General features: G+C 29.9%; 110 protein-coding genes, 3 tRNA genes and 3 pseudogenes. 45 read left to right on the top strand and 71 right to left on the bottom strand.

Features of this window, described 5'->3' with window-relative positions:
• Together AJN70_RS09300 and AJN70_RS01415 are read left to right on the top strand one after the other, a co-directional pair.
• A partial coding sequence (locus AJN70_RS09300) for a Cj0814 family flagellar-dependent secreted protein (RefSeq protein WP_083262305.1) occupies nt 1–1,186 on the top strand: 1,186 nt, incomplete at its 5' end.
• 95 nt (nt 1,187–1,281) lie between these two features.
• Complete coding sequence (locus tag AJN70_RS01415) at nt 1,282–2,052, top strand: transporter substrate-binding domain-containing protein (RefSeq protein ID WP_070295394.1); 771 nt, start codon at nt 1,282–1,284, stop codon at nt 2,050–2,052.
• A 15-nt stretch (nt 2,053–2,067) separates the two neighbouring features.
• Here AJN70_RS01415 and fliP read toward each other — a convergent pair whose 3' ends face one another.
• A complete protein-coding gene (gene fliP / locus AJN70_RS01410; protein ID WP_002852529.1) occupies nt 2,068–2,802 on the bottom strand; it encodes a flagellar type III secretion system pore protein FliP in 735 nt (244 codons plus the stop codon).
• A gap of 143 nt (nt 2,803–2,945) precedes the next feature.
• Between fliP and glmU the strand changes: the two genes are divergently transcribed.
• From glmU to truA, 7 genes are read left to right on the top strand one after another with little or no spacing between them, the layout of a single operon-like run.
• Nucleotides 2,946–4,235: a bifunctional UDP-N-acetylglucosamine diphosphorylase/glucosamine-1-phosphate N-acetyltransferase GlmU gene (gene glmU, locus AJN70_RS01405; RefSeq protein ID WP_070248190.1), complete on the top strand. Its 1,290-nt coding sequence runs from the start codon at nt 2,946–2,948 to the stop codon at nt 4,233–4,235.
• Nucleotides 4,232–5,386 (top strand): bifunctional phosphopantothenoylcysteine decarboxylase/phosphopantothenate--cysteine ligase CoaBC, encoded by a 1,155-nt coding sequence (coaBC, locus tag AJN70_RS01400; RefSeq protein ID WP_070248188.1) that lies wholly within the window; start codon nt 4,232–4,234, stop codon nt 5,384–5,386. The genes glmU and coaBC overlap by 4 nt, the downstream gene beginning before the upstream one ends.
• Nucleotides 5,383–6,000 (top strand): hypothetical protein, encoded by a 618-nt coding sequence (locus AJN70_RS01395; RefSeq protein ID WP_070248186.1) that lies wholly within the window; start codon nt 5,383–5,385, stop codon nt 5,998–6,000. The genes coaBC and AJN70_RS01395 overlap by 4 nt, the downstream gene beginning before the upstream one ends.
• Nucleotides 6,001–6,003: 3 nt before the next feature.
• A complete protein-coding gene (uppS, locus tag AJN70_RS01390) occupies nt 6,004–6,672 on the top strand; it encodes a polyprenyl diphosphate synthase (protein WP_070280677.1) in 669 nt (222 codons plus the stop codon).
• Nucleotides 6,669–7,445 (top strand): A24 family peptidase, encoded by a 777-nt coding sequence (locus AJN70_RS01385; RefSeq protein WP_070248182.1) that lies wholly within the window; start codon nt 6,669–6,671, stop codon nt 7,443–7,445. The genes uppS and AJN70_RS01385 overlap by 4 nt, the downstream gene beginning before the upstream one ends.
• Entirely contained in the window at nt 7,445–8,470 is a 1,026-nt protein-coding gene (locus tag AJN70_RS01380; RefSeq protein WP_002881529.1) for an LptF/LptG family permease, read from the top strand. Before AJN70_RS01385 ends, AJN70_RS01380 begins: the two co-directional genes overlap by 1 nt.
• A complete protein-coding gene (gene truA, locus AJN70_RS01375) occupies nt 8,467–9,192 on the top strand; it encodes a tRNA pseudouridine(38-40) synthase TruA (protein ID WP_074497808.1) in 726 nt (241 codons plus the stop codon). Before AJN70_RS01380 ends, truA begins: the two co-directional genes overlap by 4 nt.
• Here the strand turns inward: truA and ilvA are convergent.
• Together ilvA and AJN70_RS01365 are read right to left on the bottom strand one after the other, a co-directional pair.
• Complete coding sequence (gene ilvA / locus AJN70_RS01370; protein ID WP_070248179.1) at nt 9,189–10,400, bottom strand: threonine ammonia-lyase; 1,212 nt, start codon at nt 10,398–10,400, stop codon at nt 9,189–9,191. The genes truA and ilvA overlap by 4 nt on opposite strands.
• Nucleotides 10,400–10,813, bottom strand: coding sequence for a CoA-binding protein (locus AJN70_RS01365; protein WP_002856772.1), 414 nt, complete (start codon nt 10,811–10,813; stop codon nt 10,400–10,402). The genes ilvA and AJN70_RS01365 overlap by 1 nt, the downstream gene beginning before the upstream one ends.
• A gap of 118 nt (nt 10,814–10,931) precedes the next feature.
• Here AJN70_RS01365 and AJN70_RS01360 point away from each other — a divergent pair, with 118 nt between their 5' ends.
• Nucleotides 10,932–11,348, top strand: a complete 417-nt coding sequence (locus AJN70_RS01360; RefSeq protein WP_002861471.1) for a membrane protein — start codon at nt 10,932–10,934, stop codon at nt 11,346–11,348.
• Here the strand turns inward: AJN70_RS01360 and trmA are convergent.
• From trmA to AJN70_RS01335, 5 genes are read right to left on the bottom strand one after another with little or no spacing between them, the layout of a single operon-like run.
• Nucleotides 11,335–12,408: a tRNA (uridine(54)-C5)-methyltransferase TrmA gene (trmA, locus tag AJN70_RS01355; RefSeq protein WP_070210097.1), complete on the bottom strand. Its 1,074-nt coding sequence runs from the start codon at nt 12,406–12,408 to the stop codon at nt 11,335–11,337. The genes AJN70_RS01360 and trmA overlap by 14 nt on opposite strands.
• Complete coding sequence (locus AJN70_RS01350; RefSeq protein ID WP_070248177.1) at nt 12,405–14,138, bottom strand: Na+/H+ antiporter NhaC family protein; 1,734 nt, start codon at nt 14,136–14,138, stop codon at nt 12,405–12,407. The genes trmA and AJN70_RS01350 overlap by 4 nt, the downstream gene beginning before the upstream one ends.
• Nucleotides 14,135–14,884, bottom strand: a complete 750-nt coding sequence (locus tag AJN70_RS01345; RefSeq protein ID WP_053872917.1) for an SDR family NAD(P)-dependent oxidoreductase — start codon at nt 14,882–14,884, stop codon at nt 14,135–14,137. Before AJN70_RS01345 ends, AJN70_RS01350 begins: the two co-directional genes overlap by 4 nt.
• Nucleotides 14,881–16,119: an ankyrin repeat domain-containing protein gene (locus tag AJN70_RS01340; protein WP_070295392.1), complete on the bottom strand. Its 1,239-nt coding sequence runs from the start codon at nt 16,117–16,119 to the stop codon at nt 14,881–14,883. Before AJN70_RS01340 ends, AJN70_RS01345 begins: the two co-directional genes overlap by 4 nt.
• A 59-nt stretch (nt 16,120–16,178) precedes the next feature.
• Nucleotides 16,179–18,725, bottom strand: a complete 2,547-nt coding sequence (locus tag AJN70_RS01335) for a bifunctional aconitate hydratase 2/2-methylisocitrate dehydratase (protein WP_070248173.1) — start codon at nt 18,723–18,725, stop codon at nt 16,179–16,181.
• 54 nt (nt 18,726–18,779) lie between these two features.
• Between AJN70_RS01335 and AJN70_RS01330 the strand changes: the two genes are divergently transcribed.
• Nucleotides 18,780–19,232, top strand: coding sequence for a methylated-DNA--[protein]-cysteine S-methyltransferase (locus tag AJN70_RS01330; RefSeq protein WP_002856786.1), 453 nt, complete (start codon nt 18,780–18,782; stop codon nt 19,230–19,232).
• On the opposite strand, the gene AJN70_RS01325 is transcribed toward AJN70_RS01330, so the two are convergent.
• The 5 genes from AJN70_RS01325 to mobB are packed head-to-tail and all read right to left on the bottom strand — an operon-like array spanning nt 19,224 to nt 23,590.
• Nucleotides 19,224–20,165, bottom strand: coding sequence for a hypothetical protein (locus tag AJN70_RS01325; protein ID WP_070295390.1), 942 nt, complete (start codon nt 20,163–20,165; stop codon nt 19,224–19,226). The two genes, AJN70_RS01330 and AJN70_RS01325, sit on opposite strands and share 9 nt — an antisense overlap.
• Nucleotides 20,166–20,168: 3 nt before the next feature.
• Nucleotides 20,169–22,055: a methionine--tRNA ligase gene (gene metG / locus AJN70_RS01320; RefSeq protein ID WP_070295388.1), complete on the bottom strand. Its 1,887-nt coding sequence runs from the start codon at nt 22,053–22,055 to the stop codon at nt 20,169–20,171.
• 9 nt (nt 22,056–22,064) lie between these two features.
• Complete coding sequence (locus AJN70_RS01315; protein ID WP_070248169.1) at nt 22,065–22,262, bottom strand: hypothetical protein; 198 nt, start codon at nt 22,260–22,262, stop codon at nt 22,065–22,067.
• Nucleotides 22,255–23,097 carry a class 1 fructose-bisphosphatase gene (locus tag AJN70_RS01310; protein ID WP_002861480.1) on the bottom strand — a complete coding sequence of 281 codons (843 nt, stop codon included), beginning with the start codon at nt 23,095–23,097 and terminating at the stop codon, nt 22,255–22,257. The genes AJN70_RS01315 and AJN70_RS01310 overlap by 8 nt, the downstream gene beginning before the upstream one ends.
• A gap of 1 nt (nt 23,098) precedes the next feature.
• Entirely contained in the window at nt 23,099–23,590 is a 492-nt protein-coding gene (gene mobB, locus AJN70_RS01305; protein ID WP_002861481.1) for a molybdopterin-guanine dinucleotide biosynthesis protein B, read from the bottom strand.
• A gap of 96 nt (nt 23,591–23,686) precedes the next feature.
• On the opposite strand from mobB, the gene AJN70_RS01300 reads away from it, so the two are divergent.
• A complete protein-coding gene (locus tag AJN70_RS01300; protein WP_070210092.1) occupies nt 23,687–24,172 on the top strand; it encodes a hypothetical protein in 486 nt (161 codons plus the stop codon).
• On the opposite strand, the gene AJN70_RS01295 is transcribed toward AJN70_RS01300, so the two are convergent.
• Genes AJN70_RS01295 through gltX form a run of 3 tightly spaced genes read right to left on the bottom strand, consistent with a single transcriptional unit; the run spans nt 24,069 to nt 27,270 of the window.
• The gene (locus tag AJN70_RS01295) at nt 24,069–25,694 is read right to left on the bottom strand and encodes a lytic transglycosylase domain-containing protein (RefSeq protein WP_074469977.1); all 1,626 of its coding nucleotides are present in this window, start codon (nt 25,692–25,694) and stop codon (nt 24,069–24,071) included. The two genes, AJN70_RS01300 and AJN70_RS01295, sit on opposite strands and share 104 nt — an antisense overlap.
• Nucleotides 25,691–25,972 (bottom strand): YggT family protein, encoded by a 282-nt coding sequence (locus AJN70_RS01290; protein ID WP_002852501.1) that lies wholly within the window; start codon nt 25,970–25,972, stop codon nt 25,691–25,693. Before AJN70_RS01290 ends, AJN70_RS01295 begins: the two co-directional genes overlap by 4 nt.
• A 2-nt stretch (nt 25,973–25,974) precedes the next feature.
• Nucleotides 25,975–27,270, bottom strand: coding sequence for a glutamate--tRNA ligase (gltX, locus tag AJN70_RS01285; protein WP_070295386.1), 1,296 nt, complete (start codon nt 27,268–27,270; stop codon nt 25,975–25,977).
• An 85-nt stretch (nt 27,271–27,355) separates the two neighbouring features.
• Here gltX and AJN70_RS01280 point away from each other — a divergent pair, with 85 nt between their 5' ends.
• Entirely contained in the window at nt 27,356–28,480 is a 1,125-nt protein-coding gene (locus tag AJN70_RS01280; RefSeq protein ID WP_070295384.1) for a metallophosphoesterase, read from the top strand.
• Nucleotides 28,477–29,277 carry a phosphatidylserine decarboxylase gene (locus tag AJN70_RS01275; RefSeq protein ID WP_070295381.1) on the top strand — a complete coding sequence of 267 codons (801 nt, stop codon included), beginning with the start codon at nt 28,477–28,479 and terminating at the stop codon, nt 29,275–29,277. Before AJN70_RS01280 ends, AJN70_RS01275 begins: the two co-directional genes overlap by 4 nt.
• On the opposite strand, the gene AJN70_RS01270 is transcribed toward AJN70_RS01275, so the two are convergent.
• From AJN70_RS01270 to AJN70_RS01240, 7 genes are read right to left on the bottom strand one after another with little or no spacing between them, the layout of a single operon-like run.
• Entirely contained in the window at nt 29,274–29,555 is a 282-nt protein-coding gene (locus tag AJN70_RS01270; RefSeq protein ID WP_002852641.1) for a FlhB-like flagellar biosynthesis protein, read from the bottom strand. The genes AJN70_RS01275 and AJN70_RS01270 overlap by 4 nt on opposite strands.
• Complete coding sequence (locus AJN70_RS01265; RefSeq protein ID WP_070295379.1) at nt 29,552–31,738, bottom strand: flagellar hook-length control protein FliK; 2,187 nt, start codon at nt 31,736–31,738, stop codon at nt 29,552–29,554. The genes AJN70_RS01270 and AJN70_RS01265 overlap by 4 nt, the downstream gene beginning before the upstream one ends.
• Nucleotides 31,731–32,918, bottom strand: coding sequence for an MFS transporter (locus AJN70_RS01260; protein WP_070295376.1), 1,188 nt, complete (start codon nt 32,916–32,918; stop codon nt 31,731–31,733). The genes AJN70_RS01265 and AJN70_RS01260 overlap by 8 nt, the downstream gene beginning before the upstream one ends.
• Nucleotides 32,896–33,399, bottom strand: a complete 504-nt coding sequence (locus AJN70_RS01255) for a hypothetical protein (protein WP_044809769.1) — start codon at nt 33,397–33,399, stop codon at nt 32,896–32,898. The genes AJN70_RS01260 and AJN70_RS01255 overlap by 23 nt, the downstream gene beginning before the upstream one ends.
• On the bottom strand, nt 33,399–33,728 hold the full coding sequence (locus AJN70_RS01250) for an AtpZ/AtpI family protein (RefSeq protein ID WP_002852414.1): 330 nt from the start codon (nt 33,726–33,728) through the stop codon (nt 33,399–33,401). The genes AJN70_RS01255 and AJN70_RS01250 overlap by 1 nt, the downstream gene beginning before the upstream one ends.
• Nucleotides 33,725–34,999, bottom strand: a complete 1,275-nt coding sequence (gene hemL, locus AJN70_RS01245) for a glutamate-1-semialdehyde 2,1-aminomutase (RefSeq protein WP_070295374.1) — start codon at nt 34,997–34,999, stop codon at nt 33,725–33,727. The genes AJN70_RS01250 and hemL overlap by 4 nt, the downstream gene beginning before the upstream one ends.
• Nucleotides 34,996–35,343 (bottom strand): c-type cytochrome, encoded by a 348-nt coding sequence (locus AJN70_RS01240; RefSeq protein WP_070295372.1) that lies wholly within the window; start codon nt 35,341–35,343, stop codon nt 34,996–34,998. The genes hemL and AJN70_RS01240 overlap by 4 nt, the downstream gene beginning before the upstream one ends.
• Before the next feature lie 79 nt (nt 35,344–35,422).
• On the opposite strand from AJN70_RS01240, the gene folD reads away from it, so the two are divergent.
• Together folD and lepB are read left to right on the top strand one after the other, a co-directional pair.
• Nucleotides 35,423–36,271, top strand: coding sequence for a bifunctional methylenetetrahydrofolate dehydrogenase/methenyltetrahydrofolate cyclohydrolase FolD (gene folD, locus AJN70_RS01235; protein WP_052858680.1), 849 nt, complete (start codon nt 35,423–35,425; stop codon nt 36,269–36,271).
• A 9-nt stretch (nt 36,272–36,280) separates the two neighbouring features.
• On the top strand, nt 36,281–37,129 hold the full coding sequence (gene lepB / locus AJN70_RS01230; RefSeq protein ID WP_070295371.1) for a signal peptidase I: 849 nt from the start codon (nt 36,281–36,283) through the stop codon (nt 37,127–37,129).
• A 21-nt stretch (nt 37,130–37,150) separates the two neighbouring features.
• Here the strand turns inward: lepB and AJN70_RS01225 are convergent, their stop codons facing one another.
• The 6 genes from AJN70_RS01225 to AJN70_RS01200 all read right to left on the bottom strand — a co-directional run bounded on the left by AJN70_RS01225 (nt 37,151) and on the right by AJN70_RS01200 (nt 43,586).
• Nucleotides 37,151–38,311 carry a molybdopterin molybdotransferase MoeA gene (locus AJN70_RS01225; RefSeq protein ID WP_070295369.1) on the bottom strand — a complete coding sequence of 387 codons (1,161 nt, stop codon included), beginning with the start codon at nt 38,309–38,311 and terminating at the stop codon, nt 37,151–37,153.
• Entirely contained in the window at nt 38,308–39,564 is a 1,257-nt protein-coding gene (gene murA / locus AJN70_RS01220; RefSeq protein ID WP_044780758.1) for a UDP-N-acetylglucosamine 1-carboxyvinyltransferase, read from the bottom strand. Before murA ends, AJN70_RS01225 begins: the two co-directional genes overlap by 4 nt.
• A gap of 65 nt (nt 39,565–39,629) precedes the next feature.
• Nucleotides 39,630–40,058: a flagellum-secreted nonflagellar protein FspA2 gene (gene fspA2 / locus AJN70_RS01215; protein WP_070233343.1), complete on the bottom strand. Its 429-nt coding sequence runs from the start codon at nt 40,056–40,058 to the stop codon at nt 39,630–39,632.
• A 126-nt stretch (nt 40,059–40,184) separates the two neighbouring features.
• Nucleotides 40,185–40,751 carry an anthranilate synthase component II gene (locus AJN70_RS01210; protein ID WP_070273951.1) on the bottom strand — a complete coding sequence of 189 codons (567 nt, stop codon included), beginning with the start codon at nt 40,749–40,751 and terminating at the stop codon, nt 40,185–40,187.
• Nucleotides 40,748–42,532, bottom strand: coding sequence for a bifunctional chorismate-binding protein/class IV aminotransferase (locus AJN70_RS01205; RefSeq protein ID WP_070295367.1), 1,785 nt, complete (start codon nt 42,530–42,532; stop codon nt 40,748–40,750). The genes AJN70_RS01210 and AJN70_RS01205 overlap by 4 nt, the downstream gene beginning before the upstream one ends.
• Nucleotides 42,522–43,586, bottom strand: coding sequence for a tyrosine-type recombinase/integrase (locus AJN70_RS01200; RefSeq protein ID WP_070295365.1), 1,065 nt, complete (start codon nt 43,584–43,586; stop codon nt 42,522–42,524). Before AJN70_RS01200 ends, AJN70_RS01205 begins: the two co-directional genes overlap by 11 nt.
• 626 nt (nt 43,587–44,212) lie before the next feature.
• On the opposite strand from AJN70_RS01200, the gene AJN70_RS01195 reads away from it, so the two are divergent.
• The 4 genes and pseudogenes from AJN70_RS01195 to AJN70_RS01180 all read left to right on the top strand — a co-directional run bounded on the left by AJN70_RS01195 (nt 44,213) and on the right by AJN70_RS01180 (nt 48,359).
• Nucleotides 44,213–44,875 (top strand): thiol:disulfide interchange protein DsbA/DsbL, encoded by a 663-nt coding sequence (locus AJN70_RS01195; RefSeq protein WP_052780819.1) that lies wholly within the window; start codon nt 44,213–44,215, stop codon nt 44,873–44,875.
• Complete coding sequence (dsbI, locus tag AJN70_RS01190; protein WP_053872212.1) at nt 44,872–45,669, top strand: protein-disulfide oxidoreductase DsbI; 798 nt, start codon at nt 44,872–44,874, stop codon at nt 45,667–45,669. The genes AJN70_RS01195 and dsbI overlap by 4 nt, the downstream gene beginning before the upstream one ends.
• A gap of 99 nt (nt 45,670–45,768) precedes the next feature.
• A pseudogene (locus tag AJN70_RS01185) lies at nt 45,769–47,630 on the top strand (aryl-sulfate sulfotransferase).
• A gap of 87 nt (nt 47,631–47,717) precedes the next feature.
• The gene (locus AJN70_RS01180) at nt 47,718–48,359 is read left to right on the top strand and encodes a thiol:disulfide interchange protein DsbA/DsbL (protein ID WP_002861504.1); all 642 of its coding nucleotides are present in this window, start codon (nt 47,718–47,720) and stop codon (nt 48,357–48,359) included.
• 34 nt (nt 48,360–48,393) lie between these two features.
• Here the strand turns inward: AJN70_RS01180 and AJN70_RS01175 are convergent, their stop codons facing one another.
• Complete coding sequence (locus tag AJN70_RS01175) at nt 48,394–49,380, bottom strand: c-type cytochrome (RefSeq protein ID WP_044779283.1); 987 nt, start codon at nt 49,378–49,380, stop codon at nt 48,394–48,396.
• Between the two features lie 201 nt (nt 49,381–49,581).
• Here AJN70_RS01175 and AJN70_RS09545 point away from each other — a divergent pair, with 201 nt between their 5' ends.
• Complete coding sequence (locus tag AJN70_RS09545; RefSeq protein WP_070295363.1) at nt 49,582–49,722, top strand: hypothetical protein; 141 nt, start codon at nt 49,582–49,584, stop codon at nt 49,720–49,722.
• Here the strand turns inward: AJN70_RS09545 and AJN70_RS01165 are convergent.
• Genes AJN70_RS01165 through AJN70_RS01145 form a run of 5 tightly spaced genes read right to left on the bottom strand, consistent with a single transcriptional unit; the run spans nt 49,710 to nt 54,191 of the window.
• Nucleotides 49,710–50,342, bottom strand: coding sequence for a hypothetical protein (locus tag AJN70_RS01165; protein ID WP_070295361.1), 633 nt, complete (start codon nt 50,340–50,342; stop codon nt 49,710–49,712). The two genes, AJN70_RS09545 and AJN70_RS01165, sit on opposite strands and share 13 nt — an antisense overlap.
• Nucleotides 50,339–50,581 (bottom strand): hypothetical protein, encoded by a 243-nt coding sequence (locus AJN70_RS01160; RefSeq protein WP_002852415.1) that lies wholly within the window; start codon nt 50,579–50,581, stop codon nt 50,339–50,341. Before AJN70_RS01160 ends, AJN70_RS01165 begins: the two co-directional genes overlap by 4 nt.
• Complete coding sequence (locus tag AJN70_RS01155) at nt 50,565–51,611, bottom strand: DHH family phosphoesterase (protein WP_070239649.1); 1,047 nt, start codon at nt 51,609–51,611, stop codon at nt 50,565–50,567. The genes AJN70_RS01160 and AJN70_RS01155 overlap by 17 nt, the downstream gene beginning before the upstream one ends.
• Before the next feature lie 8 nt (nt 51,612–51,619).
• A complete protein-coding gene (gene flhA, locus AJN70_RS01150) occupies nt 51,620–53,794 on the bottom strand; it encodes a flagellar biosynthesis protein FlhA (RefSeq protein ID WP_070295359.1) in 2,175 nt (724 codons plus the stop codon).
• Nucleotides 53,781–54,191 carry an Rrf2 family transcriptional regulator gene (locus AJN70_RS01145; RefSeq protein ID WP_002852609.1) on the bottom strand — a complete coding sequence of 137 codons (411 nt, stop codon included), beginning with the start codon at nt 54,189–54,191 and terminating at the stop codon, nt 53,781–53,783. The genes flhA and AJN70_RS01145 overlap by 14 nt, the downstream gene beginning before the upstream one ends.
• A gap of 174 nt (nt 54,192–54,365) precedes the next feature.
• On the opposite strand from AJN70_RS01145, the gene rpsO reads away from it, so the two are divergent.
• On the top strand, nt 54,366–54,638 hold the full coding sequence (gene rpsO, locus AJN70_RS01140) for a 30S ribosomal protein S15 (protein ID WP_002852579.1): 273 nt from the start codon (nt 54,366–54,368) through the stop codon (nt 54,636–54,638).
• Between the two features lie 81 nt (nt 54,639–54,719).
• Here rpsO and AJN70_RS01135 read toward each other — a convergent pair whose 3' ends face one another.
• Together AJN70_RS01135 and flgL are read right to left on the bottom strand one after the other, a co-directional pair.
• Nucleotides 54,720–57,560: a DNA translocase FtsK gene (locus tag AJN70_RS01135; protein WP_070295357.1), complete on the bottom strand. Its 2,841-nt coding sequence runs from the start codon at nt 57,558–57,560 to the stop codon at nt 54,720–54,722.
• A 109-nt stretch (nt 57,561–57,669) separates the two neighbouring features.
• Nucleotides 57,670–59,919 (bottom strand): flagellar hook-associated protein FlgL, encoded by a 2,250-nt coding sequence (gene flgL, locus AJN70_RS01130; protein ID WP_012006694.1) that lies wholly within the window; start codon nt 59,917–59,919, stop codon nt 57,670–57,672.
• Nucleotides 59,920–60,099: 180 nt separating this feature from the next.
• On the opposite strand from flgL, the gene AJN70_RS01125 reads away from it, so the two are divergent.
• Together AJN70_RS01125 and AJN70_RS01120 are read left to right on the top strand one after the other, a co-directional pair.
• Nucleotides 60,100–60,186: transfer RNA gene (locus tag AJN70_RS01125), tRNA-Leu, on the top strand.
• Between the two features lie 10 nt (nt 60,187–60,196).
• Nucleotides 60,197–60,271: transfer RNA gene (locus tag AJN70_RS01120), tRNA-Gly, on the top strand.
• Nucleotides 60,272–60,300: 29 nt separating this feature from the next.
• On the opposite strand, the gene abc-f is transcribed toward AJN70_RS01120, so the two are convergent.
• The 10 genes from abc-f to pheS all read right to left on the bottom strand — a co-directional run bounded on the left by abc-f (nt 60,301) and on the right by pheS (nt 73,455).
• Entirely contained in the window at nt 60,301–62,232 is a 1,932-nt protein-coding gene (gene abc-f, locus AJN70_RS01115) for a ribosomal protection-like ABC-F family protein (protein WP_002865923.1), read from the bottom strand.
• Between the two features lie 3 nt (nt 62,233–62,235).
• Nucleotides 62,236–63,525: a sensor histidine kinase gene (locus AJN70_RS01110; protein ID WP_070295355.1), complete on the bottom strand. Its 1,290-nt coding sequence runs from the start codon at nt 63,523–63,525 to the stop codon at nt 62,236–62,238.
• The gene (locus AJN70_RS01105) at nt 63,519–64,181 is read right to left on the bottom strand and encodes a response regulator transcription factor (protein ID WP_002865921.1); all 663 of its coding nucleotides are present in this window, start codon (nt 64,179–64,181) and stop codon (nt 63,519–63,521) included. The genes AJN70_RS01110 and AJN70_RS01105 overlap by 7 nt, the downstream gene beginning before the upstream one ends.
• Complete coding sequence (serA, locus tag AJN70_RS01100) at nt 64,168–65,751, bottom strand: phosphoglycerate dehydrogenase (protein WP_044780500.1); 1,584 nt, start codon at nt 65,749–65,751, stop codon at nt 64,168–64,170. Before serA ends, AJN70_RS01105 begins: the two co-directional genes overlap by 14 nt.
• The gene (locus AJN70_RS01095) at nt 65,748–66,236 is read right to left on the bottom strand and encodes a hypothetical protein (RefSeq protein WP_044780501.1); all 489 of its coding nucleotides are present in this window, start codon (nt 66,234–66,236) and stop codon (nt 65,748–65,750) included. Before AJN70_RS01095 ends, serA begins: the two co-directional genes overlap by 4 nt.
• Entirely contained in the window at nt 66,236–67,906 is a 1,671-nt protein-coding gene (locus AJN70_RS01090) for a 30S ribosomal protein S1 (protein ID WP_053872271.1), read from the bottom strand. Before AJN70_RS01090 ends, AJN70_RS01095 begins: the two co-directional genes overlap by 1 nt.
• Before the next feature lie 132 nt (nt 67,907–68,038).
• A complete protein-coding gene (locus AJN70_RS01085) occupies nt 68,039–68,872 on the bottom strand; it encodes a 4-hydroxy-3-methylbut-2-enyl diphosphate reductase (RefSeq protein ID WP_002861592.1) in 834 nt (277 codons plus the stop codon).
• Nucleotides 68,862–70,148 (bottom strand): 3-phosphoshikimate 1-carboxyvinyltransferase, encoded by a 1,287-nt coding sequence (aroA, locus tag AJN70_RS01080; protein ID WP_004305942.1) that lies wholly within the window; start codon nt 70,146–70,148, stop codon nt 68,862–68,864. The genes AJN70_RS01085 and aroA overlap by 11 nt, the downstream gene beginning before the upstream one ends.
• A complete protein-coding gene (pheT, locus tag AJN70_RS01075; protein WP_070210072.1) occupies nt 70,145–72,466 on the bottom strand; it encodes a phenylalanine--tRNA ligase subunit beta in 2,322 nt (773 codons plus the stop codon). The genes aroA and pheT overlap by 4 nt, the downstream gene beginning before the upstream one ends.
• Complete coding sequence (gene pheS / locus AJN70_RS01070) at nt 72,463–73,455, bottom strand: phenylalanine--tRNA ligase subunit alpha (RefSeq protein ID WP_070295353.1); 993 nt, start codon at nt 73,453–73,455, stop codon at nt 72,463–72,465. The genes pheT and pheS overlap by 4 nt, the downstream gene beginning before the upstream one ends.
• Before the next feature lie 123 nt (nt 73,456–73,578).
• Here pheS and AJN70_RS01065 point away from each other — a divergent pair, with 123 nt between their 5' ends.
• Entirely contained in the window at nt 73,579–73,944 is a 366-nt protein-coding gene (locus AJN70_RS01065; RefSeq protein ID WP_002857192.1) for a histidine triad nucleotide-binding protein, read from the top strand.
• A 29-nt stretch (nt 73,945–73,973) separates the two neighbouring features.
• Here AJN70_RS01065 and AJN70_RS01060 read toward each other — a convergent pair whose 3' ends face one another.
• Together AJN70_RS01060 and AJN70_RS01055 are read right to left on the bottom strand one after the other, a co-directional pair.
• Complete coding sequence (locus AJN70_RS01060) at nt 73,974–74,543, bottom strand: DJ-1 family glyoxalase III (RefSeq protein ID WP_070210070.1); 570 nt, start codon at nt 74,541–74,543, stop codon at nt 73,974–73,976.
• Nucleotides 74,536–74,715, bottom strand: coding sequence for a hypothetical protein (locus tag AJN70_RS01055; protein WP_079860285.1), 180 nt, complete (start codon nt 74,713–74,715; stop codon nt 74,536–74,538). Before AJN70_RS01055 ends, AJN70_RS01060 begins: the two co-directional genes overlap by 8 nt.
• Nucleotides 74,716–74,797: 82 nt before the next feature.
• Here AJN70_RS01055 and AJN70_RS01050 point away from each other — a divergent pair, with 82 nt between their 5' ends.
• Nucleotides 74,798–75,541 (top strand): amino acid ABC transporter permease, encoded by a 744-nt coding sequence (locus AJN70_RS01050; protein ID WP_002861598.1) that lies wholly within the window; start codon nt 74,798–74,800, stop codon nt 75,539–75,541.
• Nucleotides 75,534–76,265, top strand: coding sequence for an amino acid ABC transporter ATP-binding protein (locus AJN70_RS01045; protein ID WP_070295351.1), 732 nt, complete (start codon nt 75,534–75,536; stop codon nt 76,263–76,265). Before AJN70_RS01050 ends, AJN70_RS01045 begins: the two co-directional genes overlap by 8 nt.
• A gap of 20 nt (nt 76,266–76,285) precedes the next feature.
• Here AJN70_RS01045 and AJN70_RS01040 read toward each other — a convergent pair whose 3' ends face one another.
• The 4 genes from AJN70_RS01040 to AJN70_RS01025 form a co-directional block, all read right to left on the bottom strand.
• Nucleotides 76,286–77,752, bottom strand: coding sequence for an alanine/glycine:cation symporter family protein (locus tag AJN70_RS01040; protein WP_070295349.1), 1,467 nt, complete (start codon nt 77,750–77,752; stop codon nt 76,286–76,288).
• Between the two features lie 103 nt (nt 77,753–77,855).
• Nucleotides 77,856–78,323, bottom strand: a complete 468-nt coding sequence (locus AJN70_RS01035; protein WP_002921721.1) for a tRNA (cytidine(34)-2'-O)-methyltransferase — start codon at nt 78,321–78,323, stop codon at nt 77,856–77,858.
• 2 nt (nt 78,324–78,325) lie between these two features.
• Nucleotides 78,326–79,312, bottom strand: coding sequence for an alanine racemase (locus AJN70_RS01030; protein WP_002861602.1), 987 nt, complete (start codon nt 79,310–79,312; stop codon nt 78,326–78,328).
• Entirely contained in the window at nt 79,313–80,290 is a 978-nt protein-coding gene (locus tag AJN70_RS01025; RefSeq protein ID WP_004305957.1) for a murein L,D-transpeptidase family protein, read from the bottom strand.
• Between the two features lie 166 nt (nt 80,291–80,456).
• On the opposite strand from AJN70_RS01025, the pseudogene AJN70_RS09765 reads away from it, so the two are divergent.
• The 4 genes and pseudogenes from AJN70_RS09765 (at nt 80,457) to AJN70_RS01005 (ending at nt 82,405) form a co-directional block, all read left to right on the top strand.
• Nucleotides 80,457–80,887 (top strand): annotated as a pseudogene (locus AJN70_RS09765) (hypothetical protein).
• A gap of 85 nt (nt 80,888–80,972) precedes the next feature.
• On the top strand, nt 80,973–81,392 hold the full coding sequence (locus AJN70_RS01015) for a copper chaperone PCu(A)C (protein WP_002861604.1): 420 nt from the start codon (nt 80,973–80,975) through the stop codon (nt 81,390–81,392).
• 3 nt (nt 81,393–81,395) lie between these two features.
• Entirely contained in the window at nt 81,396–81,848 is a 453-nt protein-coding gene (locus AJN70_RS01010; RefSeq protein WP_070295348.1) for a hypothetical protein, read from the top strand.
• Complete coding sequence (locus AJN70_RS01005) at nt 81,845–82,405, top strand: SCO family protein (protein WP_004305960.1); 561 nt, start codon at nt 81,845–81,847, stop codon at nt 82,403–82,405. The genes AJN70_RS01010 and AJN70_RS01005 overlap by 4 nt, the downstream gene beginning before the upstream one ends.
• 6 nt (nt 82,406–82,411) lie before the next feature.
• Here AJN70_RS01005 and cysM read toward each other — a convergent pair whose 3' ends face one another.
• The 3 genes from cysM to ciaB form a co-directional block, all read right to left on the bottom strand.
• A complete protein-coding gene (gene cysM, locus AJN70_RS01000) occupies nt 82,412–83,311 on the bottom strand; it encodes a cysteine synthase B (protein ID WP_002861607.1) in 900 nt (299 codons plus the stop codon).
• Nucleotides 83,312–83,437: 126 nt separating this feature from the next.
• Nucleotides 83,438–83,734 carry an HU family DNA-binding protein gene (locus tag AJN70_RS00995; protein WP_002861608.1) on the bottom strand — a complete coding sequence of 99 codons (297 nt, stop codon included), beginning with the start codon at nt 83,732–83,734 and terminating at the stop codon, nt 83,438–83,440.
• Between the two features lie 101 nt (nt 83,735–83,835).
• Entirely contained in the window at nt 83,836–85,668 is a 1,833-nt protein-coding gene (gene ciaB / locus AJN70_RS00990) for an invasion protein CiaB (RefSeq protein WP_070295346.1), read from the bottom strand.
• A gap of 61 nt (nt 85,669–85,729) precedes the next feature.
• Between ciaB and AJN70_RS00985 the strand changes: the two genes are divergently transcribed.
• Nucleotides 85,730–86,143: an acyl-CoA thioesterase gene (locus AJN70_RS00985; RefSeq protein ID WP_002853544.1), complete on the top strand. Its 414-nt coding sequence runs from the start codon at nt 85,730–85,732 to the stop codon at nt 86,141–86,143.
• 40 nt (nt 86,144–86,183) lie between these two features.
• Here AJN70_RS00985 and kcuS read toward each other — a convergent pair whose 3' ends face one another.
• The 9 genes from kcuS to AJN70_RS00940 all read right to left on the bottom strand — a co-directional run bounded on the left by kcuS (nt 86,184) and on the right by AJN70_RS00940 (nt 94,123).
• Nucleotides 86,184–86,381 (bottom strand): KCU-star family selenoprotein, encoded by a 198-nt coding sequence (gene kcuS, locus AJN70_RS00980; protein ID WP_002891935.1) that lies wholly within the window; start codon nt 86,379–86,381, stop codon nt 86,184–86,186.
• Nucleotides 86,362–88,473 (bottom strand): carbon starvation CstA family protein, encoded by a 2,112-nt coding sequence (locus AJN70_RS00975; RefSeq protein WP_070295344.1) that lies wholly within the window; start codon nt 88,471–88,473, stop codon nt 86,362–86,364. Before AJN70_RS00975 ends, kcuS begins: the two co-directional genes overlap by 20 nt.
• Nucleotides 88,474–88,638: 165 nt before the next feature.
• Nucleotides 88,639–89,568, bottom strand: coding sequence for a ribose-phosphate pyrophosphokinase (locus tag AJN70_RS00970; protein WP_002861611.1), 930 nt, complete (start codon nt 89,566–89,568; stop codon nt 88,639–88,641).
• 107 nt (nt 89,569–89,675) lie between these two features.
• Nucleotides 89,676–90,335 (bottom strand): amino acid ABC transporter permease, encoded by a 660-nt coding sequence (locus AJN70_RS00965; protein ID WP_004305969.1) that lies wholly within the window; start codon nt 90,333–90,335, stop codon nt 89,676–89,678.
• A gap of 10 nt (nt 90,336–90,345) precedes the next feature.
• A complete protein-coding gene (locus AJN70_RS00960) occupies nt 90,346–91,098 on the bottom strand; it encodes an amino acid ABC transporter permease (RefSeq protein WP_002853332.1) in 753 nt (250 codons plus the stop codon).
• A 1-nt stretch (nt 91,099) separates the two neighbouring features.
• Nucleotides 91,100–91,879: a bifunctional adhesin/ABC transporter aspartate/glutamate-binding protein PEB1a gene (peb1A, locus tag AJN70_RS00955; RefSeq protein WP_004305972.1), complete on the bottom strand. Its 780-nt coding sequence runs from the start codon at nt 91,877–91,879 to the stop codon at nt 91,100–91,102.
• 21 nt (nt 91,880–91,900) lie between these two features.
• Nucleotides 91,901–92,629, bottom strand: coding sequence for an amino acid ABC transporter ATP-binding protein (locus AJN70_RS00950; protein WP_002865902.1), 729 nt, complete (start codon nt 92,627–92,629; stop codon nt 91,901–91,903).
• Nucleotides 92,630–92,764: 135 nt separating this feature from the next.
• Nucleotides 92,765–93,553, bottom strand: a complete 789-nt coding sequence (locus AJN70_RS00945) for a CheR family methyltransferase (RefSeq protein WP_002861615.1) — start codon at nt 93,551–93,553, stop codon at nt 92,765–92,767.
• A 15-nt stretch (nt 93,554–93,568) separates the two neighbouring features.
• Nucleotides 93,569–94,123, bottom strand: coding sequence for a CheB methylesterase domain-containing protein (locus AJN70_RS00940; RefSeq protein WP_002861616.1), 555 nt, complete (start codon nt 94,121–94,123; stop codon nt 93,569–93,571).
• 163 nt (nt 94,124–94,286) lie between these two features.
• On the opposite strand from AJN70_RS00940, the gene rpiB reads away from it, so the two are divergent.
• Genes rpiB through ychF form a run of 6 tightly spaced genes read left to right on the top strand, consistent with a single transcriptional unit; the run spans nt 94,287 to nt 98,764 of the window.
• Nucleotides 94,287–94,724, top strand: a complete 438-nt coding sequence (gene rpiB, locus AJN70_RS00935; protein WP_002861617.1) for a ribose 5-phosphate isomerase B — start codon at nt 94,287–94,289, stop codon at nt 94,722–94,724.
• Nucleotides 94,724–95,056, top strand: a complete 333-nt coding sequence (locus AJN70_RS00930) for a membrane protein (protein WP_002853247.1) — start codon at nt 94,724–94,726, stop codon at nt 95,054–95,056. Before rpiB ends, AJN70_RS00930 begins: the two co-directional genes overlap by 1 nt.
• Nucleotides 95,053–95,601: an adenine phosphoribosyltransferase gene (gene apt, locus AJN70_RS00925; protein WP_070295342.1), complete on the top strand. Its 549-nt coding sequence runs from the start codon at nt 95,053–95,055 to the stop codon at nt 95,599–95,601. Before AJN70_RS00930 ends, apt begins: the two co-directional genes overlap by 4 nt.
• 18 nt (nt 95,602–95,619) lie before the next feature.
• Complete coding sequence (locus AJN70_RS00920) at nt 95,620–96,216, top strand: DedA family protein (protein WP_002861619.1); 597 nt, start codon at nt 95,620–95,622, stop codon at nt 96,214–96,216.
• On the top strand, nt 96,213–97,664 hold the full coding sequence (locus AJN70_RS00915; RefSeq protein ID WP_004305977.1) for a leucyl aminopeptidase: 1,452 nt from the start codon (nt 96,213–96,215) through the stop codon (nt 97,662–97,664). The genes AJN70_RS00920 and AJN70_RS00915 overlap by 4 nt, the downstream gene beginning before the upstream one ends.
• Nucleotides 97,661–98,764 (top strand): redox-regulated ATPase YchF, encoded by a 1,104-nt coding sequence (gene ychF / locus AJN70_RS00910; protein ID WP_004305979.1) that lies wholly within the window; start codon nt 97,661–97,663, stop codon nt 98,762–98,764. Before AJN70_RS00915 ends, ychF begins: the two co-directional genes overlap by 4 nt.
• A 21-nt stretch (nt 98,765–98,785) precedes the next feature.
• Here the strand turns inward: ychF and argH are convergent, their stop codons facing one another.
• From argH to AJN70_RS00885, 5 genes are read right to left on the bottom strand one after another with little or no spacing between them, the layout of a single operon-like run.
• Nucleotides 98,786–100,168: an argininosuccinate lyase gene (argH, locus tag AJN70_RS00905; RefSeq protein ID WP_004305980.1), complete on the bottom strand. Its 1,383-nt coding sequence runs from the start codon at nt 100,166–100,168 to the stop codon at nt 98,786–98,788.
• Between the two features lie 9 nt (nt 100,169–100,177).
• Entirely contained in the window at nt 100,178–101,752 is a 1,575-nt protein-coding gene (pckA, locus tag AJN70_RS00900) for a phosphoenolpyruvate carboxykinase (ATP) (RefSeq protein ID WP_004305981.1), read from the bottom strand.
• Between the two features lie 12 nt (nt 101,753–101,764).
• Nucleotides 101,765–103,564 carry a biotin/lipoyl-containing protein gene (locus tag AJN70_RS00895; protein ID WP_002861624.1) on the bottom strand — a complete coding sequence of 600 codons (1,800 nt, stop codon included), beginning with the start codon at nt 103,562–103,564 and terminating at the stop codon, nt 101,765–101,767.
• Nucleotides 103,565–103,594: 30 nt separating this feature from the next.
• The gene (locus tag AJN70_RS00890; RefSeq protein ID WP_070295341.1) at nt 103,595–104,935 is read right to left on the bottom strand and encodes a sodium-dependent transporter; all 1,341 of its coding nucleotides are present in this window, start codon (nt 104,933–104,935) and stop codon (nt 103,595–103,597) included.
• A gap of 12 nt (nt 104,936–104,947) precedes the next feature.
• Complete coding sequence (locus AJN70_RS00885; RefSeq protein WP_044779223.1) at nt 104,948–106,282, bottom strand: sodium-dependent transporter; 1,335 nt, start codon at nt 106,280–106,282, stop codon at nt 104,948–104,950.
• A gap of 231 nt (nt 106,283–106,513) precedes the next feature.
• Here AJN70_RS00885 and AJN70_RS00880 point away from each other — a divergent pair, with 231 nt between their 5' ends.
• From AJN70_RS00880 to AJN70_RS09460, 7 genes are all read left to right on the top strand, one after another.
• Nucleotides 106,514–106,852 (top strand): F0F1 ATP synthase subunit C, encoded by a 339-nt coding sequence (locus AJN70_RS00880; protein ID WP_002861627.1) that lies wholly within the window; start codon nt 106,514–106,516, stop codon nt 106,850–106,852.
• A 33-nt stretch (nt 106,853–106,885) separates the two neighbouring features.
• Nucleotides 106,886–106,971: transfer RNA gene (locus tag AJN70_RS00875), tRNA-Leu, on the top strand.
• 194 nt (nt 106,972–107,165) lie between these two features.
• Nucleotides 107,166–107,381 carry an Arm DNA-binding domain-containing protein gene (locus tag AJN70_RS09290; protein ID WP_002881691.1) on the top strand — a complete coding sequence of 72 codons (216 nt, stop codon included), beginning with the start codon at nt 107,166–107,168 and terminating at the stop codon, nt 107,379–107,381.
• Nucleotides 107,378–107,650 (top strand): phage integrase central domain-containing protein, encoded by a 273-nt coding sequence (locus tag AJN70_RS10030; protein ID WP_374220172.1) that lies wholly within the window; start codon nt 107,378–107,380, stop codon nt 107,648–107,650. The genes AJN70_RS09290 and AJN70_RS10030 overlap by 4 nt, the downstream gene beginning before the upstream one ends.
• 60 nt (nt 107,651–107,710) lie before the next feature.
• A complete protein-coding gene (locus AJN70_RS09285) occupies nt 107,711–108,064 on the top strand; it encodes a tyrosine-type recombinase/integrase (protein WP_079264426.1) in 354 nt (117 codons plus the stop codon).
• 8 nt (nt 108,065–108,072) lie between these two features.
• A complete protein-coding gene (locus AJN70_RS09280; RefSeq protein ID WP_002881695.1) occupies nt 108,073–108,372 on the top strand; it encodes a tyrosine-type recombinase/integrase in 300 nt (99 codons plus the stop codon).
• An 11-nt stretch (nt 108,373–108,383) separates the two neighbouring features.
• Nucleotides 108,384–108,770, top strand: coding sequence for a hypothetical protein (locus AJN70_RS09460; protein WP_070295340.1), 387 nt, complete (start codon nt 108,384–108,386; stop codon nt 108,768–108,770).
• 50 nt (nt 108,771–108,820) lie between these two features.
• Here AJN70_RS09460 and AJN70_RS00860 read toward each other — a convergent pair.
• Nucleotides 108,821–109,607, bottom strand: a pseudogene (locus AJN70_RS00860) (tyrosine-type recombinase/integrase); the annotation flags it as partial.

The raw sequence follows: 109,607 nt of genomic DNA, 5'->3' as shown, positions 1-109,607 counted from the left end.
TGCAAATTCACAAACTCTAGCAAGAAGTGAAGTATTAAATTCTACTAATACAACAAATACTAGCAATAACACTAATTTTAGTATAAGTAGTAAAACAAGTTCTCCTAATTATGATATATCAAGTGAATTTAAAAACTCTATTTATACTCTAAAATATAAACAAGCAGATATAAGTAATACTTCTACCAATACAGCCTATGGTTATAGTGTAGATAAAGATGGCTATATGGGAAGTGATTTTAACAAAGCTGCAGGATTGCCTGAAGATTTTAAGATACATAAATCTACTTTGGATGAGATTAAAAAAGCTGCTGAAAATGAACCTTATATTGCAGATATGAAACAATATTTTGGTGTAAGCGAGTATTATACTAATATCGATATGGCTGAAACCATAAAACAATATTATAATCTTTTTTCTAATGCTTTAGGTCAAAGTTTTCCAAATGATAAAACAAGTTTTAGCCAAGCAGATATAAATTCTATGCCTAAGGGGTATGCTATAAATGGAATAAAATCGATGGATTTTAATGATCCAAGCAATAGAATGAATATCACCCACTTAAGAGATTTCTCAAATTCTTCTATTACAAATATTTATCAAACCCCTGAACAAATGAAAGAAGCTGAAAGTTTATATATACAATCAGGATCTTTAATAGATGGCATAAATGGACATAGTTTTGGTTTATCTTTGGAAGAAATCAAAAATGTTTCTAAAGGTGAAGATTGGCAGTTTAATCCTGATATGTCAGTTTATCCACAAAATGAAGATGGAAGCTATTCTAAAGAAGCTTTATTTATGAGCTTTTTAAAATCATATGGTAGCGGACAACCCGTTGAGAGTCCAAAAACTACACTTAATCCAAAAGTAGAAGCTTATAATAGGGCTATGGCTAAAGAGAGTTTTAGTGGTCCAGCCATACACTTAGATAGTATTATGACAGGTAAAAGTGACTTTAAAAGCTTTTTTAGATACTGGGCAGAGCGTGGCATAGCAGAAGGTGATTTATATATGTATGAAAATAACATTCCTAAAGAATCTGCTATGGGTAACTGGGCTTTAGACGCTGAAATTAAACAAGCTCTTGCTAATGGCTGGAAAGCAAAACCTAGCACCATTAATTCCTACGCTGATTCTATAATGGATAGACTTAATAATCTTATAGGACAAACTAGGGTTTAAAGAAGTATTAATTTTTTAAGTTTGAAATAAATTGCTAATAACAAAATAAGATAAAATTAGTATAATTTTTTTACAAAAAAATTTGAAAGGAAATTATGAAAAAAATTATTTTGATTTTTATCTCTTTTTTTGCTTTAAATTTGAGTGCAAAAGATTTGGTTGTAGGAATGGAGCTTGGATATCCGCCTTTTGAAATGAGCGATAAAACAGGCAAAGCAAGTGGAATTAGCGTGGATTTTTTAGAAGCTTTTGCAAAGAAAAACGGCTATAAACTTGTAGTAAAAAATATCGCTTGGGATGGTTTAATACCTGCTTTAAAAACAGCCAAGATAGATCTTATTATGTCCTCTATGACAATTACCGATGAGAGAAAAAAAGTGGTGGATTTTAGCATTCCTTATGCTAAGGCAAATTTGGCTATTTTAACTCCTTTGAACTCTGATATTGCAAATATCAAAGATTTAGATAAAAAGGGCAAAGTTTTGGCTTTAAAGCGTGGTTCTACAGGGCATTTATATGCGGTTAAAAATTTAAAAAATGCAACTATTAATTTATTTGATAAAGAAAATGCTGCTATTTTGGAAGTGATTCAAGGCAAGGCTGATGGATTTTTTTATGATCAACTTACGATTTATCGCACTTGGCAAAAATATCAAGATACAACTAGAGCCATTTTGGCGCCTTTTCAAGAAAATCCTGAGTTTTGGGGTATAGCAGTGCAAAAAGGTAATGCAGAACTTAAAAAAGAGCTTGATGAATTTATTGCAGAAAGCAAAAAAGATGGGCTTTTTGATTCTTTAGGAGAAAAATATCTTAAAGATGTTAAAGATACTTTTAAAAAGAATAATTTAGAATTCTTTTTCTAAGAAGGATTTTCCTTCTTAGGTTACAAAGCTTTCCACAAGCCTTTGCACTAGCAAATTCCATCCATCCACTAATACAAAAATTAAGAGTTTAAAAGGTAAAGAGATCATAGTAGGAGGTAGCATCATCATACCCATAGCCATTAAAACTGAGCTTACAACCATATCTATGACTAAAAAGGGTAGGTAGATTAAAAACCCTATTTCAAAAGCGGTTTTAAGCTCTGAAATCATAAAAGCAGGAACTAAAACTGTAAGGGGAACATCATCTATGGTTTTGGGATTGGGTAGATTGCGTATGCGATAAAAAAGAGCTAAATCTTTTTCGCGAGTATTTTTAAGCATAAAATCTTTAAAAGGCTTTGCTCCTTTTATAAAAGCCTCTTCATAGCCTATTTTTTCTGCTAAATAAGGTTTTATACCTTCATTATAGGATTTTGTAGCTACAGGTTCCATGATAAAAAAAGTTAAAATTAAAGCCAAGGTTACTAAAATGGTATTAGGTGGCATACTTTGCGTCCCCATAGCTTGTCGCAAAAATGAAAATACTACAATAAGACGCAAGAAAGAAGTCATAACAAAAACTATACTTGGAGCGAGCGCAAGTATGGTTAAAACAATCACTATATTTAAAGTAGTAACAAGCTGATTAGGTGTATTGGGTGCACTTAAGCTTAAATTTACTGTAGGGATAGTTGCTTCAGCAGCAAATAAGCTCATGCTTAAAAGTAAAAATAATAATATTTTTTTCAAAATTTAAAAACCTTTTTTTTGTTTTTTATTAAAGAAATTTAAATTTTATCTTTTGATGACTAAAAACTAGTTTAAGGGTATTAGGATTTTAACTTTAAACTGCTAAAATAGTCTTTTAGACTTCTTAATAACAAAGGTAAAAAATGAAAACTTCTATTTTGATTTTAGCGGCAGGATTAGGCACTAGAATGAAATCACAAAAGCCAAAGGTTCTGCAAGAGCTTTGTCAAAAAAGTATGATTTTACACATTTTAAAAAAGGCTTTTGCTTTAAGTGATGATGTAAGTGTAGTTTTATCGCATCAAAAAGAACGCGTTGAAAAAGAAATTTTAGAACATTTTCCAAAAACACAAATTTTAGAGCAAGACTTGCAAAATTATCCAGGAACTGCGGGAGCTTTAAGGGGGTTTGAGCCTAAAAATGAAAGAGTGTTGATTCTTTGTGGCGATATGCCTTTGGTTGAGCAAACAAGTTTGGAAGCCTTGTTGGGTAATAATGCAAAATTAAATCTAGCAGTTTTTAAAGCAAGAGATCCTAAAAGTTATGGTAGGGTGGTGATAAAAAACGATAGCGTTGAAAAAATTGTTGAATTTAAAGATGCAAATACACAAGAAAAAGAGATAAATACTTGCAATGCTGGGGTTTATGTGATTGACTCGAGGCTTTTAAAAGAGCTTTTACCTTTGATTGATAACAATAATGCGGCAAAAGAGTATTATTTAACCGACATTGTAAAACTAGCAAAAGAAAAAGATGTGATGATTAAAGCGGTTTTTGTAGATGAAGATGAATTTATGGGGATTAATGATAAATTTGAACTCAGTATAGCTGAAAATTTCATGCAAGAAAAAATTAAAAAACACTGGATGCAACAGGGAGTGATTTTTCATTTACCGCAAAGCACTTTTATAGGTGCAGATGTTGAATTTGTAGATGAATGCGAAGTATATGAAAATGTAAGGATAGAGGGTAAAAGTAAGATTATAAACTCTATCGTTAAAAGTTCAAGCGTGATAGAAAATTCCATCATAGAAAATAGCGATGTAGGGCCTTTGGCACATTTGCGTCCAAATTGTGAGTTAAAAAACACTCATATAGGAAATTTTGTAGAATGCAAAAATGCAAAGTTAAATACCGTAAAAGCAGGACATTTGAGCTATTTAGGAGATTGTGAGATAGATAGTGGAACTAATATAGGCTGTGGGACTATTACATGCAATTATGATGGGGTAAAAAAGCATAAAACCATCATAGGAAAAAATGTTTTTGTGGGTTCTGATACGCAATTTATCGCACCTGTAAAAATCGAAGATGAAGTGATCATAGCAGCAGGAAGCACAGTAGGTGTCAATGTAGAAAAAGGTGCTTTGTTTATCAATAGAGCAGGGCATAAGATGGTAAAAGATTATTATTATAAGAAATTTCAAAAATGAAAACCATACTTTTGGCTATTAGTGGCAGTATAGCTTTTTATAAATCTTACGAGCTTATTTCTTTGTTTAAAAAAGAAGGCTTTAGGGTAAAAGTTTTGCTTTCTAATGGTTTGTTAAAATTTGCTAGCAAAATGAGTTTTGAAGCCTTGGCTGATGAGATTTTATGTGAAGAAAATGAAAGTTGGCAAAACTTAAACAATCACATAGCTTTTAGCAAGGATGTAGACCTTGTTTTATTTGCCCCTGCAAGTGTTAATTCTATCAATAAACTTGCTTTTGGTATAGCGGATAATCTTTTTATCCAAACCTTAATCGCAGCAAATAAACCTCTTATCATAGCTCCTGCGGCAAATACAAATATGTTTCATCATTTTAGCACGCAAAATTCTTTAAAGATACTTAAAGAAAATAAAGCTTTGATTATAGAGCCTATTTGTAAAGTTTTAGCTTGTAAAGATGAAGGCGCAGGAGCCTTAGCTGAAGTTAAGGATATTTTTAATATTAGCAAAAGAGAACTTTTAAAAGAAAAGTTTTGGTGCGATAAAAGCGTAGTTATCACAGGTGGTGGCACAAGAGAAAGAATTGATGATGTGCGTTGTGTGAGTAATTTTTCAAGTGGAAAAATGGCAAAAGCCATAGCTGATGCTTTTTATTTTTTAGGAGCTAGGGTAAAACTTTTAAGCTCTGTGGAATTTGATACTCCTTATGAGCTTTGCAAATTTGAAAGTTCTAAGGATCTAAAAGAGCTTTTGGATAAAAATTTAAGTCATGATTTTTTGATTATGACGGCTGCAGTGAGTGATTTTATCCCTCAAAGTGTAAAAGGAAAAATTAAAAAAAATGAGCATTTACAGGGTTTAAACTTGCATCTATCTTTAAATGAAGATTTGCTTAAAACTTGCAAATTTCAAGGCAAAAAGATAGGTTTTAAGATGGAATTTGATTCTCAAAATGCCTTAGAAAATGCGAAAAAATCTTTAAAAGATAAGCAACTTGATATGATTTGTCTTAATATCATTGATCAAAAAAATTATTTTGGAAGCGATCAAAATGAACTTTATTTTATCACTTTAAATAATGAAAATAAAAGCACCTTGCAAAGCAAAGAAAAATTGGCATTTGAATTAGTAAAATGGTGTGAAAAATTATGAGTATGATTAATTCTACCTTACCTATACAAATGAAAGTTTTGGCTAAATCAGGCTATGGACACTATACGCTTTTGTTAAATCACAAAAAGATTCAAACCAAAAGCATGATAGAGCTTGAAATTGGTGCTGAATATTTAGCTGAACTTTATATGCAAAATGGTGGAGTTATACAATTTAAACATCTTTCAAAGCGTCCTAATTTCAAACCTTTTGAAGAGGGATTGGCTTTGATAATCGCTATTTTAGAGGATAAAATTTCTTATAAAAAATTCATCATACAAAATCTTTTAGCTTGTAAAGATATAGAGCGTTATCAGATATTAAAAGAAATGCTTTTTGCAAGTTTTGAAAATATTTATCATATTCCTTTTATCTTTGAAAATAAATCTTGTTTGTTTCAAATGCGTAAAAGAGCAAAATATTTAGAAATTTACTTATATTTTAGTGTTTTTGGAGCTTTGAAAATTTTGATAGATTCACAAGGTGTTAGCGTTTTTACACCTTTTGCCAAGGTACAAAAATTTTTAAACGAACATTTAGATTTTAATGTATCGCAAGAAAACAAGATTGAACCTTTGTTTGTTTTCAAAAGGCTTTTTGATTTTAAAGGATGAAAAATGAATGAATTAAAACACCTTGCTGTTGTTATGGATGGTAATAGGCGCTGGGCTAGGGCTAAGGGTTTTTTGGCAAAACTTGGATATTCCCAAGGAGTCAAAACTATGCAAAAATTGATGGAAGTTTGCATGGAAGAAAATATTTCAAATTTAAGCCTTTTTGCTTTTAGTACGGAAAATTGGAAGCGTCCTAAAGATGAAATTGATTTTATTTTTGAACTTTTAAATCGTTGTTTAGATGAAGCTTTAGAAAAATTTGAAAAAAATAATGTGCGTTTAAGAGCTATAGGTGATTTATCGCGTTTGGAATATAAAGTAAGAGAAAAAATTACCTTAGTTGAAGAAAAAACAAAGCATTGTGACGCACTTTGTGTTAATTTGGCTATAAGTTATGGCGCAAGAGATGAAATTATAAGAGCTGCTAAGCGTGTGATCGAAAAAAAACTTGAGCTAAATGAAGAAAATTTAACGCAAAATTTAGATTTACCTTTAGATGTGGATTTGATGCTTCGCGTTGGAAATGCTAAAAGACTTTCAAATTTCTTACTTTGGCAGTGTTCATATGCTGAAATTTATTTTAGTGAAACTTTATTTCCATCTCTTACCAAGAGAGAATTTAAAAGGATTATTAAAGAATTTAGAAATAGAGAAAGAACTTTTGGAAAATGATACTTTTCATAATAATTCTAGGGGCTTGTTTGGGTTCTTTTTGCGCAAGTTTGGCAAGTAGGATAATTGAAAAAAAACCTTTTTTTATCTCGCGCTCCTTTTGTTTTTCTTGCGATACAAAATTAAAATACTATGAAATTATTCCTATTTTTTCTTATGTTTTTTTAAAGGCAAAATGTCAAACTTGCAAATGTCATTTGCCTATTTTTTTATTAATCAATGAAATTTTAGGCATAATTTTGCTTATTTTGGTTTATTTTTTAAGTCAAAATTTTTATGATTTTTTATTTTTATCTCTATTTTTATTTAATCTTTTCTTGCTTTCTTTAATTGATATTAAACTCAAAGCCGTACCACAAATCTTACTTTGGAGCGCTTTTTTATTTGCTTTTTTTTACGCCTTTAGGGAAAGTGAAATTTTACATTTTTTGATTTTTAAAGAGTTTAGCAGAGGTTTTTTACTAAATGCTTTTAGTTTTGGAGGATTTGTTTTTTTATTAAAAAGTTTAGTTTTTTTTCTAATGAATTTCCAAAAAAAAGATGAAATTTTAGAAAATTTGGGTGATGCTGATATTATCATTATGTCTTGTATGGGTGGAATTTTAGGTTTTGAGTATGGATTTTTAGTATTATTTATAGCTTCTATTTTAACTTTGCCTTTTTTTATTTTTTTTAAAATTAAAGCAATAAAAGAGCAAGAACTTGCTATGATACCCTTTTTAAATATCGCTTTTGTGGCAGTTTTATTTTATAAAAACTTAGGATTATTCTAATGAAGCTTAGTTTAAGATATGTTTTAAATCAATTTTTAAGTACGAATTTATCTATATTTTTCGTACTTTTTGCTATTGTATCTATGGTATTTTTTATTCAACTTGCAAAACTTACTTCAAGTATAGAGATTAGTTTTTTGGATCTTTTAAAGCTTTATGGATTTATGTTGCCTAGAATTTTAATTTTTACCTTGCCTATATCTTTTTTTATTTCTTTAACTTTGGCTTTGTTTAGGCTTTCTAAGGAAAATGAAAGCATAGTGCTTTTTACTTTGGGATTTTCACCAATGATTTTGGCAAAATTTTTCCTTAAAATTGCAAGCTTGATTAGTGCTTTTATGCTTGTTGTGGCTTTGGTAATGATACCTATAGTATTTGAACTTCAGGATAACTTTGTAAACTATAAAAGCACTCAAGTGAAATTTAACTACAAAACAGGAGAATTTGGACAAAAATTTTTAGACTGGATGATTTTTATAGAAAAACAAGATAGTGATAAGTATGAAAACATAATTATGTATCGCCCTAAACATAAAGCAGATGATAAAGAACAGCTTATCATAGCCAAAGAAGCGCATGTGCAAAGAAAAGATGATAGCTTTGCTTTTAGCTTAAATCAAGGAAAAATGTATAATTTTGAGCAAGGTCAAAGTATTTTTAGTGGAGAATTTGATGCTTTAGTAGTAAATACTCAGTTTAATACAGACAATCTTCAAACAAAGAAATTTTATGAATACTGGAATGATTTAAACGAAAACCCACAAAGAGCAAGAGAATTTGTGATTTATACAACTATAGCCTTGTTTCCACTTGCTAGTACGCTTTTTGCGCTTTGCTTTGGTTTGGTTACTTATCGTTATGAAAAAGGCTATGTGTATTTAGGTATGTTTGGAGTGATTGCTATATATTTCGGACTTTTAAGTTCTTTTTCTCAACCTCCAATTTTGGCTTGCCTTGGAATTTTTTCTTTAAGTTTATTTGTTTCGGCTTATTGTTTTAAGAAAATGATTTTGAGTCGTTATTGATGAAAATAAAAATTATATTTTCTTATGATGGCTCTGCTTTTTTAGGTTCTGCTACTCAGCCTCATAAAAAAGGTGTTCAAGATGCTTTAAGTGGGGCTTTATCGCATTTGGGTATTTTTTCACCTCTTTTGATGGCTTCTCGTACAGATAAAGGAGTGCATGCAAGCTATGCTGTAGCTAGTGTAGAATGTGGAGATTATTTTACAAATTTAGAATATCTTCAAAAACAACTTAATAAATTTTCCCATCCTTTTATCCATATCAAAAAAATTGAAAAAGTAAAAGATGATTTTGAGGTAAGATTTGATGTAAAAAGTAGAGAATACCGCTATATATTTTCTCACTCTTCTTATAGTCCTTTTATGGCTTCTTATGTACATTTTTATCCTAAATTTGACTTAGATAAGGCTAATGAGCTTTTGGGTTTTTTTGTGGGAAAAAAGGATTTAAAGTTTTTTTGCAAAAGTGGAGGGGATAATAAAACGACTTTAAGAGAAATTTTTATTGCTAGAGCTTATGCTTATAAAGATTTTAGCATTTTTCATTTTAAAGCTAATGGTTTTTTAAGAGGGCAAATTAGATTAAGCGTAGCAAGCGTTTTAAAGGTTTTAGAAGGAAAAATGAGTGAAAAAGAACTCAAAGAACAGATTGAGGCTAAAAAGCAATACAATCACTTTTTAGCACCGCCAAATGGGCTTTATTTAAGCCGTATATGTTATTAAAAACTTTCATAGAAATTAAAGGCCTTTTGGGTTAAAATTTTTCTTATTTCTTCTTGATGTTCTTTGCCTTTGGTTTCTAGGGTAATTGAAATCATCGCATCGCCATAATCAAGCTTGGTGGAAAATCTATCATAGTCGATTTTTACTATATTTGCATTGGCTATTTTTAAGCTGTCTGTAAGGTGTAATAATGCCCCAGGTTTATCTACTAAAGTAACATGAATTTGCATTTTTCTATAGGATTTAAATAAACCTTTTTCTATGATGATATTTAGCATTTGTGCATCGATATTACCTCCGCTTAAAACTACGCCAATTTTTTTATGATTTTGTGTATTTATTTTTTGATGAAGTAGGGTGGCTACACTCGCAGCTCCTGCGCCTTCAACTATGATTTTATGTTTTTCAAGTAAAAACAATACCGCATTAGCGATTTCTTCATCATCAACTTGGATAAAATCATCTACGCATTCTAAAATAATGTTAAAATTAATAGGATTTGCATCACGCACAGCAATACCATCGGCTATAGTGCGTACGCTTTTTGCATTTTTGATTTTTTTAGCATGAAAACTTTCATACATTGCAGGAGCTCCTTTGGCTCCAACTCCGATGATTTTAATGTTTGGATTGATTTGTTTAGCTGCACTTGCGATACCACTTATAAGTCCTCCACCTCCAACAGGTGCGATAATCACATCAAGATCGCTTATTTCATCAAGCATTTCAAGCATCAAAGTTCCTTGTCCTGCCATTACAAATTCATCTTCAAAAGGATGAATAAAGCTAAGATTATTTTCTTTAGCATAAGAGGTTGCAAAGGCATAGGCTTCATCAAAATTATCCCCTTTGAGTATCACCTCTGCTCCTAAGGCTTTTGTAGCAGAAACTTTTAAGAGCGGAGTGGATTCTGGCATTACAATAACTGCTTTAATGCCAAATTTTTTTGCACTAATGGCCACGCCTTGAGCATGGTTTCCAGCACTTGCGGCAATGACTCCATGTTGTTTTTGTTCAGCACTAAGATTGGCTATTTTATTATAAGCTCCACGAATTTTATAAGCACCTGTAATTTGTAAATTTTCATTTTTAAGATAAATTTCACTTTGACAAATATCACTTAAAAAAGAAGAGTATATGAAAGGAGTTTTGTTTACAAACCCTGAAATTTGTTGTTTTGCTTTGTAAATTTTATTAAGCTCTAACACTATTTTTCCTTTGTTTTAAAATACGGATATTCTAGCATAATGCAACGATTTTGTATAAAATTTATATCTAATTTTTTACATTCTTTTTTGGCTGTTTCATTACTAATACCAAGTTGAAGCCATAGGTTTTTAATATTTTTTTCAACAAGCTTAGGAAGAATTTCTAGTGCCACTTCGCCTTTTCTAAAAAGTATAAGTGTATCGATTTTTTCTTCTATTTGATCTAAATTTCTATAAACTTTTTCATTTAAAATAAACTCTTCTTTAGGATAAATAGGAAAAATTTTATAATTTTTTCTTTGTAAAAATTCTGCTACCCTATAAGAAGCTTTTGTCTTATCTGGACTTAAAGCAAATATGGCAATATTTTTACTTGTATTTATAATATAAGAGATAGTTTCTTTTTCATTCATTATTAACCTTTGTTTTGGTATTTTATCTTAAATGATTAAAAAATTAACTAAAATGAATTCAAAAAATGAAAAAAGTGTTATAATATAGCAAATTCCGAAGTTTAATAAGGAGGGAAAAATGGAAGAATTTTATCCATATACTTTAACAATCCATCTTCTTTGTGCTATTTTGTTTATAGGTTATTTGTTTGTTGATGTATTTGTTTTGGGTGTAGTTAAAAAGAAAAATCCTAATTTTGACAAAAGTCTTTTTAGTGCTACTGGGGTTAAAATAATGCCTTTTGTGGTTCTTTTGCTTTTTTTAAGCGGAGGTGCTTTGGCAGGTTTTCATTTTAAACCTTTAAATTTACTTTTTGCTATAAAAATTATTTTGGCTTTTGGAATTTTATCTTTAGTTGTTTTTTCTTTATTTTGTCATTTTATATTAAAGAAGAAAAACCCGCTTGGTGCTTTTATCCATCCTTTTGTATTTGTGCTTTGTATCGCGATAGTAATACTGGCTAAATTAATGAATTATTTTTTTATACCTTGCTAAGAAATACTCCGCATTCAAGATGTGGAGTATTGGCAAATTGATCAAAAAGAGCAAACTCTTCCACTCTATGTGTTAGGCTTAATTCTTTTAAATTTTCTTTTAAAGTGATAGGATTGCAAGAAATATAAATAATATTTTCATATTTTTTTATTAAGTCAATTACGCTTTTATCAAGTCCTGCACGGGGTGGATCAACTAAAACATGAGAGAAATTAAAATCATCTAATCGAATATCTTTTAAACGAAAAAATTCTCTTTCTTTTTTGATAGCAAGACTTAATTCTTCGCTTGAAAGTCTTGCAAAGTGGATATTTATTGTATTGTTAAGTTTGCAATTTTTTAAAGCAAAATTAATATTGCTTTTTGAAATTTCAGTGGCTAAAATTTTAAAAAAGAATGGTGCTAAAGCTAAAGTAAAATTTCCATATCCACAGTAAAGCTCAAGTAAATCCATTCTTTTTTGAGTGCTTAAAATTTCACATACCCAAGTAATCATTTTTTCATTTATAGCAGTATTAGGCTGAATAAAACAATCGTTGTTAAATTCATAAAATATTTTTCTATCTTGAATATTTAAAGTTTGTCTTAGATTTTCTGTTTTAAAAATAAGTTTTTTGCCTTTACTTCTTGCTATAAGGTTGATATGAAGAATATTGCTTAAATTTTCTAAATTTGACTTTATATCTTCTATATTTTTATGATAAAGTAAAGTTATGCTAAGTTCTTGCTTTGTGGTTAAAAACTCCACGCCAAAAAGTTTTTCTTTTAATTTGCTATCTTGACGCAAGCATTCTAGAAGTTTTGGCATAAAAGCGCAAATTTTTTCATCAGCAAAATCTAAATATTCTATAATGTACTTTTTTTTGCTTTTTGGATCAAACATTGCATAAAAAAGCGTATCATTTTCATGATAAAATGAAAGTTCAGCTCTTGTACGATAATGTTTATCTTTTGAGGCAAAAAGTTTAAATTCTTTTGTATAAAATTCTTTAAAATATTTTTTTATGAAAGAGTGTTTTTCATCTAAAGTAAGAAAATTTCCAAAATTTTCAAGACTCATGGAACTTTCTTTCCGATGAGTCTTAATAAAAGCGCAATAAGTATGAAATTTAAAGGCAAGACAAACCAAACACTAAGTCCTAAAGATACAGGAATATATCCAGCGATTAAAGAAATGCCACAGATAAATAAAGCATAAGGAATTTGTGTTCTTACATGCTCCATATGATCGCATTTTGCACTCATAGATGAAAGGATTACATTATCTGAAATTGGTGAGCAATGGTTTCCAAAAATCGCACCTGTTAAAACGCAGCTTATATTAATAACCATATAATGATGCATAGCGTTTACATCCATACTATTGATTTTGGCGATTTCATGAGCTAAAGGCACAGCCAAAGGCATTAAAATCCCCATAGTTCCATAGCTTGTTCCTATGGCAAAAGAAATAGCTGAAGCAAAAGCAAAAATAGTAGCAGGTAAAATAAACTCAGGTAATTTATCTGCAAGCAAACTAGTGATAAATAAAGAAGTTCCTAGATCTTTTACTATACTTGAAAGCGACCAAGCAAATAAAAGTAAGACTATAGTAAAAATCATGGTTTTCCAGCCATATATCCAAGTTTCTACCGCTTCTTTAAGATTGAAAATTTTACGACGCACCCCGATAAAAATCGCTACAATAGCAGCAAACAAAGCAGCTTGGAATAACACCACAGAAGAATCAGCATTTCCAAAAGCAGCCCTAAAAGTTTCAAAAGACAAAGGATTGGCATTTGCTTTTGCAAGTTCTTCGCCTTCTAAAGTGCTAAGTCCATTAAAATAAAATCCTAATATAGCTAAAATGATTAAAGTAAAAATAGGAATAATAGCATCAAAAGCACGAATTTTAATACCTTCTTTTGGTGCTAAAAACTGATCTTCTAATTCAGCAGTATCTAGTGTGCCTGATTTAGGTAGAGGAGCAATTTGCCCTGTGGTTCTTGCACGCACTTCAGCCTTGTACATAGAACCAAACTCACGCCCCATGATTGCAGTCATGATTACAAAAAAAAGCATGAAGATATTATAAAAACGATAAGGTATGGTTTCGACAAAAATTCCAAAAGCACTAATATCGCTAATGCCTATGTGTTCATAAGCGGTTTTAATTAAGGAAACTTCTAAGCCTATCCAAGTAGAAATTACAGCTATTCCTGCTACGGGAGCGGCAGTAGAATCGATAATAAAGGCAAATTTTTCACGAGAAATTTTAAATTTATCCGCCAAAGGACGCATAATTGGACCTACGATCAGTAAATTAGCATAATCATCAAAAAATATTAAAAGCCCTAAAAACCAAGTGTTAACTTGAGCTGATACAGCTGATTTGGCTCTTTTGGCAAATTTTAATGCTACAGCTTTTGCACCACCCATTTTTGTGATAAGTGCTACAAGACCACCTATACAAAGAATTTGCAAAATGATTCCTGCATTTACTGGATCTGAAGTTGAGCCTAAGATGTAAGAAATAATCTTTGAAAAAGATTCTACTGCGGTATTGTAATAATTTACAAAAGCTAAATGTTGTGCTTTAAAAATATTTACAGAAAGGCTAAGTAGAAAAGTTCCGCTTAAAACCCCAGCAAAGAGTGATAAAATAACGTCTTTTGTGATAAAGGCTAAAGCAATAGCAACTAAAGGTGGTATAAGCGTAAAAGCTCCAAACAAATTAGCATTTGCAGCTGCTTCTGAGGAGTTTGCAAATGCAACTAAAGGTAAAAACAATAAAACTAAAAATTTATTCATTCATCTCTTTCTATATAAAATCCATTCCAAGTTTGTGTTACCGGCATAAGCTCGATTTCATTAACATTAATATGGCTTGGTAGGTTAATGATAGACATTACTACTTTGGCAATATCATTAGCACTGATAAATTGCGTATTTTCATACACTGCATCAGCTTTTTGGATATCTCCTTTAAAACGCACTTCACTAAATTCAGTTTTGCAAAGTCCTGGAGCAATGTTTGTTACTTTGATATTGCTTCCTCTAAGATCATTTCTTAAGGCCAATGAAAATTGTCCTACAAAGGCTTTGGTTCCACAATACACATTGCCTCCAAAATAAGGATTGCGTCCCGCAACTGAACCTAAGTTAAAAATATAAGCATTTTTTTGTTTACGAAGTATAGGAATAACAGCTTTTGCAACATATAAAAACCCTTTGATGTTTGTATCTACCATAGTGTTAATATCTTCAAGGTTTAATTTATCAAATTCATCTACCCCTAAAGCCAAGCCTGCATTATTAAAAAGCACATCAATTTCTTGAAATTCTTTAGGTAAATTTTCAATAGCCCCAAAGATTTCTTTTTGATTTCTTACATCTATGCAAAGGGTGTAAATCTTATCTTTATGAGCATTTTTTAGCTCTTCTAGACGCTCTTTGCGTCTAGCAAGGGCGATTACTTTGTAGCCTTCTTGTATAAAAGCTTCAACACAAGCTCTACCAAAACCTGAACTAGCTCCTGTAATAAATGCGGTTTTCATTCTAAACTATCTCCGTAAAATAGATTTTCATTTGCTTTTAAACCCAAGCTTTTTAGATAATCAGCATTTTCTTTTTTACCTGCTGATAGTGCAAAGTCAAGCGCATTAAAACCAAGATCATCAACAGCATTAAAATTTGCTCCTTTTGAAATAAGAAGTTTTAAAATTTCAACATTGCCATAGGTTGCAGCATGCATTAAAACATTTTTTGAAGTGTGCTCTAGAGCACAAAATGTAATAAAATAAGGCGTATTTGAACCTATGTTCGCACTTAATACTAATTTTTCATTGTTATTAATATATTTTTGATTAACATTTGCTCCATTATCAAGAAGTAGTTTTATGATATCAAGACGATTAAACTCTATGGCATAAAAAAGCGGGGTTTTACCAAAGGCATTGGCTTGATTAACATTTGCTCCATTTTGGATCAAAAAGTTTGTATTTTCATAATTTTCCAATGCGTAAAAAATAGCACTTTCATAACCTTCATCAATCCTAGCACCAAAACGAATCAAAAGTTCTAAAATTTCTTTTTCTCTTTGATTTAGAAGCGCTGCTTGCAAGGCTATCGTAAGATCATCTTGGCTTGGATTATTTGAAAAAATAAAATCTTGTATATAAGATACCGAATAATTTTTATTTGACATGATTTTTGCTAAAGGACTAATGTCTTTGTAAATTTTTGTTTCACCAACAGCCCAATTTAAAAATTCGTTTAAGGCATTGCTAGCATAGTAAATATTACTACCTTTGTCAAAATTAAAATTACTTTCAAAATACTTTTCTAAAGGTTCTATAGCATTGTTATATTCTTTCCAAAAAGCTTTGTAAAGTCTAAAATTTCCTATACTTTGATATGCCCAATATCTAAAATAAGATTTTAAAATATCATATTTTTTTTCTAAATTTTCGGGTGTATCTAAAGTTTTTTGATAAGCGATGGGATCGATAGCTATTTTTAATAATAAAAAATCAAATTGTTGTAATTTGGGCAAATAAGCCACACCATTACAAGAGCTATTGCTTCCGCGAATTTCATTGGAAATCGCATAGAGTTTTTTTGTAAAATCTTGATTTTTTAAAGATTCTTTACAGCTTGAAGCTATATTTAAATAATCTAAATTTGAACTTTTATTTAGCAATATTTTATTATTTTTAATGTTGTCGCAGTTAATGGCATCGCTAGCCATTAAACTTGCAAAACAACAAAAGGAAGTGAATAATAACTTCAATATTTTTCCTTTGAAAATTTTAATTTTGTTATTTAATCCAAATAAGTATTAAATTTGAATTAATTTTCAAGTTTGAAATTTTCAATCTCATTAAAATTTAAATATCTATAGATATTTGCCTTATGCTCATCACTTAGTTTTTCGCTGACAATTTGTAAGTATTCTTCCTTGCTTGGAATTTTACCCAAAATCGCACAAACTGCCGCAAGTTCTGCGCTGCCTAAATATACTTTAGCACCCATTCCCATACGGTTGTCAAAATTTCTTGTAGAAGTTGAGAAAACTACAGCTCCATCATTTACTCTAGCTTGATTACCCATACACAAAGAACAACCAGGAACTTCTATTCTAGCACCTGCTGCACCAAAGATGCTGTAATAACCTTCATTAGTAAGTTGTGCTTTATCCATTTTTGTTGGAGGCACTACCCAAAGTCTGGTTTTAAGTATGCCTTTATCTTTTAAAATTTCTCCTAAAGCTCTATAATGTCCTATGTTTGTCATACAAGAACCTACAAAAACTTCATCTATATTTTTTGGACGCTTATCATCGGCTAAAATTTCGCTTAAGGTTGCCACATCATCAGGGTCATTTGGACAAGCTAGGATTGGCTCTTTAATGTCATTAAGATTAATATCTATAATATAAGCGTATTTTGCATCTTTATCTGCTCTTAAAAGAGTAGGGTTTTTAAGCCATTCTCTCATTTTTTCAGCCCTTCTAGCAAGAGTAGCTTTATTCTCATATCCTGCTTCTATCATAGCTTCAATTAAAGAAATATTGGATTTGATATATTCGCTTACACTTTCTATGCTTAAATCCACACTGCAAGCAGCTGCAGATCTTTCAGCACTTGCATCACTAAGTTCAAAAGCTTGTTCGACTTTTAAGTTTGGCAAGCCTTCTATTTCTAAAATTTTTCCTGCAAAAATATTTTTCTTATTTTTCTTTTCAACGGTAAGTTGTCCTTGTTTGATTGCATAATAAGGTATAGCATTAACCAAATCTCTTAAGGTAACTCCAGCTTGTAATTCCCCGCTAAAACGCACTAAAACACTTTCAGGGACATTTAAAGGCATAGAACCAGTAACTGCAGCAAAAGCCACAAGTCCACTTCCTGCAGGGAAAGAAATTCCTATAGGAAAGCGTGTGTGAGAATCCCCACCCGTTCCTACGGTATCTGGCAATACAAAACGATTAAGCCAAGAGTGAATAACCCCATCACCTGGTTTTAAACTTACCCCACCACGACTTGTCATGAAATTGGGCAAGGTTTTATGTAAATTTGAATCGCTTACTTTTGGATAAGCAGCTGTATGGCAAAAGCTTTGCATCACAAAGTCTGCATTAAAGCCTAGGCTTGCAAGTTCTTTAATTTCATCTCTAGTCATAGGACCTGTGGTATCTTGAGAGCCTACAGTTAAAGTTATAGGTTCTATATACATACCTGGACGCACGCCTTCAACTCCACAGGCACGACCTAGCATTTTTTGAGCCAAGGTATAACCACCGCTTGAAGATTTAGGTTGTTCAGGTTTGGTAAAGATATTTTCACTTTCCATTCCTAAAAATTCTCTAGCCTTAGTACAAAGCCCGCGACCTATGATAAGTGGGATTCTTCCTCCTGCTCTAACTTCATCTAAGAGAGTGTTTGGACTGAGTGTAAATTCTGCAATTGTAGAGTCATTTTTTATAATTTTTCCCTCATAAGGATGAATTTCAAACTCATCGCCCATTTCTAAGTTTGTTACATCACAGATGATAGGTAAAGCCCCGCTATCTTGAGCAGTGTTAAAGAAAATCGGTGCTATAGTTGAACCCATTACTATACCACCGCTATGCTTGTTTGGCACACCTTCTATTTCTTTTCCTAAATGCCATTGTATAGAATTTATTGCTGATTTTCTACTTGAACCTGTTCCTACAACATCACCTACATAAACTACTTCTCGACCGCTTTTTTTAAGCTCTTTGATTTTTTCTAAGGATCCTGCTTGTCTTACCTTTAGCATGGCATTTGCATGCAAAGGAATATCGCTTCTTGTAAAAGCATCTCCTGCAGGGCTTAGATCGTCGGTATTTGTTTCACCTGCTACTTTGAAAACTATACATTTAATCACTTGAGGTAATTTTTCTTTTTTGTTAAACCAGTCCGCATTTGCCCAGCTTTGTAAAACTTCCTTAGCGTGTGGATTGTTTTTGCTAAGTTCAGCTATGGTATGAAAATTATCATGAACAAAAATAATATTTTTCAACACTTCTGCAGAATCTTTGGCTATGTTTTCATCTTTTAAGGCATCAATTAAAACTTTAACATTATATCCGCCTAGCATAGTTCCAAGCATTCTTAAGGCTCTTTTTTTGTCTATATTTGGAGCGCTGATTTTGCCTTTAAGTATAGAATCTAAAAATTCACATTTTACTAAAGCTGCATCATCAACACCAGGATTTACTCTATTTTCTAAAAGATTTGCAAGCTCTTCATTATTTTCATTTTCAAGTAGTTTACAAAGTTCTTTAGTTTGATTTGCATTTAAAGGAAGGGGTGGTATACCCAAAGCGGCTCTTTCTTCAACAAGTTTATTGTATTCTTGCATAAAAGACATTTTCTACTCCTTAAATATTTTTTATTATAATTGTAGCTCTTTGAAGGATAAAAAATGTTTAAAGTTTATTATAAAATGCCTTTATGTTACCTATCTTTACATAGTGATGGAAAATTTTTAACTAGAGTCGATTTTTGTGATAATAAAAGATCAGAAAAAAATTGTAGTTTGCTTGACTTAGCAAAATATGAACTTGATTTATATTTTACTCATAAGCTTAGAAAATTTAGCATTCCTGTTTTGATACAAGGTACAGATTTTGAATCAAAGGTTTATAAGGCTTTAATGAAAATTCCTTATGGTAAAATAGCTACTTATAAAGATATAGCAGAAAAAATTAATCATCCAAAAGCTTTTAGAGCTGTCGGAAATGCAAATTCTAAAAATCAAATTCCTATTTTTATACCTTGTCATAGAGTTATTGCAAGCAATGGCATAGGAGGATATAATGGAGGGCTTGAAATAAAAAGATTTTTGCTTGAAAATGAAGGAGTGAATTTAAAATAAGCTTGGGGTTTGATTTTCTTTGTTTTCAAATTCTTGTTCAAAAATATCATAATTTTCAAGAATTAAACAATATTTAAAATTTTTTAATTTTCTTAAATCTGAAAGCTGATTATAGGAAAAATCACAAAATAAAGAATTTTTAGAAGCAATTTTAAAGTCTTTTATGTTTTTAAATTTTTCTTTCCAGAATTCAAAGGTATTTTGGTTGTTGCTTACAATAAACGCTTGAGAGCTTGAACCAAAAGGAGTGATTTCAAATTTATCATCAATAAAATAAATTTTAAAATCATCAATCTTATTAAAATCAAATATTATTTTTTGATTTTTTTCTTTTAAAAAAGAAATAATTTTTGCAAAACTATTTGCGTAAAAAAAAGGTAAATTAAGATTTTTAAAATATAAATTTTCACAAATCAAAGTTGTAAAAAAGAAGCTAGATCGCGATAATAAGGTAAAATTAGCATCTTTTAGACTATGAGAATAGGCACAAAGTTTATTTAAGTAATTTTCTTCACAGTAGCAAAAAATTTCACCCTTTTTTGCTTTGATTAGTTTTTCAAAATCAGTAAAAATATTTCCTTTTAAAATGTTAAAATAAAAAGCCTTACAAAGACTTAGTTCGTAAGATTTAAAAAGTAAAAATTCACATTCTTTATCTTCACAAAAAAAGCGTAAAAATCTTACAAGAGCTTGTTCTAGATTTTCTACTCTAAAGTAAAAAATGTCTTTATCTTCAATAGCAATGTCATTTTCTGTAATTATAGCATAAGCGCCTTTTTTTATAGCTTGGGCAATTTCTTTTTTATCGTTATTAAAGAAAGCAAAGCCTGCTTTAAGTTCGTTTAAATTTATGGCAAAACCTTCCACACTTAAAACGCTACCTTCATGAATGAGCGTTGCGTTTAAAAGTTCGCCTAAATTGCTAATTTGCATATTTTAGCCTACTAAAGAACCGTTTTGTACAAGTTGTTCAGGGGTGATTAAAACAAGTTTATCTCCGCTTTTTGCAGAAAGTATCATACCATCGCTTTCATGTCCAAAAATTTTAGCTTTTTTAAGATTACTTATAACACATACTTGTTTACCGATTAAATCACTGGCTTTATAGTATTTTGCTATGCCTGAGAGTACTTGACGGATCTCTTTATTGTCAAGTTCGAGTTGAAATTTTAAAAGTTTTTCACTCCCTTCTATATTTTGACAATCAAGTACCTTAGCAACTTTGATTTCAATTTTTGCAAAATCATCGATTTTTATTTTAGGACTTTCTTCTTTTTTAGGTTCTTCTTTAATTTCTTGTTTTAAAAGAGCTTTTTCTACTTTTGGAAATAAAGCTTCACAAGGATTTGCTTTAAAATCTAAAAGTTTATTATCAAGTATCATTTTTGCGTAATTTACAGACGAAATTTCAAAATTTAAAGCCAAAGCTACTTTTTGACAAGATTTTGGTAGAGCAGGGCTTAGCAAAAGACTTGTTTTGGCTAAAATATTTGCACAAAGTGCCACTAAAGCATTAGCTTGTTTGTGTTTGTTTTCTTTGATTAAATTCCAAGGTTCGTATTTGCTAATAGCTAAATTTGCCACACTTAAGGCTTTAAAAAGTTCTTCTAAATAACGATTACACTGTAAGTTTTCTAAAAATTCTACCGCTAAATTTAAGTGTTCTTTTGCTTGATTTAGTTCAGCATTGTAAAATTTTAAAACACCTTCTTTTGAAATATTTCCTTGATCATATTTTGTACTCATACCTATAATGCGATTAAGTAAATTTCCAAATTCATTGCTGAGTTCAGCATTGATACGATTTATCAGCATATTTTCGCTAAAATCCCCATCATTACCAAAAGGCACTTCTCTAAGCAAGAAATATCTAAAAGCTTCGCTTCCATAAGCATCAACTATTTCTTTAGGTTTTACAACATTGCCTTTAGATTTGCTCATTTTTTCACCTTCTTTAGTCCACCAGCCATGTGCACCTATAAATTTTGGCAAAGGCAAATCCACGCTCATTAAAAAAGCTGGCCAATAAATGGCATGAAAACGCAAGATATCTTTTCCTACTAAATGCACATGCGCAGGCCAAAATTTAGCATTTTCTCCCTTGCTTTGAAAATCAAGCGAACTTATATAGATAAAAAGTGCATCAAGCCATACATAAATAATATGTTTATTATCATTGATTTCTTGAGGCAGTTTAATCCCCCAATTAAAACTTGTTCTTGTAATAGAAAGATCTTTAAGGCCGCTTTGGACAAAATTTATAAGTTCGTTTTTTTTGTTTTTTGGTAGGATGGGATCTTTTTCTTCATACCATTGTAAAATTTTATCTTGATATTTTGAAAGTTTGAAAAAATAGCTTTCCTCTTTTAAAATTCTAGTTTGTTTGCCACAATCCGGACAAGAACAATCATTGATAAGCTGACTTTGAGTAAAAAAGCTTTCACAAGAAATACAATAGTGTCCTTCGTATTCATCTTTATAAATATCACCTTTTTGCCACATTTTTAAAAACATAGCTTTAACAAATTCAATATGCCTTGTATCAGTTGTTCTTGCGTAAATATCATAGGTGATTTCAAATTCATCCCATAATTTTTTAAATTCAAAACTGATTTTATCAGCATATTCTTGAGGAGTGGAATTTCTTAGTTTGGCAGCTTCTTCGATTTTTTGTCCATGCTCATCTGTTCCTGTTAGAAATCTTGTTTCATGTCCTTGCAAACGATAAAATCTTGCTAAAGTATCGGCTATGATGGTAGTATAAGCATGACCTAAATGAGGTACATCATTTACATAATAAATTGGTGTTGTAATATAACGCATTTTTTTCCTTTAAAAGTCAAATCCGCCTTCGGTTTTACCCTTAGACATACTATTATAGACTGCATCAACATAATTTTTTCTAGTTTGGCAGTTAAAAATTTCATTGCAATTATAACAAGAGTTTAGGTTTTTTGAGTTTTGACATGAAAGTAAAATTTCTTTCTTTTTATCCATATCAAGTTCAAATTCATCTCTAATCTCACTCATTGTAAGCCTTTAAAAGTTTTGAAATTTCATATTCTGAGCCAAAAAAACAAGGAGTTGTAGCATGGATTTTATCAAATTCAAGTTCAAGTAAGGAGTGATTTTTTCCATTTGTGGTTTTTCCGCCTGCTTTTTCTATAATAAAGGCTAAAGGAAAGACTTCAAAAAAAGCACGAAGTTTGCCATTAGGCGCATCTTGTGTTGCAGGATAACTAAAAATCCCACCCCCTTTTAATAAAATTTGATTGATATCGCTTACCATAGCCCCAGAATATCTTAAGCGATATCCTTCATCAAAAAGACTTTTGACAAATTTAGCGTGTTTTTCTTCCCAAAATTTTTGCGTTCCGCCTGTAGCATTAATTTTGCCTTTTTCATTCATTTTAAGATCTTTTATAAAAATAAATTCATTATTTGCATTTAGGCGATAAAGTTTTGGTTGATCTTTGCAAATCACAAGTTCTAAGCGCGCTCCATACATACTATAAAGTGCAGCTCTTAAATTTTTGGCATTTGCTTTTTCTTCATAGATGGCAAAAATAGAACCTATAGCAAAATTAACATCCATTAAGCTAGAACCATCTAAAGGATCATAAGCTACGATAAAATTTGCTTTTTTATTAAGCGTTAAAATTTCGTCTTTTTCTTCACTTATGATGGCTTTAATGCTTGAACATTGACTTAGGGTTTTTGTGATGATTTCATCGCTTAAAACATCAAATTTGAGTTGGGTATCGCCTGTAAAATTTTGATTTTGACTGTAGCTTGTATCGGGAAATTTTAAAGCGTTAGAAATTTCTAAAACAGCTTTTTGTATATAAGAAATCACTTCTTGCATTTTATAATTCTCCTTGTAAATTTTTAGCATTTTTAAGTATATATTGACAAATAGCTTGTATATCGTTTAAATCAAGCCAAGTAAGATAAGGGTGAGAAATTTTTTCATAGCTTGCAATGGCGTTTGAAAAAGTAAAATAACTTTCATCAATTTCTTTGCAAAATACGCTAATGCGTGGTAAATCAAGAGTTTTCAATCCTTCAACCAAACAAATGTCAAAATCAGGGCTTAATTTTAAAGCTTTTAAAATATCTCTATTTTCATGAGAAAAAAAAGTTGTTCTTGTAGGGCTTAAAACCATGACTTCAGCTCCGCTTTGAAAAAATTTAAAACTATCTTTACCGTTAAAATCAAATTGAGCTTTATCGGCAGGATCATGTTTAATGATTAAAACTTTTAAATTTTGTTGCAAAAAATTATCAGCTATTTTGGTGATGAGTGTAGTTTTTCCTGAATTTGAAGGCCCGCTAAAAGCTATGATAAGTTGTTTCATAAAATATACTCTTAATTTTTTTTGTAAAATTATATCTTTTTAAACCAAAAAATAGGGTTAAAAGGCTACAATAATACTAAAAAATATGGAAAAAGAATGAAAATTTATAGTGTAATTTTAGGTGCTTTTTTGCTTGGAGCTTGTTCTTTAAAAGATCAGGCGATTGTGGATACAAATTTAAAATCTCAAACTTTAATGTTTGCTCAAAAATACAAAATCACACAAGATAAGATTAATGCCATTGTAACCATGTCTTATTTAAACCCAATTCTAGACAAGATAAGTAAAGATGATGTATTGGCCTTGTCTTTTACTCCAAATACATTAAAAATTCAAAATTTAGAAGTTTTTATCAATAATAAAAAAGCTAATATTGAAAAACTGGATGATGAGTATTTAAAATATATAATACAAAATAACTATACTGATTATTTTAAAGTATCTCTTCCTAGTGTCAAGGAAGAGACTAGGCTTGTAGCTAAGATTTGTTTAGATCATTTGCCTTGTTTTGAATTAAATTTTCAAAAATATCCGAAATCTTTATACTATCGTTCAGAAGATGTCGATACACAATATAATTAGCTAGAACTTTTTTTCCGTAAATTCGGCTTTCTTGATAAGGAACTAGCTCCATAGACAAGAAAGGTTCAAATTTGCCCGTCTTAAACATATCATTTCTTGCAAGCATACGGTTAGTAAATCCTATACCACCATTATAAGCATAAGCGACAAAAAGTGGAGATTTTAAACGTGATTCAAGGTAATTTAGATGATAGTTTCCAAAGTAATATGCTATTTCAGGTTTAAACATAAAATCTTGATCGAAATTTGGAATTTTTAATTCTTTTTCTCCTATGTGATTGGCTAAAAATGGCATAAATTGCATCATGCCTAAAGCATAAGAAACTGAAATAGCAGTTGGAATAAAACGACTTTCTTGTCTGGCAATAGCCAAAATTAAAGCTTGTCTTGTTTTATTATAGTCTTTTATATTGTCATAATAAGGCATTATAAAATAATGTTTTTTAAAATTATTTTTGCGTTCTAATATGTAAGCATAAATAGGCAAGGTTTCTTGTGTGTCAAATTCTTTTGCCAAGACATCTAGTTGACTTGCATTAGCATCGCGAATTTGTTTGTTTATTTTTTGCCAAGCAAAAGGATCTTGCATATTAAAATTATTTTTTTTCTTGCTTGGATTAAGGCTTTCTATCTTTGGAAAAGGTGTGTTAGTAAGTTCTTTTGCGTAAAGACTATAAATATTTAAAGAAGAACTTTGCGATAAAGTTTTTAAATCTTCTTCATTGTTTTTAATCAACCACATCCAAAATATAGCATTGTCTTTATTGCTTTGCGATTTAAAACTTTGAGCCGCCTTTTTAAAAAAGTCATAAGCAAGCTCTGTTTTATCATAAGTTAAGGCATTGACTCCTAAATAGAAAGCAGAATCTTCACTTACATTTTCAGGATTTATTTCTAGCATAGAATGTCTAAATTTTGGATTTTCTTTTTTAATAATAATATTTTGTGCAAAATCTTTAAAACCAATGTGGTTTGGTAGTTTATTGACTAAACTTGTATTTAAATCTAAGTCGTATTTTTTAGAATAATTATAAAGTTTAAAAAAACCATTAATATCTTCTTTTTGTACCATATAGCTCATAGGATCAGAAGTATTAAAAGCTAGCAATAAATTTGTCAAATCAGGTCTTTGATTTTCAAAGGTTTGAGCTAAAGTAGTTCGGTCTTTGGAATTTAAACTCGCTATAAAAACTAATGAATTTAAGCGCACACTTTGACAAGTTAAATTTGCATCTAAGATAGTATTTGCTGTATAGGTATAGCATTTAGCATATTTTGGGTTGATATAAGGCTTTAAAGGGATGATTTTTTCAAGTTCGGATTTAATTTTTCCTATATAGCGAAAAATATGAGAATTTAAATCCTGTGCATCTTTTTTACTGATTTTATTTTTTTCTAAAAGCCTATAAATATAATAATCCTTAGCAAGTGAATTTTCTTCTTTTTTGAGTTTTTCTATGCTATATTGTGTAGCATTTAAACTTGAAAAAATAAATAAAAAAACGAGTATTTTTTTTATCACAATATACTCCTTAAGATATTCCCAAGAAAAATACCAAGAAACTGCAATGCTAAGACTATAATCAAAGGTGCAAGATCAATATTACCAATGCGTGTTGGAATTTTTCTAACTAAGGCGTAAGCAGGGTAGCTTAGTTTATATAAAATTTGCACTATAGGATTATAAGGATCAGGATTTACCCAGCTTAAAAGTGCCGTGATAATAATAATCCAAGTATAAATGTTAATGACAATTTGTAGTACTTGAAAAATAGAAATAATAAAAGAGTCTATAACCATAATTAAATCCTTGCTAATTCGTGAATAAAATTTTTAATATAAGGATAAAGATCGCTAAGCTCAGGTCCGTGAATATTTCCTGTTAAAATTATCCTTAAAGGCATGAAAAATTTTTTACCTTTTAAGCCGCTTTTGCTTAAAAGTTCATTTTTAAAATCTTCATAGTTTTCAAAAAGTTCAATATCTTTTAAGAGTTCTTTTAAAATTTTACATTCTGTTTCAAACTCTCCAAAGTCTTTTGTGTTGAAAATAGCTCGCATTTTTTCTTTAAGTTCTTTTGTGGTGCTTGCTTCTTGAGTGTAAAATTTAGCAAGTTGTGCAAGATCTTTGTTTAAATCTAAAGTTTTATTAAGCTCATCATCTTTTATCATTTTGATATGTTCACGATTAATTTGCAAAAGTTTTTTAAGATCAAATCTTGCTGGAGCTTTTGAAACTTTAGAAATATCAAACCATTTTATAGCTTCTTCTAAGGTAAAAATTTCACAAGGAGTTTTATTGCCTAGCATGATAAGATAATTTGCGATTGCACTAGGTAAAATTCCACTTTCAAGTAGCCATTTTACAGAAGAATGTGCTTCTCTTTTGCTCATTTTAACACCTTCTTCGTTTAAAATGATAGGCAAGTGCGCATAAGTTATGGCTTTGTTATAGTCTAAACTTGCGCGGATATGTTCTTGTTTTGGAGTGTTTGAAACATGATCTTCTCCGCGTATAATACAAGTAACATTTTCAAGCATATCATCAACCGCACAAGCAAAATTATAAGTTGGAGTTTTATCCGTTCTCATAATCACAAAAGAGTCTATATTTTCAGGTTCAAAACTTAATTCACCTTTGATAAAATCTGTAAATTTCATAGTGTGAGTAGGTTTTTTAAGACGGATAACAAAGGGTTTTTCACATTCTAAAACATCGATATCGGCTAGTTTTTCACAAGTGCCATCGTAGCGATAAGCTTTACCTTGTTTTTTAGCTAGCTCTTTTTTTGCTTCAAGTTCTTCTTCGGTGCAAAAACAAGCAAAAGCTTTCTTTTCACTTATAAGTTTTAAAGCCATTTGGCGATGGAATTTCAAATTTTCACTTTGTATATAGTAATGCTGCCATGAAATACCAAAAAGATTTAAAATTTCTTTGATTTCTTCTTCTTTTCCTGCTATATTTCTAGCCTTATCAGTATCTTCGATGCGTAAGATAAAATCCATATTTTTTTGTCTTGCACAGATATAATTAAAAATTGCTGCGCGTAAATTTCCTATGTGTATATCACCTGTGGGAGAAGGTGCAAAACGGTACATTTTATAGCCTTTAAAATTATTTAAAAGTTTATTATAACAGAAAAATTTATACGGATATTTAATTTTACTTGGTTATAATACTTTTATGATATTTTTAATTTTTTCTTTCATTGTATTATTGATTTTTGGCTTAGCAAATGTTTATATTTATAAAAGATTAATCAAGAAAATTACTCTTTTTAAGTATTTTTATAAAATTTTTGTCTTTATTTTTATTGTGCTTTTTTTGGCCCAAGCTGTGTTTTTAATATTTCGTAGAGATGAATATTTAAGTGATACTTGGTATGAAATTTTAGCCATGCTTTATGCGCCGACTTATTGTTTGTTTTTTATGACTTTAGCTTGGGATTTTATTAAATTGATTTTAGCTCTTATGGGTAAAAGAGATAAAAAATATAATTTTATTTTGCGTTTGATTTTTGAGCTTTCTCTTATAGTTTTAAGTGTGTTTTTAATTTATATAAGTATAAATAATGCTCTAAAAACACCTGAAGTAAAGAGTGTTGATGTTGAAATACCAAATCTTAAACAAGATTTAAAAATTGTCATGCTTACTGATATACATTTGGGTAAAAATTTGCATGAAAATTTTTTAGATAAGCTCATCACTAAAGTGAATTTGCAAAGTCCTGATATGGTTGTAATAGTAGGAGATCTGATTGATACTAATCCTAAAGATTTAAAAAATTACATCTCAAAACTTAATGATTTTAATTCCACTTATGGAACTTTTTATGCCTTGGGAAATCATGAGTATTATCATGGTATCAATAAAGTTTTGGATTTACTTAGAAAACATACTAATATGAAAATTTTAGTCAATCAAAATTTAGATTTAGGTTTTATAAATATTGCTGGACTTGGAGATTTAGCGGGACTTGATAAGGGTTTATATGCTCCTGATTTAGCAAGAATAAAAGTGGATTTAAATACAAGTAAAGCTAGTATTTTACTCACACATCAACCCAAAACAGCTTTGCTTTATGATTTAAGTGATTTTGACCTTGTTTTAAGTGGGCATACGCATGGAGGGCAAATTTTCCCTTTTATGTTTTTAGTTAAACTTCAGCAAGGTTTTGTTCATGGGCTTTATGATTTAGGAGAAAAAACTAAGCTTTATGTGAGTAGTGGAGCAGGATTTTGGGGGCCAAGTCTTAGAGTTTTTGCTCCGAGTGAAATAGTGATTTTAAATTTAAAAGGAAAAAAATGAGTTTTTCGAAAGAAAGTTCGAGACTTTTTGGTTTTGTAGCGGGGATTAAATTTCCTAAGATGATACAAAAAGTTATTAATGAAAATTATGTTAAGTATTTTAATATCGATATGAGTGAATTTAAAGCTCCTTGTGAATACGAGAGTTTAAATGCTCTTTTTACAAGAACTTTGCACATTCCAAGAAAACTTGAAGAAGGTTTTATCAGTCCAAGTGATGGTAAAATTTTAGAGTGTGGAAGTACTTTTTTGGCAAATGAAGAACATTTTGCTTTTTCTATAAAAGGACATGCTTATAGCGTTGAGGAGCTTTTAAAAGATAGCTTTGAAAAAGATGAGCTTAAAAATGGGCTTGATTATGTCAATATCTATCTTTCTCCAAAAGATTATCATCGTTATCACAGCCCTTGTGATATGCAAATTTTAAGTGCAACTTACACAAGCGGCGCCCTTTATAGTGTAAATGAAAAGCATTTAGAACGCATTAGTAATTTATATGTAAAAAATGAAAGAGTGAGTTTAAAATGTCAAAATGAAAAAGGTATTTTTTGGCTTGTTTTTATAGGAGCGCAAAATGTAGGAAAAATGCATTTTAATTTTGATACAAGCATACAAACCAATGCTAAAATTTCTCATAATTTTACTAGAAAATATGAAAATTTAAATTTCAAAAAAGGCGAAGAACTAGGAAATTTTGAACTAGGTTCTACTATAGTTTTAATCTCTCAAAAAGGACTTTTAAATTTTAATTTAAAAGTAGGACAGGGTATTAAATTTGGAGAAAAAATAGCGGATTAGTTTTTAGGAGTTTTATTTGCCATTTGATAGATAAAGGCAAAAACTTCAGCCACAGCTTTATACATATTAGGTGGAATTTCATCACCTAAGTCAAGCTTGCTTAAAATTTCTATTAAATCTTCATCTTCTTTAATGGGAACTCCGTGTTCCTTGGCTAAAGAAATAATTTTAGCAGCACTTTCACCTTTGCCACTTGCAAGCACTTTTGGGGCAGAGTTTTTTTCTTTTTGATAGCCTAGAGCTACAGCTTTTTTAATCGATCTTTTAATTTTGCTCATACTTTTTTATCCATACCCATTTCAAGGTCTAAATTTTTCATATTTCTAGTATCAAATTTACTTCTTATGATATCACCTACAAAGAAATTTGCACTTAAAAGTCCTGCTTTATTGATATTTCTTTTAAGCTCATGGGCATTTTCATAGATGGTTTTTCTAAATTCAATATTTTCTGCCATAATATTAATATCTATATATTTTTCATTATTTAAAGAAATAAGAATTTCCAAATCCCCAAGTTTTGCAAATTCGAGCTTAATCTGAGCAAAAAATTTATCCTTTTTTCCGCGTCTAAACATAATTTTAGAATCATTTAAATCATCCCAAGAAAAAGGCAGATAAGTATTTATAGAATCATTGGCTAAAGACATGAGTTGATTGATTTCAATTTGCGCCAAAAGACGATTAGCTTGATTATACACAGCTTCATTGCCTTCATTTTTAGCTAAATTTGAAATTTGCAAAAGTGTTGATTTTACATCATGATGTAAAGATTCAGCTATATCTTGTTCTGTTTTTGGTTTAATTTGCGTTAGATCTTTGGTAGAAAGATTGAGTTTGTGTTCAAGATTTTTAAGTTCTGCTTGATTAAGCTTGGCATTTTGAGTATAGGGTTCAAGTTCTTTTAAACTTTCATTAAGTCTACGAGAAAGATTACTTAAATTTTTACTTAAATCTTGCACTTGCTCTAGATCTAAATTTTCTACATTAAATGCTAAATTTTTTACAGTATTTTGTTTTATAAATTCCTGATTTTTAAAAATATTTTGCATAGTTTGGTTATTGTTAAGTTGAATATTTTGAGAATTATTTAAATTTTGCGTATTGTTTGTGTTAGGATTTGAAGTGTTGGTATTTGTATTGATTGAAGTTTTGTTTTCTGTTTTTGTTTCATAAAATTTTGGATTTTCTTTGATATTTTCTTTTGATTTTTCTTGTTTTTCATCTTTAATTTTTTCTTGGTTTGGAGTAGAATTTTTTATATCATTGTCTGGATTATTTTCTGTTTCATTGTTTTGAATATCATTTTTTGTATCTTGGGTATCTTCTTCATGGGTTTTTATATTAGAATCTAATTTTGAATCTTGCTTAGTATCATCTGTGAGATTTTCTTCTTTTGATGCTTTTATATGTTTTTCTTCATCTTGGTTTTTTGTGTTATGATTAAGTTTTTCTTCTTTGATATTTTCTTTGTTACTTAAAAGATTTTCTAAAATATTTTCTTTATCTTGTATTTTAGAAGATTGATTGCCTAGTATATTTTTTAAAGTATTTTCAAGTTTTTCAAAGGCGGTAGCAGTTTGCTTAAGGATGTTTGGATCTTTTATCATTAAATTTTCTGGCTTATTAAGAGCTTTGAAAAAATCATTTTTGATGGAATTTAATTCTTTTAAAATTTTATTAGCTATAGGGGTGATTTTTTCTTGAGCATGACTGGGATTTTTACTTATATAATTTTTAAAATTTTCCAATTTAGAACTTAAATTTAAAAGTGCTTTAAAAGAACTTTGATTTAAAATTTGCTTATTTTCATTTTTGTTAGAATTAATAATATTTTTTAATTCTTTTAAAGTGTCTTTTGGGTTTAAATTTGCATTTGCAAGTTGGGCTATCTGAATACTTAGTTTTTCACTACTAAGACCTTTGATTGTACTTAAAAGAGAGTGAAAACTTTTGGGCAGCAATTCTTCGTTTAGGGCATCTTTTAATTTAGCTTCTAAAAATACGCCTGAATTTTTAAACAAAGGAGCTAAGTTGTTGTTTTTTATTTCACTGGCAGGTTTTAAAATTTGATTTAATCTGTCTAAAACTTGTGTAAAAGTATCGCTTTTTGCAAGTTCTGTGCTTAAAGTTTTTAATTCATTAGCAAAATTAGGAGCTAAATTTAAATTTTTTCCTTGTTTAAGTACAGGGGAATCGGGGTTTTTTTGAGCATTGATTTGATCTAAAAGTTTATTAACAAGTTCTTTTAATTTGGTGCCTGTTTCATTTTGAACAAATTTTGCTAGTATTTCTTCACTGCTAGCGTCCTTGCTTAAACCTAAATTTTGCTTTAAAGCTTGCGCAAGTGCTTCTTTTGGATTGTCCTTTAAATTTGTTTTATCTTTTGAAGTAGAGTTATCTATTTTTAAATCATTTTTTTGCGTATTGGCAATTTGACTTGCTAGTTGAGTATTAATCATCAAATATCACCATATTTCCAGGCTTTTTCTTAAATTTTTTATTTAAAATATTTGGTTTATTGATAGCAAAAAGAATTAAAAATGCTAAAGAAACTATATAAAACCATATAAAACCTTTGATTTCAAAGTATTGCATTAAAAAACCTAAAATTAAAGGGCCAAACAAAGAGCCCAAAGAATAGCAAAAAAGAACCCCACGACCTAACTCTACGCCTTTATTTTTGCTTACTAAAACATCATTTGCTCTAGCAAGTGCTAAAGCATATAAACAAAATATTCCTATACCTAGAGTAATTCCTAAAAAATATTGCATATGCAAGTGAAGTTTAAAAAAGATAAATATAAGCATAGTGATAAATCCTATGCTTGCGCAAGTGATAATGGCAAATTTGCGACCAAGTTTATCTGAAATAGTTCCTATGATGGTTTGTGCAATAAAACCACCTAAAACCCCACAAAATATAAAATAAGAAACCGCTTTTGCATCAAAACCTTGCAAAAGTATAAATAAAGATGCCATAGAAAAAAAGCCATTTATAAGCATTCCGGCTATAAAGCTTGTGACGATAGCCAAAGGGGCTATATCAAAAATTTTAGGTATAGAAATAGGACTTGATGCGGGCAAAACAGGTTCTTTGATTTTAATCAAATTTAAAGGCAAAGATGAAAGTAAAATTAAAGTTGCACTGAGAATAAATACACTATGTTTGCTTAAATTTAACGCTATGATTAAAACTCCAATACCAAACGCAAGATAAAAAACAATTTCATAAAAACCTAAAATTCTAGATCGAATGGCATTTTTGCTTTTTTCATTAAGCCATGATTCTATGACCATTAAAAGACCATAGTAGCAAATCCCTATGAAAAATCTTAAAACAGCCCAAAAAATAAGATTTTCGCTTACTGTATGAAGCATAGCTGAAATTCCAAAAATAGCCCCAAATAGCCCAAAAGAGCGTATATGACCTATACGAGAAATAATTTTATGAGCACTGATGGTTCCAACAAGAGCGCCTATAAAAAAACAAGAACTTACCACTCCAACAGCTAAAGAACTTTCTCCGTTTTCTTTTAATATAACACCTATAGAGCTTACTATCAAGGCATTACCTGCAAATAAAAATGCCATACCAGCAAAAAGTGCTGTCATTGATTTAATAATTTTTTTTGGACTCATACTTTTTTATATATAAAATAAAAATAAACACACAAACTAGCAAGGATGAAATTCCACAAATATAAGCAAAGATATCTAATTTATCTTGGCGATGTAAAAATAAAAATCCAGCAACCAATATCACATAAGCCATCAATTTAAAGAGAGTAAAAAACATAGCAAAAAAATGGATTTTCTCTTTAATATTTGGCTTTAAATCGTCTTTTAGAACTTTAAAATGAATAATTTTTGATAAATTTTGTTCTTTTTTGATAAAAAGTGATGAAATGAAATTAAAATCTTTTTCATAATTTTTTGATTTTTTTATAATGACTTTTTTATAATTTAAATAAGAAGCAAAAATAATCAATAAAACACTAAAAAAAGCTATTTCATAGCTTAAAAATGTGTCTAATTTAAAATGATTTAACGATAAAAATATGATCCAAAAAAATAAATGAATAATGGCAAAAATACAAAATAGAGCTTTTTTATGTTCCATTATTTGTTCTTTTCTTTTTGAATTTTTTCTTTGATCAACTCATCTCTTTCTTTAAATTCTTCATAGCTTTTTACTTGAACTTTATAAGCTTTATAAACATTAAGTATAGCAGCACTGATCCCCCAAAAAACTCCAAGCCAAAAAAGCCAAGGATAAGGAGTAAATTTTTTAAGCAAATATCCTATTCCCACACCTATAAATACAGCAACAACCATAGAGATGCCAAGACTTAAACCATCCGCAGCTTCAAGAGTTTTGCGAATGATTTTTTGTCTTTTGCTGTTGGAATTTTCTAAGTGATTTTTTTCTTCTTTTAAAATATTGCTCATATTCTTTTAAAGCTTTCCCTAACAGCTTCTAATGTTGTATCTACAATTTTATCATCCATTTTTGAACATATAAAGCCTGTTTCAAATTGAGAAGGCGCTAAATAAACTCCATTTTCAAGCATATTTTTGTGAAATTTTGAAAATAATGCTAGATCAGATTTTAATGCATCTTGGTAGTTTGATACAGGATTTTTGGTGAAAAAGTATCCAAACATAGAACCTACATGACAAACTTGTAGCGGAAGTCCTTTTTCATCTGCTAATTTTTTCATTCCTTGGGTAAGTTTTTTTGCTAATTTTCCAAGCTTGTCATAAAGCTTGGTTTTCTTTTTGGCTTTTGTAAGACTTGCTATACCTGCAGCCATTGCCAAAGGATTTCCACTTAAAGTTCCTGCTTGATAGACTCCACCCAAAGGACTTAAAATATCCATAATTTCAGCTCTAGAAGCAAATGCTGCTGCAGGTAGACCGCCTCCTATTACTTTGCCAAAAGTAATTATATCTGCTTGGATATGATTGATTCCATAGGAACCAAGGTAAGATGCTCTATATCCACTCATTACTTCATCAAAAATCAGCAGAGTTTGATTGTTTTTACAGATCTTAGCAAGTTCTTCTAAAAAATCTTGTTTAGCTGGAACTAACCCCATATTTCCAGCAATAGGCTCAATGATAACACATGCAATATCTTTATTTTTTTCAAAAAGCTCTTTAACGCTATTTATATCATTATATTTTGCTACTAAAGTGTGTTTAGCTACATCTTCTAAAACACCCAAGGAGCTAGGAGAGTTAAAAGTAGCAGCACCACTTCCTGCACTCACCAATAATGAATCAGAATGCCCGTGATAACATCCTTCAAATTTTAAAATTTTATCTTTTTTAGTAAAGCCACGGGCAAGACGAATAGCACTCATGGTTGCTTCTGTTCCGCTACTTACAAAGCGGATTTTTTCTAAATGAGGAAAATCAGATAAAACAAGTTTGGCAAGTTCAGTTTCTAATAAAGTCGGAGCTCCAAAACTTGAACCTTTATGAAGTGCTTTTTGACAAGCTTTTTGTATATCTTTATCGCAATGTCCAAAAAGTAAAGGCCCCCAGCTTTGAACATAGTCTATATAAGAATTTCCATCTATATCGAAAATATAAGCACCTTTTCCATGGGAAATAAATTTTGGCTCACTTTGAACATTTGCAAAAGCACGAACTGGAGAATTTACACCACCTGCGATGAATTTACACGCTTCTTTAAAAGCTTTTTTGTTTGTCATTTTTCTTCCTTGCTAAATTGCTTGATGTAATTATATAAAGTTACAATTTCATCATTTGTTAAAGAGTAATTTGGCATGATTGATTTTGCGTCTTTACTCTGATTAAGAGAATTTTTAAATTTCTCAAAACTAAGATTTTGTATACTTGGAACTTTATAAGCTGTTTTAATACCATTTTTCATATAATATCCTAAAATTTGTTCGCTTCCATCTGCTCCATGACATTCTTTACAACTAATACCCCTTGGATTTTCATAAAGCATTTTAGAGTATTCTTTAAGAGTGATAAAATCAGCACCAAAAAGACTAATACTAAATAAAAAAAACATTAAAACAATTTTCAAAGTTTCACCTTGTTAATGAAGTTTTAATATGATACAATTTTTACTTTAAAAAAGTGATTAAATTTATAGAAGGAAAATAATGACTTTGCTTGATGGTAAAGCTTTGAGCGCAAAAATTAAAGAAGAATTAAAAGAAAAAAATCAATTTTTAAAAAGCAAAGGGATTGAAAGCTGTTTAGCTGTTATCTTGGTTGGAGATAATCCTGCAAGTCAAACTTATGTAAAATCTAAGGCTAAAGCCTGCGAAGAATGTGGAATTAAATCTTTAGTTTATCATCTTAATGAAAATACTACGCAAAATGAACTTTTGGCATTGATTAATACCTTAAATCACGATGATAGTGTTCATGGAATTTTGGTTCAGCTTCCTTTGCCTGATCATATTTGTAAAGATTTAATACTTGAAAGCATTATAAGCAGTAAAGATGTTGATGGTTTTCATCCTATTAATGTAGGATATTTAAATTTAGGCTTAGAAACTGGGTTTTTGCCTTGTACTCCACTTGGAGTTATGAAGCTTTTACGGGCTTATGAAATTGATTTAGAAGGAAAAGACGCTGTTATTATAGGTGCTTCAAATATAGTAGGTCGTCCTATGGCTACTATGCTTTTAAATGCTGGAGCTACAGTAAGCGTTTGTCATATCAAAACCAAAGATTTGAGCTTTTATACTAGACAGGCTGATTTGATTATAGTAGCAGCAGGTTGTGTGAATTTACTTCGATCAGATATGGTAAAAGAAGGAGTGATTGTTATTGATGTTGGAATCAATCGTCTTGAAAGTGGAAAGATAGCAGGAGATGTAGATTTTGAAGAAGTATCTAAAAAATCTAGTTATATAACTCCTGTTCCAGGTGGAGTAGGTCCTATGACTATAGCTATGCTTTTAGAAAATACAGTTAAATCTGCTAAAAATAGACTTAATTAGGAAAAATCTATGGAATTTTTAAAGAGATTATATAAATTTTCGCAGTCTTGGACTGGAACTGTAGTTATTGTTCTTTTGGTAATTTTTTTCTTTGTGCAAGCTTTTGTTATTCCTTCTGGTTCTATGAAAAACACCTTATTGGTAGGGGATTTTTTATTTGTTAAAAAATTTAGCTATGGTATCCCAACTCCTCATATTCCTTGGTTGGAAATTCCTGTTTTGCCAGATTTTAATAAAAATGGACATTTGATAAAAGCACAAGGGCCACAAAGAGGAGATATAGTTGTTTTTAGAAACCCTAGAAATGAAAAAGAACACTTTGTAAAGCGTTGTGTAGGTACAGGAGGAGATAGGATAGTTTATGCAAATAAAACACTTTATGTAAGAATGCATGAAGGTGATGATTTTATGAAAGAACATTATCCAAATGATCTTGTTACTCTTGGAGGAAAAATTTATGTAAAAGAACCTTATAAACAAAAAGGCATTCATTATGATCCAAAAAAAGATATAGAAAGTGATATTTTACGCTTTCTTAGCATAGGTGATTTTGCCATGTCTCCAACTTATATTAAAGAACTTGGAAATCATATAGGTTTTAGTGGCGGAAATGCTTATGTTTTTGATGTACCTGAAAATGAGTATTTCATGATGGGTGATAATCGCGATTATTCTTATGATAGTCGTTTTTGGGGTTCTGTTCCTTATAGGTTGATAGTAGGTAAACCTTGGTTTGTATATTTCTCTTGGGATAAAGATAAAAATGTTCGCTGGGAAAGGATAGGGCGTTTTGTTGACACCTTGGAAAATGATGAACAATATATCCATGATCATGATGATGAGGATAAATTAAGCTAATGTTTGTGAAAAACACAAACATTATATTTTTAAAAGCGTGATTTCATCATCTTTTTTTAATTCACTTGTATTTTCTTCGCTTATAAGTAAAAACTCACTTTTAATAAGTGGAAGTATCATACCAGATCCAAATTTATTTTCATTAAATGGTGTAAAAATATCTTTTTCTAAATTTCCTAAGATGAGATTATTTCTTCCACTTTTAAGCTTTAAATCCATACCCATTTTGGCGTAAAATGTTAAAGAATTATCTAGGTTTCCACTTAATAAATCAATGATTTTTTTAGCAAAAATAAAACAAGAAAGATAAGCTGCCATAGGATTTCCTGGTAAAATCAATACGAAATTTTTACCCTTTTGATAAAGCTTAGTAGGCCTTGCAGGGCGTGCTTTTAGTCCTTTAAAAAGCGGAGTAAAGCCTAATTCATCTAAAGCTTTTTCCATAAAATCAGCCTCGCCAACGCTTGCTCCTCCTGAAGTGATTAAAAGATCAAAATTTGTATTTTCTAAAGCCTCTTTAGTGCTTTTAAAATTATCTTTGATAATACCTAAATAAGAAGCATTTTGAAGCATGGTTAGTAAAGGCAAAGCATTGGCATTATAAATACTTTCTTCATCGCATTCTTGCCAAGGTTCTTTAAGTTCATTTCCACTTGAAAAAATACCTATGCGAATTTTTCTTATGACTTCTATTTTATAAAGCCCTTGAGAAGCAAGCAGGGCGATATGTTTATCATTAAGTTTGGTGCCTTTTTGAAGTAAAATTTCACCTTTTTTTAATTCTTCGCCTTTATAGCGATAGGCATTGTATTGTTTAGGGGCTTTTTTAATGATGAGTTTATTTTCTTCTATATACTCATCTTCTAACATTAAGATAGTATCAGCATTTTTGGGCATTTTAGCCCCTGTCATGATTTTATAGCATTCATTTTTAGCAACTGTATAAAAATTTTTATCTCCTGCAAAAATAGTCCCTTTAATCTCCAAAGCCTCATTGATATCAGCATAATTAAAAGCATAGCCATCAAGAGCAGCATTGTCAAAACTGGGTAGATTTTTTCTAGCGTATAAATCTTTAGCTAAAATTCTATCTTTTGCTTTTTCAAGGCTAATAAGCTCACTTTCATCTAAGCATGAAATTTGATCTTCTAAGTCTTTTAAGGTTTCAAAGATATTTTTCATTCTTCAAGCCTTGTGATTTTTACACCTAAACCTTTAAATTTTTCTTCCAAATTTTCATAACCCCTATCAAGATGGTAAATTCTATGGACTTTGCTTGCGCCTTTGGCTGCAAGAGCTGCTAAGATAAGGGCTGAGGAAGCACGCAAATCTGTAGCCATGACATCAGCAGCGTTAAGTTCTTTTCCGCCTACTATAGTAGCAATATGACCATTGAGTTTAATATCTGCGCCCATTCTTAAAAGTTCACTTACATGCATGAAACGATTTTCAAATAGTCTTTCATCGATAATACTAGTTCCATTAGCTTTTAAGGCTAATGCCATAAACTGCGCTTGCATATCGGTTGGAAAGCCTGGATATTCACTTGTCATGATTTCTACAGGTTTAATTTCTTTAGCAGGAAGTAGGGTGATACTATCTTCTGCAATCAAAGTTTCAAAACCCATTTGATGAAGTTTTGCTAAAACTGCACTAAGATGAGTGGCGTTAACTTTATCTAAAGTAATTTTAGAATTTGTAATAGCCCCTGCACAAAGATAAGTTCCTGCTTCAATTCTATCAGGTATAACGCTAAATTCTTTAAATTCTAAAAGTTCCCCATCGCTACCATAAATTTCAAGCTCATCTGTACCTATGCCTTTGATTTCAAGTCCTGCGTCTTTTAAAACTTCGCAAAGTTGAACTACTTCGGGTTCTTTTGCAACATTTAAGAGCTTGGTTTTACCTTTAGCTAAAGCTGCTGCCATGATGATGTTTTCACTACCTGTAACCGTGATTTTATCAAAAAGAATTTCATTGCCTTTTAAATTTCCACTAGCTACGACATAGCCTTGTTTGATTTGTATATTTGCCCCCATTTTTTCCAAGGCTAAAAGATGTAAATCAATAGGTCTTTGTCCTATAGCGCATCCTCCAGGTAAAGATACTTCACAATGTCCAAAACGAGCAAGTAAAGGCCCTAGAGTAAGTATGGAAGCACGCATTTTACGCACAATGTCATATTTGGCTATGGTTTGATTAAGAGTGTTTGTGTTTAAAAAAGCACTATTGTTTTGAAAATTAACCTTAGCTCCTAAATTTTCTAGCAAAGATATAAGAGTTTTTATATCAGCAACATTAGGAACATTGTTGATTTTTACTTCATTTTTGGCAAGTATGCTTGAAACAATCAAGGGTAGGGCGGCATTTTTTGCTCCGCTTATTGTAACATTTCCGCTTAGATGATTTGTGCCTTCGATTTCTAGATAAGTCATATTTTTCCTTGAAAAAGTTTAAAAATGCATCATTATAGCATTCTTAAACTTTTGAAAAAATATAATCAAGCTTGTTGGCTTTGGAGTTCTTGAATTTGAGCTTGAATTACATCTGCTTGAGATTTTAGCACATCAATTTGTTTTTGAAATGTCGTTTTCATTTGTTCGTTAGCGTTTGTCATTTTTTGAGTAAGTTCTGCAATTTTAGCTAAAATTTCAGCTAATTTTGCTATTAAAGCCTCTAATGCGGGATTTACGCCACCTTTGCTACTTTGGATGGAATTTTGGTCTTTGTGGTTTTCTATTTTTTCTTGACTTACTTTGATTTCATATTCTTTTTCATTTTTTGAATTTGTTTGACTTAAACTTCTTGCTTCATCTGAAATTTGAATTTTAACCACATTGTCACTATGAACATTACTTACCAAATCATTGTCTTTGTTTATTTGTGTTTGATAATTGCTAAAATTTTTTGTCAAAGTATCTATTTTCATCTTAAATCTTTTTAAATTAATTTATATTGTTATCGGTTTTTTTATTTATAAATTTATATTAATGATAATTATTTTAAGGATATTTTATTTTAGATTTTCATATTTATATTTTAAATGCAAAAAAGACTAAAGCTTCATAAAGTTTTTAAGTATTTTTTTACCTTTTTGAGTTAAAACCGCTTCGGGGTGAAATTGCAATCCATAAATAGGATATTTTTTATGTTTAATTGCCATAATAATATTTTCTGAATTATGAGCTAAAATTTTGCATTTTTTAGGCATAGAACTAATATACAAAGAATGATATAAGCAAATTTCAATTTCTTTTTTAATACCCTTAAAAATAGGATCTTTTTTAAAATAAAGTTTAGAAATTTTACCATGCATGGGATTTTGTATTTTAGAAACCCTGCCGCCAAAAACTTCAGCTATACACTGATGTCCTAAACATATACCTAAAATTTTTTTATTTTTTTTAAAATATTTGATTGCTTTTAAGCTTAATTTAGATTCCTTGGGAGAATGAGGGCCAGGAGAGATGATAAGATGAGTGAAATCAAATTTTTCTAATTCTTTAGCTTTTTTAAAGGCATCATTTTTTATCACTTTACATTCAAAACCAAGTTCTTTAAGATAATAGATGATGGTATAACTAAAAGAATCATAATTATCTATAAATAAAATTTTCTTCATTGTAATTTTACCTTTTTTAAACCACGCACGGAATTAATGCAATAAATATTTTCTGCTTCAAATAAATCTTGTTTAAATAATGCTTTTTCTTTTATCAAACCAAGATTGATTAAGAAATTTCTATATACGCCATTTAACATACCGCTTTGAATTTGTGGAGTATAAAATTGAGAGTTTTTTTCTAAGATGAGATTGGTTCTTGAACCTTCGCAAAGTTCATCTTTTTCGTTAAAAAAAGCTATGTCATAACACAAGTTTTGATGCCATTTGTATGAGTGTTGATTATAAAAAGTACGCAAAGAGCTTTTGTGATAGAGATTGTCACTTTTTGAGTTAATTTTATCATCACTTAAAAGCAAAATATCGTTTGAATTTTGTTTTAAGGCACTTTGTTGAAATTCGTATCTTCCGTCTTTGTATAAAATAAGCTTTAAAATTCCTTCTTTGTGTGGATTTTTAAAGGGTAGGGGAAAATTATAAAATAAAGAGTGTTTTTTATGGAAAATTTTTTCATCGAGTTTAAAAAGTGTAAAATTTTGATATTCTTTATAAGAATTTTTTTGATTTAAAATATTATAAAAATCTTTAAAGATGTTGTGAGTATTAAAATTAAATTTAAGAGCTGAATTTATAAGCCTTAATAAATGTTCTTTTAAAAATAAAATTTGAGAATTTTTAAAATACATGGTTTCAAAAAGATGAAAATCACAAGGATTTAAGATCGCGCTTTTAAGTTTTAATTCTTCAAATTCATCTTTGAAATTTGAGTCCCAAACCAAGCCACTACCCGTGCTATAAGTATAAATTTCATCTTGTTTTTCTAAGGTGCGTATGGCTACGCTAAATTTATTTTTATTTTTGTGTATTAAACCTATGGTTCCGCAGTAAATACCACGCTCTCTTTGTTCTAATTCTTTAATAAATTTGATACTTTCAAGCTTTGGAGCACCTGTAATAGAACCGCAAGGAAAGAGAGCTTTAAAAATTTGATATAAAGAAATATTTTTTTTAAGTTTTCCTTGTACGCTTGAAGTCATTTGATGTAAAGTAGGGTGGCTTTGAATTTCAAAAAGTTTGATTTTTAAACTTTTTTTTGTGATGATTTTTGAAAGATCGTTACGCAAAAGATCGCAAATCATAACATTTTCACTCAGATTTTTTGTATCATTTTGTAAGAAGGTTTTATTTTCTTCATCTTTTATAGGATCTTTATCGCGCTTAATTGTACCTTTCATAGGTTTTGTAAATATTTTTCTTTTTTTGGTTTTGAAAAAAAGTTCAGGAGAAAAGGATAAAATTTCTCTTGTTTCATCTTTTATAAAAGCTTTAAATTCAGTATCTTGTCTAGAAAGCAAAAGTTTAAAAAGTTCAAAAGAATCCATTTTGCTATGAAAGTTAAAATTTTGAGTGAGGTTGATTTGATAAACTCTTCCTTTAGAGATTGCCTCTTTAACCTTGATGAAATTTTCTTTGTAATTATCTTGATCTAAAAAATTTATAAATTCAGGAATAAATTTTTCTTCATCGATATCTTCTTTTTGAAATTTTTTTCTTTTTTTAAAAGCAAATACAGACAAATAAGCTTTTTTGCTTGTGAAATTTTTATCTTGAAAATATCTATATAGCTCATAATCAGCAAGCATTAAAATATAAAAATCATTTTTATATTTTTCTATAAATTTAAAGCACTTTTTACTTTCTTTGTGGTTAAAGGCTTTTAAAGTGTGTTTTAAATCATGGTAAAAATATCCACCAAAAATAGCATAGTTTTCAAGAGTCACTTAATTCCTTTGCAACCTGTGCGGCAAGTTTTAATTTATCATTATCAAAATGAGTATAAATTCTTGAAGTATTTAAACTCGCATGCCCTAAAGCTTCTTGAACTAAAACTAAATCTTTTTGCTTTTTATAAAGTAGGGTGGCAAAAGTATGACGCAACATGTGAGCACCATTTTTTTGTTTGCGAATTCCTGCACGAAATAAAAGCTGTTCTACTATGCGACTGACATAAGATTGAGTCAGTGGAGTGCCTTTTTTATTGACAAAAAGTAGGGCGTCTTTGCTCATATAATTAATACTTACATTTTTAAGCAAATCGTAAATAAGTTCTTTTTTTATCATTACAACACGATATTTATTGCCTTTAGCTCTTATTCTTATGATATAAAGATCGTTTTCTTCGCTAATATCACCCATTTTGATATTGATAGCTTCGCTTACCCGTATGCCTGTAAAAATGATGATTTTAATAATAAGTTTATTGCGTATGGTATTGTTTTTAAAATCTGCATTTTCAATAGCATCAAAAAATTTTTTAAGCTCTTCTTCGCTCATAAATTCAGGTAATTTTACCCCTTTAGAACCCGCTATACCTGCCCAGTTTTTAAGATTAATATCGAAAATATGCGCTTTTTCATCTTCTTCATTTTGCTTGTCTAAAAAATCAAAAAAATTAATCACAGCAATACGGTAATTTTTTTTACTTGCATCTGATAAAGCACCTGTTATACTTGCTAAAACTTCTACAATGAGTTCTTCATCAATCTGTTTTAAAGAATAAAGCTTGTAAAAATTTAAATATTCAAATACTTTTTTTAAGGGGTTAAAATAAGTATTAACTCCACTTAAACCAGCATTTCTTGCTTTTTTTGCTAGAGCATCAAGTTCATCAATGTTTTTTACACCTTTTGCAAGAGCAAAATTAACTTCTGCTAAAGCTTGTGGATTTTTTAATTCTTTGTTAGATAGCGAGTTGAGTTTAAATTTTACATATTTTGCTAGCCAAAATAAGAATGATTTTTCAAAATTTTCTTCACAATCTAAAGGGTATTTCATAAAAACTTTTCCTAAATCTAAAATTTTAGCTTTTTAACTAGAAAAGGTATTTTAGTATTAACTTAGTAAAAAAAAGCTTTTTTAGGAAAAAGTTTGTTTTTATATGCAAGCCAAAAAGATTGAAATATTTTTATTAAATAAATCTTATATCAATCATAAAAAGATATGATAAAAGGTAAAAATATGTAAAATTTATAATTTTGTATTGAAAACTGTAATTTTCAAACTTTTTTATATACACCTAGATTATTCTACTTTGATATAGATTAAGCTACTATTTTTACATACTTTTATGATTTTACCTTTTGAGTGAAATAAACTTATCCATAAAATATAATGTAAAAAATTGATAATTTTATTTTGTAAATTAAAATTATATTTTATTTTTCTTGAAAACTATAAAGAATATTTAAAAATTAAATGATTTTATATTATTATCAAAATATACATAAAAATGATAACTTGTGCATTAAATTTTTTAATCCCCTATTCTTGATTTTTAGTTAAAGTAAATATTCTTAGTTATAAAATTTTTAAGAATATTTTTATTTTAATAGTTTTATAATGGTTATTACATAAAAACTTAATAAAAAGTTTTATCAAAACCAAATTTCAAGGAGAAGGTAATGAAATTTCCAGTAAAATTAGCAAGATCTATTGTTGTATGTGCTTTTTTAGCAGGTATAAGTGCCAGTGCATTAAGTGAAGGTAAAGAATATGTAATTCTTAAAAATCCTATTGCTAACGCTGATAATTCATTGATTGAAATTTTTTCTTATCGCTGTACTCATTGCTATGATCATCACAAATTTAATACCATGGGTAAAGTTAAAGAAAAATTACCTAATTTAACTTATAAATTTTATCCTGTAAGTTCTATGGGAGATTATGGAAAGCAAGCTAATGAAATTTTTGCTTTTGCGGCATTTAAAGATGGTGTAAATAAAGCTGATCCTACGGATAAAAATAGCTTAACTCATAAAGTTGCTGAAGCTTATTTTAATGCATATTTTAAGAAAAAACAAAGATGGGAAAATGGTAAAAATCCTGAAGCTTTTTATAGTGTCGGTTTAAAAGCAATGAATGTAAGTAAAGCTGATTTTGAAAATTTCTTAAAAACTCCAGAGGCTGCAGAGCTTTTAAAAAGTTATGAAATTGCCAATCCTATTTCGCAAAATTATGGCACCCCTGCTTTTGTTGTTAATGGAAAATATCAAATCGTTCCAAGTGCAATCAACTCTCCAGAGGCTTTGATTGAAATTACTAAAGAACTTAGCAAGCAAAAATGAGTTGTATAAAAATGAAAGATAATTGCAGAAATTTTTCACTTTCCAAATGGCAAGATACGCGCAAACCTTGGTTAATTTTGATTATAGTTACTATAGGGCTTACTTGTATAGCGCATTTTTTATTTCAAGAATATCTTTTTATGGAACCTTGCGAACAATGTGTGTATATAAGATTTGATATGCTTGTTATGGCTATAGGTGGTATGATTGCATTAATCAACCCTAAAAATAATATTATAAAAATTTTTTCTTATGGCTTAGCTTTTTATGGAATTTGGCTTGGCTTGGAGCATTGTATAACTTTAAATCATATTCATGAAGTGGTTCATTCTGAAAATCCTTTTGCAGGTGTAGATGGATGTCGTGAAATTCCTATTTATCCATTTAATTTACCTTTGCATGAGTGGGCTCCTAGTTGGTTTTTGCCAACAGGAGAATGTGGGATGGATACCCCTGTAGTTCCAGAAAATGCTTATAATCATCTTAATGCTTTTCAAAAATTTTTTATAGGAACTCCACCTAATTTTGAAAATGGGCTTTATAGCAATGGTTGGTATTTGATTCCTAGTTTAAAGTTTATGAATATGGCAATTTGCTGTCTTATAGCATTTTTATGTTGTTTTATTGTGCTTTTTGCAATGTTTATAGTCTATGTTTTAGATAAAAATAAACCTAATGCTAAAATTTTTGCATTGGTGATTGTTATTTTGGTTTTGGTGCTTAAATTTATAGGCGAACCAAAAAATCCAAATCAAAATATAGCTAGTTTAAATCATTTAAATCAAGTCATTTAAAGATACTCTTAAAATACGCAACAAATTATTTTTGTTGTGTATTATTAAAATTTTATTAAGCTATCTTAGGATGGCTTAAATAATTTTAAAGGATTGATCATGAGACTTAGCAAAACTCTTTGTATGGCACTTTTGGCGGGTTCTACCCTACTTGCACCTAATGCTTTAATGGCCATGGGTGGTCCTAGTGGAGCGAAAATAGATTGGCAAATTCAAGGACAAATAGGTGCGATTAAAATGAATCCTTATGGATTGTCTCCTTTGACCGCTATTATTATGGATAATGGTTATGTCTTAAGTGATATAAAAGTAACCATTGTTCCTAAACCAAATGGTCAAACTATTTCTTATAATGTGAATTCTAAAATGGCTAAGACTTATGGTGGAATTCCTATTTTTGGACTTTATCCTTCTTATTTAATACAGTAAAGGTAAGTTATACTAAAACTGCAAATGGTAAAAGTCAAAAAGTCATTGATGAGATTTATAAAATTACAACTCCAGGGGTTAGCATAGAACCAAGTGGAAGTACTGATCAAAGAGGAACTCCTTTTGAAAATGTGAAAGTATTAAAAATGGATCCAAAATTTTCAGATAGGCTATATTTAGTAAATAATGCTCCTGGAAAACAATCTGGCAAAGGCTCACAATCTGTATGGAATAATCCTGTAGGTGGTGCTATGGAATGGGATGAAAATTCAAATGTCTTTATCATAGATACTAAGGGTGAAATCAGATGGTATTTTGATAACGATAAACTAATGAACTGGGATAATATTTACAATCGTGGAATTATGATGGGTTTTCATCAAAACAAAGATGGAGCTTTAACTTGGGGATTTGGTCAAAGATATGTAAAATACGATATCTTAGGAAGAGAAATTTTCAATCGCAAATTACCTGCTACCTATATAGATTTTTCTCATGCTATGGACAATATGCAAAATGGGCATTATTTATTAAGAGTAGCTTCAGCAAATACTTTGCGTCCAGATGGTAAGCATGTACGCACAGTGCGTGATGCTATTATAGAAGTAGATGAGAATGGTAATGTTGTTGATGATTGGAGATTGTATGAGATTTTAGATCCTTATAGAAGTACTATTATCAAAGCTTTAGATCAAGGTGCAGTGTGTTTAAATATAGATGCAAGCAAAGCGGGTAAAACTTTAAGCGATGAAGAACTTGCCAAAATGGATGAAAGCGACAAATTTGGAGATATAGCAGGTACAGGTATAGGTAGGAATTGGGCTCATGTAAATAGCGTTGATTATGATCCAAGTGATGATAGTATTATTATTTCTAGTCGCCATCAAAGTGCTGTTGTTAAAATTGGTCGTGATAAAAAAATAAAATGGATTTTAGGGGCACATAAAGGGTGGAATAAAGAATTTCAAAAATATTTATTGCAACCTGTAGATAAAAATGGCAAAAAAATTGTTTGTGATGATGATTATAGCAAATGCCCAGGTTATGAAAATGACAATGGTGGATTTGATTTCACTTGGACGCAACATACAGGCTGGAGAATTGATAGTAAATCAAACAAGCGTTATATTTATATAAGTGTTTTTGATAATGGTGATGCAAGAGGAGCTGAACAACCTGCGTTTGCAAGTCAAAAATATTCTCGTGCTGTAATTTATAAAATCGATCAGCAAAATAAAACTGTGGAACAAATTTGGGAATATGGTAAAAATCGTGGAAATGAATGGTTTTCTCCTGTAACTTCTTTAACTCAATATGAACCAGATAAAGATTCTATTATGGTTTATAGCGCAACAGCTGGAATGGCTTTTGATCTTAGCAAAGGTGTAAGTCTTGGAGAGCCAAAACCTGAAATTGATGAATTTAACTGGGGTGCTAAGGAGCCTTCGGTTCAAATTCAATTTAGCGGTTCAGGCACGGGTTATCAAGCAATGCCTTTTAGCGTTGATCAAGCATTCAATCCTAAAAAATAAAACAATAAGCCCAAAAATAAATTTGGGCTTATTTATTTTTTTTAAATAAAATTATCTCTGAAAATTTTATTTAATCAAGGATATAGTATGCGTAATTTTTTTTGCAAATTTGTTTTAGCGCTTGTATTTTGCTCAAGTTTTGCGTTAGCAAATAATAGTTTTATTACTCTTAATCCAAATTTACCCAACTCCGAAAATAGTGTAATAGAAGCATTTTCTTATAAATGTATACATTGTTATAATCATCATAAATTTGGAACCCTTGAAAAACTAAGAGAAGCTTTTCCAAATTTACATTTTAAACTCTATCCTGTAAGTTTAATGAATGGAGATTTTTCCAAAGAAATGAATGAGCTTTTTGCCTTTGCTCAATACAAAGATGAGCAAAATGGTAAAGACGCGAGTTATTCTGATAGTTTATCTCATAAACTTGCTGATGTTTATTTTGTTTCTTATTTTTTAAACAAGCAAAGAAATTTTTCGAATTTAGATGAATTTTACGACATAGGTTTAAAGGCTATGAATGTAAATAAAAATGAAGTATTAAATTTTTTAAATACCCCAAAAGCTAAAGAAATTTTAAGCGAGTTTCAAAGAGCTAATGATATAGCTAAAACCTATGGCACCCCTGCTTTTGTTGTTAATGGAAAATATCAAATTAACCCAAGTGCAATCAATTCGATGCAAGATTTAGAAGATCTAGTTAAAAAATTAAGTAATATGAAATAATAAATTTTTTAAGGCAATAAAAATTGCCTTAAAATTATTTTTTGATCATATTTGTATAAGGTCCATAGCGATGTTGGGTTGTAGAAAAGCTATCATCATAAGGTCCTACATCCATATCCAAAGGCTTAACCTTTCTATCTGGAAAGTCTTTATCTCTATTTGCTTTAATAGGACGGGCTTGTGAATTCATGTAAGCTGCTACATCATAAGCATCTTCAAGACTTAAGTCAGGCGCACCTTGAGGCATATTTTCTTTAATATAAGAAGCAGCTTTGATAAGACGATACATTCCAGCTCCTGTATTATAACTATCATTGCCCCAAAGTGGTGGATAAAGATAATACGCACCTGCGCTATCCTCATTTTTAAGCCCTAATCCATTTTCTTGATGACAAACGGCACATTTATCCATATAAATTGCTTTACCTTTTTTAGGATCAGCTGCTCTCGAGATGAAATCTATCTTCTTAAGCCCCTGCCCTTCTATCTTAGCTCCTACTGGAACTCCTTGAGATAACCATTGCATATAAGTTAGCATGGCTTTCATTTCAGGCGCATCACTAGGCATTCTTTTGCCATTCATAGAGCGTTCAAAACAGCCATTGATCCTATCTGCTAAGGTAATTACTTTATCTCCTCTGGCATTATATTGTGGAAATCTTGCCCAAATTCCTACAAAACCTGATTGATTTTGTACACTTCCACCATTAGCATGGCAACTTGAACAAGAAAGATTATTTCCCGCAAATCTTTTTTTAGGATCTTTGGCCTGTGGACCTACATATTTGCTTGTTTCATTAAGAATTTTATTTCCCAAAATAACCATTTTGCTATATTCTGAATTTTTTGGCATTTTAGTTTCATCTATGGTACCATCTTCATTTAAAGCCTTAGGTAAATTCCATTTGGCAGTAGGTAGATCAATACCTGTTGCACTCTTAGTTTTTTCCAAATTTGGATCTAAGGCTAAAGCACAACTTCCACATAACAACAAAGTTAAAACTATAGAAAATTTATTCATCATTTTTCCTCCTTAAATTTGTCTAATTCGAATTCAGTATATAACTTTGCTTCAAAAAAGTCAATAAAAGTTAATAATATTTCAATAAAAAACTTCAAATTCTTAAAACAATATTTATTTGCCTTATAATTAAAACTTTAAAATAAAAATAAAGTTTTTTTGATAAAATTGAAGTTTGCAATATTTTTAGAGGTTGGTTTAATGAAAAATTTAAGCATTCAAGAAAAAAAAGACTTAGATAACTGCGTTTTTCAAAATCTTGGAAGGCAAGATACTTTTATTTTAAGTGCGATTTTTAAAAATTTTTATTTAAAAATTAAAGCATTTATTTATTCTAAATAATACCACTTAAAATCTTTTTTTGTGTAAGAAAGATCTTTAAAAGAAGGCGATTGGATAAATAGTTTGCACTCTTTATCCAAATTTTCTATTCCGTATATTTTCATAGCCATTCTTGAGTCATGTCTTGTAAGTTCTATTCCAACGCAAGCTTGATTGTTGATTTTATAAAGCAAAGTACCACCATCTTTTTCATCTATATTTAAAACATCCAAATTCTTATTTTTACTCATATCTTTTACATCTTTACTAAAAGAATATCGGAGTTTATAATATATCATAATATCTTGCATAGTATTTTTCAAATTTTGTAAATTTTCATTAATCAAGTATCCATTATTTTTATAAAGTTTTAAAAAATCTTCATTAAGAAATTTTTGAAAACTTTCATCTTTAGATAATTTTTGACAAGAATTATAGCTATTTAAAATTCTAACTTGACCAGCTTCTATTAAAAGTTCAAGGCAATCTTTATTTCCTTGTGAAAATTGCACTAATTTAACTTCTTGAATCTTAAAATCTTTGTTCGGTTTTTTTTCATAAGCAAAATCATTTAATTTTTCGTAAATATTAGCAAAACTTAAAGAATATAAACTAAAAAAAATTAAAATACACTTTTTCATTGAAAAAAATCTTTGTATTTATTTTTTAGAAATTCCACCACTTCTAAAATTTCATCAACCCCTTCTTTGTTGGAATTTTCGAGCACATTATCTATATTATCAATATAAGCTTCTATTGCATTTTCTAATTTTTCTCTTTTAACTCCAGCGTATAAAAGCATAGCTTCTAAAACTATGCTAAGCTCATATTGTAAATCTTCTAGTTCATTTTTTAAGGTTTTATTATTGTTTTGATTCATTGTTTTCCTTTTTAAGTTTTTTGCTTTTAATTAAATCAATAATTTGAGCCTTAATATGATTATAATTTGCTCCATCTTTAAATGTCGCAAAAAGTCCACCACTAGCATTTTTATGTCCACCACCACCTACTAAATTTTTAGCCATTAAACTTACATCTATTTTTCCATTTGCACGAAAACTTAAGGTTTTTCTAGAACTAACATCAATAAAAAAGTCATAATCAGGATTTTTTACTAAAAAATCATTTCCAATAACAGAAGTATTGCCTATATTTGAAGTTAAGATGCCTTTATGGCCTTCATATTCTATACTGAAATTTTCTTTTAGCTCACTTAGTTTTTCAACTACAAAACAAGAAATTAAATTAGAAAGAGTATCATCATTTTTTCTGGCAAAATAATCCTTTTTTATAAAATGAGTAGCATTATCGAGTAAAATATTCGCATTTTCTTTTCCTATAAATTTCCAAGCCTTATCAAGCAAGAAAAACATATAATCGATTTGAGATTCTTTAAACATCACGCGATTTATTTCTTTTGCATTGGCAATCAAGCCTAAAAAAACCTTTCCAAGTTCAAAATTTTCATCCTCGCTTAGCCAAATATCAACAGCATTAACCACATCAACAAATTTTGAAAGTTCTAAAACAGGAGTGCAGATTTTAGAGAAAAAATCATAAACGATTTTAGTTGCACATCTTTTAGAATCAAGTAAATACCAAGAATATTTTTGAGCACATTCTTCGCCACTTTGATGATGATCAAGAAGAAAAATTTTAATATTTTTCTCTTTACAAATTTTTTCAAATTCTTCACATTGATTTAAATTTAAATTTAAATCTGTTATTAGAATAATAGCTTTCCCGAAATTTTCATCTTTTTCTATATCGCCTATAATAGAGTTAAAATTTTCATTAATTTCTTTACCATAATTAGAATTATAAAATTTCACATTTTTAAAATAAAAATTTACTACAAATTGACAAGCATAACCATCAAGATCTGTATGCGAAAGATGATAAATTTTCATTATATTCCTTAAAGTTCTATCCTAATAATACCCTCGGTATTAAAATTTGTATTTTCTGCAATTTCTGCAAAACTTAACACTACTATATTAATGCTAAAATTATAACAAATATCAGCAATGAATTTTCTAAGTTGCGGTTCAACGCAAAGTATAAAAGGCTTGATACGACCATTTGCTACCGCGGCAACTTCAGCCCTTAGAGTATCTACTAAAGTGCCTGTTTGAGCTACACTTAAAGGCAAGTGATAACTTCCATCTCTAAATTGTACATTTTCCATTAACACTGCAGAGCTAGCAGAGTCTAAGATAAAAATATCCAAATTTCCTTTATCATCTAAATACATATTTGTAATCATCCTAGCTAAAGACGCTCTTACATGTTCAATAATCATATCAAAACTCTTGCTTACTTCTGCTATATCGCTTACAGATTCTAAAATAGTAAGCATATCTTTAATTGGTATGTGATGCTTAAGCAAGTCTTTGAGAATTTTTTGAATAAGACTTACAGGTGCAACACCTAAAGCACCTTCTACAATGATTGGATAATCATTTTTAACCTTATCAAGAAGATTTTGCACCTCTTGGCGTGTAAGAAGTTCGCTTGCGTGTGCTTTGATAAGTTCGCTCATATGTGTTGAAATAACACTTGCAGGATCTATTACTATATAGCCATTTAATGTTGCTTCATCTTTTAAATTCGCATCAATCCAAAGTGCATCAGAGTTAAAAGCAGGTTCTTTTGTAGCAATCCCTTCTATCTCTTCTGTGATAAAACCACTATCCATGGCTAAATATTTATCCGGATAAATTTCAGCACTTGCTATAGACACGCCCTTGAGTTTAAAACTATACTCATTTGGTTTAAGTCTTAAATTATCTCTTATTCTTATTTTTGGCATTAAAAATCCTAAACTTTCAGCAATACTTCTTCTCATTGAGCGAATTCTTTCTGTAAGTTCGTTTTCAGCAAGCTTAATAAGTCCGTATCCAAGTTCAAGTTCTAAAATTTCAACTTTGAGTATGTCGTTAATCTTGTGCTCTTCTTCTTTGAGAATTTCCTCTTCGCTTTTCTTAGCAGGTGCTGCCGTTGTCCCACCTGCTCCACTTTGAGATGCAGCTGCGGCACTTGGTTTGCTTTTTTTAACTGTGGTTATATCAATTTTACCTTCCTTAACCTGCTTGGTAAGATAGCCAAGACTTAAAAAAACTAAAGCCATAAAGCCCAAGGATAAAGTTGGCAAACCAGGTACTAACGCAAAGATAAAAAGTACAAAACCTACTATTAAAAGTGTGCGATATTCACTTAAAAGTTGAGTTAAAGTTCCTTCTGCAAAATTTTCCTCATCTTTGCTTGCACGAGTGATAATTATAGCGGTTGCAGTAGAAGTAATAAGCCCTGGAATTTGCGATACAAGTCCATCGCCTATGGTTAAAATAGTATAAGTAGATGCAGCATCGCTTAAAGCCATATCGTGCTGAAAAGATCCTATTAAAAAACCACCTATGATATTTATAATAGTTATGATAATTCCTGCAACAGCATCTCCTTTGATAAATTTAGAAGAACCATCCATTGCACCATAGAAGTTTGCTTCAGCAATAACTTCTTGACGTCTTGTTCTAGCGGTTTGTTCATCGATAAGTCCTGCATTTAAATCCGCGTCAATAGCCATTTGTTTACCCGGCATTGCATCAAGTGTAAATCTTGCTTGTACTTCAGAAACCCTTGTACTACCTTTTGTTACAACCATGAAATTAATCAATACTAAGATACAAAATACAATCACACCAATGACCATATTTCCACCAACAACAAATTCTCCAAATGCTGCTATAATCTCACTCACAGCTTCAGGGCCGTTTTGCCCTTCGCTTAAAATCATCCTTGTAGTAGCTATATTTAAAGAAAGTCTAAATAAAGTAATAATCAAGATTAAAGTTGGAAAAGTTGTTAAATCTGTCGGTTTAGGTATATAAATAGAAATTAAAATAATTAATACCGATAAAGCTATACTTAAAGCTAAGAAAAAGTCCAAAATAGGACTTGGTAAAGGAACTATAATAATAGCTAAAATACAAACTAAAAAACCAACAATAGTTAAGCTTTTAGCTTTTAAAACAGGAGCAATTAAAGGCCCCAAGAAAGGAAAAACTAAATCGACTATTTTATTTTTTGCCATTATTTTTCATAATATCTTCTAAAGTAATAGAATCTAAAAATTCATCTACTTTATTTTGTAAATTTACTAACATAGGCATTAAGGTGCAATTTTCTTCTTTATTATTTGGACAAGTGCCACCACTGCATTCAAATACACTGATATCCTTTTTTTCGGCACTATTAACAATTTCTTTTATAGTATATTGACTTGGTTCTTTGATTAAAACAAAACCACCTTTTGCCCCTTTAAAGGATTTTAACAAGCCATCTTTAGCTAAAGTTTGTAAAATTTTAGCTAAAAAACTTTTAGGAATATCAAGCTCTAAAGCTAAAGAATCTACATCTTGAGGTGTTTCTTTTTGAGAAATATAAATTAAAGAAAGTAAAGCGTATTCGCTAGCTTTGGTAAATAGCACAGATTCTCCTTATTATAACTACAGAAATAGCTGTAATTATAATAAATAATTCTTAGAAAAAGACTTAAATTTTGACAAAACCTTCTAAAAAAGATAAATTCAGTTTATTTTTTGCTTTTTAAGGTAAAATTATAGTTCTTTAATTTTATTATTTTACCAATCAGGAGGTCTATCATGGCTTTGGATTCGGCCAAAAAAGCAGAAATAGTTGCGAAATTCGCTAAAAAACCAGGTGATACTGGTTCAACAGAAGTTCAAGTGGCTCTTTTAACTGCAAGAATTGCAGAACTTACAGAACATTTAAAAATCTACAAAAAAGACTTTTCATCAAGATTAGGACTTTTAAAACTTGTAGGTCAAAGAAAAAGACTTTTATCTTATCTTAAAAGAAAAGATTATAATTCTTATAGTAAGTTAATTACCGAATTAAATCTTAGAGATAAATAATTTTAAGCCCTTTTTACTGGGCTTTTATCTTTATAAATTCTTCTTTATGTAATTAGTTTTTATATCAAAATAAAAAAAATCTTATAAAATTTCCCTTTGTCCTTTGGCATCAGGTTCGCTTAAAACTCCATTTTGAGTAAGTTGTTCAATAATATTTGCAGAGCGGTTATAGCCGATTTTTAAACGGCGTTGCAAATAAGAAATGCTTGTTTTTCCATCTTCTAAGATTACTCTTTTAGCTTCTTCATAAAGCTCATCTACTTCCCCATCAAAGCTTTCATTTGTTGTAACACCCGCGCTTTGCTGATCTTTTAAGAAGCTTTCATCATATTCTACGCTTTGTTGATCTTTTAGAAAATCCACGATTTTTTCTATTTCAAATTCACTCGCAAAAGGTGCATGCAAACGCACTATAGAACTTGTTCCAGGAGGAGTAAATAAACAATCTCCTCTTCCAAGTAAACTCTCAGCACCCATAGCATCTAAGATAACCTTAGAGTCAATTTTTTGCCCTACTTTATAAGAAATTCTACTTGGCAAATTCGCTTTAATTAGTCCTGTTACAACATCAACAGAAGGCCGTTGTGTGGCTACAATCAAGTGAATTCCACTTGCTCTTGCCATTTGAGCAAGTCTTCCTATATAAAATTCTACATCTTTACCCGCAGTCATCATTAAATCAGCAAGTTCATCAATAATTACTACAATAAAAGGGAGCTCTTCGCTACCTAATTCTTTCATTTTTTCATTGTAATTTTCTATATTTTTGGTTTTTGCATCAGCCATTAAACGATAGCGTCTTTCCATTTCGGCTACCATATTTGAAAGTGCATTGACTGCTTTTTTTGGATCTGTGATAACAGGAGTTAAAAGATGAGGAATGTCATTATAAATGCTAAATTCAAGCATCTTAGGATCTATCATCATCAAACGCAAGGTTTTAGGAGAGTTGCGATATAAAAGACTTAAAAGCATAGAATTTATCCCCACACTTTTACCACTACCTGTAGTTCCTGCAATAAGCAAATGCGGAAGTTTTTTAAGATCGGTTACAAAAGCATTACCTACTATATCTTTACCTAAAGCTATGGTTAAAGGGCTTTTAGCATTTTTAAAAACTTCACTTTGTAAAATTTCCCTTAGATAAATGGTTTGAATTTCATCATTTGGAACTTCTATGCCTACAACATCTTTTCCTGGTATTGGAGCTTGAATACGGATTGATTTTGCCATTAAAGCCATAGTTAAATCATCTTGTAAATTTAAAATACGACTTACTTTTACATCTGCACTAGGACGAAATTCAAAAGTAGTTACAACAGGACCAACATAAGTGCTTATAACATCACCGCCTATTTTAAAACGACGCAACTTTTCAAGAAGATTATAAATTTTTTTATCTATTTCACTTTCATTGATTTCTTGTCTATGTTCTTTTGGATTAGCTAAAAAATCTAATGGCGGCAAGGTGAAATCTTTTGGTTTTTCTACTTCGCCCTGCTCTATTTCACGCAATAAAGCTTGGTTAATAGCAATTTCTTTGGCTAAAACTGCTTTTTGAAGTTTAATTTCTTGATCATTTGTTTTTTTATCATCAATTTTAGTTTCTGTATTTTGGATAAAATCGAGTGTATTTTTTTCTTCTATAACTATTTCATTTATATTTTTTATAGGAGTAGGTTCTATATAAGGATGATTTAACTCTTCTACAATGGGAGCAAATTCAAAGATATTGTCTGTTTTATCTGGATTTTTATTTTCATTTATTTTGTTTGATTCTTCTGTTTCTGTTTTAATTGTTTTTGGGCTATTAAAACTATATTTATTCCCTTCTATAATATCGCTTGAATTTATCGCATCATATTCTTCTAATTTTTTAATTTCTTGTTTTACTTTATTTTCTAAAATTTCATTTTGATAGGCTTTGTATTCTTGTTCTAGTTTTTCTTTTTTTATCAAATTCTCTCTAAGTTCAAGCTCTTTTGTAAAAATTTTTGGTTTAACTTCTTGTTTAGAAACTGGAATTTCAATATTTTTACGCTTATAACTTGGCTCATCTAAATTTTTATTTGTATCTATTTGCTTTATATCTTCAAGTTTTTTAGGTTTTAAAAAACGTTCAGGAATCATATCTACCTCTTCTTCTGAAATAAAATTAAAATCTTCATCAAGACTAATGCTCATTTTACTAGCTTTTTGTGCGAAATTTCGCACTTGTTGAGAATGCTCATAAACAAAACTTCTCGATTCTTTTAAGCTTTGTTTATCAATCTCTATGGTTTCATCTAAAATTTGATTTTTTAGTTTTTCAAAGTTTTCCTTAGCTGTGGTAATTGAATTTTTACTTGCGTTGATATTGCTATCTTTAATTATCTGTTCTAAGTTATTGGTTTTTTCTTTTTCATTTATTTGTGAATTTTCGTATATATTATCTTGTAAAATATTTAATTTTGGCACCATAGGTTCTGATTTGCCTATATCTTCTTTCTCGTTTTCTCCACCAAATACACGCATAAGTAAAGATTTAAAAGCTTGCTCTACTTTTAATAAATAAGTAAAATCTAATTCTATTTTTAAAATTTCTTTTGCAAATTTTGGAAACAATAAGATCAAAGAAAATAGTAAAAGCAAAAGAGCGAAAATTCCACTCCCTGTATGCCCTAAGATTATAGAAAAAAATCCATATACAATTTCTAAAATATACCCAAACCCTCTATAAAAGACAGAAAATAAAAGTAAAGTAGAAAAAAAGGCTAAAGAAAAACCAAAAAGTTCTCTACGCTTAAAATTTTCTATTTTATAATTTTTTTTATAATAGAGATAATTTAATATAAGCAAAGAAAATGGATAATAATACCCAAATTCTCCAAATAAAAATAAATTAGCCTTGTAAACCCATTCTCCCATGCTAGGTGCTAGCATACAAAGACAAAGATAAAAAATAACAAGTGTAGAGCTGGTAAAAATGGCTTCTTTTTTAATATTTTTTCCTTGAAAATAAAATCAAAGCCAAATTATACCATAAAAAATTTTACATATAATTTAATAAGCTAAGTTGGGAAATTGTTGTACTAGCTTTAAGAGAAGCTTGATATGCAAGTTGAACTTGCATTAAATTCATCATTGCTTCACCATAATCTACATCAATAACATTTGATTTGATAGATTGTACATTCACGCTTAAAAAAGTAGAACGAGTATTTACATCTTCTATTGTGTTGTGATATGCACCCATGGTTGTATTAAGCTTACTAATGTGATCTGCTAAATGATCAAGCCTTTCTAAAGCTCCTTGCATACCTGTATTTCTAGGATCTTCACTTTCAGAATCTGCTCTCATATTGCCTTTTAAAACAGCATCAATCATTGAATCTAAATCTTTAATAATATCCACATTTGGCTCATCAATAACCAAAGAGTTGTTTGCACTAAAACTAAAGTTTGGACCATTTGTTACTGAAGAAGTTGTGCTAAATGGTGGTTGTGGAAAGTGGCCACTTTGAGAATCGCTAAGAGAAATTTCTATATTAGTACCTGAAGAAAGTTTATCAGTAACACTAATACGGCCTTTATAATCCATACTTACATCAACAGTAGCTTGTGAATCTTTCATGAGTTGTTGTAAATTATTATAACCATTTGCATCAACTTTTCCATTTGTAGCTGTTATGCTTTGGGTTGGAATTTTATCTGCAGCAAACATACCTATAATATCATTAATTTGACCATAAGTAATATCATTTGATCCTGTAACAACTCCACTATTTCCAGTTGCAGGATCGGTATGGGTTATAGGAAAACTTATAGTTTGACCTGGATTATTAGGATCAGGATAGCTTACAGTTGAAGTTTGTAAATTTATAGTAACATCGTAAGAATTTCCACCTTTGGAATTGACTTTTAAATTTAAAGTAGTACCATTTAGGCTATCTCCTGCCATTACCTCACTAAGTTTGGTTGAATCAGTCGCATAAGCATTGCTTCCTTTGATAACTTGAGAAACATTACCATAAACAGTATTTCCATTTTTTTCAAAATATACATTATCATAATCAGCCCCATTAGTAGCATTTCCATCTGTATCTGTCATTTTACTTTTGATAAAATCAGTTTGTTTTAAATCGATTGTGAATTGTTGATTATTGATTGTTACAGTTACAGGGCTGTTTAATTTTGTTATATCTCCGTTACTAGGAGCAGCTGTAGCAGCTTGCATAACCCTATTTGTAACTTCATCCATTGAAATGCCTTCTTGTTTGGCAGCATCAATAATACCTGTAAGTTCAGCTCTATCATCGGCTTGTGGTGTGAAAGCTACAGCGTGAAAATCGAGTTTGTTGTTGCCTTGCTTTAGATCTGTAATTTGAATTTGACCACTATCATTCATGCTTACTTCTACTACTTTATTATTTGGAGTATTACCATAAAGAGCTCCGATATTTTCCATTACATCTTCTAAAGTATCTTCAGGTTTTACAAGTACAGCGCTTTTAAAGCTTGTTCCATCAGGTTTAGTACCTTGAACATAAAGAGTTGTTGGAGGAAAATCTAGTTTATCATCATATTCAAAATCTTTATCAGGATCCAAACCATTATCTTTTACATAACCTTGTCCGATAAGCTGTTGCCATTTAGAATCTCCTGTGAGATATTTAGTTTTATCAGGGTCTTTATTTAAATCCCAACGATTATCTGTAAAACTAACATTGGTGCTTATTTGTTTTTTATAGTCTCCGTCTGCTTTAAAAAATAAATCCCAGCCTGGTATATTGTATGGGCTTTCAGTTCCAGCTCCAGTTACTACATTAATATTATTTTTATCTCCATAATAATTTCCATTAGAATCAAAAGGTTTGTTTGCAACTTGAGAACCTGCAAAAAGATACTGACCATTAACGCTAGTATTTGCAAGCTGAACTATACTTTCTTTTATGCGTTCTAGTTCTTTTGCTATAGCCTCTCTTGAGGTTTGAGAATTGCTATCGCTTGCAGCTTGAGTTACTTTAACTTTAAAATCTTCAAGAAGTTTAACCATGTCTTGTAAAGCTTTCATGCTATTTTGAGTCATTTCTTGAGCTCTACTAGTTGATTCTTTTACTTGCTCTAATGTTTTAATTTCATATTCAAGACGCGTATTATCTATATAAGTGCTTGCATCTTCATATGAATTTTGAATTTTTAAACCTGAAGCAAGTTGTTGAGATATCTGATATAAAGCACTTTGACCGCCCATAGAATTATTCACGCTATTTGTGAAGTTAAGTTTATTTGTAATTCTCATTTTTTTCCTCTAAAGTATTAAAGTTAAAATCTTTTCAAACATTGCTAATAAACAAAAGCAATAACTGTTCCAAAAATTTAAATTATATAATTTTATATCGTCTTTTTGAAAATACTTTTTATTTTTAAAGTATTTTTTAGCCTAAAAAAGTATAATTTTAGCTTTAAATCTTAAAAATGAGCCCGAGTGGTGAAACTGGTAGACGCGCCAGACTCAAAATCTGGTAAGGGCAACCTTGTGTCGGTTCGAGTCCGACCTCGGGCACCACTTATTTTTTGCGGGAATAGCTCAGGGGTAGAGCACAACCTTGCCAAGGTTGGGGTCGCGAGTTCGAATCTCGTTTCCCGCTCCATAGAGTAAAAAAATATAAAATCTTTTTAATTATAAATTCTCGCTTTTCTCTAATACTAAAAAATACTCATTTTCTAGAATTTCAAGTTCTTTTTGCATTACTTCAAGTTCTTGATAAAGCTTGTTAATACCTATTTCTTGATATACATTTGGATCGGATAAATCTTGATTTAATTTAGCTATCTTTTGCTCTAAAAAATCTATTTTTTCAGGATGGTTTTTTAATATCTCATTTTCTTTGTAGCTTAATTTTTTAGAGCTTTTTTCTTTTTGGTTATTATTTTGCTCTTGGGTTTGAAGTTCTAAAGCAAAATTATCCAATTCTTCAATTTCTTTTTCATTTTCAAGATATTCAGTGTAAAGAGTGTGTAAAATATTTATATATCCATCTCCCTCAAAAGCATAAAGTTTTGTTGCGATTTTATCAACAAAGTATCTATCGTGCGATACTAGCAAAATAGCCCCTTCAAAACTAAGTAAATATTCTTCTAATATATTAATCGTAGCTATATCAAGATCATTAGTTGGCTCATCTAAAATCAAAACATCATATTCTTTAGTAAAAAGCAAGGCTAAAGCAACGCGATTTTTCTCTCCACCGCTTAAAAGAGCCACGCTTTTATCTAAAAATTCCTTAGGAAATAAAAAATTTTTCAAATATCCATAAACATGCATATTTTTACCGCGAACTTCAACCCTATCTCCACCATTGGGACAAAAAATTTCAAGCAAGCTTTTATCAGAATTTACCAAGCTTCTAGCCTGATCAAAATATCCTATCTTAAGCTCTCCGCGTTTTATTTCACCGCAATCTTGTTTTATTTGCCCTAGAAGAATTTTTAACAATGTTGATTTCCCGCAACCATTTCTTCCTACGATAGCTATACGTTCACCTTGTAAAATACGCGTTGAAAAATCTTTAAAAAGATTTTTATTGTTTATATTTTTGCTTATATTTTTAAGCTCAAAAAGCATTTTTTTACGATTGATCGTTTTTTCTCCATTAAAATTTAAAGCCGCTCTTGAAATTTCAAGTTTTAAGCGTTTGATTGCTCCAGGATTTTTTTTCGCTTCTTCACGCATTTTAAAAATGCGTTCTTTTCGTCCTTCATTTCTTTTAAGTCTTGCTTTAACCCCTCTTCTAAGCCATTCTTCTTCGCTTTTTAATTGCTTTAAAAGAGTTTCATGGCTCTTAGCAAGGCTTTGTAAAATTTGTGTTTTTTTCTCTAAATAGTTTGCATATCCGCCTTTAAAAATACTAAGTTTACCCTGCTCTACTTCTACACACTTGTGTGCTATAGCGTCAATAAAATATCTATCATGGGAAATAAAAATCACACACATCTTTGAATTTTTTAGCAATTCTTCCAAAAAGCTTGTCATATATACATCTAAATGATTAGTTGGTTCATCAAGCAATAAAATATCAGGATTTTTTAGTAAAAGTATGCAAAGCCCAACGCGGCGTATTTCTCCGCCACTTAAAGTAGATATAATGCGATTTTCATACTCAAGCAAACTAAATTCTTTTAAAACGCGTATTATTTTAGATTCTATATTCCAAGCATCTTTACTATCAATCAAAGTCATAAGTGTATCTATTTTTTTAAGATAATCTTTATTACTAGGATCTTCTTCTAATTTTTTATGCAGTATTTCATATTCTTCTAAAGCATTGTAAATTTCTGCAAGCTCTTGCTTGATAGCTTCTTTTACACTTAAATTTGCGTTAAAATCAACGCTTTGTGAAAGCATGGCTATGCTTTTTCCATTTTGTCTTATTACTCTACCGCTATCTAAAGGAAGTGTGCCTAAAAGCGTTTTTAAAAAAGTAGATTTTCCTTCTCCATTTTTCCCTATAATAGCAATCTTTTCTCCCTCGTTTGCACTAAAATTTGCTTCATTTAAAACTATTTTGTCTCCAAATTTTTTTGAAGCTTCAATTAAATCTATAAGAGCCATTTTTTATCCTTGACTGAGTTTAAAGCTAAAACTAGAACCATAGCCTAAAGTGCTAGAAATTTCAAGATAACTTTTATGTATATTTAAAATTTTCTTTACTAAAAAAAGTCCTAAACCAAAAGAATTATCGCTTTTTACATCAATTTTATAAAATTTTTTTGTAATCAATTTTATTTTATCTTCTTCTATGCCTTTTCCAAAATCTTGCACTATTATCTTTTGATCTCTTGCTGTTAAAATGACTTCTTTTTGACTATATTTTAAAGCATTAGAAAGCAAATTTATAATCACTTGCTCGATTAAAAATTCATCAGCCTTAACTTTCGTGCTTTTACCTTGCAATACAACTCTTTCAAAGCCTGGGTTTTTAGTGATTTTTTCACATAGAAAAAAAAGATCAAATTCTTGCATTTGCAAGGCTTCACTATTAAGATTAAAAACAAAATTAAGCTTATGGGTTAAAGCATTAAGTTTAATACTTTGACGCGAAATTTTTTCTAGTAATTCCTTTTTTAATTTTTTATCTTCCAATTTCTCATCTTTTAGCATCTCTAAGCTAAGATCAATCACGCTTAATGGATTTTTAAGCTCATGAGAAATAGCAGAAATCACACTAGCAAGCTGAGTATTTTTTAAAGTAATTTTATCGCTTTGTTTTTTATTTTTTTGGGTATTCTTTAGAATTTTATCCTTAGTTTTTAAAAGTTTCTCATTTAGTAAATTAAATTCTTTAAACATTCCTTTTTCTAATATAACAACTTTATGATCCCCTATAGAATCTAAAAAATCCAAAATTTTATTAAAATTTTTCTCTATTCTTCTACCTAGCAACAACATTAAAATAAAAACAAACAGCAAGCACACTCCAAAACCGATTGCTATTTTTGTCCAAAAAAGTTCTAAATCTAAAAAACGAGGATAAACAATAATAATATATTTATATCCTTTGTAAATAAAGCTTTTAGTAAGAATTTTTTTTGAATCGAAATTTAAAATTTCTCCTTCTTTAAGATTAGAAAAAAAATCAGGATTTTTTACAGAACTTATTTTCATATCATTGTTTAAGATAATAAAATCAGCCCTAGTATCTTTAGCAAAATCCTTGATATTAGCATCATTTAAATGCTCTAAGAGAGAAAATTTTAAAACATCATCAAGACTTTTGATTTTTTGTTCATATTGTTTTATAAGCAAGAAATTAAGATAAGAATTAGTAAAAGTATAAAAAATAAACCCAAAAATCAAAGCCAATACAACAAAAAAAACTATAAAAATATTTTTAGTTTTTAGCATAATTTATAGCCAACACCCCTAACACTTATAATATGATCTTTTAGTTTTGGAAATTTATTTCTAAGTCTTGTTAGAGCTATATTGATTGTTTTATCACTTGTAGTATCATCTTTCCAAACACTTTCGCTTAAAAATTGTCTAGTAAGCAAGGTATTTGGATTTTCAAAAAAACATTTTAAAAGCTCATAGTCAAGATTTGAGATTTCTAATTTTTGATTTTTGTAAAAGAATTCATAATTAGCCAAATCTAAAATAAAATCACCAAAAGATAGTTTTTCTTCTTCTTTTTTATGGCGTTTTAAAATTGCTTTAATGCGAAGCAAAAGCTCATTGAAATCAAAAGGTTTGCAAACATAATCATCACAACCACTTTCAAAGCCTTCGAGCAAATCTTGATGCAAAGCCTTGGCTGTAAGAAAAATAACTGCTTCTTTATATCCTTGCTCTCTTAAATCTTGAATTTTTTCTAAAGAATCTCCACTGGGCAAATTTCTATCGACTATTAAAAGATCGATTTGCTCATTATCGAGCAAATCTTCAACTCCAAAAAAATCCACTAAAGATATAACTTCATAACCACTAGATTTCAACTTTAAAACAAGCAGTTCGTTTAAATCTATATCATCTTCTATAATTAAAATTTTAAATTTCAACATATTGGACAAATACACACGCCTCTAATTGTTTTAGTTCATCTAATACTTCTTTCTGAACTTTTTCATCAATCAAAACAACAGCCAAAGCATACCCAAAACCATCTCTACCAAGCCTAAAATCAGCTATATTGATATTTTTAGCTGCCAAAACGGAGCTGATTTTAGCTATAACTCCTGGTATGTCTTTGTTTTTAAAAATAATCATTTTCCCTTTTGGCTTAAAATCAGTTTTAAAGCCATTTAATCCAACTATGCGTTGTTCATTTTCATTAAACACTGTTCCTGAAACACTGATATTTGAATTTTCGGTGATAATTTTAACGCTAAGTTTATTATTATAACCACTATTTGGAAGAGTTTCGCAAGATAATTCAACTCCTTTTTCTTTGGCAACAAATTCTGCATTAACATAATTAATTTTCTCTCCTAAAATTCCACCCAAAGCACCAACAGCTGCAAAGGTTAGCATAGAATTTGCATACTCGCCAATAATTCCTTCAGCCTCTAATTTAATACTTTTTATAGGATTTTTATCAATTTGAACAGCTAAAAAAGCCATTTTAGAAACAAGTTCTATATAAGGAGCTACAAAAGGTGGTAAATCTTCGGTTTTAATTGGCAAATTTAAGGCATTAGGATAAGCCACGCCTCGTGCTGCACTTAGTGCTTGCTCACAAGCTTCTCTTGCGATATTGTCTTGACTTTCTAAAGTATTTGCTCCTAGGTGAGAAGTAACTGAAATATTTTCAAAGTCTAAAAGAGGATGATTAGTCGCAGGTTCTTTATTGAATACATCTATACCAAGCCATGCTATTTTACCACTTTTTAAACCTTCATATAAAGCCTCTTCTGTGTACAATCCTCCGCGAGCACAATTTATTAATCTTATTCCATCTTTCATTTTTGCAATTTCTTGCTTTCCTATCATACCATTGGTTTCTTTGGTTTTTGGTGTGTGAATGGTAATAAAATCACTTTTTTCTAAAATTTCATCCAAATTTTTTGCTTGCTCCATATCTAAATCTGTAATCTTAGAAGCAGAAATATACGGATCGTAGGCTAAAATTTTCATACCAAATGCTTTAGCGCGGATAGCTACTCTTGAACCTATATTTCCAAAACCTATAACCCCTAGCGTTTTGTTCATCAATTCAATGCCATACCATTTTTCTCTTTCCCATTTTCTTTCAATTTTTAAAAAATTATGAGCATTGACAAAGCTTCTAGCTGATGTTAAAAGATGTACCATTGTTAGTTCAACTGCGGCAATAGTATTTGCAGTTGGGACATTCATCACAATCACTCCTCTTTTAGAACACTCTGGAATATCAACATTATCTACGCCCACCCCAGCACGCACAAGTGCTTTTAATTTTTTGGCATGATTTAAGAAATTTATATCTACATCTGTAGAACTTCTAGTAATAGCAACTTCAACATCGCTTAGCATTTGCATAAGTTCATCTTTTGGAACTTTTGCAGCTTCTATAAGCTCAATATCTTCAGCTTTTCTTAGAATATCGATACCTTTATCCAAAATAGCATCACATACTATAATCTTTTTTTTCATAACCAAATTTCCTTTACTTCTGTATTTATTTTATATTTTTTTAATTCTTTCATAATATCATCTATAAGTTTTTCATTACCTGTATCCAAAAAGATTTCTGGACTATCACCTGATTTAAGAAGAAAATACTTCACATTAAAAGAATTTAAAGTCTGTCTTAAGCAAAACATAGAATAAATATCATATTTTCCAACTATAAGTTGATAATATTTATTTTTCTCCTTAAGCTCGCTAGTATCCGCATCAAAATATAAGGTAAATTTTTCTGCTGCTGGGGTAAAATCTCGTGTAGGCCATTTTGCTAATTCTTCTTGCCATGAAAGATCTTGATTTTGGGTTTGAATGCTTGGCTGCGTATTTGTATCTTTAGCAAATTGTGGAATGAAATTTACATTAGCTTTAAATTGCCAAAGCAATGTAAAAACAACAGCAAGCAAAATGAGTAATAAAATACTCAAAATGCTTATTGTAATGTATTTTTTCATTAAGTTAGCTGATCTTTAATGATATCACCTAAAGTCACTTTATCATCATTATTGATTTCATTAAGAACTTCTCTTTCTTTCATTCTAATAAGATTTTTAACACTTAGGCGAATTCTATTTTTCTTTTCATCAATAAAAACTATAGCAGCTTCAATATCGTCGCCAATTTTCAAATTTTCAAGCATAGAAGTGCTTATATCTTCTTTATGAATTAAAGCATCAACATTTTTACTTAGCTCTACAAAAACACCAAAATCTTTAATATCACGGATAGCGCCTTTTACAATATCGCCGACTTTATGAATTTTGGCATATTCTTGCACTGGAGAACTGCTTAATTCTTTTGTGCTTAATGATATTTTTTGGTTTTCTTCGTCTATTTTGATAATTTTTACTTTGATTTTATCCCCTTGGGAGAATTTATCTTTGCACTTATCGTTTCTATCCCAAGAAGCATCTTCATTATGCAATAAACCTTCAATACCGCCAAGTTTAACAAATGCACCAAAAGAAGTTACCGAGGTAATTTCTCCTTCAACCACATCTGCAATTTTGTAAGATTTCATAAATTCATCAAAAGGTCTAGAAAGTAAATTTCTTAAAGATACTCTTAAGCGTCTTTCATTCGGATTGATTTCAATTACTTCAACATCAATTTCTTGACCTTTGTTGATATAATCTTTTGGATTTTTGATGTTTTTATCCCAAGAAATTTCACTGATATGTAAAAATCCTTCTATATCATTTCCTAAATCTACAAAAGCACCATAAGGCTCTATATTTGATACTATTACTTTAATGGTATCACCTACATCAAGAGTATCTTTTATCTCGCTCCATGGATCAGGTAAAGCCGCTTTTATAGATAAGGATAAATGTTTGCGTTCTTTATCATACTTTATTACTTTAACTGGAACTTTATCGCCCTCTTTATAAAGTGTTCCAGGATTTACAGGTCCTTTGTAAGAAATTTCGCTGTAATGAACAAGGCCATCAACACCTCCTACATCTACAAACATACCATAAGTGGTAATTTTTTTCACAATACCTTCAATTAAATCTTCTTGTTGTGCTACATTATTGATCAATTCTTTGCGTTTTCTTCTCTCCTCATCTAAAGTTTTTTTACGAGAAACAATGATACTTTGCTCATCTTTGTCGATTTTAATAATTTTAACTTTAAACGTTTTGCCTATAATGTTATTTGTTTCTTTGAAGCCATATTGAGATTTTGGCAAGAAAAATTCAACATCATTTTCATCAACAACTATCAATCCGCCTTTATTTTTTCCAACTACTTTTACGGTAAAAATATCATCTTGATTTTCTTGATAGTTTTTAATAAATTCAATAACTTTTTCTTTTCTCAAAGCTTTTTTATGAGAAAGTAAAGATCTGCCACCACGAGAACCCATAACAGAAACTTTAATACTATCGCCTACATTAAATAATAACTTAGAATTGTCATCTTGTATTTCGCTAAGAGCTAAAATACCTTCAGATTTTTTACCTATATCTACATAAACTTCATCATTTTTGATCTCTACAATCACACCCTCTGTTGTAGCCTCTTCTCTTGATTTATCAAAAGCCTCTAAAAGCTGTCCAAAATCTTCTTCCTCAAGATAATCGTCTACAATGCCTTGAACTTTTTTGTTCACCTCGCTCATTATGGTCCTTTAAAATAATTTTTAGAAATTGATTGATTTTACCTTATTTTTCTTTAATTAGTGTTAAGTTTTTTTATTTTTGTTAATTTTTTTTAAATTTTTGACTTTTTTATTCTATATTGAAAACATTTTTTAATTAATTTTAAAATTTTCTATTTTGGCGATAACTTTTTGTATGATCCAATCAGGAGTACTAGCACCTGCACTAATACCACAATGTTTTTTATCTAAAAACCATTCTTTTTTTAACTCTTCTTCGGTTTCAATTAGATAACTATCTTCACAATTGGTTTTTGCAATCAAAAAAAGTTGTTTTGTATTGGCTGAGTTTTTACCCCCTACAACAACCATAACATCACTTTTAAGCGAGAGTTCTTTAATGGCATCTTGATTTTTAAAGGTTGCATCACATATAGTATTAAAAACTCTTACTTCTTTGGTTTTAAGTATTAAAAAATTTACTATCTCCATAAAATGTTCAGGCTTCTTAGTTGTTTGGCTTACTACAGCTATTTTATTAGGAAGTTTTATATGTTGAAGCTCTTTTTTATCCAAAACTACATAAGCTTTTGTGCTTACATAACTTTTTACTCCTTTAACTTCGGGATGATTTTCATCTCCAAAAATAACAACTTCATAACCCTCCTTGCTCATTTGCTCGCAAATTTGTTGTGGCTTTGTAACAAAAGGACAAGTGGCATCAAAAATTTCTATATCTTTTTTTCTCAATTCTTCTAAATCTTGCTTTGTAATACCATGAGTTCTTATAATAGCCTTTTTTTCATTGCTTAAAGCTTTTATATTTTCCAAAGTTTTGACATTAAAATTTTTTTGTAAACGAGAAATTTCTTCGTTATTATGAATAAGAGGACCTATAGTTGCGGCATCTTTTATTTGTTCTGCTTTTTTAATAGCTCTTTTAACACCAAAACAAAAACCATAGTTTTTTGCTAATTCAATAATCAATCCTAGCTCCTAAATTTGATAAAATCTCTATAAAATTTGGAAAAGAAGTTTTTATACAATCACTATCATCAATCTCAACTCCACAAAGCAAACCTAAAATAGCAAAACTCATAGCAATACGGTGATCCCCATAGCTTTTAATTTTTGAAGATTTTAGTTCGCATCCACCTTCTATTTCAAAACCATCATCAAGTTCTCTAGCTTCAACACCACAAAGCTTTAGATTTTCAACCATCACAGCAATCCTATCGCTTTCTTTAACGCGCAATTCTTTAGCATTTATTAAACTAGATTTACCCTTAGCTAAAGCAAAAGCTATGGCCAAAGCAGGCGCTTCATCTATCAACCAAGCGATATTATCTTTAACTTCTATGCCATTAAGCTTGCTAGACTCTACCCTGATCTCACCAATAGTTTCAAAATCATTTTGAGTTATTGTCATTTCAAGTTTGGCGCCCATTTTTTGCAAAATTTTATACGCCTCTATACGAGTAGGATTAAGTAAAATATTTTTTAAAACAATTTGAGATTTAGGCAAAATAATAGCTACTAAAGCAAAATAGAAAGCCGAAGAAGGATCATTAGGAATGATTATATTTTGAGCTTTTAAAGGTTTTTTTAAAGGACTTATTTCAAGACTTAAGCCATCATTACTAACCCTTATCGGAGCTTTCATAGCCTTTAACATGTTTTCACTATGATTTCGACTAAGAGAAATTTCACTAAAAGTGCATACATTATCAGCTCTAAAAGCAGATAAAATCATAGCTGTTTTAACTTGAGCTGAAGAAATTTCGCTTTTATAGTTAAAAGCTTTTAAATTTTGACCTTCTATACAAAGTGGAGCTAAATTTGCCTCATTTCTTCCATAAATTCTAGCGCCTATTTGAGTAAGTGGTTTGTTTATCCTTCTCATAGGACGATTATTCAAATACTTATCTCCACTTAAAACAAAAAAACCAGAAATTCCTGCTAAAAATCCTATCATCAAACGCATAGCAGTTCCTGAATTTCCACAGTCTAAAATACAATTTGGAGATAAAATTTCTTTAGGGGGTATAATTTTGACGCAAGAATCTTTTTCTTCAATTTTAGCTCCAAGATTTTTTATAATTTCAAGAGTGTTTAAAGTATCTTGAGCTAAGAGATAATTTTGAGCCTTATTTTCTTCTTGTGTTAAAAGCGAAAATATAGCAAAACGATGAGATATGCTTTTATCTGCTGCTATATTTTCAAGTGTAGCATTTACAGGGGTTTGCAATTTGTAAATTTTCATCTTAAACCAAGACCTAAATTTTTAAGAGTATTTAAAATTTTATCCATGCATTCATTTACTTGATTATCTTCTAAAGTTTTATTTATATCCCTAAAAGAAAAACTTATGGTAATGCTATAAAATTCTTTAAGGTTTTCATCGCTATAAATATCAACTAAACGAAAATTTTCAAGTATTTCTAAATTTAATTCTTCGATACAATTTTTAATCTGATTGTATTCAAAACCTTTAGGTATTAACACGCTAAGATCTCTGGTGATAGCTGGGAATTTGGAATAAGGCTTAGCTATTTTAAAATCTTGCTTAATTAAATCTAAATCAAGTTCGCAAATATATGTTTTTGGCAAATCTCTCTCATTTTCTATTTTTAAATGCAAACGGCCTATAAAACCTACTTTAATATCTGATAGATAAATATCTGCTTGTTCATAAGGGCTTAAAATATTATATTTTGATGATTTTAGTTTAAAATCGCCTATAATATTTTTAATGTCTAAAAGAAAATCATAAAATTGCACCGATTCAGGTTTTGCCTTGTTGGAAATTTTAGCTTCTTCTTTTAAGCCAGAATGGATAAATGCGATACGATTTAATTCTTGATTATTGACATTGAAAACAACCCCTAGTTCAAAAAGTTTAATAATTTTTTTAGAATTTTTTGCATTTAAACTTGCTGCATTCAATAAATGATTTAAAAGGGTTGTTCTTAAAGTATTAAGTTCTGCTGTAATTGGATTGATTAGTTTTAATTTAACAGAGTCAAAACCCAATCTTTTAAGTTCTTCTTCATTGTCTAAAACATAATGTAAGCTTTCAAAATAACCACTAGCTACTGCTCTTTTCCTTAAATTTAAAAACTCAATATAATTTTTATATGCAGAATTTAAACGATTTTTTTCTACAAATTCTAAACCCTTGGAAGCAATATTATCAATACCTATAATTCTTACAACTTCTTCGCAAATATCTGATAAATTTTTAATATCAGGACGATGTAAAGGTGCTTTAACATTTATAAGCCCTTCGCCTGAAAGTATAAGTTCAAAACCTAATTTTTTCAATATTTTTAATACTTCATCTTTATCAACATTTTGCCCTATTATATCGCCAATACTTTCAATACTTATTGGTATGATTGGTAATTCTTTGTCGGTTAAAATTTGTTGAGAAGAACTATAAATAACAAGATTTGGAATCTGCTCAAAAATACTAAGTAAAAAATCCATTCCTAAATTTAATTTAGGCTCACTTCCCCTAAAACTTCTATAAAGTATTTTTTCATCTTGATCTTTATGATATATTTTAGCATCTGCAATCACCAATGGATCGGTATAATTAGCCTCAATAATAATTATTTTAGAATCATCTTTGCATCTACTTTCATTATTTTGGAAAATTCCGCTAAAGCTTAAAAGTTTATCTTTGTAAGATACTTTTGTTTCTCCATGCATTTGCTTGCTTAAATTGATGGTAAATTCTTCATCTTTTTCAGAAAAACTACTTAAATCATAAGCATTAAAAAGAACACCAGTTGAATGCGTTGCATAATTTAATAAATTTTCTATGGAATTTTTTCCCAAACTTTCAATTTGAGCAAGTCTTAAACTAAGCAATAAATTTGTTCGAATTTCTTCTTTTAGCTCTATGGCTCGATAATTATAAAGTCCATTAAGTTCTTTCTCAGCTGCTAAGCGCAAAATTCTACCAATACCTAAAACATTTTCACTTTCTTTGAATGGTTTTGGTTCTTTTAAATTTAAATTTAAAGCTGTAGCTAAATCACGAGCAATGCCATAAATACTTAAACAATCACCCCTATTAGGAGTAAGTTCTACTTCTATTAGCTCATCATTAAAAATTTCATAAGTATTTAAAGGTCTCCCAAGTTCTAATTTCCCTATACTCTCATCTAAAAGCATAATTCCTTCATTGATTTTTTCAAAACCCAGTTCTAAACTAGAACAAAGCATACCACAAGAATCCACTCCTCGTAATTTTGCTTCTTTTATTTCCATACCGTTTGGCATGATAGCACCTTTAGTTGCAACAGCTACAAATTGTCCTGCATCAACATTCGCAGCACCGCAGACAATTTGCAAGGTTTCGCTTCCGATATCAACTTGACAAATGCTTAATTTATCTGAATTTTCATGTTTAATTTTTTCCTTAACATAGCCTACAACAACTTTATCTGGAGCCTTTAAAGCGCCAACCCTATCAACTTCTATACCTATAGAGTTTAAAGTTTTAGCTATTTTATCCGAACTTATTTCTTCAAGTTCTAACCAATCATTCAACCAACTTTTAGTAATTATCATCTAAACTGCTCCAATAATCTCAAATCACCTTCAAATAAAGATCTTAAATCTGGAATTTGATGCAAAAGCATTGCAAAACGCTCTACTCCCAATCCAAAGGCATAACCACTTACATTTTCATAACCAACAAAATTATAAACATTAGGATCAACTATTCCACATCCTAAAACTTCAAGCCAACCTGTATGTTTGCAAACTCTACAACCCTTTCCTTTGCAAAACACACAAGAAATATCAACTTCAGCAGAAGGCTCTGTAAATGGGAAAAAACTTGGACGAAAACGAACTTTCACATCTCCGAACATATAACGCAAAAAATCTTCCAATACACTTTTTAAATTTGCAAAGTTAACCTTTTGCCCTTCTTCCACCACAAGGCCTTCAACTTGATGAAACATAGGAGTATGCGTAATATCAAAATCTCTTCTAAATACAGCACCAGGGGCTATCATCCTAATAGGAGGTTTTTGTGCAAGCATTGTCCGTATTTGCACTGGCGAAGTTTGTGTTCTTAAAAGCCTTTTATCATCAAAATAAAAGGTATCTTGCATATCTCTTGCAGGGTGAGATTTAGGCAAATTTAACGCTTCAAAATTATGAAAGTCATCTTCTATTAAAGGCCCTTTTTCTATGCTAAAATTCAAAGCTATAAAATACTCTATGATTTTATCCATGGTGCTCATAACAGGATGCAAGGCACCCGTTGTAATACTTTCATCAAAATAGTTAAAATTTAAAGCATCTTGTTTCATTCTTTCTTCTAAAGCAAGATTTTCCAAATCTTTAAATTTGGCTAAATAAGCCTCATTAAATATTTCTTTTTGTGCATTTAGTTTAGCAGCAAATTCTTTTTTCGCCTCATCTTCTAACTCTTTAAGTTTTGTAAAGCCTTCTGTTAAAATACCTTTTTTTCCAAGAACGGAAATCCTAATAGCTTCCAAATCATTTAAATTCTCACATTTTTGAATCTGTTCTATAAAATTTTGCAATTTTCTCACCTTAAAATAAAATATTTCAAGTTCTAATTCTATTAAAAACTATTTTAAATTCAGCATAAAAACCAAACTTTAAAGATATAATTGTATCAAACCAACAATAAAAAAGGATAAATAATGCAAGAAAAAACAATTTTTGAACTCATAGTTGAAGGTAAACTTCCATGCAATAAAGTACTTGAAAGTGACGATTTTCTAGCATTTCATGATATTGCACCCAAAGCACCCATACATATACTTATAATCCCTAAAAAACATTTTAAAGACTTTCAAGAATTTGATCCTGAACTTATGGCCAAAATGACAAGTTTCATACAAGAACTAGCTGTTCTTTTAGGCGTAGATAAAAGTGGATATCGCTTGGTAACAAACTGTGGAAAAAATAGTGGACAAGAAGTTTTTCATTTGCATTTTCATATGCTTGGAGGTTTTGAACTGCCTAAGGAAAAAACAAAAAAAGAAAATCCTCAAGCTTTATTTTAATTTAAATGGTAGAAAAACTACCATTTAAACTATTTTGTCAAAGGTAGCAACATTCCCTCATATAATTTTTGATAAATTTCATCACCGCATAACTTTTTAGCTAGTTCTAAACCAAAAAGAATTGCCGTAGCTGGACCTGCTGAAGTTATAACATTTTTATTTACAACTACAGCCTTGTTAACACGATTTCCATTAAGTCCAACTTCACAACTAGGATAGCAAGCAAACTCGCCCTCTAAAACACCTGCTTCATTTAAGACTATAGGAGAAGCACAGATTGCGGCAACAATTTTATTGTTGCTATGAAGTTGTTTAATGATATTTAAAATAATATTTGAATTCTTAAGATTCATCATACCTTCAAAACCACCCGCCAAAGCAATGGCATCTAAATTTTCTATATCAACATCCTCTATAGAATAATCTGCTTTTACACTAATGCCATTAGCACCCTTTACTAATAACTCACTATTTAGCGAAGCTATAACAACTTCCAAATCTGGATTTAATTCTCTTGCTCGTTTTAAAACATCTGCAATTCCTATAAATTCAGCTTCTTCAAAACCTTGAGCCAATGGAATTAATACTTTTTTACTCATTTTGTTCTCCTTTTTTATATTTTTTAAATCTTTCTTCTCTTTCTTTGTTTTTTTGCATCATTTGATGATTGAATCCTATGACCAAAACAATCATTAAAAACACAAAAATAGCTATTAGAATGAAATCTAAAATTTCCATAAATACAACCTTATTTTTAGGAAATTCTAACATATTTTTTTAAATCTTTAGAGAAAATTCAAAGATATTTCTATAAAATCTTTTTTTAAATAATTTCTCTGAAAAGGTTTACAAATTGAATCAGAAAAATATAAGAATTTTTGTTTTTTTTGTTATTATTATTTTATGGGGCTATTTTTCTTTCCCGATAGAAATATTAAAAATTCAAGATCCTAGTGGAGTTGTAAGCTATGGCTATACAGAAAACGCAAAAGCTTATTTAAAAAGTTATCTTATTACGCTTTTATTAACTGCTTGTGCTGTTATTATCGGAGTGATTATTGGTTTTAGCTTAGCTATTTTACGCTTCTCTAAATTTAAAACACTTAATTTTATTATAGATGAATATATAGACATTATACGAGGAACACCAGTAATTTTACAATTGATGATTTTTGCTTTTGTAATTTTTACTTTTATAGATAACCTTTATGCAGCCATTCTTGCACTAGGACTTAATAGCTCGGCTTATATAGCAGAAATTGTAAGAAGTGGCATTAATAGTGTGGATAAAGGACAAATGGAAGCTGCAAGAGCAATGGGACTTGATTACAAAACTTCAATGAAAGAAATTATTCTTCCTCAGGCTACTAAAAACATTCTACCTGCATTAGCTAATGAATTTATTTCTTTATTTAAGGAAACTTCTGTTGTAGGATTTATTAGTGTTGTTGATATTACCATGCAAAGTCAAAGCTTGCAAGCCGTACTTTACAATCCAAAACCTATTATTTTCACTGGACTTGTTTATTACGTAAGTGTAAAAATTTTTAGTTATTTTGCAAAAAAACTTGAACTTAGGATGAATAAAAATGATTGAAGTTAAAAATTTACAAAAAAAATATGGAGAATTAGAAGTTTTAAAAAATATTAACACTACAATCTCAAAAGGCGATGTAATAGCTATCATAGGTCCAAGTGGAGGCGGAAAAAGTACATTTTTACGCTGCATCAATCGCTTAGAAGTAGCTGATAGTGGGGAAATTTTAATCAATAGGCAAAACATACTTGATAAAGAAATTGATATTAATAAGATCAGGCAAAAAGTTAGCATGGTATTTCAGCATTTTAATCTTTTTGCTAATAAAAATGTTATGGAAAATTTATGTTTAACGCCCATTAAAACAGGAATTTTAAGTCAAGAAGAAGCCATAAAAAAAGCAAAAATACTTCTTGCTAAGGTGGGTTTAGCAGACAAAGAAAATATAATGCCCCATAAGCTCTCTGGTGGACAAAAACAACGCATAGCTATTGCTAGAAGCTTGATGATGAATCCTGATGTTATTTTATTTGATGAGCCTACTTCAGCTCTAGATCCTGAAATGATAGGCGAGGTTCTAAGCATTATGAAAGATGTTGCAAAAGAAGGTTTAACTATGCTTGTGGTAACCCATGAAATGGGTTTTGCTAGAAATGTTGCCAATCGTATATTTTTTATGGATAAAGGAAAAATTGCTGTTGATGCAAGCCCTAAAGAAGTATTTGAAAATCCTAGCAATGAAAGATTGAGAGAATTTTTAAACAAGGTTTTAAATCATTCATAAGCCATTAAGGCTTATGAATTTTAATCCCAACATTCAGCGTTTTTAATTCCAAGTTTACTAGCGTTAAATTTAGGATCTATACCAGATTTTTGTTGCGTATTAAAATCTTTTAAAACTTTATTTACTATACCACCTAAAAGCAATAAAGATATAATATTTGTCGTTGCCATGAAAGCCATAGTCAAATCAGCCAAATTCCAAGCAAGTTTTAAATTCATTTGCGAGCCTATAAAAATCATAGCTACAGCTGTAATTCTAAACAAATTCATTACAAATTTGGAATTTGTTAAATATTTAACATTAGCTTGAGCATAATAATAATTTCCTATTAAAGAAGTTATTGCAAAAAGAACAATAGCTATAGTAATAAAATGGATTCCAAAGCTACCATAATACTCACGCATAGCTTCTTGAACTAAAGGCATTCCACCATCGATTTTACTTTCTCCAAGTCCTAAATATGCCATAGAAAAAAGAACTAAAAATCCAGAACTTGTACAAACAACAACATCAATTAAAACTGAAAAGGCTTGTATAACACCTTGTTTAGCTGGATGACTTGTCAAAGCTGCTGCAGCTGCATTAGGTGCCGAGCCCATACCTGCTTCATTTGAAAAAAGTCCTCTTTTAATCCCTATAACTAAAGCAGAACCAGCAAAACCACCAAAAATCGCTTTAAAATCAAAAGCACTTTGTAAAATCATATGAACCACAGAAGGAATTTTATCAAAATTCATTAAAACAGCAATCACGGCAAGTAAAACATAAGCTAAAGCCATAAAAGGAACAATTAAAGAACTAATTTTACCTATTTTAGTATGGTGAGAAAAAAACATCCATGCACCAAAAATAGTTAAAACAATACCAATAATCATTGGCCAAGAACTTGATGCAAAATCTACAGCAGCATTTGGATTAAACATATTATAATAAACTTTAAAAGACGAAGTCATTGTTTGACTTTGAAGTCCGTTAAATCCATAAGCATAAGTAATAATAAGAATAAAAGCAAAAAAAGCTCCAAAAAAATGTGAGCCTAAGGCTTTTTTTATATAATAAGCTGGACCACCTTTAAACCCGCCTGTATCATCTTTTGATTTGTAAACTTGAGCTAAGGTACTTTCAGCAAATGCTGAGGCACCACCAAAAAATGCCATAACCCACATCCAAAATAAAGCACCAGCGCCACCTGTAGCCAATGCCAAAGAAATTCCAGCGATATTTCCTATACCAACTCTAGAAGCAGTTGAGATCATCAATGCTTGAAAAGGTGAAATATGTTCTTTAGTGTGTCCTTCGTTTTTTTCTGTAAGAATTTTAAATACAGAACTCAACATACGAAACTGAACAAAGCGAGTTAAAAAACTATAATAAAGCCCACAAACAATAAGTAAAACTACCATAATAATGTCTGTATTTGGGACAATCTTATTAGCTATAATATCAGACGCTTTATTGGCAAAATCTAGTATAATATCTAAATTCATCCAAACTCCTCAAAAAATAATCTAAATTTTACTTTAACATAATTTTTATAAAAAGGACTTTATGATTTTATTTGTTTTAAGTTATTGTGTAAATTTGAAACTTTTAAGAAACAAAATTGCTAAAATTTTGTCTTAAAGCTTCATAAGAGATTATACCAACGCTTGTAGCTAAATTTAAACTTCTTCCATAAGATTTCATAGGTATAGTTATAGCATTTTCCCAATTTAATTGCATTAATTCCATAGGTAAGCCATAACTCTCACTTCCAAAGAATAAGAAATCATTTTTTTGAAATTCTGCATCAAAATAAGCTTTTTGACTCTTAGTTGTTGCGAAAAAAAAGCGATTTTTATAAATCATATTTTCATTTAAAAATTCTTCAAGATTCTCCCAAATAATAGGCTCTAATTTATCCCAGTAATCAAGTCCTGCTCTTCTAACAGCCTTTTGAGAAATATCAAAAACAGTTGGTTTAACAATATGAAGTTTAAAACCAGCATTAAAACACATTCTACCTATACTACCTGTATTTTGCGGTATTCTAGGGTGAACTAAAACTATATTAAACATGTTTATACTAGAACTCTTTGAATGTTAGGGTTTAATTTTACTAAAATTTCATAGTTAATAGTATGAAAAAAATCAGCCCAAATATCAGCATCTTTAAACACGCAAATTTCCTCACCAGAATTTTCACAAGAAAAACTATCCATTGACATCTTTCCAAGTATTACTTTTCCATTTCCAAGCACTAACTCCCCTTTTCCATTGTAACGGAAAAGACCATCAGCATAACCCAAATCATAAGTTGCTACTTCCATATCCTTTGCAGCAGTAAAAATGCCTCCATATCCTATACTCTGTCCTTTTTGTAAAATCCTTTGACTTAATCTATGAGCATACAAACTTAAAACTCTTTTTAAATTTGATTCCCCATATCCAAATTGAACAAGCCCAACTCTACAATATTCATCTTCAGGAATTTTCCCTCTAAATAATGCTGCAGAATTATGCGAATGAAATAATAAATTTGAAAAATATTTTTTTACTATCTTTTTAGCTTTTTGAAAATTTTCTTTTTGAACAAAAAAACTTCCATCCATTTCATCTGCACTAGCAAAATGTGTAAACATTCCAGTAAGTTTTAAATCACTACTTCGAATAAGATTTATAGCATGCTCTAAATTTTCTACACAAATTCCATTGCGATGCATGCCTGTATCTATTTTTAGATGTATTTTTATATCTTGCTTGTATTTTTTTACTTGGGAAATATCATTTAAAGCATAAATAAATCGAGAATTTTCATTACCATGAGGACGGTGTGATAGTATTAATATATTCTCAAAAAATTCTTCGATTTCTTGAGCTTCTTCTTCACTCTTAACAGCAACAAAAGAAACTCCTAAATTTTTGGCTAATGGAGCTAAAAGCTTAGCTCCATGTCCATATGCATTATCTTTAAAAACGCAAATTAATCTTTGAAAACTCCCTATTTTTTTAGCAATATGTCTTAAATTATATTCATAAGCTTTTTGATCAATTTTTATTAAAGACATTTATTGCTCTGCTAAAATTTTCATTTTACCTTTACTATCTATCTTAACGTATAAAATTTTATCGCCTCTAAACTGATAGTTTTTAGTGTAATAATCCTCATAAAATGAAATTCTATACATAGTTTCATTTTCTAAATTCGGATAAGGGCTGATATTAATATCTGAAAATTTAATCTTTTTATCTTCTTTACGAGAAAAAATAGATTTTTTCATGGAAGCAAACTGTTCAAATTTCATTTTATCAAAACGTTTAAATTCTTGCTCATCATAAAAACTTAAATAGGTATTAGTGTCACTATTTGTCCAAGCTAGTTTCCATGTAAAAAGATCAGCCAATAAACTAGCTATTTGATCCTTTTTAGCTCTAATTTTTTCTTTTTCTTCTGTCATAACAAAAACTTTTTTGTCTTGCACAACTTGTGCAAATTTCTCCAAATTATTATTAAATAAAGCAATACACCCTCTTGTTTTAAATTCATCAAGTCTAGAACCATCTAAAGGATAGCCATGGATCCAAATACCACCACCTGTTTTTCCTTGTACTTTATCAAGTAAATTTGGATAAGTTGTAGCAAAAGCAAAGGGACCATAATAAGGATCACCTGGGTTAAACTTACGGCCTAACTCATAAAAACCTACTGGCGTTTTCAAATCTCCTTCTATTTTTTTATCACCCATTAATCCAGTTATTATTTCTTTTTGTTCAAAATCTTTTCTTATTTTTCCATCCTCGTAAGAATAAACACGGAGAATTTTATCTGTTTTATTTGCAAGCACGATAGCAACATTATCATCATAATATCCGAGTGAAATATTTTTATCTCCTATTTCACTTAACCAAAAATCCTTTTGAGTTAATTCTTTTTCAATCGCTACGCCAACAGCATCTAATCCTTGATTGAGATAAATTTTAACAAGATCTGAGGCATGCAACATCAATGAAGAAAGTGTAATTAATAAAGTAAGTCGTTTTAACAATGTTTTTCCTTAGGTATTTCAAAATTTTTTAAGTCAAAAATGTTTGTGATTATAATATTTTTTTTCTTAAAAAATATTAATTATATTAATAATGCGACCTTATTTATGATATAATTTTTATAAATCATAAAGGCTTGTTTTAAAAGGTTGTCTATGGTGGTAAGAAATTTTTTATAGAAATATCTTTTTAGGCATTTTGTTTTTAGCTTTTTATGTATTATATGATAAAAAGAAAGTATATTTAGCTTAAATACATGCCAAGATCTAGCTTGTGACTTAAATTTACAAGATTGTGTTTTTCTTTTAATAAAAAAATATTGAAGTTTCAGCCTACCCAAAACCTATAAAAATTTTCAATAAAACTACTATAAAAATTAAAAATTCTCCTCATTATTCTAATTTAAAGATTAAAATTTATAGTTTAAATTCCTAAATTTATATAGTTAATGGTGATATTCTTATAAATTTTATAGATGGAAGTATTACCAATGATTCTAGATTTAGGGTTGAATTTTTAGACAATAATACTCCAACTGGTTTTTTCTTTGATTGTGATGTTACTATGCAAAAAATTTTCAAACAGGTAACACACATTGAAAGATTTTAAAAAATTTATATTCAAATAAAAATATTTTTTGATATAATGAACAAATGTTTAATGTTATAAAAATAAGGATGCAATATGAAAAAAATTCTTCTCTTAGGCGCTCTTTTTGCTGTAAATCTTTGGGCTGTTAATGATATAGAGGTAAAAAATGCCTTTGTAAAACAAACTCCACCTCATGCGCAAAATAGTGCTATTTTTCTTACCATTTTTAATAATACTGATAAAGATATTGCTTTAATAGGTGTCAAAAGCGATATCAGTGAAGCAAGTGAACTGCATACACATATACATAAAGATGGAAAAATGATGATGCAAAAAATTCCTGAAATTATTATAAAAGCTCATTCAAGCACAGAACTTAAATCAGGAAGTTACCATATAATGCTTTTAAAACTAAAAAAACCTATTATTAAAGATACGAAGGTAAAGTTAGATTTAAAATTTAATAATCACAAAACCATAGAGTTAAAAAATATTGATTCTAAAGAATTTTAATTAATGAGAAAAATTATTTTTATCCTAGCTTTTGCTTTTGTTATTGCTACTTTATATATTATTTTTGATTTTTATATAATAAAAGATTCTCAAAAAATAACAAAAGCTGATTTTTCCACCCCATTGACTTGCGATCTTAATGTTAAAGACTGCACATATAGTTTTAATAATAAAGAAGTCTTAATTTCCCTAAATCCCAAACCCTTACAATCTTTAGATGTTACAAATCTAAAGATTGTAAATCTAGGAAATTATAACAACTTAGGAATTAAAATTTATGGATTAAATATGTATATGGGTGAAATTAAGCCTAAAATACATCGATTAAATTTAACAGACTATGAAAGCAAAATAGTTCTTGCTACTTGTGTTTTAGATACTATGCGTTTTAGGATAGAATTTATGGATAATAATAAACCCATAGGGTTTTATTTTGATTTTGAGCTAAAAAAATGAAAAAAAATATTATTTTATTTATAGTTATAGTTGCCATTATTTTAGGTGTAATATTTTTTATTAAAAATCATCAAAATTCTTATGATTTTATCTTGAAATCAGATTTAAAAGAGGAAGCCACCCTAAAAGATTTTAAAGGAGATAAGCTTATTATCTATTTTGGATACACTTATTGCCCTGATGTTTGTCCAGCAACTCTTAGTTTAGTAGGCAAAGCCTTAAAGCAAATCAATAATCCTAAGGCTCACCTTCTTTTTATTTCTTTAGATCTAAATAGAGATAATAACTTAAGTAATACAAACGAATGGTTACGATACTTTTACCCAAAAGCAGATGCTTTAATTGCAAAAGATGAAAAAACTCTTCAAAAAATAACAAAACAATATAATGTTCAATATCAAAAAATAGATCTAAATGATTCTTTTATGGGTTATTCTATAGCACATAGCAATATGCTTTATCTTATTGATGAAAAAGGTCATTTTTATAAAGAAATTAGCGATTTAAATCCACAAGAAATTTTAAGAGAACTTAGAATTTTTCTAAATTCTCAATAATTATACTTAAGCAAAAAGATCAGTTGAGAGATATCTTTCAGCCGTATCGTTTAGCATAGTTAAAATTCTTTTATCTGGAAATTTCTTTGCTAGCATACTTGCGGCAAATACATTTGCTCCACTTGATATACCTACCATTAAACCACTTTTGGCAAGCTCTTTGGCTGTATTTATAGCATCTTCATTGCTTACTGTGATCACTTCATCTATAACTTCTTTATTTAGAATAGCAGGTATAAAATTCGCCCCTATTCCTTGTATTTTATGGCTTCCCGCTTCACCTTTGCTAAGCAATGGAGAATTTAGAGGCTCGACTCCAACAATATGCACTTTTTCTAATTTTTCTTTTAGTATTTCCCCAACTCCACTAATAGTACCGCCAGTTCCAAAACCAGCTACAAAAATATCAAGTTTATTATCCAAATCTCTTAAAATTTCTAAAGCCGTATTTTTACGATGCGCATTTTTATTTGAAATATTTTCAAATTGAGAAATCATAAAAGAATTTGGAGTATTTAACAATATTTCATTTGCTTTATCAACCGCTCCTTTCATTCCTAAATTCGCAGGAGTTAATTCTAACCTAGCGCCAAAGAGTGTTATCATTTTTCTTCTTTCTAAACTCATAGATTCAGGCATTACAGCAATAAATTTAAGTCCCAAATCTGCACAAATCATAGCCAAAGAAATTCCAGTATTTCCACTAGTTGCTTCAACTATTGTAGTATCTTGATTAATTTTTTTACTATCTAAAGCATCTTTAATCATTTCAAAAGCTGCTCTATCTTTTATAGAATGACTAGGATTTAAAAATTCACATTTAGCAAAAACATTGATACCAAATTTTTTTAAATGCATAATGGGAGTATTTCCTATAAGCTCACTTACTTTTTCATGTACTTTCATAATTTTAATATCCTTTTTTATTTAATAATGATAGTTTTATAAAAGTTTAAAAAAATAAAGTAAATAAAAGATGCAAAATATCCGAATCAATCAAGAAAGAAGGCTAGAATTTATCTAGCCGAAGTTTTATTTTTTCTTTTTGTTGCTTGCTTTTGCAACAGCTTCTTTAAGGTTTTTACCTACCTTAAATTTTGCAACTCTTGTAGCAGGAACTTTAATTGTTTTTCCTGTGCTTGGTACTCTAGCTTCTCTAGCAGCTCTTTCTTGAGTTGAAAAAGTACCAAAACCAATAAAACTGATGCTATCACCTTTAGCTAAAACATCAGTAATAGTAGAAATAACTGCATCAGTAGCAGTAGTAGCGTCTTTTTTTGTTAGCCCAGCTGTTTGAGCAACTAATGAAATGAAATCTGCTTTAGTCATAAAAGCTCCTTTGTTTTAATTGAAACGCCTAATTTTAGCATATTTAAAAAACAATATCAAGTAAAAAACAGCTTTTTTTAAGTTTTTTTCAAAAAACTTTATTATTTTTTCTTATATCTTTCAAATTCTCCGCTATTATCAATTTCATTACCAATTTTCTCGTATAAATCATAATAAAATTTAATAAATTCTTTACACTTAGGCATAATAGGAAGAAAAATATCATCTTCAATTTCACAAAATCTACTTAAAAACTCTTTTGCATCAAGTCTTAAAGCATAGTGTTTTGCCAATTCATGATAATTTTTTAAAGTTAGTTCTTTAAATTTTTCATAATGCCCTAAATCAAAATTTATCTTCAAATTATTATTTTCAAAAATCAATACTTCACTTTCAAAAAGCAAACTAAGATGAATAAGTCCTTCTGTATAATAAGGTCTAACTTCATCAACCCTTTGCCAAGAAATAAGTCCAATAGCCCTTTTTATAAGTTCATGAAAAACAGGCATTATCAAGTCATCTTGTTCGTGATAAAAGAAATTTATAAGTCCACCTGTAGTAGCTTTATATTCTTCTATATTTTTAAAAAAACCACTCTGATTCATTGTTTTTTCAGTATCATTAGCAATAAAAAATATATGACCAAATTCATGGCCTATAGTTGATACTTCATAAACCCTTTTCCAAATTTTTTCCTGATAAAATAAAATATTTCTTCCAAAATCTAAAAATTCTTTATCAAAAATCTCGCTAGAAATTTTCATAAAAGGCTTTGTTTTAGCATTTTCATATACAAAATTTATAAAGGCAAATATTTTTTTGCCCGCCTTAGAACTTACAAACTCATCATTTGGAACGACTTGAGCTGAGAATAAACCTTTAAGTTCAGCACCATAAAATATCATCGGAGTGCAAATATAAAGTTGAGTTTTTTCTATATTAGATAAAACTTCTTTTTCTAATTCACAATCTTCAAGTCCTATATTTTTATAAACATGTTCAAAACTTTCCTTAATTTCACTACCAAATTTCAAAACATCAAAATCATTCTCATCTTCTATTCTTATATCCCATTCTAATGCCACCGCATGAGTATAATTATCTTCATAATATTCTAAAGGATGTCCCACTTGTAAAGGTGATTTTACTTTCATCCAAGCAAATTCAGCTTCTTGCCAAGCTTTTATAACTCTATCTTCATCTTTTTCGCAAAACGCTAATTTTAATTTTTCAAAATATTCTATATAAGCTTTTTCCTCTTCGTTGCTAGCAAATATTTTTAGCTGATCAATCATATTTTCAAAAGCAAATTCTAATTTTAAAATTTCATTCTCGAAAAATCTCGCATAAGGAACAAATTTCCATAAATTTCCTATTCTAACTAAAACACCATAGCTTCGCTCACAAATTTCTCCTTCTGAAGTTTTTTGATATAAACGATTTTTACGCAAAAATTCCATTGCATCATCTAAATTTGGAAATTGAGTAGATAAAATTTTATTATTTTTTTCTATAATTTCTTTAGTCCAAGAAATTTCAAAAATATTCATAATTAAACCTATATTATGCACTCCTTGTATTAAGGACTGATAAAAATTATTTAAAAGCTTTTTCTCTTTTATTTCATTAATTAAATTTTGATGTTCTTTTTCATAAAACTTTCTAATCTCTTCATAGAACTTATGTTTTAACTCTATAATCTTATCTTCCTTAAAGTTGTTTTTTTTCCATTCTTGAACTAAATTTTCTTCTTTTAAATCAACCAAACGCCTAAGTATGGCTAGCATAGTTGTTTTATCTTGTTTTAATTCGCTTAAAGAAATCAAAGATCTAAAATACTCGCCCACATCTTCTTTGTCTAAAAACTCATATAACGCATTATTTCTTTCTTTGTATTTTCTAACCAATTTAGCTATTTCTTTAAAATTATTCATACTTTTATTCTCCTTTTTAACTTTTTTAATTATAATTCATTTTTTAAAATAAGGAGTAAAAATGAGAGATATGGGAGAACCAAAATTAAAAATTGTAGCCATGCCAAGTGACACAAATCCAGCGGGAAATATTTTTGGCGGATGGATACTTTCACAAATCGATTTAGCAGGAGCTATCGCAGCAAGAGAACTTTCTCCTGAACGCGTTGTAACCATCTCTATGGATAAAGTAGTTTTTAAAGAACCTGTTTTTATAGGCGATATAATTTCTTGTTACTCTAAAGTTGTAAATGTGGGTAACACTTCAATCAGCGTTGAAGTAGAAGTCACAGCTCAAAGAGTGGATTCTCAAGGTTGTACTTCTTGCATTAATGTAACTTCGGCTTTAGTAACTTATGTAAGTGTTACAAGAGATGGAAAGAAAAAGCCTATTAGTGAAGAACTTAAAAGAATTCATGGCTTTTTAAATGCTTAAAGCTTATTTTGTATGATAAAAACTTTATCCTTTAAGCTTATCAGCATTTATTTAAACCGCCACTATTATATTTTTTATCTAGACATTCTTTGAAAAATTCCCCTCTGGTTTTTGGAATTTTTCCTGGATGTTTTTGTTTCATGTGTTCTAAATACTTATCATAACTAGAAAGTCCCACCAAGGGATGAAAAAACCTTTCGGCTTTTTCATAATAATACTTAATTTTTTTGAAATTCATCAATCTTAATATACTTAGTTTCTTTAAGAGGAATTTTAATTTTACCTAAACAAATTCCTATACAAGAAATTATAACAAGCAAGGTGGCTATCATAAAGAACACACAAAGAATTGCATTAAGTAAATTTCCAACTTTACTTTGAGTGGCTATTAAAATTTCTTTTTTAATTGTAGAAATTTCTTTTTCATCTTTAGTATTATTTAATTTAAATTCTAAATCTTTAATTTTTTGACTTTGTATGCTAACGGCGGCTACATGACTTACCGCATTTGCTACTTTATTGCCTTCTTTATAAGGCATAATTTTTTGAATTCCTCCATACAGAGTTGCCACTAAGACAAATACCGCAGGTATTAAAGTAACCCAAGTATATCTTGCCTTGCCCATTTTTACAAGTATAGTTGTAGCAAGAAGCAAAGCCATACCCGCAAGCATTTGATTGCTCACGCCAAAAAGAGGCCAAAGCGTATAAATTCCCCCCTTAGGATCAATGGCGCCTTGATAAAGAAAATATCCCCAACCTGCAACACTTAAAGCCGTAGCCAAAAGTCCAGCTAGATAATTATGAATATCTCCTAAAGGTTTATAAACATTACCCAGTATATCTTGCACCATAAAACGACAAGCCCTTGTTCCAGCATCTACCGCTGTTAAAATAAATAAAGCTTCAAACAATATAGCAAAATGATACCAAAAAGCCATCAAATCCACGCCGCCAAAAAGTTCATGCAAGATCAAAGCTACACCTATAGCAAAAGTTGGAGCTCCACCTGTTCTTGAAAGTATAGTATGCTCTCCTATATTTGTAGTCAAAGCAATAATTTCTTCAGGAGTAATGCTAAATCCCCAACTTGAAATAGTTTGTGCTACACTTACAACATCTGTTCCTATCAAAGCAGAGCTTGAGTTTATAGCAAAATAAAGACCTGGATGTAAAATACAAGCACAAATTAAAGCCATAATCGCCACAGCACTTTCAGCAAGCATAGAGCCATATCCAACAGCTAAGGCGTGAGTTTCGTTTTCAAGCATTTTAGGAGTAGTTCCACTAGAAATCAAAGCATGAAAACCACTGATCGCACCACAAGCAATGGTAATAAATAAAAATGGAAATACTCCACCTGCAAATACTGGACCTGTTCCATCAAAATACTGAGTATTTGCTTTTGGCATTTGCAAATCAGGAGCAACCAAAACAATAGCTACAGCCATTACCACAATAACACCGATTTTCAAAAAAGTTGAAAGATAATCTCTTGGAGCAAGTAAAAACCACACAGGTAAAACAGAAGCAATAAAGCCATAAGCCATCATAACAACTGCTAAAGTTGGAGCTTCTAAAGTAAATATTTTAGCCCAATAAGGATCAGCAGCTACAACGCTACCATAATGAATAGCCAAAATTAAAAGCACAAAACCTATTATAGAAGCCTCCCCTACTCTACCTGGGCGGATAAAACGCATATAAATTCCCATAAATATTGCTATAGGAATAGTCATTGAGATAGTAAATAAACCCCATGGAGATTCTGCTAAAGCTTTTACAACCACCATAGCTAAAATGGCAATAATAATAAGCATAATGCCAAAAATCGCCACCATAGCAACTCCACCTGTAAATTTACCCATCTCATCCTTAATCATCTCGCCAAGACTTCTACCTTTTCTACGAGTAGATATAAAAAGAACAACAAAATCATGCACAGCACCCGCTAAAACTCCTCCTACTAAAATCCAAAGCATAGAAGGCAAATATCCCATTTGAGCAGCCAAGATAGGTCCTACTAATGGACCTGCTCCTGCAATAGCAGCAAAATGATGTCCAAATAATACAGCCTTATTTGTAGGCACAAAATCACGCCCATCATTTTCTACAAGCGCCGGTGTTGCGCGATTTTTATCAAGTTCTAAAACCTTATAAGCTACAAAATGCCCATAAAATCTATATCCTATCATATAAATACATACAGCAGCAACCACCAAATAAATCGCTGATACACTTTCGCCATTTTGTAAAGCTAAATAACCAAAACAAATAGCGCCTAAAGTTGCAACAAGCAACCATAAAATTTTAGTACTTAACTGAGTCATATTTCTCCTAAGAAAATAAAATATTTTCAAAGAATAACAGATTTATAGATTAAATTGTATAGAAAGATGTTTAGTTTTTTCACATTTTTAAAAAATATATATTTTTTGTTTCTTTAAGTAGCATAAAAATGAAAAGCTTAAAAACAATCTTTAAGCTTTTTTAATCTAAATAAAGAGAGAATTTACACTTTCGTTATGATAAACACGACGTATTACTTCAGCAAAAACAGATGTAACACTTAATACTTTAATATTTGGTAATTGCTCTTTTAAAGGTATGGTATCTGTTACTACAAGCTCATCTAAAGCTCCACTTGCTATTCTCTCATAGGCTTTTCCACTTAAAACTGCATGAGTACAGCAAGCCATAACAGATTTTGCACCTTTTTCTTTTAAAGCTTCTGCAGCTTTAACTATAGTGCCAGCAGTATCAATAATATCATCTACTAGGATAACTTCTTTATCTTTTACATCTCCAATGATGTTCATTACTTCACTTTCATTGGCTTTTTCGCGACGCTTATCAACTATAACTATATCAAGTCCTAAATGCTTTGCAACACTCCTAGCTCTTGCAACACCGCCTATATCTGGACTTCCTATAATAGCATTTTTAAAATGTTTGGCTTTAATATAATCATTAAAAACTATACTTCCATAAAGATTATCTACTGGAATATCAAAAAAACCCTGAATTTGTCCTGCATGCAAATCTATCGTAGCTACGCGATCAATCCCAGCTGCCTGAATCAAATTAGCCACAAGTTTAGCAGTAATTGGCACTCTAGGATTTGCTTTTCTATCTTGTCTCGCATAGCCAAAATATGGGATAATAGCCGTAATCGAATTTGCACTTGAGCGACGCAAAGCATCTGTAAGAATTAAAAGTTCCATTAAATTATCGTTTGTAGGAGCACAAGTACTTTGAATAATAAAAACATCCTTTCCGCGTACACTCTCATCAATTTGAACACTAATCTCCCCATCACTAAACCGTTTTACTCCAGCATCGCTTAAAGGCAGGGAAAGATATTTAGAAACTTGTCTTGCAAATTCCACATTAGCTGAGCCTGAAAAAATTTTATAACCTCGCATAAAAAACCTTAATCAATAAAATTATGAATTAATACAAAGGATTTTAATAAAAAAAATGTTAAAAACTGCTGTAAATTTAAAAAGCTTATATAAAAATATAAGCTTTTTTAAGAAATATAAGCTGTCTTTTTGGCATAATATCTTACCAACATAGAAAGTGAAAAACATATTATAAAATAGATTCCCGCAACAACACCTATCATCGCTAAAATTTCTTCAAAACTTGTTAGTTTTGCCAATATAGTTTTTGAGTTATAAGTAAGCTCAGCTATACCTAAACCCGCTAAATAAGCTGTATCCTTTACAGTGGTTACAATTTGAGATAATAAAGCAGGTACTATTTTTCTAAAAGTTTGTGGTAAAATAATATAAAAAAGAGTAAAAAATTTACCAAAACCTTGAGAATAAGCTGCTTCAAACTGACCTTTTGGTATAGAATTTAATCCACCTCTAATAATTTCAGCCATAACCGAACTCGTATAAAGTGAAAATCCTATAGTACCCCAAAAAGCTTGAGGAAATTGTCCAAAAAATACAGGTAGAACAAAACAAGCTGCAAGCATCCATAATAATAAAGGAGTATTTCTAAAAATATCTATATAGCAAGCTGCTAAAAATTTACTTAATCTATCCCCATAATTTTTAGTTATAGCTAAAAAAGTTCCAAAAACAATCGAAATAATACAAGTTGCTAAGGCTATTTTTAATGTCAGAAATAAACCTTGCATTAAAAATTCAATATTTTGTGCATTAAAAACATTTTCCATTAACAACCCTTTATCTCGTTAAATGTGCTTTTTTTAATTTATTTTCATAAGCCTTTGCAAAATAAGCCAAAGGATAACAAATTATAAAATATAAAACCGCTGCAAATATATAAGCTGGCGCATAATTTCCATAATCAGCTGCATAACTATCAGCAGAATGCATTAACTCAGCTCCACCTACAATAAGCAATACAGAGGTATTTTTGATTAAATTTACCATTTGATTTGTCATCGGTGGTAAAATAATTCTAATGGTTTGAGGTACTATGATATAACGCATTTGTTGAATATAAGTAAACCCTTGAGAAGCAGAAGCTTCAAACTGACCTCTTGGCACAGCCAAAATTCCACTTCTAACCACCTCGCTTACATAAGCTCCGTGATAAGCCCCAACACCCAATACACCAATAGTAAATATATCAAGTCTTATACCTAAAACAGGCAAGGCATAAAACAAAAAGAAAATTTGTATTACCAAAGGAACATTTTGAAAAAGCTCTACGTAAATTCTAGTGTAGGCTCTGATAATTTTAAATCTACTTGTAGCCATAACTCCGCCTATAGTTCCAAAAATTGTAGCTATAAGCAAAGCAAGAATGCTTACTTCTAAAGTATAAATAAAACCATTAATAAAAGCATCTTTATTATCCAAAGCATCTAAAAATTTCCATACCGCAAAAGGGCTTATACTATTTTCATCATATAAACCCCAAGAAGTAAGAATTTGTCTTAAATGTTCAACAAAACCTACACTTTCATTCATATTATAAACCCCATTTTTTCGCTAAAGCATCAATTTCACTTTTATGTTCTTTTACAAAATCATCAACATATTTTGCAAAAGCTGGATCATCCTTTTTGGTTACAATACCATAACTTTGTGGTTCAAAACTATCTGGTAAAATTTCACTTTTATCGTCCACATAACCTAACAATATTGATTTGTCTACAGAAAACCCATCAACTCTTTTAGCATCTAAAGCAGCTTTTATACTTGGATAATCAGGAAATTCACTAAATTTAACATCGACACCAATTTTTTTAGCAGCTTCACCTATAGCTTTTTTTGTAGTTGCAGCTTGAGCTACTCCAATATTTGCACCTTTCATATCAGCTAAAGATTTATAATTTTTTTCTTTTAAAACTAAAAGCCCTATAGCATCTTGATAATAAGGCTCTGAGAAATTATAAATTCTTTTTCTCTCTGGAGTAATAGTAAAAGTTGCTATCACTGCATCTACACTACCATTATCAAGCAAAGGGCCTCTTGTTTTAGCATTAACTGCAACTAGTTTTATTTTTTTATCATCACCTAGTATACTTTTAGCTAGCAATTTGGCAACATCTACTTCGAAACCTTTAATTTCACCTGTTGCTTGATCAAGCAAAGCATAATGTGGAACATCATTTTTAACGCCAACTATTAATTGTCCTTTAGATTTAATAGACTCAAGTTTACCTTCTGCTGCATTAGCATTACTAAATGCAACACAAGCACCTAGAGCAAAAACTGCCAACTTTAACAAAGATTTTCTAAAAACCATTTTTTCTCCTTTCAATTTTGGTTAATTTTTAAGAATTTTCCCTAAAAAGAGTCGCGCTCTTTCGGTTTTTGGATTTGAAAAAAATTCACTAGGAATATTTTCTTCCACAATAGCACCATCTTCCATAAAAATAATCCTATCTGCTACTTCTTTTGCAAAACCCATTTCGTGTGTAACAACCACCATGGTAGTATTGCTTTGGTGTGAAATTTCTTTCATTACATCTAAAACCTCTTGTATGGTTTCTGGATCAAGGGCTGAAGTAGGTTCATCAAATAAAATATAGGGTTTTTTAGTACAAAGTGATCTTGCTATAGCAACGCGCTGTTGTTGTCCGCCTGAAAGGGTTGCTGGATAAACATTTGCTTTATCCACTAAACCTACGACTTTTAAATACTTAAAAGCTGTTTCTTCAGCTTCTTTTTTAGATTTTTTTTGAAGTTTCATTGGAGCTAAGGTTAAATTTTGCAAAACCGTCATATGTGGATATAAATTAAAATGCTGAAAAACCATTGCACAATATTTTCGACAAATTTCAATTTTATTTTTATGATTTAAAACAAGATTGTTAACTACTACCTCGCCTGAACTAACTTCTTCAAGCCCATTCATGCAACGGATAGTTGTACTTTTTCCACTTCCACTTGGACCTATAATAACAAGCTTCTCACCTTCTTTAACAGAAAGATTGATATTCTTTAGAACATGATGAGTTCCGTAGTATTTATTTACATTTTTTAATTCAATCAAGTTTTTTCCTTTATTTCTAACTAAATATAAAATTAATTAAAATTATTTTATCATTAAATAAAGAAAACTACTTCAAAATGTAACTTATTTTTACCAATAAATTTCCAAAGTGTAACTTTTAGTAATTTTTAGAATTTATACTTTTTCATAGTAAACACCTCTTGGAGAGAAAATCTTTTTAAAATAAATAGTCTCTGGAATTAAATCAGCATTGCCAACATAAAGCCTTCCTTTATCATTTAAAATTCTATGAAATCTCTCCATAAGTTTTAGTTTTGATTCATGATCAAAATAAATAATCATATTTCTAGAAGCTATAATATCAAATTTTCCCAATCTTGAAAATTTTTCTTCAAAAACATTGCAAAGTTCAAATTTACAAGTACAAAGCTCATTTTTATTAATAGTATAAAATTTATCTTCGCTTTCTAAAAAAAACCTTCTTTTTTCACTCTCGCTCAATCGCTGTAAAGTTCTTCCTTGATATTTTCCAAGTTTTGCTTTTTCGATTACGCTTGAATTGATATCAATGCCTAAAATATACATATCTTTAATAAAATTCTGTGTAGCCAATAATGCCAAAGAATATACCTCTTCTCCACTTGAACAAGGGGCGCTTAGGATATTTACTCTCTTTTCTAAGCTTTTGGCATAATAAATTATTTCTTTCAATTGAGCCAATTCTCTTAAAAAATAAGTTTCACCTATGGTTACAAAATCTAAAGTTTCTTGTTTAAGTTGTCTATTGCTTTTTAATTTTCCCAAAAATTCGGAAAAATTTTTAGTATTAGTTCCTTCAAGAAATTTATTCAACTTTAAAGCTAGTATATTTTTTTTATCGGTTAAATCAATACCGCTCATTTCGTTGATAATTTTTATAAATTCATTAAGTTCTAATTCGCTAGGAGTTATTTTTTTTTCCATGTAATTTTCCTTTTATTAATCCTGATCAATAAAATTTATAATTTCTTTTTTAATTTCTTTTAAGCTCATAGGTTTTAAATGTGGATTCATATCTTTTGCTCTTTTTGGCATACCATAAACGACGCTATCTGCCTCATTCTCACATAAACATCTAACCCCTGTTTTATAAAGCTCAAATAAACCTTTTGCGCCATCATCTCCCATACCCGTTAAAATAATAGCAAGTATTTTATTTGTTTTTGCCAAAGAAACAGCGGAATGAAAAAGCAAATCTACACTTGGCTTAAAACTTGATACCACATCTTGCCAAGAGGCTACAATATTTAAATTTCCAGATAAAATAGTATTTTTAGGGCAAATATAAATTTTATTGCTTAATATCTCTTTATCGTTCAATAAGCACACTTCACTAAAAGCCTCCTTATTAAATTGCCCCACAAAAGATGGAATAAAACTAACACTCATGTGTTGAGCTATAACCACACAAGTATTTTTTATATCAATATCCTTTAAAAGAAATTTAAGCTGATTAGGACCACCTGTTGAAGATCCTATGAGTATGAGCTTCATTTTCTTCTCCCCTTAATTTATTGAAATTTTATTTTTCTTGTCGCAAATTCTAACATATATAAAGAAAAATAAAGCTTATTTTTAAAAAAAGAAAAGCTGTTTTTATGATTTAATATGATAAGATTAGATTTTTATCTTATTTTATATAGTAATTAGGAAACCAATGCTTAGGGAAAAAATTTATATTGCTAGTGATCATGCTGGTTTTGAATTAAAAGAAAAAATTTGCGTATTTTTAAAAGAAAAAAATATAATTTTTAACGATTTAGGAACAAACACTTGCGCAAGCTGTGATTATCCTGATTATGCACATTTACTTGCCGAAAAAATAGACAAACGAAGCTTTGGTATTCTTATTTGTGGAAGTGGAATTGGAATTTCTATTGCAGCAAATCGTCATAAAAACATTCGCTGCGCATTATGCCATGAAAGCTTAAGTGCAGAACTTGCAAGAAGACATAATGATGCCAATGTTTTGGCATTAGGTGGAAGATTAATCGGGATTGAATTAGCTACAGATATTATAGAAAAATTCATTCAAACTCCTTTTGAAGAAGGAAGACATATGCAAAGAATTCAAAAAATTGAGGTAAAAATATAATGTTTACAAACTGGCTTGTTTTAACTATATTAATTTGTGCAACTATTTATCTTATTGTAATGTTGTTTTACTATAAAACTCTACTTAACAAAGAAAAAACATCAAAAGATTTTATAAAAAACAATCTTGATGATACTGAGATTGTTATTAGAAAACTACAAATCCAACTTCAAAGAAGTCTTGGAAATATAGATATACTCACAGAAGAGCTTAATAAAATCAAAGCAGACCTTACATCTTTAAGAACTAGAAATTCTCAATATCGTTTAGAAAATGACAAACTAAGACAAAGAATTAAAGAATTAGAAGCAAAAATCGAGGCATTATTATGATAAAACTAACGCAAGAAGAACAAAAATACCTGCTTGATAGCATTAGAATTATTCCTGATTTTCCAAAAAAAGGAATTATTTTTAGAGATATTACCACTCTACTAAATAACAAAGAGGCTTTAAATTTTCTACTTAAACATTTAAAAGAACGCTACAAAGATTACAATCTAGATTTCATAGCAGGAACAGAAAGCAGAGGATTTATCTTTGCATCTATGATTTGTGCAAAACTTAATCTTCCTTTTGTACCTATTAGAAAATCTGGAAAACTCCCTTTTGAAACCTTTAGCTGTGAATATGATCTTGAATATGGTAGCGATAAAGTAGAACTTCATAAAGATGCATTTAAAAATATTCAAAATGCAAAAGTTTTACTTGTAGATGATTTAATAGCAACCGGCGGAACAGCTATAGCTTCGTATGAACTCATTCAAAAAGCTGGAGCAAAATGCGTTGAAGCTTGTTTTTTAATGAATCTTAAAGATTTAAATGGAGCAAATAAACTTGAAAAGCTTACTTCAGTTTATAGTGTTTTAGAAATTTAAAACTATAGAAAGGCACAAATGGAAGAATTTTTAAAAAATTTACTTTACCAATACAAAGATCTAGCATATATTATTATTTTTTTATGGTGTATTTTAGAAGGGGAGTTGGCTTTAATTTTGGCAGGTATTTTTGCCCATCAAGGACATGTAAATTTAGGCTTTGTTATATTTATAGCAGGACTTGGTGGTTTTGTAGGCGACCAAATTTATTTCTATATAGGAAGATATAATAAACGCTACATACAAAAAAAATTAAAAACCCAAAGGCGTAAATTTGCAGTAGCGCACTTACTTTTACAACGTTTTGGTTGGCCTATTATTTTTATACAACGTTATATGTATGGCTTTAGAACCATTATACCTATGAGTATAGGAGTCACGCGTTATAGTGCAAAAAAATTTGCTATTATCAATCTTTTTAGTGCTTGGGTTTGGGCATCAATCACTATACTTTTAGCTTGGTATTTTGGAGAACAAATTTGGAAGATGGTGACTTGGGCTGAAGAACATTGGTATTATGCAGCCATTATTATTATAGCTTTTTTATCCCTTTTATTATTTGGTTTTAAACAAATGGAAAAAGCTATACTTAAAGATAAAAGGAAAAAATCATGAAATTTGAATTAAACGATAAAAAACTAGATGCTATAAAAGCAGACTTTGAACTTATTTTTATACAGGATAAAAATTTAAAAAATTTTAACAAAGAAAAAGATTTTTTTAAACTTAATAATTACAAAGGCGAAGGTGTATTACTAGACTTAAACAATAAAAAGCTTTATTTAGAGCTTAAAAGCCTTGCTTATGAGGATATAAGATTAAGTCTTTGCACAGCATATAAAACTCTTGAAAAGCTTAATATAAAAAGCGTAAAACTTCCTAGCATAATAGGAGATTGTGTAGTTAGAAGTTTTACATCTTTAGTTGAAGGCGTACTTTTTGGAGCTTATAAATTTGATAAATATAAAAGCGAGAAAAAAACAAGCACTTTGGAAAAATTTATTATTTCAAGCGAAGAATTAAATGGTAAGAAATTTAATAAAGATGAAGCTAAGATAGGTTTAGAGCGTGGAGAAATTTTAGCCAATGCTACAAATTTTACCAAAAATATAGTCAATGAAATTCCTGAAATTTACACCCCTTTAAAAATGGCAGAAGATGCACAAAATTTAGCTAAAGAAAATAAAAACATTATTTGTAAAATTTATGATGAAAAATTTTTGGCCAAAGAAAAAATGAATGCCTTTTTAGCGGTAAATCGTGCCTCGGTACACCCACCACGCCTCATTCATCTAAGCTATAAAGCCAAAAATGCAAAAAAACGTGTTGTATTTGTTGGAAAAGGCTTAACTTACGATAGCGGTGGATTAAGCTTAAAACCAGCTGATTTTATGCTTACAATGAAAGCTGATAAAAGCGGTGCAGCAGCAGTAATGGGGATCATAAAAGCCGTAGCCGAGCTTGCTTTAGATTTAGAAGTGCATTGTATTTTAGGTGCAACTGAAAATATGATAGGCGGCAATGCTTATAAGCCTGATGATGTGTTAATCAGTCGCGAAGGCGTAAGTATAGAAGTAAGAAATACAGATGCAGAAGGACGCTTGGTTTTAGCTGATTGTCTTTCTTTTGCACAAGATTTAAAACCTGATTTACTTATCGATATGGCAACACTTACTGGAGCTTGTGTTGTAGGACTTGGAGAATTTACAAGTGCTATTATGGGAAACAATGAAGAATTGCAAAATGATTTTTATCTAAGCTCTAAAAAAAGTGGAGAATATACTACAATCTTACACTTTAACCCCCACTTAAGAGAACTTATAAAATCAAATATTGCCGATATTAGCAACACTGCCTCTAGTCGCTATGGAGGCGCAATTACCGCGGGGTTATTTTTAGATAAATTTATTCGTAAAGAATATAAAGACAAATGGTTACATCTTGACATAGCAGGACCTGCTTATACGGAAAAATCTTGGGGATATTCTAGTTTTGGTGCAGGTGGAGCTGGAGTTAGAATGTGTGTTAATTATCTAATTCAAATTTTAAGGAAATCTAAATGAGTTTAAGCGTAGGTATAGTAGGACTTCCAAATGTTGGCAAATCAACGACTTTTAATGCTTTAACTAAAGCACAAAATGCCCAAAGTGCAAACTATCCTTTTTGCACTATAGAGCCTAACAAAGCCATGGTTGAAGTTCCTGACTTAAGACTTAATGAACTTGCTAAAATCGTAAAACCTGAAAGAATTATGCATTCTTTAATAGAATTTGTAGATATCGCTGGACTTGTTAAAGGTGCAAGTAAGGGTGAAGGCTTAGGAAATAAATTTCTTTCAAATATACGCGAAACTGAGGTTATTTTACACATAGTGCGTTGTTTTGATGAAGAAAATATCACCCATGTTGAAGGTGGAGTTAATCCTTTGCGTGATGTAGAAATTATCAATACAGAACTTATTTTAGCAGATATTGAACAACTTAGTAAAAAAATAGAAAAACTCACCAAAGAAACCAAAGCCAACCAAAAGGGTGCTAAAGAAAGCCTCGAACTTGCAAATTCTTTACTTGATCATTTAAACAAAGGCTTAGCTGCAAGTTCTTATCCTGAAAAAGAAAGCGAAATTTATCAAGCCTTAATCAAAGAATTAAGACTGCTTTCTGCTAAAGAAGTGATTTATGGTGCAAATGTTGATGAAAATGGTATTAGTGAAGATAATGATTATGTAAAAGCTTTAAAAGAATATGCTAAAAAAAATGATCATGAAGTTATCAAGCTTTGTGCAAAAATCGAAGAAGAATTAGTAGGATTAAGTGATGAAGAAAGTCGTGAATTTTTAAGTTCTCTAGGAGTTAACGAAAGCGGTCTTGATCAAATCATACGCACTGCTTTTACTAAGCTTGGACTGATCAGTTATTTTACCGCTGGTGTAGTTGAAGTGCGTTCTTGGACAATCAAAAAAGGCTGGAAAGCACCAAAAGCAGCGAGCGTGATTCATAATGACTTTGAAAAAGGCTTTATAAAAGCTGAAGTTATTTCCTATGAAGACTATATCCAATACAAAGGCGAAAATGGCGCCAAAGAAGCAGGAAAGCTACGCCTTGAAGGAAAAGACTATATCGTTTTAGATGGCGATGTAATGCATTTTAGATTCAATGTTTAGGCAAAATAGCCTAAACAATATTTATATTTTTTTAATAAATTCTTGTAAAATTTGAATTTGCTTTTCTACGCTTGTAGTAGAACTTGAGCCTTCACTTTGTTTAGAATTTAAAGAAATTTCAAAATTTAAAAGCTCTACAGCTTTTTCATCAAATATAGGATCTATTTTTGAAAGATCTTTAATTTCACTTATATCAATACCTTGTGCTTCAGCTTGTGCAACAACATTTCCCACTATAAAATGTGCCTTTCTAAAAGGAATATTTTTTTCACGCACTAAATAATCCGCCAAATCAGTAGCCAATAAATGACCTTTTTTGCAAGCATTAAGCATATTTTCTTTATTAATTCGTATTTCTTTTAACATTGCATTTAAGATGATTAAACTATCTTTAGCGGTTTTTACACTATCAAAAAGCCCTTCTTTATCTTCTTGCATATCTTTATTGTAAGCTAAAGGTAGAGCTTTCATTATAGTTAAAAGAGAAATCAGATTTCCATAGACACGCCCTGTTTTTCCGCGTATAAGTTCACAAACATCGGGATTTTTTTTCTGAGGCATGATAGAACTTCCTGTTGAAAAACTATCACTTATGGATATAAAAGAAAATTCCGAACTTGAAAATAAAATCATTTCCTCGCAAAGTCTTGAAGTGTGTGTAAAAATAACTGCTATATCATAAAGTAAATCAAGAGCAAAATCTCTATCACTCACTCCATCCATAGCATTTGGCATAATATCTTTAAATCCTAAAATTTTAGCGTTCAACTCACGATTGGTGGCATAGCTTGTTCCTGCACACGCACAAGACCCAAGTGGCGAAAAATCAGCGAGTTCTAGACTATTTTGCAAACGCTTAATATCTCGCATTAGCATAAAAGCATAAGCTAAAATATAAAAAGAAAAACTCACAGGCTGAGCGTGTTGTAAATGTGTAAAACTTGGCATAATAGTTTTTTTATGCACTTTGGCATGTTCGAGCATGGTTTGAATCAATTCTTTTAAAAGCTTTATAAGTTCAATATGAGATTTTTTGACAAAAAGTTTAAAATCAGTAGCCACTTGATCATTTCTACTTCTTGCAGTATGAAGTCTTCCACCAATTTCACTACCTATAAGCTCGCTTAAACGCTTTTCTATAGCCATATGAATATCTTCATCTTTAATATCAAAAATAAATTTGCCTTGCTCTATTTCACTTCTAACCTGCTCTAAACCTTTTATAATAGCATCTAATTCTTCTTTTTTTAAAATACCACAACTTTCAAGCATTGTAGCGTGTGCTATAGAACCTTGTATATCTTCATTGAACAAAGTTTTATCTACATTTAAACTTGCATTAAATTCTTTTAAAAGCTCATCACTTGCACTACTAAAGCGTCCTGACCACATTTCATTTTTCATTTAAATGCCTTAAATTTTTGGTCCAAATTTGCTAAATTCAATGCCTTCTTTGACATCTTCGTAACGTTTAAAATTTTGTATAAACATATGTGCTAATTTATCTCTTGTTGCAATATAATTATTTTTATCTGACCAAGTATTTATAGGATTTAAAAGCGTGCTTTCTACACCTTCTAAAGCTTTTGGAATAGCTAAATCAAACACTTCAAAATTTTCAAATTCGCATTTTGCAATACTTCCATCTAGAATAGCATTAATGCAAGCCCTAGTAGCCTTAATACTCATTCTTTTACCCACACCGTAGCTTCCACCGCTCCAGCCTGTATTAACAAGATAAACATTAGCTTCATGCTTTTCAATCTTTTCACCAAGTAATCTCGCATAAACCGTTGGATGCAAAGGCATAAAAGGTTCTCCAAAACAAGCTGAAAAAGTTGCTTGAGGTTCTAAAATACCACGCTCAGTTCCAGCTACTTTTGCTGTATAACCACTTAAAAAATAATACATAGCCTGCTCTTTGCTTAGTTTACTTACTGGAGGTAAAATTCCAAAAGCATCTGCACTTAAAAATATAATATTTTTTGGATGCCCTGCTTTTAGACTAGGCTCATGATTTTCAATATGCTCTATAGGATAAGAAACTCTTGTATTTTCTGTTTTTGAAGCATCAGCATAATCAACACTCTTATCGGCTCTTAAAACTACATTTTCTAAAAGTGCATTTCTTTTAATGGCACCATAAATTTCAGGCTCATGTTCAGGATCGAGATTGATTGTTTTTGCGTAACAACCACCCTCAAAATTAAATACACCTTCATCATCCCAACCATGTTCGTCATCACCTATAAGTTTTCTTTTTGGATCGGTTGAGAGTGTAGTTTTTCCAGTGCCACTAAGTCCAAAGAAAAGTGCTACATCACCTTTTTCTCCGACATTTGCACTACAATGCATAGAAAGTTTATTTTCTAGTGGCAACCAATAATTCATCATAGAAAAAATACCTTTTTTCATTTCTCCGCCATACCAAGTTCCACCAATAACTGCTATATTTTCTTCAACATTAAAGATTACAAAAACCTCTGAATTTAAACCATCTTGTTTGTAATCTTCATTGATACATTTGCAAGCATTATAAACAATAAAATCTGCTTTAAAATTCTCAAGTTCTTCTTGACTTGGGCGAATAAACATATTTTTAACAAAATGCGCTTGCCATGCAATTTCAGTAACAAATCTTACTGCTTTGCGACTTTGCAAAGAAGCGCCACAAAAAGCATCTTGAACATAAATTTTCTTTCCACTTAATTCTTGTTTTGCTTTGGTCAAAAGCTTATCAAATAATTCTTTTGTAATGGGCTGATTTACCTTTCCCCAAGCAATATACTTACTAGATGGATCTTGTTTTACAAAATATTTATCTTTAGGACTTCTACCTGTAAAAATCCCTGTATCTACACAAAAAGTATCATTATCCGTACTTAAACCTTCATTATTTGCTTTTTCATGAGCATTTAATTCATCATAACTTAAATTATGAAAAATTTCTTTTATATTATCCAAACCTAAATTATCAAATTTTTTCATCTTTCCCTCACTTTAATTCTTATAGATAGCTAATACTTCGCCTTCGTTAACAGTATCGCCTATTTTAATACAAAGCTCTGAAATAATTCCATCTTTTGGAGCATTAACCTCAATCTCCATTTTCATTGCTTCTAAAACCATGATGGCTTGACCTGATTTTACTTCTTCACCTTCGTTAACATAAATTTTAAAGACATTACCTGAAATACCTGCTAAAACTTCATTTTCAGCATCTACAGAACTTGTTGAATTTGAAGAAACAATATTTTTATTTTCTTCTACTTTTTTTACACTTTTAACATTAACATCTTTATCAAAACCATAGCTTACCTCTACATGATATTTATTACCATTTACAGCTACGGTAAATTTGTTTTCATCTACACTCATAGGCTTTGGCATACTAGCTAATTTGCGTACATTTACCTTTGCCTCTCCTTTTAAAAATGCTATACCTTTTTCTTTACAAGCTGCTGCAATAAATATATTTTCTTCACTCGTTTCTATACTCTCTTTTTCAAGCAAGGTTTTGGTATAAACTATACTTTTACTCTCATCTTTATCAGCTATATTAATAGCAAGCTCTGTAGTAGGTTCTAAATTAAGTTGTTTTGAAGCAAGTTCAACAATATTTGCATCGGGTGTAACAGGAGTTTTTCCAAAATAACCAAGCACCATTTTTCCATAACCTTCTGCTATTTTTTTCCAAGGTCCAAACATCACATTATTAAAAGCTTGTTGAAAATAAAATTGAGAAACTGGAGTAACCGAAGTACCAAATCCACCTTTTTCTACAACTTCTCTCATAGCATGAATGACTTGTGGAAATTTATCTAAGATATTATTATCTCTCATCATTTGTGTATTTGCTGTTAAAGCTCCTCCTGGCATAGGAGAAAAAGGAATAAGTGGATTTACCATAGTAGCTTCAGGTGGTAAAAAATATTCTTTTAAACAATCTTTTAAAACTTCTTCGTATTTTAGAATTTTTTCTTCCTCAAGTCCGCCTAAATCATAATCTTTGCCTTTTAAAGCATGCATCATGGTTAAAATATCAGGCTGAGAGGTTCCGCCACTTACTGGAGCCGCAGCCAAATCGATACCATCAACCCCTGCTTCAAGTGCTGCAAGATAGCAGGCTATACTCACTCCTGCAGTTTCATGCGTATGAAGTCTAATGTGTGTATCTTGAGGTAAAATTTTTCTAGCCATTTTAATGGTTTCATAAATTTTATTTGGATTAGAAGTCCCACTTGCATCTTTGAAACAAATACTATGAAAAGGAATTTCTGCTGCTAAAATTTCTTTTAAAATTTTTTCATAAAAAGGCACATCATGGGCACCTTTACAATTTGGCGGTAAATCCATTAAAGTGATAGTAATTTCATGCTTTAACCCATGTTTTACTATACATTCACCACTAAATTTTAAATTATTTACATCATTAAGGGCATCAAAATTTCTTATCGTTGTAGTACCGTGTTTTGCAAAAAGTTTTGCATGCAAATCAATAAGTTCACTACTTCCAGTATCTAAAGTAACGGTATTGACCCCTCTTGCTAAAGTTTGAAGATTGGTATCTTTTCCTACAATAGCCCTAAATTTATCCATCATGGTAAAAGCATCTTCATTAAGATAAAAATACAAGCTTTGAAATCTAGCACCACCGCCAAATTCAAAATGTGTAATGCCTGCTTCTTTTGCTGCTTCTACTGCAGGAAAAAAATCATCCATTAAAACCCTAGCTCCATAAACAGACTGAAAACCATCCCTAAAGCTTGTATCCATTACATCGATGAATTTTTTAGCCATTATTTTTCCTTAAAAAATATTTTTTCATTATTATACAAAAATTTGATAACACATTACCAAAATTATTGCTATAGGCGATATAAAACGAATAAAAAACAACCAAATTAAGAAAATTTTTCGACTTATAAATTTAGAAAAAATTTTATAAATTTGTTTTTTATTCATAAAAAAACCTACAAATATAGAGCATACTATAGCACCAAGTGGAAGTAAAAAATTTGAAGTTAATTTATCTAATAAAGTAAAAAAATCTTTGCCAAAAAAACTAAACATAGAAAAAAAATTTAAATTTAACGACAAGATACAACAAATTCCAAAAACAAAAACAAACAAACCTATTAAAAATAGAGCTTTAGTACGAGAAATTTGATAGTTATTAATCATATAAAAAGTTAAAGGCTCTATCATTGAAACAGCTGAAGTAATACCAGCAAAAAAAAGTGCTAAGAAAAAACAAAATGCAAAAATATAGCCTAAAATCCCAAGCTGATTAAACAAACTCATCAAGGATACAAAAACAATCCCCGCTCCTTGAGTATGTGGATCGGCTCCAAATTCAAAGATAAAAGTAAAAACAATAAGCCCCATAATAAAAGAAATCAATAAGTTAATCAAAACAATATACACTGAACTTTTTATAAAATTTGTTTTTTTATCCAAGGCTGATGAATATGTAACTATGCAACCTATTCCCAAGCATAAGGTAAAAAATGCAAGCCCTAAAGCTTCGGCAATAGAGCTAAATTTAAAATGTGAAAAATCAGGATAAAATAAATAAGAAAAAGCATTTGCAAAACCTTGCTTAAATCCCATGCAATAAAACAACATAAAAACAAGCATTAAAAATAAGCTAGGCATTATAACAACGTTTAATTTTTCAATCCCTTTGATTAAACCTTTAGATACTATCAATAAAGTAAGAAAAAAAGATAAAGTGAAGAAAAAAACAGAACTTGTCAAATTTGTAGTAATTAAATTCTGAAAATTACTTGCTGCTTCATCTAAGGTTTTAGGAAGATAATAAAGACTAACTACAGTATATTTTAAAACCCATCCCATAATAACTAGATAAAAAGAGAGAACAAAAATACCACCTAACATAAAAACGCCTCCATATCGCCATCTATTGCCATATTTTATGGCAAGATTTGAATAAGCATTTGCAAGATCACTTTTACTTAAACGTCCCATAGCCACTTCAGCCAAAAAAATACTAAATCCTATGGTTAAAGTAAAAAACAAATATAAAAGCACAAAAACAAAACCACCATTTTCTGCACTTAAAGTTGGAAATTTCCAAGCATTACCTAAACCAACGGCTCCACCAGCAACAGCCAATACAAAACCGATTTTTGAAAAATATGTTCTCATTATTTTTCAAACTCACTTTAAAAAAGCGGCTATCATAACTATAACAACAGCCAAAGGGGAAATAAATCTCAAAAACACATACCAAAGTTCAAAAAATATACCGCTCATATAAGGTTCAAATAAAATTTTTAAAGCATCTTTTTTCATCACAAATCCCACAAAAATAGCTGCCAAAATTCCACCTAAAGGCATAATAACCTTGCTTGAAACACTATCAAGCAAATCAAAAAAACTCATTCCAAAAAATCCAAACTGAGTACTTTTTAAAGAAGATAAAATACACAACATTCCTAAAATATAAACAACAATTCCTATTAAAATCAAAGCTTTTTTACGGCTCATGCCAAAAGTATTAATAAGATAAAAAGCAAAAGGCTCTATCATTGAAACAGCTGAAGTAATACCAGCAAAGATTAAAGAAATAAAAAATGCTGCTCCAAAAATACAACCAATCACCCCAATTTTTTCAAATAAAGTAGCTAAGGAAATAAAAACAAGTCCTGGTCCTTGCTGATTAGGATTGTAGCCAAATTCAAAGATAAAAGTAAAAACAACCAAACCCATTAATAAACCAACTAAAAGATTGATAAAAATAATATTTAAAGTACTGGTAATAAAATTGGTTTTATCAGGCAGACTAGCAGAATAAGTAATAATCGTTCCAACGCCCAAAGAAAGACTAAAAAAAGCAAGTCCTAAGGCTTCAAGAACATTTGAAGTGTTGATTTTGGAAAAATCAGGTACAAAAAGAAATTTAACCGCCATCATAAAACCATCTTTACTAATAGCATAAACAAGCATCAAAATAAGTAAAATAAACAATGAAGGCATCATCCAAACATTTAACTTTTCAATCCCATTCTTAACACCTTTAGAAACAATATAAAAAACACATAAAAAAACCAAAGTAAAACAAATAAACTGACTTAAAAAATCCTCACTTGTAAAAAATCCAAACTGTGCTTTACTTACTTCTAGATCCATAGGCAAATTTCCAGTGATACTTAAAAACACATATTTAACTATCCAGCCAATCACCAAGGTATAAAAAGAAACTATTAAAATCGCCCCCACCATAGTAAAACCAACATAAGACCAAGCTTTTTTATTTGAAGGTGCTAACTTTTCATAGGCATTAACCGGATCTTTTTCACTAATTTTTCCTATGCTAAGCTCAGCTAAAAATATCACAAAACCTACACCTAAAGTAAGAATTATATAAAGCAAGATAAAAGCAGATCCACCACTTTGACCTACTAATGTTGGAAATTTCCAAGCATTACCCAAGCCCACCGCTGAACCTGCTACCGCTAAAATGAAACCTATTTTTGAAAATTTAGAACTCAATGTTACAACCTTAACTTAAAAATTATTTTAAAATATTATTAAAGCAAAAAAACTTTTAAGCTTTATTGAAAACAATCAAATTTAAATCAAAAATGTGAATTTTTGTAAATTTCAATAAAAATAAAGATACTTTTGGTTATAATTCGGCTTTATTTTTAAGTCTTAAGTAGGGATACGCAAGCCGAACTGATTTAAAAATTGAAAAAATTTTTTTATAAAAAGGTTAAGATAATGAAAAAAGTTCTTTTTTTATTATTAGCATGTTCAGCAGTAGCTTTTGCAGCTGAAACTAATGCTCCAGTAGAGCAAGAAGCTATTAATGTATGGATTAAAGCATTTTCAGTTCTTGCAGCAGGTTTAGGTCTTGGTGTTGCAGCACTTGGTGGTGCTATCGGTATGGGTAATACTGCAGCGGCAACAATTGCAGGAACAGCTAGAAACCCTGGCCTTGGGCCAAAATTAATGACAACTATGTTTATCGCTTTAGCGATGATTGAAGCACAAGTTATCTATGCTCTTGTTATCGCGCTAATAGCACTTTATGCAAATCCTTTTATAGTTTTACAATAAAACTTATCAAAGCCCTTTTTGGGCTTTTTTTATGCGGTTATGGTGGAATTGGTAGACACGCCATCTTGAGGGGGTGGTACGCTCTGCGTGTGCGAGTTCAAATCTCGCTAACCGCACCATCGATACTATAAACTACTATAAATATCATACTTATAAAATATCGATAAAATAGGCATTTATAGCTATATAAAGCCTAAATTAAAGTTTTTTCCGTTAAAATTCATTTCGAAACTTTTTTCCTAACTTTTCTCCTAACTTTTTATTTTTTATTCTAAAAAGTTAGGAGAAATTACCACAAGGAGTCTATTTTTAAATGCTTACACAGAAAGATATAGTAAATATTAGTCCAAAAGATAAAAAATTTTTAATTAGCGATAGTGATAATTTATTTGTATTAGTTTATCCTAGCGGCAAAAAGTCTTTTGTATTTGATTGTAAAGATCCAAAAACAAGAAAATTAAAAAGAATAACTTTGGGGCAATTTCCGCAAATATCAATTAAAGAAGCTCGAGATAAAAAAATGAGATAAAAACTTTACTAAAAACTAATGAAAGTATAAGAAAAAAAGAAGGATGTGATACAAGTTTTAGAAAAATTGCTGAACAGTATTTTCTTCAAAAAAACGACATAACAAAACGCACTCTCAATGAGTCTATTAAGCGAATGGAAAATCATTGCTATCCTATTATAGGAGATATTCCCATTAGTAATCTTAAAAGAAGCGATATTTTAAATGTTCTTGAAAAAATAAAACTACAAAAAAATCCGAAGTCGGTAAAAAAATATTTACAACATTAACTTATGCAGTTAACAAAGAGATGATTGAAAATAATATTATGCTTGGTATAAAAAGAAAGGATTTGGTCTATAACAAAAAAAACAAGACATTTTGCGACTATTACGGAAGTTTCAAAAATTAAAGAATTAATTGAAAATATTATTTATATACAATGTGATACAAATACAAAAATGGCAATCTTATTGTCGCTTCTTACTGCGCAAAGAAGTTTTAGCATAAGAAATGCTGCTTGGGAAGATATTGATTTAGAAAATGGCTTGTGGAACATACCTGCTTCAAAAATGAAAATGAAAAAAGCGCATTGTATACATCTAAGTGATATTGCAGTGCAATTATTAAAAGAATACAAACAAATAAGTCATCATGATCTTTTATTTAAATCCATTAAACAAAAAAGAAAGGCGATGGACTAAATGAGATCTTGAGTGATAATACAGTAAGAATGGTATTTAGAAGAATGGGATATTCAAATGAAGATTTTACTCCACATGGTTTTAGATCTATGTTTAGTACTCTAGCTCACGAAAATATTCAAAAACATCAGTTTAGTAGCAATATTATAGAAATGTGTTTGGCACATACGGAAAAAAATAAGGTTAAAGCTTCATATAATTTTGCACAAAATTTAAAAGAGAGAAGGGAGTTGATGCAATGGTATAGTGATTATTTGTGCGAAATATGCCCAAAATTAAAAGATTTTATTTTACTTGATTTTATATAAAAAGGAATAATATGAAAAACAAATATTTAAAAGAAGCATTCACTCGGGCGGGGGGTGAATTTCTTGAAAATAAAGAAAATAGAGAAAATAAAGAAAATAGAGAAAAACTCATAAAAACCCTAATAATACACTTAAATTCTTATTTAGAGGCTGAAAGTAATCTACAAAAAATCAAGATTTTAGTCAAAATATATCAAAATTTACAAAAATGTAGCCGAACTCCTGATCTTATTGACATAGAAGAACTTGAATTTAACAAAGAAGACATTTTCGAAGAATTATTTTATACTTTAGGCGGTTTAGGAGGTATGTATTCCGTAGAAATAATACAATCAAGAATTGCAAATTTCATCAAAATACTTGGCGGAGAGCCTAAGCTTTTATTAGAACAATTTTAAACACATAGACTTCTTCTTGAAGTCTATGCAAATACTCAATTTTAGAAAAATTAATTATTCAATAACGCAGCTTTTATTGTATCATTTGTTGCTTTGGCATATATAGTAGTAGTATTTAGATTTGCATGTCTTAGAATTTTTTGTATGACCACAAGGTTTGTTCCTTTGGCTGTTAATCTCATGGCTAAAGTGTGTCTAAGCAAATGAAGTCCTTTTTTGCTGATCAAAGCTTTAGCGTAAATATTATTTACAATCAAAAAAGCATTGCTTCTATTTAAATGTTTTCCTGTGCTAGTTTGCATTATGTAATCACTATCTTGGATATTTTCTTTAAAATATTCAAGCTCATCATCCACTTCTTCTTTTTTAATAAATGCAAATTGTTCTTTACCGCCCTTGCCTATTATGGATATTTTTAATATTTCATCTTCAACCTCTTCAAAATCACAAAGTTTTACATTTAAAGCTTCAGAAATTCTAAGTCCTCCATAAAGCATAAGTTTTATCAGTAAAGAGTTTCTAAAACTATTATAAACTTCTTTTTTTGCTTTTTCTTTCTCTAAAACATTATTTAGCCTTATAATTTCATTTTCATTAAGATAATTTAATTTTTCTTCTGATTTTTCTGTTCTAAATCTAATTTTCTTCATATCAAAGGAAAAAATAAACAAATCATCATTATTATCGCTTATAAAAAAAGCTAGTTAATACTCTCAAATAAGTTATTTTTGTTTTTTTTGATAGTTTATTGCCATTTTTTGAATTATTTTCTAAATAATTAAGAAAATTGACTAAAAAAGTCGTTTTTATATCGTTTATTTGCATTTCATCTTGATA

Source organism: Campylobacter sp. BCW_4341 (assembly GCF_001764255.1).
GTDB classification, from domain to species: domain Bacteria; phylum Campylobacterota; class Campylobacteria; order Campylobacterales; family Campylobacteraceae; genus Campylobacter_D; species Campylobacter_D jejuni.
This window is presented reverse-complemented; position numbering and strand designations above follow the sequence as displayed.

Bases quoted from the DNA above. Each gene is read 5' to 3' on its own strand.
- AJN70_RS01415 (WP_070295394.1), top strand. From the start codon at position 1,282: ATGAAAAAAATTATTTTGATTTTTATCTCTTTTTTTGCTTTAAATTTG.
- glmU (WP_070248190.1), top strand. From the start codon at position 2,946: ATGAAAACTTCTATTTTGATTTTAGCGGCAGGATTAGGCACTAGAATG.
- coaBC (WP_070248188.1), top strand. From the start codon at position 4,232: ATGAAAACCATACTTTTGGCTATTAGTGGCAGTATAGCTTTTTATAAA.
- AJN70_RS01395 (WP_070248186.1), top strand. From the start codon at position 5,383: ATGAGTATGATTAATTCTACCTTACCTATACAAATGAAAGTTTTGGCT.
- uppS (WP_070280677.1), top strand. From the start codon at position 6,004: ATGAATGAATTAAAACACCTTGCTGTTGTTATGGATGGTAATAGGCGC.
- AJN70_RS01385 (WP_070248182.1), top strand. From the start codon at position 6,669: ATGATACTTTTCATAATAATTCTAGGGGCTTGTTTGGGTTCTTTTTGC.
- AJN70_RS01380 (WP_002881529.1), top strand. From the start codon at position 7,445: ATGAAGCTTAGTTTAAGATATGTTTTAAATCAATTTTTAAGTACGAAT.
- AJN70_RS01365 (WP_002856772.1), bottom strand. From the start codon at position 10,813: ATGAATGAAAAAGAAACTATCTCTTATATTATAAATACAAGTAAAAAT.
- AJN70_RS01360 (WP_002861471.1), top strand. From the start codon at position 10,932: ATGGAAGAATTTTATCCATATACTTTAACAATCCATCTTCTTTGTGCT.
- trmA (WP_070210097.1), bottom strand. From the start codon at position 12,408: ATGAGTCTTGAAAATTTTGGAAATTTTCTTACTTTAGATGAAAAACAC.
- AJN70_RS01350 (WP_070248177.1), bottom strand. From the start codon at position 14,138: ATGAATAAATTTTTAGTTTTATTGTTTTTACCTTTAGTTGCATTTGCA.
- AJN70_RS01345 (WP_053872917.1), bottom strand. From the start codon at position 14,884: ATGAAAACCGCATTTATTACAGGAGCTAGTTCAGGTTTTGGTAGAGCT.
- AJN70_RS01335 (WP_070248173.1), bottom strand. From the start codon at position 18,725: ATGTCTTTTATGCAAGAATACAATAAACTTGTTGAAGAAAGAGCCGCT.
- AJN70_RS01330 (WP_002856786.1), top strand. From the start codon at position 18,780: ATGTTTAAAGTTTATTATAAAATGCCTTTATGTTACCTATCTTTACAT.
- AJN70_RS01325 (WP_070295390.1), bottom strand. From the start codon at position 20,165: ATGCAAATTAGCAATTTAGGCGAACTTTTAAACGCAACGCTCATTCAT.
- metG (WP_070295388.1), bottom strand. From the start codon at position 22,055: ATGCGTTATATTACAACACCAATTTATTATGTAAATGATGTACCTCAT.
- AJN70_RS01315 (WP_070248169.1), bottom strand. From the start codon at position 22,262: ATGAGTGAGATTAGAGATGAATTTGAACTTGATATGGATAAAAAGAAA.
- AJN70_RS01310 (WP_002861480.1), bottom strand. From the start codon at position 23,097: ATGCAAGAAGTGATTTCTTATATACAAAAAGCTGTTTTAGAAATTTCT.
- mobB (WP_002861481.1), bottom strand. From the start codon at position 23,590: ATGAAACAACTTATCATAGCTTTTAGCGGGCCTTCAAATTCAGGAAAA.
- AJN70_RS01300 (WP_070210092.1), top strand. From the start codon at position 23,687: ATGAAAATTTATAGTGTAATTTTAGGTGCTTTTTTGCTTGGAGCTTGT.
- AJN70_RS01290 (WP_002852501.1), bottom strand. From the start codon at position 25,972: ATGGTTATAGACTCTTTTATTATTTCTATTTTTCAAGTACTACAAATT.
- gltX (WP_070295386.1), bottom strand. From the start codon at position 27,270: ATGTACCGTTTTGCACCTTCTCCCACAGGTGATATACACATAGGAAAT.
- AJN70_RS01280 (WP_070295384.1), top strand. From the start codon at position 27,356: ATGATATTTTTAATTTTTTCTTTCATTGTATTATTGATTTTTGGCTTA.
- AJN70_RS01275 (WP_070295381.1), top strand. From the start codon at position 28,477: ATGAGTTTTTCGAAAGAAAGTTCGAGACTTTTTGGTTTTGTAGCGGGG.
- AJN70_RS01270 (WP_002852641.1), bottom strand. From the start codon at position 29,555: ATGAGCAAAATTAAAAGATCGATTAAAAAAGCTGTAGCTCTAGGCTAT.
- AJN70_RS01265 (WP_070295379.1), bottom strand. From the start codon at position 31,738: ATGATTAATACTCAACTAGCAAGTCAAATTGCCAATACGCAAAAAAAT.
- AJN70_RS01260 (WP_070295376.1), bottom strand. From the start codon at position 32,918: ATGAGTCCAAAAAAAATTATTAAATCAATGACAGCACTTTTTGCTGGT.
- AJN70_RS01255 (WP_044809769.1), bottom strand. From the start codon at position 33,399: ATGGAACATAAAAAAGCTCTATTTTGTATTTTTGCCATTATTCATTTA.
- AJN70_RS01250 (WP_002852414.1), bottom strand. From the start codon at position 33,728: ATGAGCAATATTTTAAAAGAAGAAAAAAATCACTTAGAAAATTCCAAC.
- hemL (WP_070295374.1), bottom strand. From the start codon at position 34,999: ATGACAAACAAAAAAGCTTTTAAAGAAGCGTGTAAATTCATCGCAGGT.
- folD (WP_052858680.1), top strand. From the start codon at position 35,423: ATGACTTTGCTTGATGGTAAAGCTTTGAGCGCAAAAATTAAAGAAGAA.
- lepB (WP_070295371.1), top strand. From the start codon at position 36,281: ATGGAATTTTTAAAGAGATTATATAAATTTTCGCAGTCTTGGACTGGA.
- AJN70_RS01225 (WP_070295369.1), bottom strand. From the start codon at position 38,311: ATGAAAAATATCTTTGAAACCTTAAAAGACTTAGAAGATCAAATTTCA.
- murA (WP_044780758.1), bottom strand. From the start codon at position 39,564: ATGACTTATCTAGAAATCGAAGGCACAAATCATCTAAGCGGAAATGTT.
- fspA2 (WP_070233343.1), bottom strand. From the start codon at position 40,058: ATGAAAATAGATACTTTGACAAAAAATTTTAGCAATTATCAAACACAA.
- AJN70_RS01210 (WP_070273951.1), bottom strand. From the start codon at position 40,751: ATGAAGAAAATTTTATTTATAGATAATTATGATTCTTTTAGTTATACC.
- AJN70_RS01200 (WP_070295365.1), bottom strand. From the start codon at position 43,586: ATGAAATACCCTTTAGATTGTGAAGAAAATTTTGAAAAATCATTCTTA.
- AJN70_RS01195 (WP_052780819.1), top strand. From the start codon at position 44,213: ATGAAATTTCCAGTAAAATTAGCAAGATCTATTGTTGTATGTGCTTTT.
- dsbI (WP_053872212.1), top strand. From the start codon at position 44,872: ATGAGTTGTATAAAAATGAAAGATAATTGCAGAAATTTTTCACTTTCC.
- AJN70_RS01180 (WP_002861504.1), top strand. From the start codon at position 47,718: ATGCGTAATTTTTTTTGCAAATTTGTTTTAGCGCTTGTATTTTGCTCA.
- AJN70_RS01175 (WP_044779283.1), bottom strand. From the start codon at position 49,380: ATGAATAAATTTTCTATAGTTTTAACTTTGTTGTTATGTGGAAGTTGT.
- AJN70_RS09545 (WP_070295363.1), top strand. From the start codon at position 49,582: ATGAAAAATTTAAGCATTCAAGAAAAAAAAGACTTAGATAACTGCGTT.
- AJN70_RS01165 (WP_070295361.1), bottom strand. From the start codon at position 50,342: ATGAAAAAGTGTATTTTAATTTTTTTTAGTTTATATTCTTTAAGTTTT.
- AJN70_RS01160 (WP_002852415.1), bottom strand. From the start codon at position 50,581: ATGAATCAAAACAATAATAAAACCTTAAAAAATGAACTAGAAGATTTA.
- AJN70_RS01155 (WP_070239649.1), bottom strand. From the start codon at position 51,611: ATGAAAATTTATCATCTTTCGCATACAGATCTTGATGGTTATGCTTGT.
- flhA (WP_070295359.1), bottom strand. From the start codon at position 53,794: ATGGCAAAAAATAAAATAGTCGATTTAGTTTTTCCTTTCTTGGGGCCT.
- rpsO (WP_002852579.1), top strand. From the start codon at position 54,366: ATGGCTTTGGATTCGGCCAAAAAAGCAGAAATAGTTGCGAAATTCGCT.
- AJN70_RS01135 (WP_070295357.1), bottom strand. From the start codon at position 57,560: ATGCTAGCACCTAGCATGGGAGAATGGGTTTACAAGGCTAATTTATTT.
- flgL (WP_012006694.1), bottom strand. From the start codon at position 59,919: ATGAGAATTACAAATAAACTTAACTTCACAAATAGCGTGAATAATTCT.
- abc-f (WP_002865923.1), bottom strand. From the start codon at position 62,232: ATGGCTCTTATAGATTTAATTGAAGCTTCAAAAAAATTTGGAGACAAA.
- AJN70_RS01110 (WP_070295355.1), bottom strand. From the start codon at position 63,525: ATGCTAAAAACTAAAAATATTTTTATAGTTTTTTTTGTTGTATTGGCT.
- AJN70_RS01105 (WP_002865921.1), bottom strand. From the start codon at position 64,181: ATGTTGAAATTTAAAATTTTAATTATAGAAGATGATATAGATTTAAAC.
- serA (WP_044780500.1), bottom strand. From the start codon at position 65,751: ATGAAAAAAAAGATTATAGTATGTGATGCTATTTTGGATAAAGGTATC.
- AJN70_RS01095 (WP_044780501.1), bottom strand. From the start codon at position 66,236: ATGAAAAAATACATTACAATAAGCATTTTGAGTATTTTATTACTCATT.
- AJN70_RS01090 (WP_053872271.1), bottom strand. From the start codon at position 67,906: ATGAGCGAGGTGAACAAAAAAGTTCAAGGCATTGTAGACGATTATCTT.
- aroA (WP_004305942.1), bottom strand. From the start codon at position 70,148: ATGAAAATTTACAAATTGCAAACCCCTGTAAATGCTACACTTGAAAAT.
- pheT (WP_070210072.1), bottom strand. From the start codon at position 72,466: ATGATAATTACTAAAAGTTGGTTGAATGATTGGTTAGAACTTGAAGAA.
- AJN70_RS01065 (WP_002857192.1), top strand. From the start codon at position 73,579: ATGCAAGAAAAAACAATTTTTGAACTCATAGTTGAAGGTAAACTTCCA.
- AJN70_RS01060 (WP_070210070.1), bottom strand. From the start codon at position 74,543: ATGAGTAAAAAAGTATTAATTCCATTGGCTCAAGGTTTTGAAGAAGCT.
- AJN70_RS01055 (WP_079860285.1), bottom strand. From the start codon at position 74,715: ATGTTAGAATTTCCTAAAAATAAGGTTGTATTTATGGAAATTTTAGAT.
- AJN70_RS01045 (WP_070295351.1), top strand. From the start codon at position 75,534: ATGATTGAAGTTAAAAATTTACAAAAAAAATATGGAGAATTAGAAGTT.
- AJN70_RS01040 (WP_070295349.1), bottom strand. From the start codon at position 77,752: ATGAATTTAGATATTATACTAGATTTTGCCAATAAAGCGTCTGATATT.
- AJN70_RS01035 (WP_002921721.1), bottom strand. From the start codon at position 78,323: ATGTTTAATATAGTTTTAGTTCACCCTAGAATACCGCAAAATACAGGT.
- AJN70_RS01030 (WP_002861602.1), bottom strand. From the start codon at position 79,312: ATGTCTTTAATAAAAATTGATCAAAAAGCTTATGAATATAATTTAAGA.
- AJN70_RS01015 (WP_002861604.1), top strand. From the start codon at position 80,973: ATGAAAAAAATTCTTCTCTTAGGCGCTCTTTTTGCTGTAAATCTTTGG.
- AJN70_RS01010 (WP_070295348.1), top strand. From the start codon at position 81,396: ATGAGAAAAATTATTTTTATCCTAGCTTTTGCTTTTGTTATTGCTACT.
- AJN70_RS01005 (WP_004305960.1), top strand. From the start codon at position 81,845: ATGAAAAAAAATATTATTTTATTTATAGTTATAGTTGCCATTATTTTA.
- cysM (WP_002861607.1), bottom strand. From the start codon at position 83,311: ATGAAAGTACATGAAAAAGTAAGTGAGCTTATAGGAAATACTCCCATT.
- AJN70_RS00995 (WP_002861608.1), bottom strand. From the start codon at position 83,734: ATGACTAAAGCAGATTTCATTTCATTAGTTGCTCAAACAGCTGGGCTA.
- ciaB (WP_070295346.1), bottom strand. From the start codon at position 85,668: ATGAATAATTTTAAAGAAATAGCTAAATTGGTTAGAAAATACAAAGAA.
- AJN70_RS00985 (WP_002853544.1), top strand. From the start codon at position 85,730: ATGAGAGATATGGGAGAACCAAAATTAAAAATTGTAGCCATGCCAAGT.
- kcuS (WP_002891935.1), bottom strand. From the start codon at position 86,381: ATGAATTTCAAAAAAATTAAGTATTATTATGAAAAAGCCGAAAGGTTT.
- AJN70_RS00975 (WP_070295344.1), bottom strand. From the start codon at position 88,473: ATGACTCAGTTAAGTACTAAAATTTTATGGTTGCTTGTTGCAACTTTA.
- AJN70_RS00970 (WP_002861611.1), bottom strand. From the start codon at position 89,568: ATGCGAGGTTATAAAATTTTTTCAGGCTCAGCTAATGTGGAATTTGCA.
- AJN70_RS00965 (WP_004305969.1), bottom strand. From the start codon at position 90,335: ATGGAAAATGTTTTTAATGCACAAAATATTGAATTTTTAATGCAAGGT.
- AJN70_RS00960 (WP_002853332.1), bottom strand. From the start codon at position 91,098: ATGAATGAAAGTGTAGGTTTTGTTGAACATTTAAGACAAATTCTTACT.
- peb1A (WP_004305972.1), bottom strand. From the start codon at position 91,879: ATGGTTTTTAGAAAATCTTTGTTAAAGTTGGCAGTTTTTGCTCTAGGT.
- AJN70_RS00945 (WP_002861615.1), bottom strand. From the start codon at position 93,553: ATGGAAAAAAAAATAACTCCTAGCGAATTAGAACTTAATGAATTTATA.
- AJN70_RS00940 (WP_002861616.1), bottom strand. From the start codon at position 94,123: ATGAAGCTCATACTCATAGGATCTTCAACAGGTGGTCCTAATCAGCTT.
- rpiB (WP_002861617.1), top strand. From the start codon at position 94,287: ATGCTTAGGGAAAAAATTTATATTGCTAGTGATCATGCTGGTTTTGAA.
- AJN70_RS00930 (WP_002853247.1), top strand. From the start codon at position 94,724: ATGTTTACAAACTGGCTTGTTTTAACTATATTAATTTGTGCAACTATT.
- apt (WP_070295342.1), top strand. From the start codon at position 95,053: ATGATAAAACTAACGCAAGAAGAACAAAAATACCTGCTTGATAGCATT.
- AJN70_RS00920 (WP_002861619.1), top strand. From the start codon at position 95,620: ATGGAAGAATTTTTAAAAAATTTACTTTACCAATACAAAGATCTAGCA.
- AJN70_RS00915 (WP_004305977.1), top strand. From the start codon at position 96,213: ATGAAATTTGAATTAAACGATAAAAAACTAGATGCTATAAAAGCAGAC.
- ychF (WP_004305979.1), top strand. From the start codon at position 97,661: ATGAGTTTAAGCGTAGGTATAGTAGGACTTCCAAATGTTGGCAAATCA.
- argH (WP_004305980.1), bottom strand. From the start codon at position 100,168: ATGAAAAATGAAATGTGGTCAGGACGCTTTAGTAGTGCAAGTGATGAG.
- pckA (WP_004305981.1), bottom strand. From the start codon at position 101,752: ATGAAAAAATTTGATAATTTAGGTTTGGATAATATAAAAGAAATTTTT.
- AJN70_RS00895 (WP_002861624.1), bottom strand. From the start codon at position 103,564: ATGGCTAAAAAATTCATCGATGTAATGGATACAAGCTTTAGGGATGGT.
- AJN70_RS00890 (WP_070295341.1), bottom strand. From the start codon at position 104,935: ATGAGAACATATTTTTCAAAAATCGGTTTTGTATTGGCTGTTGCTGGT.
- AJN70_RS00880 (WP_002861627.1), top strand. From the start codon at position 106,514: ATGAAAAAAGTTCTTTTTTTATTATTAGCATGTTCAGCAGTAGCTTTT.
- AJN70_RS09290 (WP_002881691.1), top strand. From the start codon at position 107,166: ATGCTTACACAGAAAGATATAGTAAATATTAGTCCAAAAGATAAAAAA.
- AJN70_RS09460 (WP_070295340.1), top strand. From the start codon at position 108,384: ATGAAAAACAAATATTTAAAAGAAGCATTCACTCGGGCGGGGGGTGAA.